Source organism: Pseudorhodobacter sp. MZDSW-24AT (genome assembly GCF_002794355.1).
In the GTDB taxonomy this organism is placed as follows: Bacteria; Pseudomonadota; Alphaproteobacteria; order Rhodobacterales; family Rhodobacteraceae; genus Pseudotabrizicola.
This window is the reverse complement of record NZ_PGOI01000002.1, coordinates 109274-222569: the sequence shown is the minus strand read 5'-3', so window position 1 is coordinate 222569 and position 113296 is coordinate 109274. Positions and strand designations below refer to the sequence as shown.

The following is a 113296-nucleotide window of genomic DNA, read 5'->3' as shown; positions in this document are numbered from 1 at the left end:
CATCGGCTGTGAGGGCGGGGACGGCATGGCGCGCGAACCAATGCGGGATCAGCGCCCGCAAAGCCTCGGCCATGAGGCCTTGGCGCCAATGGTCGGGGTGGAGGAAAAACCCCACCTCGGGCACCTGCCAGAGCCCGGCCTTGCCGATGACGCGGCCCCCGTGGTCGAGCACATATTCATCCGAAACATCGGGCTTTGCCTGCCACTCCATCAGCCCGCGCAGGGTTTTGGCGCTGTGGTGCCGCGAGGCCGAGGGCGCATCGCCCCAGAAGGCCATCGCCTGAGGGTCTGAGAGGATGCGGTGCAGATCGTCCAGATCCTCGGGCGCGGCCCGGCGCAAGGTGAGCCGGGCTGTGGTGATCCTGTCGGGGCCGGGTCCGGGGGTCATTCGCTTGACGGTTGCAGCAGGGTGCTGCCGACGGCGGCGGCGCGGGCAAGCTCGGGGTCGAGGCTCATCGGCACGTAATCGCCGCGCCGCCAGCGTTCGCCCAGATCATCGTAATGGCGCGAGAGCGGGTGGCCGGATTGGCCAGTGGCGATGACAAACACCGAAGAGTCGGGGTCGGCGAAATCATAGACGCCGCGATAGCCCGCGCCATGCACGTTGAGATAAGGGTTTGGCCCGGTGCCTTTGGTGCGGCCGCGCATCAGCGTGTGATCGCCGCCGCTGGTGGATTGGCGGATGTTGACGAACCATTTCAGGAAGGGCACCTCGCCCAGCACGGGATGGTCATGCGTGGCTTCGTGTGCGGCCCCCCAGCGCCAGCTTTCGGGATTGGGGCCATAGGTGGAGGTGAGCGTCAACAGCGCCTCGTCCAATGCGATGCGGGCCAGATCGGAGCAGGTTTCCACCACGGCGGATTGGATGACATCGCACCAGATGCCCGCGCCATCGATGTTGCGATAGACGCGGTCGATGAAGACCGGGTCGGGATGGGTGATGGTATCGGCCAGGGGCCCAAGCTCATCGCGGATGAGCCGGTCGTTCAGCGCGCGCAGCCAAGCCATGTAGATCAGCGGTTCGGGCAGATGTTCGTTCATCTCGCCGTTCCATTCGGCCAGCAAGAGAAGCGCACGCTGGCGCAGGTGTTCGGGCGTGCCATCGGGCGCGGCCTCGCCCGTGAACCACAGATCGGCGCCGATAAGCGGCAGGATCGCGCGGGCGGTGGGCGAGACGGTATCGAGCTGCGCCTCGATAAAGCTTTCGCGGGTATGCACCTCGCGCGTGCGCATGAGCGAGAGCCAGCGCTGGATGCGCTGGGTATCGCCCCAGAGGAAGGAGAGGTGGTCGGGGAAGGGGCGATCCACCGTCTTGTTGTTGGTGTTGCCAAGGATGCCGCTGGTGGGGTTTTCCACGCGCGGGTTCGTGTCGTAAGGCATGGTGCCTTGCCAACGGCTGGCAGGGTTGGTGCCAAGCGCGGGCATGCGGCCTTGGGTCGGGTGGCCGGGGTCGCGGTTTGGCACATGGCCGATCACCTGAAGCGCGATGCCGCTGGCATCGGCCAGCATCAGGTTCTGGGCGGGGGCCACGAAAAGCGCGCCCGCTGCGATGGCCTCGGCGATGGAGCCCGCCTGCATCATGCGCAGCGCCGCCGTCATGGTGGTGTCGGCGGGCGAGAGCGCGGTCCAGGACAGGGCGGCGACATGGCCCGGGGGGGTGACGCTGGCCAGATCGTAATGCGAGCCGGGCAGCACCGGCCCCGCCTCGGACCAGCGCAGGGTGATGGTGACGGGGGCTTCGTCCTTGACCTGAATGATCGAGCGGCGGGTGGTGAAGGGTTTGAAGCCTTCGGCGGTTTCGTACTCCTCGGGATTGGCGGGGTTGAGCTTTTCCATCACCAGATCCTGATCGTCGACATAGGACGAGGTGAGGCCCCAGCCGACGGCAGCCGAGCGCCCGGCCAAGATGCTGGGCACGCCGGGAATGGTGGCGCCGATCACGCCGCCCGATTGCAGTTCCAGCCGGGCCAGATACCAGATGGTGGGCGCGGTAAAGCCAAGGTGAGGATCATTGGCCAGAAGCGTGCCGCCGGCGGCCGAGCGGTCGGGCACCGCCGCCCAGGCGTTAGAGGCCCCCGCGAGATCGAGACGGGGGAAAGGCGACAGCGGGTCATTCGTCGCCATGCGCAAGGGCGCGGTCGACGGCGTGACGCCCGGCACCAGCTGCGCGTAATCGGGCAGGGCGGTGACGGCCTGACCCGGATCATCGGGCAGGATGTCGCGCAAGCGCTCTGCCGGCAGCAGCATCGACAGGCGGGCGCGCCGCACCTCGGCCTCGAGATGGCCCGAGAGTTGCAAGGCCATCAGCTTGAGGATGGCGATGGAATCGGCGGGGGCCCAAGCGGCGATTTCGTTGGAGAAGAAGAAGAACTCGGGCGCGCCGCGCCCGCGCGCGCCTTCGTTGATCTGCCCGATCCAGGCGTTGACGCCTGCGGCATAGGCCTCGAGTGCCGCGCGGGTGGGGGCATCCTGCGCCTCGACCGATTGCAGCGAGAGGGTGTAGAGGTCGTAGCGGCGCAAAAGCTCGTCCACCTTGAGCGTGCGGTTGCCAAAGACTTCCGACAGGCGGCCTTGCGCGGTGCGGCGCAGCATCGTCATCTGCCAGAGCCGGTCTTGGGCGTGGGCAAAGCCAAGCGCGAAGAACACATCCGGGTCGCTGGCGCCAAAGATGTGGGGCACGTTGTCATTGTTGCGCAGGATCTCGACCGGGGCGGAGAGGCCGGGGATCGTGTAGCTTTGGGAATAGTCAGGGATCGAGCGTTCCAAGAAGTAATAGGCCCCGATCAGGACCAGCAGGCCCAAGGCCACAAGCCCGGTCAACAGCCTTATGAGCCAACGGAAAACTCTGAGCATGGGGGGCCTGTTCTTGACGTCCGGGGTGGGCCTGATACCTAAGACATTGCTGAGAAAAGGGCAATGCGCAGGGAGAGAGCGATGGCGAGAGTGGCGTTTCTGGGCTTGGGGGTGATGGGCTTCCCGATGGCGGGGCATCTGGCGGCCAAAGGGCATGAGGTGACGGTCTATAACCGCAATGCCGCCAAGGCCGAGGCTTGGGTGGCCAAACATGGCGGGCGTGCGGCGCGGACGCCGAAGGAGGCGGCAGCAGGGCAGGATTTCGTGATGGCCTGTGTGGGCAATGACGACGATCTGCGCGCGGTCTGTGCCGGGCCTGACGGGGCCTTCGCGGGCATGGACGCGGGGGCGGTGTTCGTGGATCACACGACGGTGTCGGCGCAGGTGACGCGCGCGCTGTCGGAGATGGCCGAAGGGATGGGCTTAGGCTTTGTCGACGCGCCGGTGTCGGGCGGGCAGGCGGGTGCCGAAAATGGCGTGCTGTCGGTGATGTGCGGCGGCGCACAGGCGCATTATGACCGCGCCGAACCGGTGATCGCCGCCTATGCCCGCATCTGTCGCCGTCTGGGCGAGTCGGGCGCCGGGCAGATCGCCAAGATGATGAACCAGATCTGCATTGCCGGGCTGGTTCAAGGCTTGGCCGAGGCGCTGGCCTTTGGCGAAAAGGCCGGGCTGGACGGCGAGGCGGTGGTTGAGGTGATCAGCCAAGGCGCGGCCGGGTCATGGCAGATGATGAACCGCCACAAGACCATGCTGGAGGACAAGTTCGACCACGGTTTCGCGGTGGACTGGATGCGCAAGGATCTGGGCATTTGCTTGGCCACGGCCAATGACATTGGCGCATCGCTGCCGGTGACGGCGCTGGTGGACCAATTCTACAAGGATGTGCAGCGCATGGGGGGCGGGCGCAACGACACATCGAGCCTGATCCGGCGCTTGCGCTGAGGCCAGCGGGGGCACGGATTTTCTGCGAAAATCCGGCGAAGACGAATGTTCTGCGAACATTCCCTTGGCGCGGCGCGGAACATCGGTGCCCCTGATCTTTCGCAGAAAGATCGTGGCGGGGGCGGAGCCCCCCGGATCAGGGGATGATGCGGTTGTATTTGACGCCCGCGAGCGTTGCCCCGGCGATGAAGCCTTGCTGACCGAAGACCAGCGCGATCACCGGTTCGACTTCGGTGGATTCCTTGCCCAGAGAGGCGCCTTGCGCCGGGGTGGCATAGCGCACATCGGCGCCGACGGCCCAACCGGGGCTGCGGCGGAACTGGCCGAGTGCCGCTTCGGTCATGAAGAACAGCGCATGAGCATATTGCTGCGCGCCGATCTGGAGGCCGAAGGTGGCACGGGTCGCCGAGTAGTAATCCACCGTCACCCCGCCCACGCGCAAAGCGCCCCGGCCATAGCCGCCGCCGTAGATCAGCCCGGCTTCGGTGATCAAGGGCATGATGAGCACGCCCGAGGCGCGGTTGGCCAGATCCCGGGTGCCGGGGAAGCTGCTGTAGAGATATTGCTCGGTCGAGTTCACCCGCGCGTCGATCTGGGCCGCGCCAGAGCCGCCCACCCCATTGCCACAGGCGGCCAGAAGGCCGGTGGCCCCGGTCGCCGCCAGAAAACCGCGTCTGGAAAATCCGCTTGCTTCGGTCATGTGATCCTGCCTTCTGCCTCTCGTGGACGCCCATGGGCGATCGGGCTCTGCTGGCCCTTTGCGCGAGATATAGCGGATTTGTGCGCCCCTGTCATCGAAAGATCCGCGCGATGGCGGCAGATTGCCGAGCAGGGGCGCGGGTCAGACCTGCCCGGCACGGATGGCGCGGGCGGCCTGCGGGGCGAAATAGGTGAGCACCCCGTCGCAGCCTGCCCGCCGGAAGGCCATCAGGCTTTCGAGCATCACACGGTCGCCATCGATCCAGCCGTTCTGCGCGGCGGCTTGGATCATCGCATATTCGCCCGAGACCTGATAGGCATAGGTCGGTGCGCCGAACGTGGCTTTGACGCGGTGGATGATGTCGAGATAGGCCATCCCCGGTTTCACCATCACCATATCGGCGCCTTCGGTCAGGTCGCGTTCGATCAGGCGCAAGGCCTCGAGGCTGTTGGCCGGGTTCATCTGATAGGTTTTCTTGTCGCCTTTCAGCGCGCCGCTGGCGCCCACCGCATCGCGGAAGGGGCCGTAGAAGGCAGAGGCATATTTGGCGGCATAGGACATGATCGTCACATCCTTGTGGCCTGCCGCTTCCAAGGCGGAGCGCATGGCCCCGATGCGCCCATCCATCATGTCGGACGGGCCAAGGATATCGGCCCCGGCCTCGGCCTGCGCGAGGCTCATCTTCACCAGCGCCTCGATCGTTTCGTCGTTGAGGATGATGCCGTCGCGCACCAGACCATCATGGCCAAGCGCATTGTAGGGATCGAGCGCCACATCGGTCATCACCGCGATCTCGGGCACGGCATCCTTGATGGCGCGGATCGCGCGATTGGCAAGGTTGTCGGGGTTCCACGCCTCGGCGCAGTCTTCGGTTTTCTTGGCGGGATCGGTGTAGGGAAAGAGGCACAGTGCCGGAATGCCCAAGGACGCCGCCTCTTCGGCCGCCTTGACCACCAGATCGACGCTGAGCCTGTCGACCCCCGGCATCGAGGCGATGGGCTGGCGCAGGCCGACACCATCGCGCACGAACACCGGCCAGATCAGATCCTGGACCGAAAGCGTGTTTTCCTGCGCGAGCGCCCGCAAGGCCGGAGAGGCGCGCAGGCGCCGAAAGCGGGACGTGGGCGTCGGGGCAACGGTCAGGCGCATGGAGGGGCTCGCATCTTGTCAGGGGCTTGCAGCTTTTTCTTCTGCCTGCCATGGAAAGGCGCGGCGCTGCAAGCCTTGTGCGCGTCTTCCGGCAAAAGGTGCGATCTGTCTTGGAATGGTATGGGCTGATCTTGCTGCTGATCGACATGCGGTCGTTCTCCAGCCTGTGGTACTGGATCGCGCTGGCGGTTCTGTGGTCTTCGGTGAGCCATTGGGTGCTGGGCGTGCCGCTGGACATGATCAGCCGCGCGCGCAAGCACGGCGGTGAGGCGGCGCAGGATCTGGCGGCACTGGCGGCGATCAACGCGCGGCGAATGCTGTATATCTCGCGCCGCAGCGGGGCTTGGCTGATCGGCACCGTGTGTTTCGTGCTGACGCTGCTGGGGCTTTTGGCGGTGGTCTACGGGGTGGAATTCGCGCAGGCGCTTTTGTTCATGGTCGCGCCGATGGTGCTGGTGGGCTATCTGACCTTGCGGCTGGCGCTGCAGGTGGAAACCCATGCGCCCGAGGGTGCCGCGTTGGTGCGGCTGCTGATGCGGCACCGGTTCAAGATGCAATTGATCGGGATGATCGCGATTTTTGTGACGGCCTTGTTCGGCATGTATCAGAACCTCAGATAAGACGGGCGCCCGGGCGGCCCTTGACGGGCGGGTTTGGGGGCGTAGGTAAGGGCGCCATGAGCAAGACATCTTCCCCCGACCTGAACCCGCGCGGCGACCGTGTTCTTCTGGGCGGTGCGCCCGAGGGCTTTGATGCCCGTCTGCTGGCGCGGGAGCTGACCCGCAGTAGCGTGCCGGTGATCCATGTGGCGCGCGATGACAAGCGGATGGAGGCGATGCGGCTGGCGCTGGCGGTGACGGCACCCGAGGCGGTGGTGCTCGACTTTCCGGCGTGGGATTGCCTGCCTTACGACCGCGTGTCGCCCAACCCCGAGATCGCCGCGCGGCGGATGGCGACGCTGGCCGCGCTGGCGGCCGGGCTGCCGGGGCCCTTTGTGCTGCTCACCACGGTGAATGCGGCGACGCAGCGGGTGCCATCGCGCGCGACCGTGGCGGCCAGCAGCTTTACGGCGGCGGTGGGCAAGCGGGTGGACGAGGCGCAGCTGAAAGGCTTTCTGGCGCGCATGGGGTTCTCGCCGGTGTCGACGGTGGCCGAGGCCGGGGATTATGCCGTGCGCGGCGGCATCATCGATATTTTCCCGCCGGGGCATCCGGGGCCGGTGCGGCTGGATTTCTTCGGCGATGTGCTGGATGGCTTGCGGCGGTTTGACCCTGTGACCCAGCGCACGGTCGAGAAGCTGCGGGCGGTGGATCTGTCGCCCGTGTCGGAAGTCATTCTGGACGAGGCATCGATCACCCGTTTCCGGCAGGCCTATCGGATCGAGTTCGGTGTGGGGGGCGCCGATGACCCGCTGTATGAAGCGGTCAGTGCCGGGCGCAAGCATCAGGGGATGGAGCATTGGCTGGGCCTGTTCCACGACCGGCTGGAAACGCTGTTCGACTATCTGCCGGATGCGGCGGTGATGCTGGACGATCAGGTGACGCCGATGCGGCTGTCGCGCTGGGAAGGCATCGAGGATGCGTATGATTCCCGGCGCGAAGCGATGAGCGTGAAGGGGCGGCTGGATACGGTCTATAAACCTGCGGCGCCCGGATTGCTGTATCTGGATGATGCGGGCTGGGAGGCGGCGGTCAAGGCGCACCGGGTGGTGCAATTGTCGCCGCATGCGCAAAGCCCCGGACCGGGGGTTCTGGATGCCAAGGGCCGTCTGGGGCGCAGTTTCGCACCTGAGCGGCAACAGGAATCTGTCAGCCTTTTCGGTGCCTTGTCAGATCATATTCGCACATTGCGCGAAGAGGTTCAGGTGGTGATCGCCTCGTGGTCTGAAGGGGCGCGGGAGCGGCTTGAGGGATTGCTGCAAGATCAGGGCGTAACCGGCTTTCAGCGCATCAAGGATTTCCGCGAGGTGCCCGAGGGGCGAGGCGGGCTGTTCCTGCTGGTCTGGGCGCTGGAGACGGGGTTCGTGGCCCCGGGGCTTGCCGTGATTTCCGAGCAGGATGTGCTGGGCGATCGGATGGTGGGCAAGCCACGCCGCAAGCGCAAGGCCGACAACTTCCTGCGCGAGGTCGATACGCTGACGCCGGGCGATCTGGTGGTGCATGTCGAACATGGCGTGGGCCGCTATCTGGGGCTGGAGACGATCACGGCGCTGGGGGCGCCGCATGCATGCGTGGCGCTGGAATATGCGGATGCGGCAAAGCTTTACCTGCCGGTGGAGAATATCGAGCTTCTGAGCCGCTATGGCCATGAAGAAGGGTTGCTGGACCGGTTGGGCGGTGGCGCTTGGCAGGCCAAGAAGGCCAAGCTGAAAGAGCGGATCAAGGAGATTGCCGATCGGCTGATGCGGATCGCGGCCGAGCGCGCGCTGCGCCATGCGCCGATCTTGGAGGCGCCGCATTCGATCTGGGAGGCTTTTGCGGCGCGTTTCCCCTATCAGGAAACCGATGACCAGCTGGCGGCGATTGCCGATGTGGTGGCCGATCTGGAAAAAGGCTCGCCCATGGACCGGCTGGTGGTGGGCGACGTGGGTTTTGGCAAGACTGAAGTGGCGATGCGCGCGGCCTTTGTCGCGGCGATGGCAGGGATGCAGGTGGCGGTGATCTGCCCGACCACGCTGTTGGCCCGCCAGCACTACCGCAGCTTTGCCGAGCGGTTTCGCGGATTTCCCATTGCTGTCAGGCCTTTGTCGCGCTTTGTGAGTGCGAAGGAAGCGGCTGCCACCCGTGCAGGGATTGCCGATGGCACGGTGGACATCGTGGTGGGCACCCATGCGTTGTTGGCCAAGGCGGTCAAGTTCAAGAACCTTGGCCTGCTTGTCATTGATGAAGAACAGCATTTCGGCGTGGGCCACAAGGAACGGCTGAAAGAAATGCGGTCGGAGATCCATGTGCTGACGCTGACCGCAACGCCGATTCCGCGCACCTTGCAACTGAGCCTGACGGGGGTGCGCGATCTGTCGATCATCGCGACGCCGCCGGTGGACCGCTTGGCGATCCGCACCTATGTGAGCGAGTTCGATACGGTGACGATCCGTGAGGCGCTGCTGCGCGAACGCTTCCGCGGCGGGCAGTCTTTCTATGTGGTGCCGCGCATATCCGACCTGCCGGAGATCGAGGAATTCCTGAAAACCCATGTGCCGGAGGTGAGTTACGTGATCGCCCATGGCCAGTTGGCGGCGGGCGATCTGGATGACCGGATGAACCAGTTCTATGACGGCAAATATGATGTGCTGCTGGCCACGACGATCGTGGAAAGCGGTCTGGATATTCCGACCGCCAACACGATGATCATTCACCGCGGCGATATGTTCGGGCTCAGCCAGCTCTATCAGATCCGGGGCCGGGTCGGGCGCAGCAAGACGCGCGCCTATTGCTACCTGACCACCAAGCCGCGCAGTCCGCTGACCCCGCAGGCACAAAAGCGGCTGAAGCTGTTGGGATCGCTCGACAATCTGGGCGCGGGGTTCAACCTTGCCAGCCATGACCTTGACCTGCGCGGGGCCGGGAACCTTTTGGGTGAAGAGCAATCCGGCCATATCAAGGAAGTGGGGTATGAGCTGTATCAGCAGATGCTGGAAGAGACGATTGCCAAGATAAAATCGGGCGAGATCAATGGCTTGGCGCCGATTGATGATGCGTGGTCTCCGCAGTTGAACTTGGGCCTGCCGGTGATGATCCCCGAGGATTATGTGGTGGATCTGGACGTGCGGCTGGGGCTGTATCGCCGTCTGTCGGGTCTGGCGACCAAGGTGGAGCTTGAAGGCTTTGCTGCCGAGTTGATCGACCGCTTTGGGCCGCTGCCCAAGGAGGTGAACACGCTGATGCTGATCGTGCGGATCAAGGCGATGGCGAAACGCGCCGGGATCAGCCGGATCGATGCCGGGCCAAAGGGCGCGACGATCCAGTTTCACAATGACAAGTTCGGCAATCCGGCGGGATTGGTGGATTTCATCAAGGCCGAAGGCGTGGGCGCCAAGGTGCAAGGCAACAAGATCGTGCTGATGCGCGACTGGAAGACCGAGGCCGACCGGATCAAGGGCGCCTTTGCCATTGCCCGAGATTTGGCGGAAAAGATTGTGCGGCCAAAGGGATAGCGCGCAGACCTAAAGTCTGCGCGCCACCATGTAGGCAAGGCCCGAAAACACCGTCACCCCCAGCATCAGCGGAAGGGGCGTGCCGTTGAAGGCGAGGCCCACGGGCGCGGCAAGCACCACCGAGAACACGGTTGAGAGCGCCCCGGTGACGGAGGCCGCCATGCCCGCGATATGGCCCACGGGTTCAAGCGCGAGCGCGTTCAGGTTGCCCACCGTGGTGCCGATCATGAAAAAGACGCCAATGGTCCAGACCAGATAGGCCGCGAATTCCAGCGGCAGAACGCCGGGCTCGGGCCAGAGGTTGAGGGTAAAGGCCAGAAGAAATGCACCGGAGACAAGGGCTTGGGTGGCAAAGCTGATGCGCACCAGACGCCGCATCCCCAAGCGCATGACCACAGCGGCATTGAGCAAGGAGGAGGTGCCCGCCACCACCGCGATCAGCGCGAACCAGAGCGGAAAGCTTTCGCCGCGGCCATAGGTTTGATCGAAAAGCTGCTGGGTAGAGGAAAGCGTGCCGAAAAGCGCCGCGAAAGCAAGCGTTTGCGCGAGGATCGACAGGCGGATGCTGCGCAAGGACAGCACTTCGCGCAAGGCGGCCCAAAGGGGGGCGGCGCGGAAGGGGCGACGCTTGGCGGGCGGCAGCGTCTCGGGCTGGCGGATCACCAGCCAAAGCACGGAAATGGCTGAAAACATCAGGAAGGCCAGAAAGATGCTGCGCCAGCCGAATCCCGCAATGATGACCTGTCCCAACAGCGGGGCCACGGCGGGCACCAGCGTGAAGATCATCATGGCAAAGCTGACGATGCGGGCCATGCGCGGCCCTGCGTGGATGTCGCGGACCAAGGCAAGCGCCACAACGCGCGGTCCGGCGGCGCCAAGGCCTTGCAAGACGCGGGCCAGCAGCATGGTTTCCAAGCTGGGCGCGACATAGGCAAGGAGCGCACCGCCGCAATAGAGCAGCGCGCCACCCACGATCACCGTCTTGCGGCCAAAGCTGTCGGACAGCGGCCCGGCGAAGAAGGTGCCCACCCCCATGCCCAGCACAAAGCTGGTGAGGATCAACTGGGCGTTGTTGGGGGCGGTGGGCGACAGCTCGAGCGCGATATCGGGCAGCGCGGGCAACATCGCATCGATGGAAAAGGCGATGGTCGCAAAAAGCATGGCGATCAGCGCGATGAACTCGGTCTGGCCAAGCGCGCGCTGTGGGGGATGGGAATGTGACATGGGGGTGTCCTTTCCGCGCCTCGGTATCAGGCGCGGAAGGGCAATGCCACAGCGCGAACGGCCTTAGGATTGTGCGTTGGCGCGCAGTTCGGCGATGACATCGGCCCAGACCTGCGGCGGCTGCGCACCGGAGACGACGTATTGATTGCCAATGATGAAGCAAGGCACGCCGGTCACGCCGCGTTCGCGGGCATGGATGTCGCGGGCCTTGAGCGCATCGGAATCTTCATCGGTGGCCAGCAGACGCTCGGTCAGCGCGCGGTCCATTCCGGCGGCTTCGGCGATGTCCACAAGCGTGGGGATGTGGCCGATGTCGCGCCCTTCGCGCCAATAGGCCCGGAACAGCGCCGAGACGATGGCGGTTTGCCGCCCTTCGAGCCCGGCCCAATGGATGAGGCGATGTGCGTTCAGCGTGTTGGGCATGCGGCGGATGGTGGAAAAGTCGATGGTGAGGCCTGCCTCCCGCGCGGCCTGTTCGACGCGGGCATAAATCTCGACCGCCTTGGCCTTGCCGCCGAACTTCGCCTCGAGATATTCGGCGCGGTCGACGCCTTCGGCAGGCATGCCGGGGTTGAGCTGGAACGGATGCCATTCGATCTGAAAAGGATGCTCAGGCGCTGCTTCCAGCGCGCGGTCCAGATTGGCCTTGCCGATATAACACCAAGGGCAGACCGGGTCGGAAAAGATATCAAGCTTGATCATGGAAGCCTCAGGGCGCGCAAGGCGCGGCGGTTGAGTTTGCTGTTGGCGCCGCGCGGCAAGGCGGGCAGGTGGTGGAACAGGCGCGGCTGCTTATACCGCGCGAGATGCGCGGCGGCATGGGCGGCAAGCGCCTGCGGATCGCATGGATCGGGCGCGGTGTAAAAGCAGGCGATGACGGTGACGCCGGGTTTGACCTCGACCTCGGTCACGGCGGTTTCTGTGAGGCCGGGGAAGCGGGCCATGGCGGCCTCGACTTCCAGCGGGCTGACGCGGTAACCGCCGGCGTTCATCTGGTCATCGTCGCGGCCCAGATAGGTGATGGCATCGCTGGTGTCGATGCGGATGCTGTCGCCGGTGAGAAACCACTCGGGCGTCAGGCGGGCCGCCGTCGCCTCGGGCGCGTCGAGATAGCCCAGCATGAGGCCGGGATCGCGGCGGTCGATCGCCAGTTGCCCGGGGGTGCCGCGCGGCACGGGCAGGAGATCCGGGCCAAGGGCTGCGATGCGCCGCCCCGGTTGCAAAAAGCCGGTGGCGCCCAAGGGGGCAGGGCGTTCGGGCGATTCCGAGATGAAGGTGGAAATCTCGGACATGCCCAAAGCCTCGCAGAGCGGGGTGCCGGTGGCGGCGGTCCAGCCTGCGCGAACCTCGGGGCTGAGTTTCTCTCCGGCGGAAAGGCCGTGGCGCAGGTGCGGCAACGCGGGGAGCCCCGTGCGCAGCATCTGGCGGAAGACGCCCGGCGCGGCGGCAAAGAGGCTGGCGTGGTGGTCGCCCAGCAAAGCGCCCAAATGCGCAGGACCGACCCCGGTGGCGGGGATCAAGGCGGTGGCGCCCACGGTCCAAGGGTCCATCAGCCCGGTGCCGAGCGTATAGGTCCAGTTGAAGGCCCCCGCGTGAAGAAGGCGGTCGCTTTCGCCCAAGCCTTCCCAAGCACGGTGCATGGTCTGACGCGCAAGGATGGCCCGGTGGGCATGCACCACCGCCATCGGCGTGCCAGAGGTGCCCGAGGTGAAGATGATATAGCCGGGGCGGTCCGCCGCGCCTTGATGATAGGCGGCGGGCGCGCAGGCCTCCATCGCGCGCAGCTCGGCATCGCTGAGCACCGGGCAGGTCTGGCCTGCGGGCAAGGCGACGCCCGGGCTGGCGACGATGAGGCGCGGCGCGATGCGCGCGGCCATCGGCGTGATCTCGGCTTGGGTGAGCTGCGCCGAGGTGGCGACCGGCACCATGCCAGCGGCCAAGGCGCCGAGGAACAGGAGAGGAAAAGCGATCTGACTGCCCAGCCGCATCAGAATGCGGTCGCCCGGCTGAAGTCCCCTCTCTTGCAGACCGGCGGCGACACCGAGGACCGCCGCCTCGAGCTGCGCATAGGACCAGCTTTCGCTGTGGTCGAGGCTGAGGATGTGCAGCGCGGTCTTGTCGGGCGCGCGCGCGGCCGAGCGCGCCAGCACGTGCTGCGCCATGTTGAACGACAAGGGCACAAAAGGGGCGGGGCCGGTATCCAGAAGCGAGCGCATAACGCTTGCCTATTCCGCCCGGCGCCCCGGTGCAATGAGAAAGGCAGGCGTGACCCTGCGAGCAGGGGAAGACGAATGTTCTGCGAACATTCCGGGCCCGGATCTGTGGCGGCATCACGTGCGGCTGCGGTGGGAGCCTCCGGCGGGAGTATTTCAGAAAGGTGCAAGACCTTTCCGCTTGCACCTTTTCCAAATACTCATCTTGCGCCGGTCGGAACCTGTGGGCCGGGGCAGGATTGGCTTAGCCCACCCAGCCCGCCACGCGGTTGGCACCGCCCGAGATGTCGCGGCCGATGCCTTCGACGGTGGCACAGCCCGTGAGGGCGATCAGGGCGGCGGCGGCCGCCATCAGGGAAAGTTTGCGCATGTCAGTGCCTGTTTCTTGCTTTTACTGCTCATACCACCAGACGTCTGGTTGAAAGCCGATCCAGTCGCCATAGAGCGGCGGGCGGTCGGGGAAGCGGAGTTCCTTGCGATGCGCCAGCCGCGAGACATCAGAATACCACATCGGCACCACATATCTACCCGTGGTCAGCACCCGGTCAAGCGCCTGCGTGGCGGCGGTGAAGGTTTCGGGATCGCTTGCGTTGAGCATGGTCTGGATCATCGCCTCGGCGGCGGGGCTGTTCATGCCCATCCAGTTTCGCGTGCCGGGTTCGGTCACCCCGGCGCTGCCCCAGTACAGCGTTTGTTCATTGCCCGGCGAGAGCGAGAGAGAGCGGATGTAATGCGTCATGTCGAAAGCATAGGTGTTGGTGCGTTCGATATATTGCGCATTGTCCACCGTGGTCACCCGGGCGGTGATGCCCAGACGTTTGAGGCTTTCGATGTAGATCTCGGCGGCCGAGATCATGTCGCGGGCGCCGTTGACCAGCAGGATCTCGAAGCTGACAGCTTGGCCGGACGGGTCTTTCAGCACACCGGCGTCGATCGTATAGCCTGCGTCCGCCAACAGGGCCGTGGCCGCGCGGATGTTGCGGCGGTTGGCCAACGTGCCGTCGCCTGTGGGCAGGCTGTAGCCTTCGAGCGCGCCCGGCAGCAGATCGGCCTGAAACGGGGCGAGGAGTTCGGCCACCTTGCCTTCCGCCGGGGTGCCGGGTGGGAAGCCCAAGGGGGAATTGCCGAAATAGGAGGCGATGCGCGGCGTGGCGCCGCCGTTGAGGGTTTGGTTCACCAGTTCGAAGTTGAAGGCGAGGATCAGCGCCTCGCGCACGCGCCAATCCTGAAACAGCGGGCGGCGGGTGTTCATCACGAAGCCTTCGATCCCTGAAGGGCGGCTGTGAGGGATTTCGGATTTGACGATGGTGCCATCGGCCACCTCGGGCCAGTCGTAGCTGCTGGCCCATTTCGCGGGATTGGTTTCGCGCCACGAGGTGATGAGCCCCCCTTTGAAGGCTTCGAAGACCACGCCACCATCGCCAAAGTAATCGTAGCGCACCTCATCGAAATTGTGCTGGCCCCGGTTGAACGGCAGATCCTTGCCCCACCAGTCGGGGTTCTTGACGTAAGAGATGTAGCGCCCGGTCTCGAACGGCCCCACGACATAGGGGCCAGAGCCGATGGAGGCTTCGAGGGTGGACTGATCGAAAGCCTTGCCCTCCCATTGGGCCTTTTGCAGGATCGGGCGCAGGCCGAGGATCAGCGGCAATTCGCGGTCGGTGGTGTTGAAGGTGAAGCGGATTGAGCGCGGTCCGGTGACGTCGGTGCGGGCGATCTTGGTCCAGGCGGTGTGATAGCGCGGGTTGCCCAAGGTGCCGAGGGTTTCAAAGGACCAGCGCACGTCTTCGACGGTGACCGGGCTGCCATCGGAGAATCGCGCCTCTTCACGCAAGGTAAATTCTACGTAGGTGCGAGCGGCATCGGTGGTGACCGATTCGGCCAGCAGCCCGTAAAGGGTGAAGGGTTCGTCATAAGAGCGGCCCATCAGGCTTTCCACCGTGAGGGCCGCGAGGCCTGCCGGGGCGCGGCCCTTGAGGATGAAGGGATTGAGGGAATCGAAACTGCCGGATTCGCCAAAGACGATGCGCCCGCCTTTGGGGGCATCGGGATTGACATGAGGCAGCGACACAAAATCCGGGGGGAGTGCCGGGTCGCCATACATAGCTATGCCATGGGCGGGAGAATCACCCACCTGTGAAACGCCGGGAGCCGCTGTGAGCGTGAGCAGGGCGGCAAGCGCAAATCCCTGCTTGATGTGGAAAAAAACACGTCCCATTCCGGCAACAATCTCCCGTGGCCTTGGTTTCTTGGCCGCTAGGCTACGGCGGCTTGTGAACCTTTTCAAACTTTTAACTTGGCCATCGGCGCGATGCGGCGTATATAGGATGCACTGCTCGATAGGTTTCTTGCCTGTATGAAACCTGCCTCAATAACTTAACGCCGGCTTCGCGCCGGCGTTTTTTTTGGCGTTGCAGGAACGTGGCCGATGTTCTTCGCGTTTGCAGCATGTAATCTGCCGCAAATGCAAAATGAGGGGGCTGCGATGAACCTGAAGGGCAAGACTGCCGTGGTGACCGGATCGAATTCGGGGATCGGGCTGGGGGTGGCGGAAGAGCTGGCCCGGGCGGGCGCGCATGTGGTGATCAACTCTTTTACCGATCGCACCGAGGATCATGCCTTGGCCGGGGCCTTGTCGGCGCGGCATGGCGTGGAGGTGCGCTATATTTCGGCCGATATGTCGGATGCGGAGGCCTGCCGTCGCCTAATCGCAGATGCAGGGGTCTGTGACATTCTGGTGAACAACGCGGGCATCCAGCATGTGGCGGGGATCGAGGATTTCCCGGTCGACAAATGGAACGCGATTTTGGCGATCAACCTGAGCTCGGCGTTTCACACCACGGCGGCGGCCTTGCCGATGATGCGCGAGAAAGGCTGGGGGCGGGTGATCAATGTGGCCTCGGCCCATGGGTTGACGGCGAGCCCGTATAAATCGGCCTATGTGGCGGCCAAGCATGGGGTGGTGGGCCTGACCAAGGTGACGGCGCTGGAATGCGCGGGCCAAGGGATCACCGCCAATGCGATCTGCCCCGGCTATGTGCTGACGCCGCTGGTCGAGGCGCAGATCCCGGACCAGATGAAAAAGCACAACATGGACCGCGAGACGGTGATCAAGCAGGTGATGCTGGAGCGTCAGCCTAGCCGCGAGTTTGCCACGGTGGAACAGATCGGCGGCACGGCGGTGTTTCTGGCGTCCGACGCGGCGGCACAGATCACCGGCACCACGATTTCGGTGGATGGGGGCTGGACGGCGCTGTAACGGCGCGCGATGTAGACCCCGAGATCAACGGGGGCAGCGCGCGAAGGGGCCGGGATGAGCGATATTCTGTGTATCGGGTCGGTGTTGTGGGACATCATCGGCCGGGCGCCGTCTTCGCTGCGGCTGGGATCGGATGTGCCGGGGCGGATCACGCGGTTGCCCGGCGGAGTCGCCATGAACATCGCGATGACACTCACGCGGTTTGGCCTGCGGCCTGCGCTGTTGACGGCGGTGGGGCGCGATGCGGAAGGCGATGAGCTGATCGCGGCCTGTCTGCGCATGGGGCTTGAGTGCGGGCATGTGTATCGGTCAGATGACTTGCCGACCGATCGCTATATGGCGATCGAGGGCGCCAACGGGTTGATCGCCGCGATTGCCGATGCGCATTCGCTGGAGATGGCGGGAGACAAGATCCTGCGGGCCTTGGGCGATGGATCGCTGGGGTCTGAGGCCGCGCCTTATTCCGGGCTGATCGCGCTGGACGGCAATCTGACAGAGGCGCTGTTGTCGGACATTGCCCGCTCTGCGCTGTTTGCGCGGGCGGATTTGCGGGTGGCCCCGGCGAGCCCCGGCAAGGCCGAGCGGTTGATGCCGCTTCTGGGGCATCCGCGCGCCACGCTGTATGTCAATCTGGAAGAGGCCGGGCTGATCGCCAAGGGGCGCTATGACACGGCGGCCGAAGGCGCGCAGGCGCTTTTGGACCGGGGCGCCGCGCGGGTTCTGGTGACGGATGGCGGGCGGCTGGCGGCGGAAGGCACGGCGGGGCAGGGTGTGATCACCGGGCAACCGCCGCAGGTGCTTGTGACGCGGGTCACGGGCGCGGGCGATACATTCATGGCGGCCCATATCGTGGCCGAAGCGCGGGGGGCGTCACGCGCCGCCGCATTGGAGGCGGCGCTGCGGGCGGCCGCCGATTACGTTTCAGGAGACATCGGATCATGACGACCCTACCACTTGTTTATTCCCCCGAGGTGGCCGCCGCGCGCGCCGCAGGCGCGGCCATTGTGGCGCTGGAATCGACCATCATCACCCATGGCATGCCGTTTCCGCAGAATGTGGAGACCGCGCGGGCGGTGGAGGACGAGGTGCGCCGCGCGGGCGCGGTGCCCGCGACCATCGCCATCATGGGCGGCAAGATCCATATCGGGCTGACGACGGAGGAGCTTGATACCTTGGGTCAGGCGCAGGATGTGGCCAAACTGAGCCGTGCGGATCTGGCGGCCTGTCTTGCCACCGGGGGCATCGGGGCGACCACGGTGGCAGCGACGATGATCTGCGCGCATCTGGCGGGGATTCATGTCTTTGCCACCGGCGGGATCGGTGGTGTGCATCGCGGCGCCGAAACCACGTTTGACATCAGCGCCGATCTGCTGGAGCTGGCCGCGACCCCGGTGACGGTGGTGGCGGCGGGGGCCAAGGCCATTTTGGACCTGCCCAAAACGCTGGAAGTGCTGGAAACGCATGGCGTGCCAGTGATCGGCTATGGTCAAGACGCCTTCCCGGCCTTTTGGTCACGGGATTCGGGGCTGAAGGCGCCGTTGCGGATGGACCGGGCGGCGGATATCGCGGCAGCACAGCGGCTGCGCACGGCGCTTGGCCTGCCGGGGGGGCAATTGGTGGCCAATCCGATCCCGGCGGAAGCCGAGATCGCCAGCCATGAGATCACCCCGGTGATCGAGCGCGCGTTGCATCAGGCCGAGGTCGAGGGAATCAGCGCCAAGGCGGTGACGCCCTATCTGCTGGACCGGATGTATACGATGACCGAGGGACGGTCCTTGCAGGCCAATATCGCCCTTGTTTTGAACAACGCCCGCTTGGCTGCCGCGATCGCGCGTGAGATGGCGCAGGCCTGACGCGGCTGACTTCGAAATTTCATGCGGCGCAGCGGCTTGGAGCGGCTGCGCCCATTGTGCAGGGCCTGTGCTGTCTTTACTTATGGCGGCATCAGTGAGGGCCCATGTCAGAACCGCATCATCCCAACAAACGCCGCAGTCTGCTTGCCGGGCTGCGGTCTTCGTTTTTGACCGGCCTTGTGGTGGTGCTGCCCATTGGTCTGACCATCTATCTGATCTGGACGGTGGTGGGCTGGATTGACGGCTGGATCCTGCCGCTGATCCCGGGGCCGTGGAAGCCCGATGTGCTGGTGCGGCAATGGTTCGGCCCCGAAGCCACGATCCCGGTGCGGGGCGTGGGCGTGGTGGTGTTTCTGGTGTTCACGGTCGTTGTGGGCTGGTTGGGCAAGGGGTTCATCGGCCGCAAGTTCCTGCTGTCTGCCGAAGGGCTGGTGGACCGCATGCCGGTGGTGCGGTCAATCTACAACGGGCTGAAACAGATCGCGGAAACCGTGTTTTCGCAGAATGAAAGCAGCTTTGAGCGTGCCTGTCTGGTGCAATATCCCAAAGAGCATATCTGGGCCATTGGCTTTGTATCGACCCGCGCCAAGGGGGAGATTCAGGCCAAGCTGAACCACGAAGGCTATATGGATGTGATCTCGGTCTTTTTGCCGACCACGCCGAACCCGACCTCGGGCTTTTTGCTGTATGTGCCAGAAACGGATGTGGTCTATCTGGACATGAAGGTGGAGGATGCGGCCAAGCTCATCATCTCGGCCGGATTGGTCTACCCCAACGGCAAGGACGCCGCCGGGGTCATGGTGCAAAACCCGTCAGCCAAATAGCGCGCCAAGGTCCAGCGTGGCCTTGTGCCCGAGACTGGCACGATGGTCGGCCAGAAAGCGCTCCGCCGCGTCATGGCCTGCGCTGCGCAGGCGGGCAAAGAGCGTGGGCGAGGGGGACATCTTGGTGCTGCCTGTCATTTCCGTCATCAGCGCATCATCGCTGATCAGATGGCTGCGCACGGCCTTCATACTGCCGCGTTCCAGCCGGCCATCCTCGATCAGACGGCGCACGAAATGGGCGGCGCGCAATTCGCCCAAAAGGGCCGAGTTGAAGCTGATTTCATTCACCCGGTTCTGGATGTCGATCGGGGTTTTCGGCACGCCGTCGCGGACAAAAGGGTTGATCGAGACGATGAGGATGTCATCGGGCAGATGCGGTTCATAGAGTGGGAACAGCGCCGGGTTGCCCGCATAGCCGCCGTCCCAATAGGCGGTGCCGTCGATTTCCACCGCCTGAAAGATGGTGGGCAGACAGGCCGAGGCCATCAGCGCCTCGGGCGTGATGTCATCGCCGGAAAAGATGCGGATGCGCCCGGTGTCCACCCGGGTGGCGCCGATGAAGAGCTGTGGGCCTGTCTTGGCGCAGACATGGCTGAAATCCAGCCGACGGACGATGCGTTCGAGCGGGTTGCGCCACGCGGGGCCCCACGCATAGGGCGTATAGACCTGCGCCGCGAGACCTTGGGGCGAGAAGGGCGACATCGACAAAGCGATCTGCCCAAGCGCCTGAAAGCCCGGCACCATCGGCTGCATCCAGCCCGGGATGCGCAGATCCGACACCCGCGCCACATCGCGCCAGAGCCGCGCAAGGCTGGCCTTGGCCCCTTTGCGCCCGCCCGAGATCATGCCGGATTTGAAGGCCGCCGCGTTCAGCGCCCCTGCCGAGGTGCCCGAGATGGCACTGATTTCAAGGCTGTCGTCCTCCAAGAGGCGGTCGAGCACCCCCCAGGTAAAGGCGCCATGCGCGCCGCCGCCTTGCAGGGCCAGATTGATCTTGGTGGGCATCGCACTCTCCTTTGTGTGACCAAGGTAGTCTTTCTGCGGTGCAGCACAAGGTTCAGGCTTGCCATTCGGGCCGGACCGGGGTAACGACGCGCCACTTCACAGGCAGATGCGGGCCATGGCGGGGAGAAATCCCGTCTGGTCCACCGGTTGGGGGAAACCCTGAGACCATCTGCCGAGGCGCAAACCGGAAAAGGATACTTGGACATGGCGCTCCCTGAATTTACCATGCGTCAGCTCTTGGAAGCTGGCGTTCACTACGGCCACCAGACCCAGCGCTGGAACCCGAAGATGGGCGAATACATCTACGGCGACCGCAACGGCATTCACATTCTTGACCTGACGCAGACCGTTCCGATGCTGGATCAGGCGCTGAAGGTTGTGCGCGACACCGTCGCCAAAGGCGGCCGCATCCTGTTCGTCGGCACCAAGCGTCAGGCGCAGAAGCCGATCGCCGAAGCCGCAGAGCGTTGCGCGCAGTTCTACATGAACCACCGCTGGCTGGGTGGCACGCTGACCAACTGGAAGACCATCTCGGCCTCGATCCAGCGTCTGAAGCAGATCGACGAGCAGCTGGCTGCCGGTGCCGAAGGCCTGACCAAGAAAGAGCGTCTGGGCATGGAGCGTGACCAGGCCAAGCTGCAAGCCTCGCTGGGCGGGATCCGCGAAATGGGCGGCGTGCCGGACCTGATCTTCATCATCGATGTGGGCAAGGAAGATCTGGCCATTCTGGAAGCCAAGAAACTGGGCATTCCGGTTGTGGCCGTGGTCGACACCAACTGCTCGCCCAAGGGCGTGGATTACGTGATCCCCGGCAACGACGACGCCTCGCGCGCGATTGCCCTGTATTGCGAGCTGATCGCCCGCGCAGCGTTGGACGGCATGTCGGCCCAGATGGGTGCGGCTGGCGTGGACTTGGGCGCGCTGGACGAAGCCCCGGCAGAAGAAGCCATCGAAGAAGCCTGATTGGCTGTCGTCAAATCGTGACATGGCGGGGGGATAACCTCCGCCAACCCATTTTATGGATTTCAGGAGACTGACCATGACAATCACCGCTGCAATGGTGAAAGAACTGCGCGAGACCACCGGCGCAGGCATGATGGACGCCAAGAAGGCGCTGACCGAGAACAACGGTGACATGCAGGCCTCGATCGACTGGCTGCGCACCAAGGGCTTGGCCAAAGCGGCCAAGAAGGCCGACCGTGTGGCGGCCGAAGGGCTGGTCGGCGTGGCCGTGACCGATGGTCGGGGTGTGGCGGTCGAGATCAACTCGGAAACCGACTTCGTGGCCAAGAACGCCGACTTCCAAGCCTTGGTGCGCGATGTGGCCAATGTGGCGCTGACCACCGGCGATTCGGTCGAAGTGGTGAAAGCGTCGCAGATCAACGGCAAGACCGTGGATGAGGTGATTCAGGAATCGATCGCCCGCATCGGCGAGAACATGACCTTCCGCCGGATGCATATTCTGGAAGGCAGCACCGTGGTGTCTTATGTACACAACGCCGCCGCGGATGGCATGGGCAAGATCGGCGTGCTGGTCGCGCTGAACGGCCCGGCTGACAAGGCGCAGGCGATTGGCAAGCAGTTCGCGATGCACATCGCGGCCACCAACCCGCTGTCGCTTTCGGAAGCCACCATGGACCCGACGCTGGTGGAGCGTGAGCTGGCCGTGCAGACCGCCAAGGCGCTGGAAGAAAACGCGACCTCGGCCAAGCCGAAGCCCGAGCAGGTGATCCACAACAACATCATCCCGGGCCGCATGAAGAAGTATCTGGCCGAGAACACCCTGCTGGGCCAAGCCTTCGTGATCAACCCCGACCTGACGGTGGAAGCGGCGGCCAAGGAAGCCGGCGTGGAAATCACCGGCTATGCCCGTGTGGCGGTTGGCGAAGGCATCGAGAAGAAAGAAGAAGATTTCGCGGCAGAAGTCGCGAAGATGGTTCAGGGCTGATTTTCAGCCGATCAAGCTGAGCATGTTGGAAAAGGGCGGTCTTCGGGCCGCCCTTTTGCATGGCGCGCCACGGGGGCAGACCAAGGGTAGGGGGCGGACATGAAAAAACGGTGCGTCCCGGGGAGGACGCACCGCCACTGCGTTTGCACCAACCTTCTGGGGATGAGGACAGCGTGCAAACAGAACATGCCCTTGGGCGCGCCCACAATTGACGTGCCCAAAGGATAATGTGGTGCAAGTCTGGGAAAGCCCTGCACGCGATACAGGACAAACGCCCAAACGGTGAAAATGCACCGGAGGCCATCTGCCATTCCATTGCCCGAAGGCGACCACTCATGGAATGGTTGAACCATGCCCTGATGGCTGACGTGGCGTAAGTCAGGATTTCCCTACCATCGGGGCCTTTTCGACGCGCTGGAAGATCATGTTCAACAGCGATGCCTTTGCGACGGCTTGGGTGGTCGTCTCGACCGACAGTGCTTCGCGTGCGAGACGGAGGTGTTTTTCCACCATGGCGGCGGAGACTTCCATCAGCACGGCGACATCCTGTGTGGTCTTGCCATCGGCGACCCATTCCAATGCCTGCCGCTGCCGTTCGGTCAGGCTGCGTTTGGCTTTGGGCTGGGGCAGGGTGATGATCTTGAGGTGCATGAGATGCGCGACAGCGAGCATTTCGTCGCGCTTGCGTTCCCAGATTGCCTCGACCTGTTCCGTACTGATGCCCCGGTCCGCGATCAGGCCAAGCGCGCCTTTGGAGCGGGTGGAGGTTTCGGGAAAGCTGATGGAAACGCCAGCGACGATGCCCATGGCGGCATTCTGGCGGACGGCATCCATTTCATCGGGGGTGAATTGCCCCGCCTCATAGGCGTCGCGCACCCATTTCCAGGTGCAAGAGCCGACATTCGAGACAGCCCAACGGTAGACCGGCGTGCGGGCGTAAAAGCCGTTCTGAAAGTAGAACCGCGCGTATTCGGCGCTTCCGGTGGTCAGGAAGATCGCATCATCCGGATCGCCCACATTGCGCAGGTGCAAGAAGCGGGTGAAGCCGTAATTGGCAAGCCCAAAACCTTGGGTTGCATAATAGTCCGAGGCCAGCGCCCAGACATCTTCGATTGCCGTCGCTTCGGCCATGCGCGACATCAGCGGCAGAACTGCCGATATACCATTCCCCATGCACCCACCTTTTAAGGCGTCTTGTCCTCATCCCTGAGTGTTGTTCTAACCCCGGTCGGGCCAACGGTCAAACGACCGTGATTCTGAAAAGGGCAAGTGATGCAGGCAGATGTGGTTGTGATCGGCGGCGCGGTGATGGGATCTTCAGTCGCCTATTGGTTGACTGTGATGCAACCCGGTCTGGATGTGCTGGTGGTGGAGCCCGACACCAGTTTTGCCCATGCGGCGACCGCGCTTTCGGTGGCCTCGATCCGCCAGCAGTTCACCACGGCGGTGAATGTGGAAATCTCGCGCTTTGGCATTGGGTTCATCCGCGATTTCAAGGCGCGGATGGGGTTGGATCTGGGGCTGAAAGAGCAAGGCTATCTGTTCCTGTCGCAAACGGCGGAAGGCGCGCAGACGCTGCGCGCGGTGGCGCAGATGCAGCGCGACCATGGCGCCGCGACCGAAGTCTGGACGCCCGCGCAGATACAGGCGCGTTTCCCATGGCTGGAGGTGGGGGATCTGACGGCGGGGAGTTTTGGCACCCAAGGCGAAGGCTGGTTTGACAATATGGGCCTGTTGTCGGGCTTTCGCAGCATGGCCAAGGCGCAAGGCGCGCGCTTTGTGACCGACCGCGTGACAGGCCTGCGGATGGCGGGGGATCGTGTGGCGGGCGTGGTGCTGGAGCGGGCAGGCGAGGTGGCCTGCCGCCATGCGGTGAACGCGGCGGGCACCCGGGCGGCGCAGATTTGTGCGATGGCAGGGCTGCCTTTGGCGGTGGAGCCGCGCAAGCGCACGGTGTTTGTGATTGATGCACCCAATGCGCGTCACCCGGATGCGCCTTTGCTGGTGGATGCGGGGTTCTATCTGCGTCCTGAGCAGAACCACTGGATCACCGCCACGGTGCCACAGAACGACGGACCCTGCGCCCCCGATGATTTCGAGCCAGATCTGGGCCTGTTCGAAGAGGTGATCTGGGAACAGCTTTACGCCCGCGCACCGGGTTTTGACGCGGTAAAGGTGGTGCGCCATTGGGTTGGCCATTACGATTACAACACGCTGGATCAGAACGCGGTGCTGGGGCCCCATCCCGAGGTGCCGAACCTGCATCTGTGCAACGGCTTCTCGGGCCATGGGCTTCAGCAATCGCCCGCGGTGGGACGCGGCATTGCCGAGCATATCCTGACGGGCGGCTGGCAGAGCATCGACCTGAGCGATCTGGCCGCCGAGCGCATGGTGGCGGGCCGCGCGTTCCGCGAGCTGGCGGTGGTTTAAGCGCGCGCGGTTTCACAGCGCGGCAAGTTGCGGGTGGCGCGCGCGAGGGCGGGCGCCAGCGCTTGCATGGCATCATACATCGTCAGATGCACGGCGCCGGACAGATCCTGAAGCAAAGCGGTGCGCCGCAGACGATCCATCACCGGACCCTTGACCTCGGCCAAATGCAGCGAGACCCCGGCATCGTGCAGACGGGCATTGCTGGCCTCGAGACTTTCGACGGCGCTGCTGTCGATGTCATTCACCGCGACACAGTTGAGCACCACATGGCGAATGCGGGGATCATCGGCCACAGCGGCAAGCAGCGTGTCTTCGAGAAAGCGGGCATTAGGGAAATAAAGCGCCTCGTCGATGCGCAAGGCCAGAACCTCGGGCGTGGTAACCACATCGTGGCGCAGCACGTTGCGATAATGTTCGGTGCCCTGAACTTGACCGATGACGGCCACATGCGGTTTCGAGGTGCGGTAAAGGTGCAAGAGCAGCGACAGCGCAACACCGGCGGCGATGCCTGCCTCGACCCCGAGGCCGAGCGTCAGCAGGATGGTGGTGGCCATGGCGGCGAAATCGGCGCGGTTGATGGCCCAGACGCGCCGGAGCGCCGCCAGATCGACCAGACCCAGCACCGCCACGATGATGGTGGCGGCGAGTGTGGCTTTGGGCAGGTGAAAGAGCAGGGGGGTGAGAAAGAGGGTGGCCAGCGCAATGGCGATGGCGGTAAAGGCACCCGCCGCAGGGGTTTGCGCCCCGGCGTCGAAATTCACCACCGAGCGGGCAAAGCCGCCCGTGACGGGAAAACCACCGGAAAGCCCGGCGCCGATGTTGGCGGCCCCCAGCGCCACCAGTTCCTGATCGGGGTCGATGCGCTGACGGCGTTTGGCCGCAAGGGTTTGCGCGACGGACACGCTTTCGACATAACCCACCAAGGAGATCAGCGCGGCGGGCAGCAGGATGGCCTGCCAGAGTGCAGGGTCCAGCGGCGGCAGTGCTGGCATCGGCAGGCCCGACGGGATGTCGCCCACGACGGCAACGCCGCGCGCCTGCAAACCAAAGGCCCAGCTGGCCACGGTGGTCAGCGCCACCGCCAGCACGGGTGCCGCACGCACCAACACGGCTGCGGTGCCGGGCGCGACACCCAACTTCAGCAAAGCGGGTTTGAGCCGGGTCCGGGCGGCCCAGAGAAAGCCAAGCGCCGCGCTTCCGATCAGCAGCGTGATGGGAGCCAGATCTGGCAATCCGTCGGCGATGCCCTGAACGATGTGCGGCAGCGTATGGCCCGGCGCGGAAATGCCCAAGAGTGCGGGCAATTGACCCACCGCGATCAACACCGCCGAAGCGCTGATGAAGCCTGAAATCACAGGATGGCTGAGGAAATTGGCGATGAAGCCCAGTCTGAGCAGCCCCATGGCCAAAAGCATCAGGCCCGAAAGCACCGCCATGGCGATGGCCGCGCCCAGATATTCCGCTGTGCCCGGTGCGGCGATCTGGCCCACGGCGGCCGCTGTCATCAGGCTGACCACCGCGACCGGACCCACGGCCAGCGTGCGTGACGTGCCGAAGATCGCGTAGAGTAGCAAAGGCGCGATGGAGGCATAGAGACCCACCTGAGCCGGCAGGCCTGCCAGCAGCGCATAGGCCAGAGACTGCGGGATCAGCATGATCGTCACGATCACCGCCGCCATCAGATCGGCACCAAAGGTCAACCGATCATAGCCGCGCACCCAGTCAAGGATCGGAATAGGACGGAACATCGCGTTCTCCACATGTCTGGAGAGACTCATAAGGGCGGCAATGACACATATCAAGATGTGAATGTGTTTGTGGGAACCGAAGCTGGAGCACGGCAGATTTGTCTTTTTATTACATAATATGGATTATCGGATTCACGTATTTGCGTTCACAAAAGTCTCCCCCGCGGGACTGATGCGTGACGTTCGTCTTATAATCCCTGCCGATCGCACGGTCGATCCTGTATGGGCGCTGTGGTGAGCTTGAGACATCCTTCTCTGTCGAAACGCTTGTGGTGCGGGATGGTTGGGATGCACTGACAGAAGGCTGCGGATAGGCTCGGCCGGTTTTGTCGCAGTGGCACCTGCGTGGTCGGTGGTTTCCGGCTTGCTTGCTTGAAACAGCCTTTCTGCTGCCAGAACCGAGACTTGTGGCCTCTCCTGACTGTGGTGGCGCAGCCAGATCTGCGGGTTTGGCGTGGAGAGAGGCGCGCGGCCCCGGTGCGGGACAGAACCCCGAAAGGCAATGCGCGCAAGGCGAAATGCTTGCAGAAACCAAGAGCGTCGTGGAGCCCTGCAAAGCGCATGGGCGACTGCGACTGGCCAGAACACCATGTCAAGAAGGGTGGCGCACCCAGCACGATTCGAACGTGCGACCTTTGCCTTCGGAGGGCAACGCTCTATCCAGCTGAGCTATGGGTGCCTGAGGGTTCTATAGACGTGATCTTTACGGGCTGCAACGGGAAAGGGAATGGCATCCCCTGCCCTAGCCAAAAATCTCGTGGCAGAATTCAAGCGCGCTGACCAAGGCATCAACCTCGGCCTCGGTGTTGTACATCGCGAAGGAGGCGCGACAGGTGGCGCCGACGCCCAGATGGGCCATCAGCGGCATGGCGCAATGCGTGCCGGCGCGCACGGCAATGCCGCGCTTGTCAAGGATGGTGCTGATGTCATGCGCATGGGCGGCGCCGTTCAGCGTGAAGCTGAAGATCGCGCCCTTGCTGGCAGAATTGCCTTGGATGTTCAGCCAGTTGAGGCCGGACAACCGCCTTTGCGCATAATCTCGGAGGTGCCGTTCATACGCGGCGATCCGGTCCATCCCGAGATCCATCAGATAGTTGAGCGCCACGCCCAACCCCGTTTGCTGCACGATCCCGGGCGTGCCAGCCTCGAATTTCATCGGCGCGTCATTGTAGCTGACGCTGTCGCGGCTGACCTCGCGGATCATATCGCCGCCGCCAAGGAAAGGCCGCATCTCGGCCATCCTGTCCCGGTGAATGAAGATCGCCCCGGAACCGCTTGGCCCGTAAAGCTTATGCCCGGTGATGGCGAAGAAATCGCAGCCCATCGCCTGCACATCCACCGGCATATGCACCGCCGATTGCGAGCCATCCACCAGCGTGGCGACGCCGCGCGCGCGGGCCGCTTGGCAGATGCTGGCGACATCGACCACTGTGCCCAGCACGTTCGACATCTGGGTGATGGCCACCAGTTTGGTGCGGGGGCCGATGGCATCGATCACCGCCTGCGGGTCAAGATCACCATTGGCATCACAGTCCACCCATTTGAGCACCACGCCCTGCCGTTCGCGCAGGAAATGCCAAGGCACGATATTGGCGTGATGTTCCATGATGCTGAGCACGATCTCATCGCCCGGTTCAAACCGCGGCGCGGCCCAAGCATAAGAGACCAGATTGATCGCTTCGGTGGTGCCGGTAGTGAAGACGATTTCTTCTTCCGATGCCGCGTTCAGAAAGCGCGCAATGGTGCCACGCACGGCTTCGTATTTGTCAGTCGCAAGGTTGGAAAGGTAGTGCAAGCCCCTGTGCACATTGGCGTATTCCATGGAATAGGCCGTGGTCACCGCATCGATCACACATTGCGGTTTCTGTGCGCTGGCGCCGTTGTCAAGATAGACCAGCGGCTTGCCGTTCACCTGACGCGACAGGATGGGAAAATCGGCGCGGATCTTGCTGAGATCAAAGGACATCATGCCACCGGAGCCATGAAGGGAACGAGCACAAGGGCGAGGAAGAAGCCGAAGGCCAAAAGCGTGAGGAGCACCCCGAAAAAGGTGAGGAGCACGGATTTGAAGCCGTGAAGTTCGGCGATGAAGTTGCTGAGAAGCCAGAGGAAAACGCCCACCGACAGGTAGCCCACCAGCACGGAGGCGACGGGCAGCAAGAGCTGGGTGACAATCTGCACCACTTGCAGGATCAGCAAGATGAATTGCAGCCAGATCATCAGGATCAACGCGTCCTCGAACTGGCCCGTGCCGCCACGCCAGCGGCCGACCCCATGGATCACGAAGACCGCCCCCAGCATGAGCCCGCCTTGCATCACCGCGCTGGTGAGCGGGCTGGCCATGGCGCCTGCCATCGCCTGCTGCGCCTCGACCGGCATGAGGGCAAAGGCGAGATGCGCCAGAATGGCCGAAGCCACCGCCATCAGCGCCAGTGCCACCCAACGCGCGGTCATCGGCAGATTGGCCCGCATCACCATCCGCGCGCCTTCCCGCGGATTTTGCACGGTAAAGCGCGCAAGGGACAGCAGGGTTGACAGCGACAAGTCCATTCAGCGTTCCACTTCGATCAGGGCGAGTGCCCAGAAAACCAGAAAGGCCACCCCGGCCAGCGTGCCCACCGCTGTGAGCCCCGGGCCGGGGCCGATCATCCCGGCCACAAGGCCTTGGAGCAGCATCAGCGGTGTGACCGCCACCAAAGACCAGAACAGCGCGATGCGCGCGCCATACCAGCTGCCCTTGCCGCCGAAGGCGCGCGCCACAAGCCGGCTGAGTGCGGCCAGCCCATACCACAGCGGCACCGTCGCCAACAGCGCCAGCGCGATGGCAAGAAGTCGCGGGGCAACCGGGGTGCCGCCATCCTCAAACGCCGCGCGTGACGCAGAGGGCCATTGCGCGACAAAGGCCAGCACCAGAAAGGACGCCAGCAACGCAAAGGCAAAGGGTTCTGACTGGCCGCGCGCAAGGTGCCTGCGCACCACGACACGCGGCCGCCGCCAGCTTTCCACGATGTCTGTCGTGATCGACATCAGTGTTCGTGGCGTTGCAGCCAGCCTTCCAGACGGCTGCGGATGTCTTCGGCAATGGTCTCGTCCTCGATCTCGTCGATCGCTTCGGCGAGGAAGGCCAGAACCAGCAGGCTTTGCGCCACCCGCTTGGGCACGCCGCGCGATTGCAGATAGAACAGCGCGGTTTCATCGATCGCGCCAGAGGTGCTGCCATGGCTGCACTTCACATCATCGGCGTAGATCTCAAGCTCGGGCTTGGCCAAGAACTGGCTGTCACCGTCGAGCAGAAGGCTTTGGCTGATCTGGTAGCCGTCGGTCTTCTGCGCGCCTTGCTTGACAAGGATCTTGCCTTGGAACACGCCCACGGCACCGTTTTTCAGCACTTTCTTGAACACCTGCCGGCTTTCGCAGCGCAGTGCCGCATGGGTGACAAACACGGTGTCATCATGATGGAAGGTGCCATCGCCGACCGCAGCACCCGCCACATGGGCCACGCCATCATCGCCCACCAGTTCGATGATCTGTTCATTGCGGGTGAGACAGCCATTGGCGGTGAGGGTGAAGGATTTGAACAGCGCCTTTTCGCCAATGCGCGAAAACACATGGGTGGCGGCGCGGCGTTCGTGATCGCGCCCTTGCGCACGGATGTGGTGGAAGCGCGCGCCATCGGCCACGTCAACCTCCATCACCTTGGTGAAACGGGCGGCACCGGGGCCGTTCTCGAGCACCGTCAACTCGGCCCCGGCATCGAGCTTGATGCAGTGGTGAATGAGCGCGTCCGAGGTTTCCGACCGGTGGTGATAGAGGAACGAGATCGGCATTGCAGCCTTGCCGGTGGCGCGGATCAAGAAGCCTTCGGTGGCATAGGCGGTGTTGAGCGTTGCCAGCGGGCGCTGCACCGGGTTCTGGCCCCGGGCTTCCAGCACGCCGTAAAGCTCGCGCGCCCAGTGGATATCCAGACCGTCGGCGGCGGAAAGATGCGTGATCTCGACCCCGGCAAGGCTGGGGTCGTCCGACTGCGCTGCATCAAAGACGCCATCGACAAACACCAGTTTCACCGCGTCGATGCCATCAAAGGCCGGAGCCTCATCGCCGGCGTCGAACAGGGCCGCCGGAACCGGGGCCTCTTGCGTGAGGCTCGTGGGATCGGTGTAGCGCCAGTATTCATCGCGCTTGCCGGGCAGGCCCATGGCCGCAAGGCGGGCTTCGGCATCACGCCGGGCGCTGCCCAGCCAACCCGTGCCTTGCGCGGTGAGCGTGGCCGTGCGCGCCTGCAGCGCGTCGGTTTTCGCTTGAGGCAGCGCCATCATTCCGCCTCCGCCAAAAGATCGGCGTAGCCGTTGTTTTCCACTTCCAGCGCCAATTCGGGGCCGCCGGACTTGATGATGCGGCCAGCGGCCATGATGTGGACGAAATCGGGTTTGATATGGTCCAGAAGACGCTGATAATGCGTGATAACAAGGAAAGACCGGCCTTCGTCGCGCAAGGCGTTCACGCCTTCGGACACCAGTTTCATCGCATCGACATCAAGGCCGGAATCGGTTTCGTCCAAGATGCACATCTTCGGCTCCAGCATCGCCATCTGGAGGATTTCATTGCGCTTCTTCTCGCCCCCCGAAAAACCCACATTGACCGGGCGCTTCAGCATATCGGCGTCGATCTTCAGGGTTTTCGCCTTGGCGCGCACGACTTTGAGGAAATCCCCCGCCGACAGCTCTTCTTCGCCGCGGGCCTTGCGCTGCGCGTTCACCGCGGTGCGCAGAAAGGTCATGTTGCCGACGCCGGGGATTTCCACCGGATATTGGAAGGCAAGAAAGAGGCCCGCCGCGGCGCGCTCTTCCGGTTCCATCTCCAGCAGTTCTTCGCCTTCCAAAGTGGCGCTGCCTTCGGTCACTTCATAACCGTCGCGGCCCGAAAGCACATAAGACAGCGTCGATTTGCCCGAGCCATTGGGGCCCATGATGGCATGCACTTCCCCTGCCCCGATCTTGAGATCGACACCCTTGAGGATTACCTTGTCCTCTTCTTCAAGTTTGACGTGCAGGTTTTTGATTTCCAACATTTTTCGGCCTCTTGGTATTCAGATTTGGCGCCGGGCGCCTTATTGCGGTTTCAGAAACCACCCCATGGCCCAAGCCAGTTTATCGGCAGGGATCGGCGTGGGTTCCAGATGGAATTCGGCCATGCGGCCATGCAGCGCGACGGGGCGAAACATCGCCTCGATGGCATGATAGGGCTCGCGCCCGGTGTAATCGTCAAAGAGCACCGTGACCGGGCGCGTGATGCGAAAGGCGGTGGCCAACAGGCAGGCCGGGCGAAAGCGGCCGTCGATCAGGACGAGATCGGGATGCTCAAAATCGGGATGATCCCAGATCTCAAGCGCATATCCAGGAAACCTGCGAAATGCCTTTGGCCCGGTCGGCATCCCCCATTTCCCGGTCGGGCCGATATCGGCGTGATGCAGCACCAGTTTGCCTTTGGCCGGGTGGCGCGTGAACCAGTCACGCATGCCTTGCAGCCATTCGGCATCGCTTTCGACCGAGAAAACCGTCTTGCCCATTTCGGCGGCCAGCACCGTAGAGCCGCCCGATCCATATTCCAGCACCACCTGTGCCGCGCGCAAGCCAGCGGCATAGGCCGCGGCTTCCACCTCGGGCATGGTCAACACCGGAGGTTCGGCCAATTCAACCAAGGCGCACCGCCGTGCCCGAGGCCGACACCATCAGCATCTGGCCGATCACCTCATAATCGAGGTCGACCCCCACCACCGCATTGGCGCCAAGGGCCGAGGCCCGCTCTTGCATTTCGCGCAGCGCGGTTTCGCGGGCATCCGCCAGCTTTGCCTCATACGCGCCAGAGCGGCCCCCGATGATATCGGTGATCCCGGCAAAGAGATCGCGCACGATATTGGCGCCCATGATCGCCTCACCGGTCACGATGCCTTTGTAATCGGCAATCTGATAGCCTTCGACATTATGCGTGGTTGTGACGATCATCGCCCAACTCCTTGAGATCCCGGGTTTATCCGACAGAGCCTTCCAAAGAGATGGCCACAAGCGCCTGCGCTTCCATCGCGAATTCCATCGGCAGCGCTTGCAGCACGTCCTTGCAGAAGCCGTTGACCACCAGAGCGACCGCCTCTTCTTCGTCCATTCCGCGCGAGCGGCAGTAGAACAGTTGATCTTCGTCCACCTTGGACGTGGTCGCCTCATGCTCCACCCGGCTGGAGTTGTTCTTGACCTCGATGTAGGGCACGGTGTGCGCCCCGCATTTGTCGCCGATCAGCAGGCTGTCGCATTGGGTGTAGTTGCGGCTGTCGATGGCCTTCGGGTGCATGGACACCTGCCCGCGATAGGTGTTTTGCGCGCGCCCTGCCGAAATGCCCTTGGACACGATGCGCGATTTGGTGCGCTTGCCCAAGTGGATCATCTTGGTGCCGGTGTCGGCCTGCTGGGCGTTGTTGGCGATGGCGATGGAGTAGAATTCGCCTTGGGAATCGTCGCCGCGCAGGATGCAGGACGGGTATTTCCAGGTGATCGCAGAGCCGGTTTCAACTTGGGTCCACATCACCTTGGCGCGGGCCTCACGGCAATCGGCGCGTTTGGTGACGAAGTTGTAGATGCCGCCGACGCCGTTTTCATCGCCCGGATACCAGTTCTGCACGGTGGAATACTTCACCTCGGCATCTTCAAGGATCACGATTTCCACCACGGCGGCGTGCAGTTGGTGGGTGTCGCGCTTGGGCGCGGTGCAGCCTTCGAGGTAGCTGACATAGCCGCCCCGGTCGCAGATGATCAGCGTGCGCTCGAACTGGCCGGTGTTTTCGGCGTTGATGCGGAAATAGGTCGACAGCTCCATCGGGCAGCGGGTGCCCGGCGGGATGTAGACAAAAGACCCATCCGAAAAGACGGCGGAATTGAGCGTGGCGAAGAAATTGTCGGATTGCGGCACCACCGAGCCCAGATATTTCTGGACCAGTTCAGGATGTTCGCGCACGGCTTCGGAAATCGAGCAGAAGATGACGCCCGCTTTGGCGAGTTCCCCTTTGAACGTGGTGCCCAGCGAGACGGAATCGAACACCGCGTCCACCGCGACCTTGCGCTCTCCGCCTTCGGGCGCTTCGACACCCGCCAAAAGGGCCTGCTCCTTCAACGGGATGCCCAACTTCGCGTAGGTGGCCAGAAGTTTGGGATCAACCTCATCCAGCGACTTGGGCTTGACGTCCATGCTTTTGGGTTTGGCGTAGTAATACTGATCCTGATAGTCGATGGCCGGATAGTCGAGCATCGCCCAAGTCGGTTCTTCCATCTTGACCCAGCGCCGATAGGCCGCAAGACGCCACTCCAGCATCCATTGCGGTTCCTCGTTCTTGGCACTGATCAGGCGCACGATATCTTCGGACAGGCCCTTGGGCGCATAGTCCATCTCGATATCGGTTTCCCAGCCATGCTTGTATTTGCCGGACATGGCCTGCACGGTTTCGATCGTTTCCCGATCCACACCCTCGCGCACTTCCAGTTCAACACCGTCCATAGGACTTTTCCTTTTTCTCGGGGCCTTGCGACCCGTTATTCATGCAGCGCGCGCGCGCGCCTTGCGATAGGCCGCGGCCCAGCTTTCGGCAAAGCGCAACGCATCGTCGCGCGTGATGCCGGGGCCCAGAGAGATGCGGATCGCCTGCGCGGCCAAAGCATCTTCAAACCCCATGGCCCGCAGCACCCGGCTGGAGCGCACCTTGCCGCTGGAGCAGGCAGAGCCCGCCGAAACGGCAAAGCCCGCAAGATCCATCGCCATCACCTGCGTTTCACCCTTCCAGCCGGGTGCGATCAGGCAAATGGTGTTCGGAAGCCGTGACGCTTCTTTTCCGACGGAAATAGTATCGTTTGCCAGATCGAACAATGCTGAATCTAGAATATTTCTAATTTCCGCCACCTCTTCCCAAACCCCGTTGGCCAGATCGCGGGCGGCGGCTTCGGCGGCGGCGGCAAAGCCTGCGATGCCGATCAGGTTTTCGGTGCCTGCCCGGCGACCCATCTCCTGACCGCCGCCACGCAACTGGGCCTGCGTCTCGATCCCCTGCCGCAGCACCAGCGCGCCGATGCCCTTTGGCCCGCCGAGCTTATGTGCCGAGATGAGCCCCATGTCGCAGCCGAGCCAGTTGAAGGCGAAGGGCACCTTGCCAAAGGCTTGCGTAAGGTCTGACAGCGCGAGGCCTTCGGGCAAGGATTGCAGAATGCCGGTTTCAGAATTGGCGAGCTGGACCGCGCATTCACGCGGGACACGGGCCTCGATGCGCCCGTCGGCATCGACCGGCAGCAAAGCCTCGCACCACGCCAGCACGGCATCATGCTCGACTTCGGCGCAGGCCAGATCCCGCCCGGCAGAGGCAAGGGCAGCGGCTTCGGTGGCACCGGAGGTAAAGACGATATCAGCCCCATCGGCCCCTAGGGCGGCGGCAATGCGCGCGCGGGCGTTTTCGATCAGAGCCTTGGCCGCGCGGCCTTCGGCATGGACGCTGGAGGGGTTGCCGACAATCTCCATCGCCGCGACCATCGCCGCCCGCGCCTCGGGGCGCAGCGGTGTGGTGGCGTTCCAGTCAAGATAAAGCCGCATCGTCCTGTCCTTCCTGCACGATTTTTCTGCGAAAAATCGGGGTTCAGTCTTCATCCACCACGCGGAACAAGGCCGGCACCGCAGGGCAAGGGCGCATCTCGTTGCGGATCACATCGGAAAGCCTTGTCTGGTGCAAAAACACATAGACGTTGGCGCTGAGCCCTTCCCAGAGGCGATTGGTGAGGCTTTGCGCCCGGGTGCCCGAGACGCCGCCGGACGCCCCTGCCCCCGTGTGCAGCGCATCGACGGTTTCTTCGACCGCCTCCATCACCTCGGACACCCGGATGTCTGACGGGCTGCGCGCCAGTTTGTAGCCGCCACCGGGGCCACGCACGGCCTCGACCAGACCAGCGCGGCGCAGCTTGACGAAGAGCTGTTCCAGATAGGGCAAGGAAATGTCCTGCCGCTTGGCGATGGCGGCGAGCGACACCAGATCTTCGGACTTGGCTTCCATCAGCGCCAGATCGGAAAGCGCGACCATTGCATAACGGCCTTTGGTCGAGAGTTTCATCTTTATACCCCTGATTGGCGGCATTACCGCCCGCAAATGGATTGACGCGGAACACAGGGGCCATTACCTGAATTTGACCCTTGGGCTCGCTGGCCGCTTTCGTGGCCTGCGTCGCTTTAGAACGGTTCTAGATATGCTAAGCGTTTTCGTCAAGAATGCGCTCGGCCGAATGACAGGCAGGAAACATATGCCCGAAGTGATCTTCGCTGGCCCGGAAGGCCGACTTGAAGGCCGATACCACCCGCAAAAAGATCGGGATGCCCCCATCGCCATCGTGTTGCATCCGCATCCGGCCTATGGCGGGACGATGAACAACAAGGTGGTGTATAACCTGCACTATGCCTTTTACAACTTGGGCTTTACCGTGCTTCGGTTCAATTTCCGCGGCGTGGGGCGCAGCCAAGGCGAGTATGACCAAGGCATCGGCGAATTGTCGGATGCCGCCTCGGCGCTGGATTATCTGCAATCGATGAACCAGAACGCCAAGCATTGCTGGGTGGCGGGGTTCAGCTTTGGCGCGTGGATCGGGATGCAGCTTTTGATGCGGCGGCCCGAGATCACCGGGTTTATCTCGGTCGCGCCTCCGGCGAACCTTTATGATTTCTCGTTTCTGGCACCCTGCCCTTCCTCTGGGTTGATCATCAACGGCAGCGCCGACAAGGTGGCGCCGCCCAAGGACACCAAGGCGCTGGTGGGCAAGCTGCATGAGCAGAAGGGCATCACCATCACCCATACCGAGATCGAAGGCGCGGATCACTTCTTCAAGGATGAAGAGGCGCATATGAAGCCGATGATCGGAACGGTGTCGGATTACGTGCGCCGCCGTCTGGGTGAGGCGTCGCGGTGAGCGATTTCATCCAAGATCTGGCCGATGGCCTTGCCCGCGATGTGCTGGCAGGGTCGGTCGATCTGGATGATCCGTATTTCTATGAGCAGGTGGCGAAGGTGGTGGGCGCGTCCTCTCCCACTTTGCAAGAGGCTTTCCTGACTTCGATCCGCATCCGGCTGGCGGAAAAGCGCGGGCGCGAGTTCCTGAACAAGGCGCTGGCGGCGAAACGGGCGGGCACGAAGCCGCCCGAGGCCCCGCGCGAGGCCGAAAAAGGCGGGCATTGACGCGATGGAGGCCGGGGCACGGCTGGAGGCGCAGTTTGCCTTTCTGAATGAGGCCGACCGGCTGAAATCGGTGCTGCGGGCCACCACATTGGTGGATGGATCGCGGCCCGAGAATTCGGGCGAGCATTCCTGGCATCTGGCGCTTTACGCGCTGATCCTTGCGGATCAGGCCGGTGCGGACGTGGACATCAACCGGGTGATCCGGATGCTGTTGATCCATGATCTGGTTGAGATCGACGTGGGCGATGTGCCGATCCATTCGGCCGATGGTCTGGCGCATGGGTCGGCAGACACGGTGGCGGCCGAGGCGCGGGCGGCGGAGCGGATTTTCGGCCTGCTGCCGCAGGATCAGGGCATGGCCTTGCGCGCCCTGTGGGAAGAGTTCGAAGCCGCCGAGACACCCGATGCGGTCTTTGCCAAAAGTCTGGACCGGGTGCAGCCGGTGATGGCCAATCTGATGTCGGGCGGCGGCACTTGGACCACCTATCAGGTCACCCGCGCGCAACTGGAAAGCCGGGTGGGTGTGAAGATCGCACGCGGGGCCCCTGCCCTTTGGGATTGGGTCAAGGCCAAGGTGGCGCCGTTCTTCGCCTAGCGCGTCTTTTCGGTATGCCATTGCATACAAGGCTTCCCACACGCGCTGTCTTGCGTTATAGACGCGGCAACCGAATCCAACGCTGAAAGGGCCGATCATGACCAAAATCAAGGTGGATAACCCCGTCGTCGAACTCGACGGCGATGAGATGACCCGGATCATCTGGGACTTCATCAAGCAAAAGCTGATCCTGCCCTATCTCGACATTGACCTGAAGTATTACGATCTGGGGATCGAGGAGCGTGACCGCACCAATGACCAGATCACCATCGACTCGGCCGAGGCGATCAAGAAATATGGCGTGGGCGTGAAATGCGCGACCATCACCCCGGATGAGCAGCGGGTGGAGGAATTCGGCCTGAAACAGATGTGGAAGTCGCCCAACGGCACCATCCGCAACATCCTGGGCGGCGTGATCTTCCGCGAGCCGATCATCTGCAAGAACGTGCCGCGCTTGGTGCCGGGCTGGACCCAGCCGATCGTGGTGGGCCGTCATGCCTTTGGTGACCAGTATCGCGCGACCGATTTCAAATTCCCCGGCGCGGGCAAGCTGACGATGAAATTCGTGGGCGAAGACGGCACCGTGATTGAAAAAGACGTGTATTCGGCGCCTTCGGCAGGCGTTTACATGGGCATGTATAACCTCGATGACAGCATCATCGACTTCGCCCGGTCGTCGATGAACTATGGCCTGCTGAAAGGCTGGCCGGTGTATCTGTCGACCAAGAACACCATTCTGAAAGCCTATGACGGGCGCTTCAAGGACCTGTTCCAGAAGGTTTACGAGGAAGAGTTCGCCGACAAGTTCAAGGCCGCCGGCATTCATTACGAGCACCGCTTGATCGACGACATGGTGGCATCGGCGATGAAATGGTCGGGCGGCTATGTCTGGGCCTGCAAGAACTATGATGGCGACGTGCAGTCCGACACTGTGGCGCAAGGCTTTGGTTCGCTGGGTCTGATGACCAGCGTTCTGATGACGCCCGATGGCAAGACGGTGGAAGCCGAGGCCGCGCATGGCACCGTGACGCGCCACTACCGCCAGCACCAGAAGGGTCAGCAGACCTCGACCAACTCGGTCGCGTCGATCTTTGCTTGGACCGGGGGTCTGAAGCACCGCGCCAAGCTGGACAACAACGAACAGCTGATGCGCTTCGCCACCACGCTGGAGAAGGTGACGGTGGCTGCGGTGGAAGATGGCCACATGACCAAGGATCTGGCGCTGCTGGTCGGTCCCGACCAGAAGTGGCTGACGACGATGGGCTATCTGGAAAAGGTGGACGAATACCTGAACAAAGCGCTGAAAGGCTGATCCAGCCTGATGCGGCAAGACACCGGGGGATGCGCCGCATCCCCCGGTTTTTCTTTGCCCGGCTTTTCACTGACCGCGCGCTTTGCCTGCCGTCGGCGCAGATGGGGCTGGACTGGTCAGCAAAGCTGTCCTAATGACGCGGCATGACCGATCCTGCCAAACATTCCCTCACCGAAGATGCGCAAGGCTTTGCTCTTGGCGCTTTTCTCTGCGCTCTGGCCTTGCAATTCCTGACCCATGCCGGACTGATCACCGGGCAGACTGCGGGGATTGCGGTGATCCTGTCCTATGTGACGGGGTGGAGCTTTGGGGTGGTGTTCTTTGTGATCAACCTGCCCTTCTATCTGCTGGCCTGGCTGCGCCTTGGCCCGGCCTTCACCTGCAAGTCCCTGATCTCGGTCAGTTTGCTTTCGGCCCTGACGCTCCTCCTGCCCGATCAGATTGCCTTTGCCACCCTGTCGACCCCGATGGCTGCGCTGACCTTTGGCGCACTGACGGGCGTGGGGCTTCTGGTCATTTTCCGCCACAATGGCAGTCTTGGTGGACTGGGCGTTGTGGCGTTGATGGTGCAGGACAAGACGGGGTTTCGCGCGGGCTATGTGCAACTGGGGGCAGATGCGGTGATCTTCGGTGTCGCGCTGTTCCTTTTCCCGGTGAGCGTTGTGGCTTGGTCCTTGCTGGGCGCCGTGGTGCTGAACCTAATCATCGCCATCAACCACCGCCGGGACCGCTACATCGCCACCTGAGGCGCGGTGTGATCGGCACTGGCCAATCCGGCCGAAACCCTGTAAGGGCAGGCCAACAATCATCAGACCCTATTGAAAGTGACCCCTCCCGATGGAGCTTCGCAACATTGCCATCATCGCCCACGTTGACCATGGCAAAACCACGCTCGTCGACGAGCTTTTGAAACAGTCGGGGTCTTTCCGCGACAATCAGGCCGTGGCCGAGCGCGCCATGGACAGCAACGACATCGAACGTGAGCGCGGCATCACCATTCTGGCCAAGTGCACCTCACTGGAATGGGGCGGCGCGCGCATCAACATTGTGGACACCCCCGGACACGCCGATTTCGGCGGCGAGGTGGAGCGGATCCTGTCGATGGTGGATGGTGTGGTGCTGCTGGTGGACGCCGCCGAAGGCCCGATGCCGCAGACCAAATTCGTGACATCGAAAGCGCTGGCGCTTGGGCTGCGCCCGATCGTGGTGCTGAACAAGGTCGACAAGGCCGATGCAGAGCCGTCGCGCGCCCTGAATGAGGTGTTTGACCTGTTCGCAAACCTTGGCGCAGACGATGATCAGCTTGATTTCCCGGTGCTTTACGCCTCGGGCCGGTCGGGCTGGGCCGATGCCGAGCTGGATGGTCCGCGCAAGGATCTTTCGGCGCTGTTCGAGCTTGTCATCAAGCATGTGCCCGCGCCCAAGCAGATTGCCCGCCGGTCCGAGCCGTTCCAGATGCTGGCCACCACGCTGTCGGCTGACCCGTTCATCGGGCGCATCCTGACCGGTCGTGTCGAGGCAGGCACGCTGCGCGCAGGCGAAACGCTCAAGGCGCTGAGCCGCAATGGCGAGCGGATCGAGCAGTTCCGCGTGTCCAAGGTTCTGGCCTATCGCGGGCTGGTGCAGACCCCGATCGAGGCGGCGGAAGCGGGTGACATCGTGACGCTGGCGGGGATGACCAAGGCCACCGTGGCCGATACGCTTTGCGCGCTTGAGATCGACACCGCCCTGCCCGCGCAGCCGATTGACCCGCCGACCATCTCGGTCACCTTCGGGATCAACGATTCCCCGCTGGCGGGCAAGGAAGGCAGCAAGGTGCAAAGCCGGGTGATCCGCGAGCGTCTGATGAAGGAAGCCGAGATCAACGTGGCGATCAAGGTGACCGACACGCCCGGCGGCGACGCCTTTGAAGTGGCGGGCCGGGGCGAATTGCAGATGGGCGTGTTGATCGAGAACATGCGTCGCGAAGGGTTCGAGCTGTCGATCAGCCGCCCGCGCGTGCTGTTTCAAGAGATTGACGGCGTGCGGCACGAGCCGATTGAAGAAGTCACCATCGATGTCGATGATGATTACACCGGCCCCGTGATCGAAAAGCTGACCGGGCCACGCAAAGGCGATCTGATCGAGATGAAGCCCGCAGGGGCGGGCAAGACCCGGATCATCGCGCATGTGCCTTCGCGCGGGTTGATCGGCTATCACGGCCAGTTCATGACCGACACCCGCGGCACCGGCGTGCTGAACCGCGTGTTCCACGGCTGGGCCCCGCATAAGGGCGCGATCGAGGGCCGTCGTCAGGGTGTGCTGATCAGCATGGAAACCGGGATTTCGGTCGCCTATGCGATGTGGAAACTGGAAGACCGTGGCCACTTCTTCATCGGCGTGCAGGAGCCTGTGTATACGGGTATGATCATCGGTGAGCACAGCCGCGACAATGATCTGGAAGTGAACCCGCTGAAGGGCAAGCAGCTGACCAACGTGCGCGCCAGCGGCACCGATGAAGCGGTGCGTCTGACGCCGCCGGTGAAGCTGAGCCTTGAGCAGTGCATCGCCTATATCGACGATGACGAGTTGGTCGAGGTGACGCCGAAATCGGTTCGGATGCGCAAACGCTATCTGGACCCGCATGAGCGCAAGCGCCAGTCGCGCAGCGCCTGAGGCAAGCGGCGGCCCCTTCGGGGGCCGTTTTGCATTTCAAGGGGGCGGCAGACGGCCCACAAGCTGCAAGCCCTGCGCGCTGCGGCGGACCACGAGCGTCTCGCCCGATTGGGGCACGATTCCGGTTAGCGCAGTGATGTTCACCTGATGGGTGACGATGAGGACGCGCGCCTGCGGCGGCAATGCGTCCAGATGGGCGAGGATGGCCGCCGTTTGCGCAGGTTCATCTTGACGGGTGGAAAAGAAGGAATTGGCGGGCGGAAACGCTGTGACCGGGCCAAGGTTCAACAGCCGGGCCGTGTCGCGGGCGCGGCACCATTCCGAGGTCAGGATTTGAGTGAAAGTGATCCCCGCCTCTGCCAGACGCGCGCCGATGGCGCGGGCCTGCGCTTGGCCTGCCGCGCTGAGGTTGCGCTGGGTGCGGCAATCATCGAGCCGAAAGCCTGCCGGATCACCGGTGCCGGGCGCGATGGCGTGCCGCATCAGGAGGATGGCCCCCGGCTGACCTGCGGCGGCAAGCGGGTCGGCCCGGAGCGGGGTGGCGAGGATCAGGAGGATCAGAATGAAAAAAGCGCGCATAGGCGGGATATAGCCCATGCGCGCCAAGCGAAAAGGGCGGCCCCGTCACAAGGACGGGGCCGCCCGTGGTGCAGGCTTAGTCTGCCCCGCGCGCGACCGCGCCCGGTTTGACCAGCCGCTTCTGGATGGCCCAGACGCCAAGCGCGGTGCCGATCCCGATGGCATCGGTCAGAAGCCCCGAGTCGATCATCGCCACCGCCGCCGCCGCCAGAACGATGCGCAGCACCATGTGCAGATGGCCAAAGAACCAGCCTTGCACCGCCGAGGACAGCAGGAACACGCCCAGAAGCGCCCCGGCCACCACATGGAGGATCTCCAGCCATTCGCCTTGCATCAACAGCGCGGGCGAGGAGAAGAACATGAACGGCACCACAAAGGCCGCGAGCCCCATCTTGAAGGACTCGACCGACGTGCGCATCGGGTCGGACCGCGCAATCGCAGCACCTGCATAAGCGGCAAGCGCCACTGGCGGCGTGATCGCCGACATCACCGCGAAGTAGAAGATGAAGAAGTGCGCGGTCAGCGTGTCGATGCCCATGCTGATCAGCCCCGGTGCAATCACCGATGCCGCCACCGCATAGGCCGCTGTGGTGGGCATTCCCATGCCCAGCACGATGGAAACGATCATGGCAAAGAACAGCGCCACCATCTGGTTGTTTTCCGCCAGACCCAAGAGCAGGCTGGAGAAACGGGTGCCAAGCCCGGTCAGCGCGATCACGCCCACGATGATGCCGGCAGCGGCACAAACAGCCACCAGTTGCAGGGTCATCTTGGTCGAGATTTCCAGCGCGAACAGGATTTCCTTCACGCCCATGCGGTAGGGTGTGAGCCAGGACACCACGGCGGCGGCGGCCATGGCGAGCGTGCCTGCGCGGATCACGGAATAGCCCATGAACAGCGCGCCGATCAGAATGATGATCGGGATGAACAGGTAGATCTGCCGGGCGAGTTTCGAGAATTGCGGCAGCTCTTCGCGCGAGAGGCCCTTCATGTTGTATTTCTGCGCCGCCAGATCGACGTTGAAATACACGCTGACGAAATACAGCAGCGCCGGGATGATGGCAGCCACCACGATATCGGAATAGGCGATGCCGGTGATTTCCGACATGATGAAGGCGCCTGCCCCCATGATCGGCGGCAGGATCTGGCCGCCCGAGGAAGCCGCCGCCTCGACCGCGGCGGCGGTTTGCGGCTTGTAGCCCACCTTTTTCATTAGAGGGATGGTCAGCGAGCCCGTGGCCACCACGTTGCCCGCGGACGTTCCGTTGATCATGCCCATCAGGCCCGATCCGAAGACCGCCACTTTGGCAGGCCCGCCCCGGCGGTCGCCCGCAGCGGCAAAGGCGAAGTTCACGAAATACTCGCCCACGCGGCTGGCCTGAAGGAAGGCGGCAAACGCCACGAAGAGGATGATATAGGTCGAGGAAATCGCCGTCGTCGGCCCAAGGATGCCTTGGTCGGTGAAGATATAGGTGAAGAACCGCGTCAGCGAATAGCCGCGGTGATAGAGGATCCCCGGCAGCCATGGGCCGACAAAGCTGTAGACCACGAAGATGCCCGCGATGATGACCAGCGCAAGCCCCGCCATGCGGCGTGTGAGTTCAAGGATGAGGATCACGCCCACCAGCGCCGCGAACATATCGGCTTCCTTGGCAAGCGCGGTGCCGCCGCGCAGGCGCAAGAGCGGCGCATGGAAGATGATATAGGCGGTGACCGCGATGGCGGCGAAGGCCAGAATGACATCGGCCAGATCCAGACGCCCCCGGCGCGGGTCTGGCATGAGCCAGGCCACCAGAATGGCCCAGACCGTGCCGATCAGCAGCGGCACCCCAAAGCTCCAGCGCGCGGCGGTGGCCTGTGCGGCCTGATCCACGCCGGTGCCGCTGATCCAGAACCACAGCACCTGCACACAGGCGATGCCCACCAGAAGTGCGGCCGGAGCGAGCATCAAGGCCCGGCCCGCGCGCGGGTTGGCCTCTTCTTCGGCAAAGGTCAGCGAGGAAAACAGCAGGAAGCCGATCACCAGCCCGCCGCCGACATGCAGCAGACGATAGGTCCAGGTTTCCAGCGGATAGAGGTTCATCACCCCGATGTGGAAGGCGGTATAGGCCACGCAAAGCACGGCGAGGAACAGGCCGAGCGACCCGATCGGTTTGCGTTGATTGGCCGCGAAAATCTCATTGTCGACGCCCGAGGCAAGGTCTTGCCGGGGGGCATCCGGGCTGGGAGCGGTCATGATCTGGTGTCCCTGATGACGGTTTTATCAAAAAGGGCGTCCGATTGTGGCCGGACGCCCGCAACGCACGTTTTGGCGCGTCTTACTTCAGGGTATCGGGAAGGGTGATTCCCTTTTCCTCATAGTATTTCACCGCGCCCGGGTGGAACGGCATGAAGCTGTTCTTGTCCCAGTTCTCGATCATCGTTTCGGAAGCGGTGGCGTGGATCTGCACCATGCGGTCGTTGTTTTCGAGCGCCAGTTTGGTCACCTCATAGGCGAGGCTGTCTGGCATGTCGGCATGCGCGATGGCAAAGTTCCACAGCGCAACGGTGGGCTGGTCGTAATCATGCCCGGCATAGGTGCCTGCGGCGATGTTGAACGGGGCCATGGCCGGGAAAGCTTCCAGAACCTTGGCGCTTTCTTCCTCGGTCAGGCCGAACATCACCACATCCTGCTGAGCGGCGAGTTCTGCAAAGGCCGAGATCGGCACGCCAGCCGCGAAGGCGAAAGCGTCGATCAGGCCATCGGAAAGCTGGCCCGCCGCATCGGCAGCACCGGCATAGGACACGGTGGCGTTGACACCGACAGCCGACATGAACTGCGGCCAATAGGTGCCGGGCGTGCCGCCCGCAGGACCGACCGAGACGCGCTTGCCGTTCAGATCCGACACCGAGGTGATGCCCGACGAGCGCAGCACCACAACCTGGAACGGGGTCTGATACATCGGGAACAGCGCGCGGATCGATTTATGCTCCAGCCCCGGGGCCAGTTCGGACTTGCCGTTCCACGCGTCATAGGCCGGGCCCATGGTGACAAGGCCCATCAGGTGATCGCCGGTTTCCACCAGCGTCACGTTCTGCACCGGGCCGCCGGTGACTTCGCCGGTGGCGTTCACGCCAAGGGCTTCGGACATGTAACCGGCAAAGCCGTTGCCATAGACGAAATAGGTGCCGCCCTGCGATGCGGTGCCGATGGTGATTTCCGACGGCCAATCGCTTTTGTCCTGAGCCATGGCGCTGGTGGCAACAAGGCTGACCGCCGCGACTGCGGCGAGTGATTTGATGAACATGCAGTCCTCCCAAAAGTGCGACACTGGCCAGCGCCTCCTGCGCAGGGCCGTGCTGAGCGCAGAAAGCGGGAAGCAGCCGGTTCACTCAACCGTGTTTTGCGCCGTTTGCGCAATCAAGTGGCAGTGGCAGGCGCGCGATGGGTGGATTTCGTAACATCGCGGCAAAAGGATGGGGGGATTTTGTGGCCTATTCTGCCTCGGCATCGCTTTGCGCACCGAACTGCGCCTTGTCGAGCCCGTGTTTCTGCATCTTTTCCCACAGCGTCTTGCGCGACAGGCCGAGTGATTCATAGACGGGCTTCAGGTTGCCGCGATGGGCGGCGAGCGCGGCCTCGATCTCCCGCTTTTCAAACTCGGCCACGCGCTCGGCGAGTTTCGACGGCGCGTCATCCACCGTTTGCGCCCCTTCGCCCAGACCCAGCGCATAGCGATCGGCGGCGTTGCGCAATTCGCGGACATTGCCGGGCCAATCGCGCGCGGCAAGCTGTGCGATGAGCGCAGGGGGCGCCGGGGCTGGATCAGAGCGATGGCGGCTGGCGGCTTCGGACAACAGCCGCAGGAACAGAAGCGGGATATCCTCGCGCCGCGCCGAGAGCGGCGGCACCTGAAGCGTGACGACGTTGAGACGATACAGAAGATCCGCCCGAAAACGCCCCGCCTCGACCTCGGCCTCGAGTGGGACGCGGGCCGTTGCCATGAAGCGCACGTCAAGGGGCAGCGCCTCGTTTGAGCCGAGCCGCGTTACGGTGCGGTCTTCGATCACGCGGACCAGCTTGCCTTGCATGTCGAGCGGCATCGAGGCGATGTCATCGAGAAGGATGGTGCCGCCGCGCGCATGTTCGAACTTGCCATAGCGCGGGCGCAGCGCCCCGGCAAAGGCCCCGGCCTCGTGACCGAACAACTCAGACTCGATCAGCGCGGCGGGGATGGCGGCGCAGTCGATGGCGACAAAGGGTTTGCGCGCGCGCGGCGACATATCGTGGAGCGCGCGGGCCACCACCTCCTTGCCTGCGCCGGTTTCGCCGACGATGAGCACATCGGCCTCGGTCGGGCCAAGGGTGCGGATGCGGCGGCGCAGGTCGATCATCACCGTGGAGCGGCCGATGAGCCGCTGTTCCATATCATCCACCTGCCCCGCCGCCGCCTTCAGGACACGGTTTTCCAGCACCAACCGCCGGTAATCCGAGGCCCGGGCCACGATTTCGGCCAATTGGCTGGCGGAAAACGGTTTTTCGACAAAGTCGTAGGCGCCTTCGCGCATGGCGCGCACCGCCAGTTGCACATCGCCATGCCCGGTGATCAGGATCACCGGGATCTCGCGGTCGATTTCGTGGATGCGGTTCATCAGCGTCAGCCCGTCCATTCCAGGCATGCGGATATCTGTCAGCACCACGCCGGGAAAGCCGAAGCTCACCAGATCCATGATGCGTTCGGGCGCGGCGTAATCCTGAACCGCAAAGCCTGCCAGATCAAGCGCCTGCGCGGTGGAAGCGCGCAGATCGGGTTCGTCATCGACCAGCAGGATACGCAGCGGAGTCATTCAGCGGCCTCTTGCACGGAAATGGGAGCGGCACGCAGACGCAGCACAAAGCAGGCGCCGGGGCCGGAGGAGACGGAGAGATCACCGCCGAAGTCTTTGATGATGTTGTAGGAAATCGACAGACCCAAGCCAAGGCCTTTGCCCACTCCCTTGGTCGAGAAGAACGGATCGAAAATGCGAGAGGCAAGCGCATCGGGCACGCCGGGGCCGGTGTCTGCGATGCGGATCAGCACATCTTCGCCCGCCGGATGGGCGGTCAGGGTGATCTGGCGGGTGTCCAAGCCTTCGACGGCGTCGACCGCATTTGTCAGGATATTGACCAGCACCTGTTGCAGCCGCACCGGGCCCGCCACCACCTGCGGCAGATCCGGAGCCAGCGTGATGGACAACGTGGCATCCGCCGCGCGGATGCGCAGGGTTGCGATTTCCACTGCGGCCTCCACAACTTCCGCCAAGGTGACATGGGACAGTTTCTGGCCGGGAGTGCGGGCAAAGCTGCGCAAATGGCGGCTGATGCTGGTGAGCCGGTCGATCAGGCTGAGGATGCGGTCAATGTTGCCGCGCGCTTCGGCCATGCGACCGCGATCCATCAGCACCCCGGCATTGTCGGCATAGGTGCGGGCGGCGGCCAGCGGTTGGTTGAATTCGTGGCTGAGGGCCGCCGACATCTGGCCAAGGGCGGCCATCTTGCTTGCCTGCACGAGATCGGCTTGCGCCTGGCGCAATTCATGGGTGCGCTCTTGCACCCGTCGTTCCAGATCGGCGCGGGCTTCGGCCTGCACTTGCAGGCGTTCATCCAGGGCGGCGCGGCGTTGCCAGACCACTGCGCCCACCATCGTCAGCACCCCGAAGGTCAGCATGGCGACAAAGGCGAGCGTCAGTGCCGAGGCGCGGGCGGCGGCGGTGTCGATCAGCACATGCACCACCCAGCCCGCGCGCTCCATCGGCATGTCGCGTTGCAGATATTCCCGCGCGCCCTGCCCGTCTGCGATGCGCAGCACCGGGCTGTTGCGGTGACGGCCTTCGCCGGTGATCTGCAACAGGCCGATCGGCGTGCCGGCATAGCGGCGGGTGGCGGCGATATTGGCCTCGGCCTCGGGGCTGAGCGGGCGCATCGCGGCAAAGCGCCAGTCGGCGCGCGAGGACAGAAAGGTGACCCCTTCGGGATCGGTGACGAGCACGGCATAATCGCCGCCCGCCCAGGTGCTTTCGATGGCATCGAGGTCGATCTTGAACACCAGAACGCCCGCGATATCGCCTCCCGCCGCGCGCACGGGCGCGCCAAAGTAATAGCCGCGTTTGCCGCTGGTGGTGCCAAGCGCGTAGAACTGCCCCGACGCGCCTGTCAGCGCATCAAAGAAATAGGGGCGAAAGGCAAAATTGCCCCCGATGAAGGATGTTTCGGTGTCGAAGTTCGAGGCGGCAATCGTAAGACCTTCGGGGTTCATCAGGTAAATGTCGGTGGCGCCCAGAAGCTGCTGGATGCGGCGCAGATAGACATTCACCTGCGCGATCAGCGCCGGGCTGTCAGGGTTGGCGGCCAGCCGGGTGATCAGCACCTGTTCGGCGATCAAAGGCGGCAGCCGTTCAAACCGGTCCAGCGCGCCTTCCAGAGCGGTGGTGGCCAGTTGCAGCACATTGTCGCCCCGGCGGACGGTTTCATCCAGCGACTGCGCAAGGCTTTGCCGCCACGTCAGCCAACCTGCAAGACAGCAGCCCAGAACGGCCAGACTGGCCGCAAAAAACAACCATTTGGGCGATGTCTTCTGCATCCCTGCAAGCTTAGCGCCAAAGCGCCCCTGCGCGCAACTGCGCGTCAGGCCGCCGCTGCAAGGCGACAGGGGTGGAAGCTCTCTACCTTCACCTCGCGGCCTTCGAAGGTACAAAAGCTGAAAGGGGGCGCTTCGACCCAGCCGCACTCCCCCGATTCCAGCGGCTCTGACACCACAGCAGTGCCTTGGCGGCTGTCGGACCAGCGGTGATACAGCGTGGGGGCATGGTCATCGGTGGCGTAGCGGATGGCATAAAGGCGTTTGCCATCGGACAGCGCCGCCGTCAGACGCAGATGCGGGGCGGCCCCTTTGGCGCGTGACAGTGTGATCAATTTGGCGGCCGCGCGCTCCATGGCGCCTTTGGGATCATCCTCCAGCCCTTCGGCAATGGCGATGAGGAACAGCGCCTCGGAATCCGTCGCGCCCTTGCGGCAGGCGTAGAGCGTATCGGGGATCATCATGTCGGCATCCCGGCGGAAACACTCATACCCGCCAATCTGGCCGTTGTGCATGAAGGACCAGCGGCCCCATGTGAAGGGGTGGCAATTGTTGCGGCTGGTGGCGGTGCCGGTGCTCGCGCGGACATGGGCGAGGAACAGGCCCGATCTCACCTGCGCGGTCAGGCTGCGCAAATTGGGATCAGACCACGCCGGCATCACATCGCGATACAGCCCCGGCTCCGCCCGTTCGCCATACCATGCGACGCCAAAGCCATCGGCATTGATGGCGGTATGGCATTGCGTGGCGCAATGCGACTGATGGATCAGCGAATGGCCCGGACGGCTGACGATTTCCTCAAGGAAGATCGGTGCCCCGGTATAGGCGGCCCAACGGCACATCAGCGTGCCCCGGTTGTGAACATGGTACTGCCTCAACAGTCGTTTTCATGACATTAGCATGAAACAAAACAACGCCGTAAGGAGGGTCCTGACGGCGTTGTCCAAATTTTGCAAGATTGTGCTGAAAGATCAGCCGATTTCCTCAACAACGACCAAATCCCGCACAGAAGCGCCTTTGGCATGGGCCAAGGCGGCCTGATATTCGGCGCTGTTGTAGCAGGCGACCGCCTGTTCCAGGCTGGGAAACCGGGCGACGACATTGCGCGCGCGGTCATTGCCTTCCAGCTGCACATAGCGGCCACCGCGCGCCAGAAACACGCCCCCATGCGCCGCGATCGCCGGGCCCGCACCTTTGGCGTAAAGACCATAGGCGTCGGCGTCGGTCACTTCGACATGGGCAATCCACAAGGCTGTCGGCATCGGTTTATCCTTTGATCACGGCTTCGGCGGCGGCAATCGCAGCCTCGGCCCCTGCAATATCGGCCCCGCCCGCTTGCGCCATGTCGGGACGGCCGCCGCCGCCCTTGCCGCCAAGCGCCTCGGCTGCGGCCTTGACCAGCGCCACCGCCGAAAGCGTGGCTGTCAGGTCAGCGGTTACCCCCGCCGCCACCGCAGGCTTGGCCCCGGTGTCCGCGATGAGCAGCACCGCGCCCGAGCCGATGCGGGTCTTCATCTCGTCGATCAGCGCGGGCAGATCCTTGCCCGAGACACCTTGCAGCACCTGCGCCACGAACTTGACGCCGTTGATGTCTTTGGCCTCGGGGCCACCAGATTTGCCGCCCATCGCCACCTCGCGGCGCAACTGCGCCACTTCGTTCTGCAAGGCGCGGCGTTCGTCGAACAGGGCCTTCACCCGGTCCACCACCTCTGCCGCCGGGGATTTCAGCACGGCGGCGACATCAGCCAGCCGGGCATCTTGCTGGCGCAGATGGTCCAGCGCGGCCTGCCCCGTCAATGCCTCGATCCGGCGCACGCCCGCGCTCGAGGCGCTGTCGCCCAGAAGCACAAAGGCACCAATGTCGCCGGTGCGCGCCACATGGGTGCCGCCGCACAGCTCAAGGCTGTAGGTGTTGCCATCACTTCCCTTGGCGCTGCCTTCAAGCACGCCCATCGACACCACGCGAACCTCATCGCCATATTTCTCACCGAAGAGCGCCTGAGCACCAATGGCGCGGGCGTCATCCGGTGTCATGATGCGGGTGTCGACCGGGCTGTTCTGACGGACGAAACCATTCACCTCGGCCTCGACCTGCGCAAGCTCGGCGCCGGTCAGACCCACGGAGTGGCTGAAGTCAAAGCGCAAACGGTCCGGCGCGTTCAGGCTGCCCTTTTGCGCGACGTGATCACCAAGCGCGCGGCGCAGCGCTTCGTGCAGAAGGTGCGTGGCCGAGTGGTTGGCCCGGATCTGCGCGCGGCGGGCATGGCCCACCTCGAGCTTGGCGGGCTGGCCTTTGGACAGGGTGCCTTCGGTCACGCGGGCGATGTGCAGGAACACCCCGGCGATCTTGCGCGTGTCCGTCACCTCGGCCAGACCCGTCAAGGTGCGGATCAGCCCGGTATCGCCGACCTGACCACCGGATTCGGCGTAGAAGGGGGTTTGGTTGACGACGATCTGCACCGACTCGCCGGCCTTGGCCGCATCGATTGCCGCCCCATCGCGCACCAGAGCGTTGACCACGCCTTCGGCGGTTTCGGTGTCATAGCCAAGGAATTCGGTGACACCATGCTCTTCGGCAAGTTCAAACCAGATCTTGCTGTCAGCAGCCTCCCCCGTGCCCGACCACGCGGCGCGGGCCTTGGCCTTTTGCTCGGCCATCGCGGCATCAAAGCCGCCCACATCCACGGCGCGCCCGCGTTCGCGCAGGGCATCCTGCGTGAGATCCAGCGGGAAGCCGTAGGTGTCATACAGTTTGAACGCGGTCGGCCCCGGCAGGTCGCTGCCTTCGGGGAGGCGACCAAGTTCGTCGTCCAACAGCTTCAGACCGCGGTCGAGCGTGGTTTTGAACCGGGTTTCTTCCAGCTTCAGCGTTTCCTCGATCAGGCTTTGCGCGCGGGCAAGCTCGGGGTAAGCCGCCCCCATCTGACGCACAAGCGCCGGGACCAGCTTGAACATCACCGGGTCTTGGCTGCCCAGCATATGCGCGTGGCGCATGGCGCGGCGCATGATGCGGCGCAGCACATAGCCGCGGCCTTCGTTCGACGGCATCACGCCATCGGCGATCAGGAACGAGGTCGAGCGCAAATGGTCGGCGATCACGCGGTGATGGGTTTTGCCCGGGCCATCGGGATCAGAGCTGGTGGCATGGGCGCTTGCCTCGATCAGGCTGCGCATCAGATCGGTGTCGTAATTGTCGTGCTTGCCTTGGAGCAGCGCGCCGATCCGCTCCAGCCCCATGCCGGTGTCGATGCTTTGCATGTCCAGCGGGCGCATCGAGCCATCGGCGAACTGTTCATTCTGCATGAACACGTTGTTCCAGATCTCGATGAAACGGTCGCCATCTTCTTCGGCGCTGCCCGGAGGGCCGCCCCAGATGTGATCGCCGTGGTCATAGAAGATTTCCGTGCACGGACCGCAAGGCCCCGTCGGCCCCATGCGCCAGAAATTGTCATCCGTCGGAATGCGGATCACCTTGCTGTCGCCAAAACCCGCGACTTTCTTCCAGATCTCGGCGGCTTCGTCATCGGTGTGATAGACGGTGACGAGAAGCTTGTCTTTGTTCAGCCCGAAATCCTTGGTCAGCAGTTCCCAAGCAAAGGCGATGGCTTCGGCCTTGAAATAATCGCCAAAGCTGAAGTTGCCCAGCATTTCGAAAAAGGTGTGGTGGCGGGCCGTGTAGCCGACATTGTCCAAGTCATTGTGCTTGCCGCCGGCGCGCACGCATTTCTGTGCGGTGGTGGCGCGGGTGTAATCGCGGGTTTCCACGCCGGTGAACAGATTCTTGAACTGCACCATGCCGGAGTTCGCGAACATCAGCGTCGGATCGTTGCGCGGGACAAGCGGCGAGCTTTCCACAACCTTGTGGCCGTTGCGGGCAAAGAAATCGAGGTAAGTCGAGCGGATATCGTTCAGCGACGCCATTTTGGTGCCCTTCGGCTGAGGGGTTCATCGGTTTGGCTTTCCGTCTAGCGCCGCGCGCGGGGCCTGTCCACCGGGGGCGGCGCGCCAGCCCCTAAAAAGGCGGGTAAAGCACCATGAAAAAGGCCGGAGCAATGCCCCGGCCCTTTCGGTCTGTGTGGCAGGCTTAGCCGTCCATCACGTCATCATCCGAGGCATCCCCTTCGGCCATGTGAAAATCAAGGCCATTGGCGGCGCGGATGCGATCTTCGATCTCCCCCGCGATGGTGGGGTTGGATTTCAGAAAAAGCTTCGCATTCTCGCGCCCTTGGCCGATCCGCTCATCCCCGTAGGAATACCAGCTGCCCGATTTTTCAACCACACCGGCCTTGACCCCCAAATCGATCAATTCGCCGGTTTTGGAAATGCCGGCGCCATACATGATATCGAATTCCACCTGTTTGAACGGCGGCGCCACCTTGTTCTTGACGACCTTGACGCGGGTAGAGTTCCCCACCACGTCATCCTTCTCCTTGATCGCGCCGATACGACGGATGTCGAGCCGGACGGAGGCGTAGAATTTCAGCGCATTGCCCCCGGTGGTGGTTTCGGGGCTTCCAAACATGACGCCGATCTTCATGCGGATCTGGTTGATGAAGATCACCATGCAGTTGCTGCGCCCGATGCTTGCGGTCAGCTTGCGCATGGCTTGGCTCATGAGGCGGGCCTGAGCGCCCATCTGCATATCGCCCATATCGCCTTCAATTTCGGATTTCGGCGTCAGTGCTGCCACCGAATCGACGATCACGAGGCTGACCGCGCCCGAGCGCACCAGCGTATCGACGATTTCCAGCGCCTGTTCGCCTGTGTCAGGCTGGCTGATCAGCAGCTCATCCAGATTGACGCCCAGTTTCTTGGCATATTGCGGATCCAGCGCATGTTCGGCATCGACAAAGGCGCACACGCCGCCCTTCTTTTGCTCTTCCGCCACCACATGCAAAGTCAATGTGGTCTTGCCCGAGGATTCGGGGCCGTAAATCTCGATGATGCGGCCCTTGGGCAGGCCGCCAATGCCAAGCGCGATATCAAGGCCAAGCGAGCCGGTTGATGTCGCTTCGATATCCATGGCGGGGCTGTTCGCCCCCAACTTCATGATCGAGCCTTTGCCGAACTGCCGTTCGATCTGTGCCAGAGCGCTTTCCAGCGCCTTCGACTTGTCCATTTCGCGCTTCCCGTTCAAATCGAGGAGGTTCGCCACCACCATTATCCCGCTCCTTATTTCACAGCCACAGCATGACGGCAATCATTGCCGGTGTTCGCGTAGTGTTCTCATCCATATGAGATCAAATGCAGAACATTACAACCAAATTCTGGTAAAATCAGCATTTTCACAGTTTGGTTAAGCGATTGTTTACGGGGGTGGAAAATCCTCCGCGAGATGCGGAAAGAAGGTGTGATGCGCTTGGCGATGCGGCACCATGATTGGCACTGCCGCGATCAAGACAATGCTTTGACAAGGCGGGGCCGTGTTGAGAGGGCGCGCGCCCGCGCTCATGGACAGCCGTGTGGCGCGGGGTTGGCGATTATTGCTATCCTGTTTGGGCGGGGCGGTCGGACGGCTTGTCAGCGCAGCGGCCATGGGGCGCGCGTCCCGCGACTGGTGTAACGTCCGCTCTGCTCACCGCAATGGGAAGGATGTCTTCGGCGCTCCCAAAGGCATGCAAGACATTTCCGTCGAGCCCCCGCTGACCTGACAACGTGCTAATGCAACTGCCCCTGCACGGTCATGGCCAGATCGTTGAGCGAAAAGGGTTTTGCCAGAAACACCGAGTTTGGCACCCTGCCCTGTTCTTCGGACAGACAATCTTCGGCATAGCCTGACATAAAGACCACCCGCACATCGGGCCGCGCCTCGCGCGCGAGCTTGACCCAACTGGGACCATCCAGCCCCGGCATCACCACATCGGTGACAAAAACATCGATCTGCAAGGCAGGATCTTCCAGCAGACGCAACGCCTCTTCGGCGCAATCGGCTTCGAGCACGGTATAGCCACGCAGACGCAAGGCACGGCTGGCAAAGGCGCGCACCGGGGCCTCATCCTCCACCAGCAAGACAACGCCTTCCCCTTGCTTGAAGACAATCTTGCGCGGAGGTTCTGCCACCGGGGCGACCGCCTCTTCTCCGGTTGCGAGATGGATCGGAAAGTAAAGGTGGAACACCGATCCCTCACCGGGGGTGGAATCGACAAAGATGAACCCGCCAGATTGCTTGACGATGCCATAGACCGTGGACAGGCCGAGCCCTGTCCCCTCTCCCGCGCGTTTGGTGGTGAAGAACGGCTCGAAGATTTTTTCGATCCGTTCTGGCGGGATGCCGATGCCAGTGTCTGACACGCGGATCACCGCATATTCACCGGCGGGAACCACCGCGCGATCCCGGCGCATCTCTTCATGCAAGGTCAGTGCCTCCGTCTCCACCCGGATGGTGCCGCCTGCGGCCATGGCATCGCGTGCATTGACCACAAGGTTCATCAGCACCTGTTCCAACTGCCGCTTATCGGCCCGGATCATCCCCAGATCGGGCGCATTGGACAGGCGCAGGCGGACTTTTTCGCCCACCAAGCGGTTGAGCAGATGCGCCATGTCGGACATGACCTCTTGCAGATCAATCCGTTCCGGCTTCAGCGTCTGCTTGCGTGAGAAGGCCAGAAGCTGGCCCACCAAAGCGGCGGCGCGGTTGGCGTTCTGGTTGATCTGCGCCAGATCGGCAAAGTCCTTGTCTTCATGCGAATGGCGGAGCAGCAGCAGATCGCAATGTCCGGAAATCGCGGTGAGCAGATTGTTGAAGTCATGCGCGATGCCGCCCGCCAATTGCCCGATGGCCTGCATCTTCTGGCTTTGCACAAACTGCGCCTCAAGCAGCTTCATCGCGGTTGCGTCCTGAACGACCGCCAGCACCCCGGGGCGCCCGTGATCCACAAAGCGCCGCAGCGTCACCTGATGGAAAGCATCGGGCTGGCCGATGCGGGCGCGCAAGACCTCAGAGCCGCCGCCATGCCGCTCGGCAACGATATCCCCAAGCCAATCGAGCACCGAGCGACCAAGGCCTTCATATAGGTCGTGAAACATCGGGCGCGCATCAACATCGAGATCAAACACTTCGCGGGCGTCGCGGTTGGCGGCTTGCAGCTGGCCATTTGCATCAAAACGCAGCAAGGCCACGGGCAAGCCTTCAAAATTCTCCATGATCTGCCCTGCCGTTGGCCCCGTGCCAACAGGCAAAAGATAAATCTCGCGCCGCTCCCCCGCACCGGGTATTTCGGCCAAGATCGCCCTCACCGGGCCATCGATGCCCGCCACCTCCAGCTCTTCGCCGCTGCGCAGATTGGGGGTGGTGAACACGCGGTCCAACCGCTTGGGCCGCCCCCCCAGCAGACGGCGCATCGCTTCGTTGGTGAAGAGCACAACGCCCATTTTGTTGACGATCATCATGGGAAGACTGAGCGTCTCGGCGCCGCGCCCGCCGGCGCCGCGTTCCACAAATTCCTCGAGCCGCCACAGGAACCGGCCTTCGGCGACACGGTGCACGGAAAGGCGCGAGTGGCCGCGCCGGGTCACCACATCTTCGCGCGCGGCGCCGGAGGCGGTGGCCCGGGATTGCAGGCGGAACAAAACGGAAGCCGGGCTTGCGAAATGATCCTGCAAGGCGGCCATCAGCGTGGTCACGGCCAGACCGAAGCGCGCCTGTGCTGCGGCGTTGCGATAATGGATCTGGCCCTGCGCATCCGTTGTCAGACAAGGGGTGGCATCTTGGCCCACCAACTGAGCCACCGCACGCTCGGCCCCCTTGTCGGCCCGGCCCGCCAGAAAGAGAATGCCCCAGAGGATAAGCAAAAGCGCCGTGAGCGTCAGTGCAACGACAGCGGCCGCGATGCGCATGGAAGGATCAGCGGCGAAGCCAGATGCCAGCAGCGCCGCCAAGGCCGCTGCGGCGAGAAGCCGCCAGCGCGCGGCGATCCCACGGGTCGCTGAAACGATCTCGGTCCCTTCATCGATACCCGACAGCACGCCGCACCCCATCCGGTCAACCCTTCCGGACCAGCAGTGCATGGCAATCGTTAAGGCGCCCTTAACTGCGCTGCAGGCAGAAGCTCATTACGACCTGAAGTTGTGTAGATCAGCGCCTCATTTGCGTCAACTGTGCTGCAAAGAACCCGTCCCCGCCGGAGAGCGGCGTGAAGCGCTGGCTTTGGATCAGCTGCCAATCCGGATGGCGCGCGAGAAAGGCCGCGATGCGATCCTCATTCTCTTCTTGCAGCAAGGAACAGGTCACATAGGCCAGCACGCCCTGAGGCGCGACCATGGGTGCGATGCGGTCAAGGATCTGATCCTGCACGGCCGTGATCTGTGTCAGACGCTCGGGCGTGAGCGCCCATTTGCCTTGGGGGTCCCGCCGCCAGCTGCCTGATCCAGAACAGGGCGCATCGGCCAAGACCAGATCGAAAGGCGCAAGGGACTCGGGATGATCAGTCAGCGTCACCTTGACCTTGGCGCGCGCGGCCCGCTGGGGCAGATCCCGCATGCGAGAGGGCGAAACATCATGTGCGAAAAGCGACAGGTTCGCGCGGGCCGCCATGGCGAGGGTTTTGCCCCCGCCGCCTGCGCAGTGATCCAGCACCCGCATCCCGTCTTGCAAGGGCAGCGCGCTGACCACAGCTTGGGATGCGGCGTCCTGCAATTCGACAAGGCCCGAAAGATAGGCTTGGCCCGACTGCACTTTGCGCGCGCCCGATGTAACCAGCAAGGCGGTCTCGGCCAGATGATGCGCCACGGCCTCCACGCCATCCGCCTGCAAGGCGGCAATCGCCTGCGCCGGAGTGGCGCGCCGAAGATTGACCCGCAGAAACACCGGCGCCCGCTCGCGCAGAGCCAATGCCACCGGACGGAGATCTGGCCCGAGGGCCGCTTCCAACCGGGGAAGCAGCCAGTCCGGCAAATCCAGAGCGGCGGCGCCCACCGGCGCCGCGCCGCTTTCGCCAGCGTGCTCTGGCGCAGGCGCATGCGCGAGACCAGTGAAGAGCGTCGCCGGATCGGTGCCTGCCGCCCGCAAGGCGCCCAGCATCAAGCCTCGGCCAGTGTCTGCACCGCCCCAGGCCGCGTAAGAGCGACGACAGCGCAAGGCATCATAGACCAGATCGCGCACCGCGCTGCGGTCGCCCGAACCGGCAAAGCGGCTCGCCCGGCCCCAGTTTGTCAGAGCCTGCTCAGCGGGCGCGCCGGCCAGAATACGGTCCAGAACCTCAATCGCTGCGGACATTCGGGCGGCGGGAGTCATGGCCGCGCCCCCTCACCCAAAAAAGACGGCTGACACATCATCCGACCCGGTAGTTCGGGCTTTCCCGCGTGATCTGCACATCATGCACATGCGACTCCTTGAGCCCCGCACCGGTGATCCGCACGAACTGACACTGGCTGCGCATCTCGGCCACAGTGGCGCAGCCCGTGTAACCCATGGCGGCGCGCAAGCCGCCGACCATCTGGTGAAGCACCTGCGCCGCCGATCCCTTGTAAGGCACCTGACCTTCGATGCCTTCGGGCACCAGCTTGTCGGACGCGGCGTCCTTCTGGAAATAGCGGTCGGCAGAGCCGCGCGCCATGGCCCCCAGCGACCCCATGCCCCGGTAGGATTTATAGGAGCGGCCGTTCCACAGGATCACTTCACCGGGCGATTCGTCGGTACCGGCAATCGCGCTGCCCACCATGGCGCAAGACGCGCCCGCCGCGATGGCCTTGGCGAAATCACCAGAATATTTGATGCCGCCATCGGCGATCACCGGAATGTCGCCCGCGGCCCGGGCCGAATCCATGATCGCGGTCAACTGCGGCACACCGACGCCCGCAACGATCCGGGTGGTGCAGATGCTGCCGGGGCCGATGCCAACTTTCACCGCATCCGCGCCAGACCCGATCAGGGCGCGGGTGGCTTCGGCGGTCGCCACATTGCCTGCGACGACCTGAACATCATTGGAAAGCTTCTTGATGCGCTCGACTGCGCGTGCCACGCCCTCGGAATGGCCGTGGGCGGTGTCGATCACCACCATATCCACCCCGGCCTCGATCAACGCTTGGCTGCGCTCGAACCCGGCATCCCCCACAGTGCTGGCGGCCGCCACCCGGAGCCGCCCCATCGCATCCTTGCAGGCATTGGGGTTCAGGACCGATTTCTCGGTGTCCTTGAGCGTCAGCAGGCCCGTCAGTTTGCCGCTGCCATCGGTGACCAGAAGCTTTTCAATCCGGCGCGCCTTCATCAGGCTGATCGCCTGTTCGCGGTCCACCGGCTCGTGAAGCAGGGCCAGATTTTCGGAAGACATCATCACCGAGACTGGCGTCTTGTCATCGCTGGCGAACCGCATGTCGCGGTTGGTGACGATCCCCAGCACCCGCCCTTGCCCGTCCACCACGGGAAAGCCTGTGATGTTGTAGCGCTCCATCAAGAGCTTCGCATCGGCCAAGGTCTGATCGGGGGTCAGGGTGATGGGCGCGTAAACCACCCCCGATTCGAACCGTTTGACCCGCCGCACCTCGCGCGCCTGCGCCTCGAGATCAAGATTGCGGTGGATCACCCCGATGCCACCGGCCTGTGCCATGGCAATCGCCATGCGACCTTCGGTGACCGTGTCCATCGCGCTGGACAAGAGCGGGATGTTCATGCGGATCGATTTGGTGACATAGGTCGACGTGTCCGCATCCGACGGCAGCACCGAAGAGGCAGCCGGAACCAGCAGGACATCATCAAATGTAAGGGCCTCGCGAATCTCCATGGGAGCCTCCTTAGGAGTGATCGTTTGGCGGTTCCCTGTTTCACGGGTCCGAGAGGGATGCAAGCGGAAATGGCAGCCTTTGTGGCCAGCGGCGCCGGGGGGCTGTCTGCCCCCCGCACCCCCCGAGGATGTTTGTGAACAGATGAGAGCAAAGAGATGCAGTGTTCATCTGTTCATAAATATCCCCGGGGGAAGGCCGCGGGGGCGGGCAGCCCCCGTCGACCCTGTGGCAGGGCAGCGACGCTAAAGGTCGCGGAACCGCTTTTCCTGACGCGCTGTCCAGCGCAAGGACAGAGTCCAGCCGGTTTCATCCTGGCTTTCCGCTTCCACCACGCCTTGAGCATGCAGCCAGGCGTGGCGTTTTCCCTCGCTGAACGGCAAGGTGAGTTCGCGCTGTGTGGTTTCCTCGTCAAAGGTCTGCGAGATGCGGTCGAGCAATTCGGCCACACCCTCACCGGTGAGCGCCGAGACGGCCAGCACCTCTTCGCGCTGCTGCGCTTGCGTGGCCAGCGCCTCGCGTGCGGACCCCTCAACCAGATCGAGCTTGTTCCAGACCTCGAGCATCGGTGTGGCCTTGTTCACGCCGAGCGCGTTCAGGATGTCGACCACATCCGCCGCCTGCTCCGCCGATTCCGGATGGGCGATATCGCGCACATGCACGATGAGATCGGCCGACAGAACCTCTTCCAGCGTGGCGCGGAAGGCGGCGACCAGTTGGGTGGGCAGGTCCGAGATGAAGCCCACGGTATCGGACAGAATGATCTTGCGCCCGACGCCGCCGCTGAGGGCCGGAAGAACCATGGCGCGCATTGTGGGATCCAGCGTGGCAAAGAGCATGTCCTTGGCCAGCACATCGGCCCCTGTCACCCGGTTGAACAAGGTCGATTTGCCCGCGTTGGTGTAGCCGACCAGCGCCACGATCGGAAAGGGCACTTTCTTGCGCGCGGCGCGGTGCAATTCGCGGGTTTTCACCACTTTGGCCAGTTGACGCTTGAGCCGCAGCACCTGATCGTCGATGGCGCGGCGGTCTGCCTCGATCTGGGTTTCCCCCGGACCGCCGACGAAGCCAAAGCCGCCCCGCTGGCGTTCCAGGTGGGTCCAGGCACGCACCAAGCGCGTGCGCTGATAGGACAGAGCGGCCAGTTCCACCTGCAACACCCCCTCGCGGGTGCGGGCGCGATCGGCGAAGATCTCGAGGATCAAGCCGGTGCGGTCCAGCAGCTTGACGCCCCATTCCTTTTCAAGATTGCGCTGTTGCACGGGCGAGACTGGCCCATCGACCAGCACCAATCCCACATCCAGCGCCTTGAAGCGGGCGGCCAGCTCTTCGACCTTGCCCGAGCCGAACAGCATGCCCGGATGAAGGCGCGGCAGGCGCACCACCTCGGCCCCGACAACCTCCATGGCGGGAAGGGCCGCAGCAAGGCTGACCGCCTCGGCCAGCCCGTGTTCCGGCAAGCGGCGCGACGGGTTGGATTTTATGTCCGGGTGCAGGACGAAAGCCCGCATCGCGGGGCTTTCGCTTTCGTAGGCATCGATCCCTGAGCCCAGATCGGGCCAGATCTCGTCATCCTCGGGGTCTTCTGGAAGATCAGAAATCAGTCTTCACCTTCATAAAGGTTGATCGGGGCGCCCGGCATGATGGTGGAAATCGCGTGCTTGTAGACAAGCTGCGACTGGCCATCGCGGCGCAGCAAAACGCAAAAGTTGTCAAACCAGGTGATAACGCCTTGCAGCTTCACCCCGTTGATCAGGAAAATCGTCACAGGAACCTTTGCCTTCCGGACATGGTTCAGGAAAGCATCCTGCAAGTTCTGTTTATCACCGGCCATTCTCTTCGTGCCCTTAATATTGCGCGTCTTTGTCCCTGTCCCTCGGCTTTTATGGGTGCCGCTGGCGCATTGGCGGGCAGTATGGGACGGGAAACGGCGAGATTCCAGCCCAAAAAACAGTCCGTTACAGATGCATCTCTTAGCGTTGCCAACTTGCCGGGGCCAAGAGGGCCAAAAGCGCCAAAGTCTCGAGCCTTCCAACCACCATCACCATCGCCAGAAACACCTTGGCCATCGTGTCGAGGTCGGCGTAGCGGATGGGAGCCGCGCCCGCGAGGTCGGCGAGCTGGCCCGTGGTGGACAAGGCTGCCAGCGTGAGCACCAGCGCATCCTCGAACGGCAGGCCCATCAAGGAGAGGGCTGCGGTGCTGACCGCTATGGACAGGGCGAAGAGCATGAAAAACAACCACGCGAAATAGGCGCCTTCGCGCCGCAAACGTCGCGCCAGCTGACCTTGCCCCCCAATCGAAGATGGGTGGATCAGTTTTTCCAGTTCACGCTGCCCGTGGCGGAACAGTGCATAGACGCGCAGCAGTTTGACGCCGCCCGCCGTGGTTGCGACGCCGCCCCCGATGATGGCCAAACCCAAGAGCACGAGACCCGGACTGGGCAGACCAGACCAGCTGCGCGCGGCCGCCCATTCCCCGGATTCATAGCCTGTGGTCGTGAGAAAGCTGAGCGCCATGAAAAAGGTGCCCCACAACGCCCGGAAGGCAGAGTCGGCATCATCGGTCGCCGCGACCTCGATCGCGCCGATGAAATGCCGGAAGAACAGCACCGCGGTTGTCAGCGCCACCAGCACAACCGCCAACCGCACCTCGGGGTCACGGCGCAGCGGACCTTGCATCAGAACAAACTGGGTGCCGGGCAGAAACCGCCGGGTGACGGCAAGCATCAGGAACAGAACGATCAACGCCTCTCCGACCAGCCCGGTTCTCAGACCGCTGAGATCATCATCCATGCCAATCCCGGAGGTGGACAGCGTGCCCATGGCATGGATCAGCGCCAGAAGGTTCACCTCCCCTGCGATCATCAGGAGCAACCAGAGCAGAAGCGTGAGGCCCGCGTAGATCGGAAACAGAAGCAGGGTGTAGCGCAGAAACCGTTGCGAAGGATCCGCGACGCGGGTGATCTGGCTCAGCCCCTCGGCGCCACGCCCCGGGGCCCGGCCCGACATGACCTCGACCCCACCCAAGTTCATCGGAGCCAGGATGGCGGTGGCGGTGACCAGAATGAACAACCCGCCCAGCCAGCCAACAGTGGCACGCCACAGATGCAAGGGTGGTGACAGGCGACCCGGCGTATCATACAGGCTGGCGCCGGTGGTGGTGAAAGAGGACACCATCTCGAACCAAGCGTTGGTGAAGCTGGTATCGGGCAGCGCCTGCGTGAGCGGCACCGCGAAAATCACCGGCATCAGCGCGTAGGCCCCGACCAGAGAGCCCAACTGGCTGCGGGCAAGATTGCGCGGCTGCCAGTTCGAGGTGGCCAACCAGACCATGCCAGACAGGATCAGCACCAAGACGCCGGAATAGAAGAACCCCTGTGCGACACGGTGCAGGCCGGTCAGTGTGGCATGGGCGGCGGGCAGGAACATGGCCGCCCCGGACAGGGCGGACAAGGTGACCAGAAGGGGCGCCGCCAACAGGCGATCGCGCAGGCTCATCAGAAAAAGTCGATGGAGACCTGCAGCAGCCGCTCCACCTCCCGCACATCGGGCGCCATCGCAAACAAGGCGATCACATCGCCCGACTCCAGTCGCAATTCCGCCGTGGGTTTCATCACCTTTTCGCCGCGCATCACGCCGCCGACCAGCACACCTTCGGGGAAATCGATTTCCCGGATCATCTTGCCGGCAAGCGAGCTGGTCGAGAGGATTTGCGCTTCGATCATCTCGGCTTCGGCATCCCCGATGGAATAGACGGCCCGCACGCGGCCATGGCGGATGTGGCGCAGGATAGAGGAGACAGTGGTAGCACGCGGGTTGATGTAGGCGTCGATGTCGAGCGGCCCCATCAAGGGGGCGAGCGTGGGGTCGTTGACCAAGGCGATGGCCATGCTGCACCCGGCCTGTTTGGCGCGCACGGCCACCAGAAGGTTGGTCTTGTCATCATCGGTCACGGCCAGCACCGCATCGGCGCGGTCGATGGCGGCTTCGAGCAGCACGTCCATATCCATGCCGTCGCCATGCAGAACGATGGTGCGCTCCAGACTGTCAGCGGCGCGTTCGGCGGTGGGACGTGACTTTTCGATGATCTTGGCGCGAACGCGGTCGCTGCGCGCCTCGAGCGTGCGGGCCACGCCCAAGCCCACATTGCCACCGCCGATGATGACGATCCGTTCCTGCTTTTTGGTTTTCTTCCCAAAGATTTCCAAGGCGCGGTTGACGTCTTCCGAATGGGTGAAGACATAGATCTGATCGCCCGCAAACAGCTGGTCGCCCGGATCGGGGGCAAAGAGCCTTCCTTCACGGCGGACCCCCACCACGATGGCGCGCAGGGTGGAGAACAGATCATTCAGCTGCCGCAACGGTGTGTTGAGCACCGGGCAATCTTCATCGAGCGCGATGCCCAGAAGCTGCGCACGGCCCAGCATGAAACTTTCGGTGTCAAAGGTCGAAGGCGCGGCGAGGCGCTGAAGCGCGGCCTCGGCCACTTCGCGTTCCGGGCTGATCACCACATCGATGGGCAAATGATCACGGCGGTAGAGATCGGAATAAAGCGCATCCAGATAATTCTGCGCCCGCAACCGCGCGATCTTGCGGGGAACCGAAAACACCGAATGCGCCACCTGACAGGTGACCATGTTCACTTCATCGGAATAGGTGGCGGCGATGATCAGATCGGCGTCGCGCGCGCCTGCGCGTTCGAGCACATCGGGGAAAGAGGCGAACCCCACGATGCCTTGGACGTCTAGCGTGTCGGTTGCCCGGCGCACGAGATCGGGGTTCACGTCGACCACCGTTACGTCATTGCGTTCGCTGGACAACTGGCGCGCGATTTGCCAGCCAACCTGACCCGCGCCACAGATGATGACCTTCATGTCAGCCCCTTATGAATGGCGCGGGACGTCTGACCCCGCCACGCCGCCCTTGCATCGCAGAAGGCAGCGCCGGGGTCAATGTCGGCCAGCTCAGCCCTCGTCCTCCTCGTCCAGATCGTCGAAATGGGCTGACCGTCCGCCAGATTTGGCGGTGGTCACCACGCCCAAAGATTTCAGCTTGCGGTGCAGTGCGCTGCGTTCCATGCCGACGAAATTCGCCGTGCGGCTGATGTTGCCGCCAAAGCGATTGATCTGTGTCAGGAGATACTCGCGCTCGAACACCTCGCGCGCCTCGCGCAAGGGGAGCGTGGCCATGGCGCCGCCCAAGACCAACCGACCGTTGCCTTCAACCGCCGCTTCTTGTCCCGGCAGTTCGCTGGCTTCGATCGGCCCCGACCCCTCGCCAAGGATCAGCACGCGTTCGATCACGTTGCGCAACTGCCGCACGTTGCCGGGCCATGCGGTGGTTTGCAGCATGGCCTCGGCCTCTTGGGTGACCTGACGCAAGGGGAGGCCTTGGGTGCGGTGGAAAAGATCAATGAAATGGCGTGTCAGCTCGGGGATATCCTCACGCCGCTCTTCCAGACTGGGGACCGGGATCGGCACGACATTCAAGCGGTCATAAAGCTCTTGCCGGAAGCGACCGGCGGCGATTTCCGCACGCAGATCGCGTGTGGTCGACGAGATCACGCGCAGGTCCACCCGAACCTTATCGGTGCCGCCCGCACGGGTGAACTGCTGTTCCACCAGAACCCGCAGGATCTTGGATTGGGTGCCCACTGGCATGTCGGCGACTTCGTCGAAATAGACAACGCCGCCATGCGCCTGTTCCAGCAGGCCTTTTTCGATTCCGCGTTCGGCGGTTTCACGACCGAACAGCACCTCTTCCATGCGGTCGGGCTCCACCGTGGCGGACGAGACCGACACAAAGGGCGCCGAGGCGCGGTTCGAGTTCGAGTGGATGAAACGCGCGGCCATTTCCTTGCCGCTGCCCGAAGGCCCGGTGAGCATCACCCGTCCGTTCGACTTGGTCACTTTCTCCAGCTGGGCCTTGAGCGCACGAAAGGCGGGGCTTGAGCCCAGCATTTCCGCGCTCGTCACTTCACGCCGACGCAGATCGGCATTTTCGCGGCGCAAACGGCTGGTCTCCATGGCCCGGCTGACAACAACCATCAACTGGTCGATGTTGAACGGCTTTTCGATGAAGTCATAGGCGCCCTGCTTGATCGCCGCGACGGCGATTTCGATATTGCCATGGCCCGAGATGATGACCACCGGCACATCGGGATTGTCGCGCTTGACCGTTTTCAGAATGTCGATGCCGTCCATCCGGCTGTCTTTCAGCCAGATGTCCAAGATCATCAAACTGGGCGGATCGGCATTGATCTCGGCCATGGCATCATCGGAATTTCCTGCAAGACGAACGGCATAGCCTTCGTCCTTCAGAATGTCTCCAATCAGTTCACGGATGTCTTTTTCGTCGTCGACGATCAGAATGCTCATCTCAGCCTCCCTGGCCCTGTGCGACCATGTTGTTGCGTGTGCGCCTGCGGGTCAGGCGTGGCAGACGGATTTCCGCCATCGCGCCCGCATGGGCGTTTCCTTCGAATAGAGGGGCGTCCAGCAACGACAGCTGGCCACCGTGTTCTTCTATGATCTTCTTCACGATCGGAAGACCCAGACCCGTGCCTTTTTCTCGGGTCGTCACATAGGGTTCGAACAGCCGCGCGCGATCCGGCGGCAGGCCGATGCCATTGTCCATGATGCGGATCGTCACGCCCTCATCATCGGGGTCCATCTGCACCCTGATCTCGGGCACATGACCATCAGGCGCGCCTTTTTCGTGAAGGGTTTCAATTGCTTCCCCGGCGTTCTTGATCAGATTTGTGAGCGCTTGCGTGATCATGGTCGCATCGACCTCAAGCAGCATCGGCTCCGTCGGGATCTGGACCGCGAATTGAACCTGCGGTTGCCCACTTTCTTGCAAAGTGACCGCATCGCGCAAAAGACGGGTGACATCGGTTTCTCGCCGATCCGGTTCCGGCATGCGCGCGAATTTGGAAAACTCATCAACGATGCGGCGCAAGTCATTGGTTTGCCTTACAATAACATCTGTATACTGCTCCAGATCCGCAGGCTGAGCCACCTGATCACGGAATTTGCGTTTGATCCGTTCCGCTGAAAGGGCAATCGGGGTGAGCGGGTTCTTGATTTCATGCGCGATCCGGCGCGCCACATCGCCCCAAGCGGCCATGCGCTGGGCCGAGACCAGCTCTGTCACATCGTCGAAGGCCACGACATAGCCTTCCAGCCGTCCGGTATCGCTGCGCCGCACGCTCATGCGCACAAGCAGGCTTTCCAACTTGCCCTTGCGGGTCAGGCGCACCTCTTCTTGCACGGCCGCCGCGTTGCTTTCCCGCAGCCTCTCGAACAGCGGCGCGAATTCTGGCACCGCATCCGAAAGAGACAGGTCTTCCCCGCCACTGGCCATGTCGAGCAAACGCTCGCTGGCCCGGTTCACAAAATCAATCTTGCCGTCCGACCCCAGCCCGATCACCCCTGCGGTGACGTTGGAGAGGACGGAATCAAACAAGCGCCGTCGGCGTTCGGTTTGCCTGTGCCCGTCCATCAAGGCTTCGCGTTGGCCTTTCAATTGGCGCGTCATCTGATTGAACAGGCGGCCCAGCATCGCAATCTCGTCATCGCCGGGCTCCTCCTTGACCTGCACATCAAGGTCGCCACCGCCCACGCGCTGCGCGGCGCCCGCCAGACGACCAACGGGTTTTGACAGACGTTCGGCGAACCACAGGCCCATCCAAGTGGCGGCGAGAATAAGGATGATCGCAAAGCCCAGATAGATCAGACCGAAGTTCAGCAGCACCCTGCCCCGGTCTGCCTCCAGCTGATTGTAAAGCCGGACCGTTTCGCGCGTGGAATCGAGCAAGGACAAAAGCTGTCCGTCAACCGTGCGGCTGACGTAAAGGTAGCGATCGACAAAGGCATCCAGCGCCACCACGGCACGAAATTCATCATTGGCCCAATCTTCGATGAGTTGCGGGCCTTCGGTGCGGGCGCGTGTGAGGGCTTCGATGGGCGGCGTTTCGAAATCGAACAGGTAGGAACGCTGCCCCCGCGTCAGCAGCGTGCCCGCGCCATCGATCAGAAAGGCCTCTTTCAGGCCGCGCTGCACCAAAGCCTGACCCTGTGAAAGCAGCGGCCGCAACCCATCATCAGGCAGGAAAAACGTCGATTGCTTGGCGACATTCAAATAAGCCGCAAGGCTGGTGGCATCTTCGATCAAGTCTTCACGGCTTTGACGGTCATAGGCTTGTGCCGCCGACAATGAGCTTCCCACGACAGAGCGCACACGGTCGGAGAACCAGCCCTCCAGCCCGATGTTCACGGTGAGAACGGCAAACACCGCCACCAGAACGGTGGGCACCAGCGCGACCAAGGCAAACACGCCGGACAGGCGCAGGTGAAGGCGTGACCCGGCGGATTGGCTGCGCCGATCGGCGACAAGGCGCGCCACCCGCGCCAGAACCAAGGCCGCGACCACCAAGATATAGACCATGTCGGCAAGCAGGATCAGGCGCAAGGTCGGGCTGTTCGACCCTTGGCTGAAAGGCCCCAAGGTGAGGAAGGTCATCACCGCCAGCAGAGGGCCCAGAAACACCAGTCCGAAGGTCGTGGCTGTTTGGACTCGGCGCTGCCGGCGCAAGCGCGCCAGCCGATCCCAGGCCGCTGATCCCAACGCACGCTGCACTTGCCTCGCCCCCGATGCAGGCACGCCCAAAGCGTGCCTGTTCCGCCACATATGGTGTGCATTCCGCCACAGGGCGGAAGCGACACGCTTTATGTTGCGGTTTTACATCAGCTTGCGCCTCCGTGTCACGCGGATATCGAGGTCGGTGATCTTCTTGCGCAAGGTATTGCGGTTGATGCCGAGGAGATCGGCACATTTGGCCTGATTTCCTGCTGTTGCATCCAAGGCAATCTCGATCAGCGGCATCTCCACCTCACGCAGGATCCGCTGATACACCCCTGCCGGCGGCAGGTGCCCGCCGTGCAGATCAAAGTAGCGCTTCAGGTGACGGGCTACCGAGGCCGAGAGCTTTTCATTCTCGCCGCCGCCTTTCAGCGGTTCCATCACGGGCTGATTGCCCAACACCGCTTCAACCTCCTGACGGCTGATTTCCGCCTCGGATGAGGTGACCATCAGGCGACGCAGGGTGTTTTCAAGCTGACGCACGTTGCCCGGCCAAGAATAGCCGCGCACCAGATCGCGCGCATCATGCGACAGTCGCCGAACGGCCCCCATGTCACGCTCGCCCCGGGTCAGAAAGTGATCTGCCAAGAGGGGGATGTCGTCCACGCGCTCGCGCAAGGAAGGGACATGCAGCGTGACGCCGGACAAGCGGTAGTAAAGATCCTGACGGAAGGCGCCCGCTTCCATCCGGGCGGAAAGATCGACTTGGCTGGTGGCCATGATGCGGGGCGCGCCGTCTCCCATCAGATCCAGCATGCGCACGATGCGGGCTTGAGTGTCATCGTCGTAATCGGCCACCTCATCGAACACGAGGCTGCCGCCGCGCGCCCGGGCCAGAAGCGAGGACGGTCCCTCCATCCCTTGCAGATCCGCGGCCTGTGCCACCACGAAGGGTTGGCTGCGGCGGTCCGAGAAATCGTGGATCGCACGTGCGATCAGGCTTTTTCCGGTGCCCGATTCGCCAGTGACCAGCACCGCCAGATCGGTGTTCATCACGCGCGCCACAAGCCGATACAAAGCTTGCATTGCCGGGGTGCGCCCGACGAGCGGCAGATCATCCCCGGGGTCTTTCAAGGGCTGAACCGGGATTTTCGGCGCACGGCGCTTCATCTCGAGCGCGCGGGCCGAGCGCTTCATGAGATCGGGCAGATCAAAAGGCTTGGGGAGGTAATCATAGGCTTCGGCCTCGGCGGCCTGAATCGCGGTCATGATGGTGTTTTGGGCGGAAATCACAATCACCGGCAGGCCGGGGCGCATCTTGCCGATGCGCGGCAGTGCATCCAGACCGTTGCCATCGGGCATGATCACATCGGAGATGACGAGATCGCCTTTCCCTTCTTCGACCCAGCGCATCAGGGTCATCAGGCTCGACGTCGCGTGCACCTTGCATCCGGCGCGCGTCAATGCCTGTGTCAGCACGGTGCGGATCGTGCGGTCGTCATCTGCCACCAGAACAGTGCCGTCCATCAGCTTTTCTCCATCTTCTTGGGGGCCACGGGGAGCGAGACGCGAAACGCGGTGCGCCCGGGCACTGAATCCACTTGGACCCAGCCTTCGTGGTCGGAAATGATCTTGGACACCAGCGCAAGGCCAAGCCCTGTGCCGTTTTCGCGTCCTGAAACAAAGGGTTCAAAGATATCGGCGGCGATTTCCGGCGGAATGCCCGGTCCGTCGTCAATGATTTCGACCGTCAGCGGCAAGACCGAAGGCGAGCCGCTTTTCCGCCGCAAGCGCAGCGAAAGATCGTAGAAGGTGCGCAGCCGAATGGTGCCCGCCTGCCCTTTGCTGGCTTCGGCGGCGTTCTTGATCAGGTTCAGAAACACCTGCATGAGCTGATCCGGGTCCGCCAATGTGGGCGGCAAGGAAGGGTCGTAATCCTCGATGATCTGCATATGCGCGGCAAAACCCACCATGGCCGATTTGCGGGCGCGGTCCAGCGCGTCATGAATGTTCACCGGTCGCCGATCCGGGGGGCGCAAGTTCCCGAATTGCTCGACCTGTTCCAGAAGCTTCACGATGCGTCGGGTTTCCTCGACGATCAGATCGGTCAGCTCCCGATCTTCACTGTTGGCATTCATGCTGATCAGCTGCGCCGCGCCGGAGATTCCGGCGAGCGGGTTCTTGATCTCATGCGCCAGCATTTCGGCCATCCCGATGGCAGACTTGGCCGCCGACTTCACGCTCATCGACCGCCCCAGGCGGTCGGCGATGTCGCGCGGGCTGATCAGCAGCATCAGGTAGTCCGAATTGTCATGCATCGGCGCCACCTGCACATTGCACTGCACAGGGGCGCGCTCGCCCGTGGTCACGTCAATGTCATTGATGAAGATGGTGGACTGGTTGGCGCGGGCGCGCAGGAAAGCCTCTTCCATCGGGGCGTCGATCGAGAGACGGTCCAGCACAGGCTGCTCCATGAGCGAGCGTGACGAGGCGTTGAGAAAAGTCTCGGCGGCGGGGTTCACTTCGGTGATGCGGCCATCGGGTCCGATCAGCAGCGCAGGGATTGGCAGGCTGGCCCAGATCACCCCCGGCACCGGGTATGGCGTGCGATACGGGGTCACGCGGCGGCCTTTCCGGGTTCGGCAAAGCTGGCGCGGATGAGGCGGATCACCTGCGCAGGATCGTCGCTTGTGACGATCTGACTGCGCTGCGACACGGCTCCTGCCTCTTCAAGATACCATGAGAGATGTTTGCGCGCGGTCTTGACGCCAAGGTCACGGCCATAAAAGGCCAGTTGCGCCTCATAATGTTCGATCATCAGCTCTGCCCGTGCCGCACCTTCCGGCACCTCTGGCGCGGGCGTCCCATAGAGCGCATGCGCGATCTGGGCGAGGCGCCAAGGCGCCCCTTGGGCGCCGCGCCCCACCATCACGCCATCGGCGCCTGATTGCGACAAGGCCTGTGCGGCTGTGCCCGCATCGACGATGTCGCCGTTGGCAATCACCGGAATGTCGACAGCCTCTTTCACGGCGCGGATGGCCGCCCAATCGGCGCTGCCTTTGTAGAACTGTTGGCGGGTGCGCCCGTGAATGGTGATCATGCGGATGCCCGCCGCCTCGGCCCGCTTGGCGATCTCGGGGGCGTTCAGGCTATCGCGGTCCCAACCCAGCCGGGTTTTCAAGGTCACCGGCAGCGAGACTGCGCCCACCACCGCCTCGATCAGCGCGACCGCCAGATCAGGTTCGCGCATCAAGGCCGAGCCGCAGGCACCGTTGCCTCCCGCCGCCGTCACGCGCTTGGCGGGGCAGCCCATGTTGATGTCGATCACCCGCGCGCCTTGTCCTTCGGCATAGCGCGCGGCTTCGGCCATCCAATAGGGATCGCGCCCGGCGAGTTGCACAGACGTGGCGGCCTCGCCAAAGCCCAGCTCTGCCTTGGCGCGCGCAAGCGGCTGCGCGCGCATCACATCTTCACTGGCAATCATCTCGGACACCACAAGACCAGCCCCGAACCGCGCCACCATCCGCCGAAACGGCAGATCGGTGATGCCCGCCAAGGGCGCCAGAAGCACCGGTGGGTCGATGACAAGCTGATCGAGCGTGAGGGCCAATTGCACAATCCTTATGCGCCATGAGGCGAGGTAATCTTGTTTTGCGGGGATAACAAAGCCAGACCCACTTTAAAACGGTTGAAAAACATGCACCGCACAAAATTTAGGCAAAATCGCGCGGTTTATGCGCACGTTGCGGAAGTCTTCCCCCTGATTTAAGCAAGAGGACAAAGAGGTGCCCATGACCACAGCCGCCATCATCGTCGCCGCCGGACGCGGCACCCGGGCCGGAGGGGATCTGCCCAAACAGTGGCAGGATCTCGCAGGGGCGCCGGTTCTGGCCCATACGATCCGCGCTTTCGCGGGCCAGGTCGACCGCGTGGTTCTGGTGATCCACCCCGAGGACCGGGCCCGTGCCGCAGGTTTTGGCCTGCCGATGGTGGACGGCAGCGACACACGGGCGGGATCTGTGCGCAACGCCTTGGAGTGGCTTGACGGGCAAGGCGTGACCAAGGTGCTGATCCATGATGGGGCGCGGCCCTTGGTGTCGCCGCAGGTGATCGGTGCGGTGCTGGCAGCGCTGGATGACACCGTGGGGGCGGCCCCTGCGCTTCCCGTCACGGATGCCTTGTGGCGCGGCGACACGGTGGTGGAGGCCACCGCGTCGCGCGACGGGCTCTGGCGCGCCCAGACCCCGCAAGGCTTTCGCTTTGACGCGATCCGCGATGCGCACCGCGCCCATCCGGGCGGCGCCGCCGACGATGTGGAGGTGGCGCGCTGGGCGGGCCATGCGGTCGCCATCGTCCCCGGCGACGAGGACAATCTGAAACTGACCTATCCGGGCGATTTTGCGCGCGCGGACCGCATCCTGAAAGGGCGCAAAATGGAGATACGGCTGGGCAATGGCTATGACGTGCATGCCTTTACCGAAGGGGATGGTGTTTGGCTTTGCGGCGTTCTGGTCCCGCATGGCCGGGCGCTTTTGGGCCATTCCGATGCAGATGTGGGGATGCACGCGCTGACCGATGCGATCTATGGCGCTTTGGCCGAGGGGGATATCGGCGTGCATTTCCCGCCCAGCGACCCGCAATGGAAGGGGGCGGCCAGCCAGATCTTTCTGCGGCACGCCATGGGGCGCGTGGCCGCCCGAGGCTATCGGCTGGCCAATTGTGATGTGACTTTGGTGTGCGAGCGTCCAAAGATCGGCCCGCATCAGGGCGCGATGCGCGCGGCGCTGGCCGAGATTATGGGGGTCGAGGTGGAGCGGATCAGCGTAAAGGCGACCACGTCCGAGCGTCTGGGCTTTACCGGCCGGGAAGAAGGCATCGCGGCGCTGGCGACCTGCGCCTTGGTGCACGCATGATCCGCGCCGTTACCACCTTTGGCTATGTCGGCCTGCTGCGCCCGGCGCCGGGCACTTGGGGCTCGGCGGTGGCGCTTGCGCTGGGGCTGGCGATTGACCATCTGCTGGGGTTTCCCGCGCTGGTTCTGGCGACGGTGGCGGTGACGGCGCTGGGGTTCTGGGCCTGTCAGCAGGCCTTGCGCGACCGGCCGGGCGATGATCCGTCCGAGATCGTGATTGATGAGGTGGCGGGGCAATGGATTGCGCTGCTGTTCCCTGCGGCGGCCTTCTGGTCGCGCGGGGTCCAGGATTGGTGGCTGACGGCCTATCCGGGCTGGGTGGCAGCCTTTGTGTTCTTTCGGCTGTTCGACATATGGAAGCCGTCGCTTGTCGGTCGGGCCGACCGGCGCGGTGATCCGGCGGGCGTGATGCTGGATGATCTGTGGGCAGGCCTTTTCGCGGGTGTCGCGGTGATCGTGGCGGCAGCCGTGGCGCATGGGGTGGTGATGTCATGACGGCAGAGCAGGTTCTGGCGCTGGCGCGGGCGGCGGGCGTGCGGGTGGCCACTGCGGAAAGCTGCACAGGCGGTCTGATCGCCGGAGCGCTGACCGAGGTGCCGGGATCGTCGGATGTGGTGGACCGGGGCTATGTGAGCTATTCCAACCGCGCCAAGCAAGAGATGCTGGGGGTTCTGCCCGCAACACTCGAGGCGCATGGCGCCGTCAGCGAAGCGGTTGCGGCGGAGATGGCCGCGGGCGCCTTGCAGCGTGCAGGTGTGGCGCTGGCGGTTTCGGTCACCGGAATTGCCGGACCGGGCGGGTCGGAGTTCAAACCCGAAGGCCGCGTGTGCTTTGGTCTGGCACAAGTCGGGAAGGCCGTGCGCACCGAGACGGTTGATTTTGGGGCCATCGGCCGGGCCGAGGTGCGTGCGGCAACGGTGGCCCATGCACTGGCGCTGTTGGGCGCGGCCTTGCAACAGCATTGAGCGGCGCGCTCTTGCGCCCCGACGGGCGCTATCGCCGCGACAACAGCGCGAAGGGCGTGCAGCGCCTTAGTTGGCAGCGGGAACCTTCTTGAGATAGGCCGCAATGGCCGCCCGATCGCTTTCGGGCAATTGTGCCATGTTCTCGATCACCGGGACCATATGGCCGCCCGCGGAATCGTAGTCAGGCGTAAACCCGCTGGTCAGATAGGCGACGATTTCGCCCTCGCTCCAGTCCAGCGCCGCCGGGGTAATGTTAGGGATGGTTCCCTGCCCCGAAGGATTGGGCGCGCCCGCAAGCCAGCGGCTGGTGTCGAGCCCGCCAAGCGCATCGCGTGGCGTGTGGCATTCGCCGCAATGCGCCATCGCCTCCACCAGATAACGACCCCGGGTCTCGGCTTCGGTCAGGTCGCCCTGCACCACGAAATCAGTGTTGCGGTTCAGAAGCTTCCATCCGCCCAGCAGGGCGCGGATGTTGAACGGAAAACCGATCTGATGCGGCTGGCTGGGCGTGGCGTCTGGCGGAAGCGTCTGAACGTAGCTGTAAAGATCGACAACATCCTGCGCCTCCATCCGGGCATAAGACCAATAGGGAAGCGCCGGATAGTAATGCGCGCCCTCGGGCGAAACGCCGCGTTGCAAGGCGTTGCCGAAATCGCTCACGGACCAGCCGCCGATGCCTTGTTGGGGGTCGGGGCTGATGTTGGGGGCGAGGAAGGTGCCGAACTCGGAAGGAAACGCCTGACCACCCGCCAAGATCAGCTTTGCCTCACCGCTCGCGCCGGGCGCCGCGTGGCAAGAGGCGCAGCCCGTTGCATGGAACACGCCCTCTCCACGCGCCGGATCGCCCGTCAGGCCCGCATAATGATCGGCAGCAAGGGGTTGCGGCCGGATCATCACCCAAGCCGCACCGCCGCACAAGAGAGCGGCGCCAAGCGCGATAGAGAGCAAGCGAGGCATGACAGCTCCTGTAGGAAAATCATCAAAGGCAGGCTAGCGGATTCGCGCCGTGCCGCCCATCACCTTTTCGCCAGCCCCCTTATGGCCGGATCTTTTGCGGTGTCAGCACGTCTGGCCAGCCGAAAAAGGATTCGACCGCGAAGACAAGCACGCACAAGAGCACCACCCCGACCACAAGCTTGACGCGCCCCCAAGACGGCGGGTGGCGCGCCCATTTCGCCATGCGCAAAAGCCAAGTCGCGCTCATGCCGCCGCGTCGGTAAAGCGCACCTTCCCGATGAAAGGCAGGTTCCGGTTGCGCTGGGCAAAATCGATGCCGTAGCCCACGACAAATTCATCGGGGATCTCGAACCCCGTCCAATCGGCGCGCACGGCCACTTCCCGGCGCGTTGGCTTGTCGAGCAAGGCACAGACCTTGAGTCGGGCAGGTTCACGCGCCTTGAGCAGGTGGATCACATGGCTGAGTGTGAAGCCCGTATCAACGATATCTTCCACAAGCAGCACATCGCGCCCGGCAATTTCGCCGCGCAAGTCCTTGAGGATGCGCACCTCTCGCGAGGAATGCATCGAATCGCCATAGCTCGAGGCTTCCAGAAAATCGACCTCGACCGGCAGGTCGAGTTCGCGCACCAGATCGGCAATAAAGACGAAAGAGCCGCGCAACAGCCCCACCACCACGAGTTTGTCCGTGCCTGAAAAATGCGTCGTGATCTCGCGCGCCAAGTCCTCGACCCGCGCGGCGATGGATTTGGCGCTGATCAACTGATCGATCACATAGGGTCGTTGCGTCATGGCGTCCTCTTGATTTCTGCGCGCTTTCTATCGAAAAGCACGGACCGAGTCACGGGACCTGCTGATGCCTACCCATTCCGAAACCCGCTTTTTGCCCTACAGCGCGCAACAGATGTATGATCTGGTGGCGGATGTGGGGTCTTATCCGAAGTTTTTGCCGTGGAATTCTGCGGCGCGGATCCGATCGCGCCAACCGCGCGCCGATGGGTCTGAGGTGATGGAGGCGGATCTGGTGATCAGCTTCAAGGTTTTCCGCGAGCGGTTCGGGAGCCGAGTGGTCTTGTGGCCGGCAGAGCAGCGGATCGAGACCGAATATCTGGACGGCCCGTTCCGCTATATGCGTTCGACTTGGAAATTCCGCCCGGTGGAAGGCGGCTGCGAGGTCGATTTCTTTGTCGATTTCGAATTCCGGAATGCCATTTTGCAAGGCATCATCGGCGTGGTCTTCAACGAAGCCATGCAGCGTATCGTGCGCGCCTTCGAGCGGCGGGCGGCAGAGCTTTACGGGCGGCGCTGAGGACCGCGCGGGATCTGAAGGCGCGCCTGCGGCGCAACATATGTGCCTCGTCGCAGGCCTGCGGCCTGTCTCCTCAGGTCAAAAGCCTCCGGCGGGAGTATTTGGGAAAGATGCAAGGGCAATGTGCCCGTGGCTCCTTTATCTCAATCAAGCGCGTCCCAGTTTTGCCATGCGCGCGTCGCGCAGACGCGCGAAATCATCGCCTGCGTGATAAGACGACCGGGTGAGCGGTGTGGCCGAGACCATCAGGAAGCCTTTGCCATAGGCGGCGGTTTCATAGCTTTTGAACTCATCCGGGGTGACAAAACGATCAACCCGGTGGTGCTTCGGCGTGGGTTGCAGATACTGGCCGATGGTCAGAAAATCGATATCGGCACTGCGCATATCGTCCATCACCTGCAAGACGCCGGCGCGGTCTTCGCCCAAGCCCACCATGATGCCGGATTTGGTGAAAAGCGTCGGGTCGAGTTCCTTGACCCGCTGAAGCAGGCGCAGGCTGTGAAAATAGCGCGCACCGGGGCGGACTTCGAGGTAAAGGCCGGGCACGGTTTCAAGGTTGTGGTTGAAAACATCGGGCCGCGCCTCGACCACCTTTTCCAAGGCGGAGGGCGCGCATTTCAGGAAATCGGGAGTCAGGATTTCAATGGTTGTGGCGGGCGCGCGGTGGCGGATGGCACGGATGGTTTGGGCAAAGTGTTCCGCCCCGCCATCTTCCAAATCGTCCCGGTCGACCGAGGTAATGACCACATGGTTCAACCCCAGTTCTGCCACCGCATGGGCCACACGGCCCGGCTCGAACGCATCAAGGGTTTGCGGCTTGCCGGTGGCCACGTTGCAGAAGGTGCAGCCACGCGTGCAGATTTCGCCCATGATCATCATGGTGGCGTGGCCCTGGCTCCAGCATTCTCCCACATTGGGGCACCCGGCCTCTTCACAGACGGTGACGAGCTTCTTTTCTTTCAGGATGTTGCGGGTTTTCTTGTATCCTTCCGACGTGGGCGCGCGCACGCGGATCCAGTCGGGCTTTTTCGGCTGAGCATTGTCGGGACGGTGCGCCTTTTCCGGGTGCCGCTGATCGGGAACTGTCAGATCGCGCATTGGGTCCTCCGCCAAGCCATGCCTGACACTACATCTAGCCCGAACGGGCGAGGCGCACAACCGGCGCTGCAAGGACAGCGCCTTGCGTGCCGTGCATGGCAGGGCCAAGCAGGCCGCAAGGCGCGCAGGTCGATCAGCCGATGAAGTTGCGGCGCTCGCTGGTCGTGTCCTCATAATGACGGCGCAGGCGCTGCAAGGCGATGCGCAACACGATCTTGCCCGATCGCGCCGCCCAGCCCATCCGCTTTTCCGCGGTCTCGATCCCCTCGAGGAAGCAGCAGACGCGCAAGGCCACATCCCCCAGACCGGGGCCAAGATCGCGCAGGGCCGCCGCAACACGCTCACGCGCGCGCGTCGGGCCTTCTCCGTGACCGGCATCCGGACGAAAGCCACCCCGGTCCCCCCCGGTGAGGAAGCGCTCCCAGTTCTGCGCCACGCGCGGCCCCATCTGCGCCACCTCGAAGTCTTCGCGCAGACGCTCGGCCGCGCGGATCAGATCGTTCTCCAGAAAGGGTTTTCCATCCTTGTCACGCCGCCGCCCAAGCACCGACAAGGGACTTTCCGCCAGATTGTAGCGCAGCTTTCGCGAGATCCCCCCCTCGTCGATCACGCGCTCGTCCCAGAGTCGGTGCTGGCTTGCGAAAGGCATCGGCGCTTCACACAGATCCGTGTGATGCGCCTGACGCGCGAGATCGCTTTCATCGATCAGGCGTCGGAGCGCGGCGCGGCCAGCGGGCGTGATCTCATAGGTCGTCACCCGCCCCTTTTTGCGACAGGCGATCCAATCCTTCAGGGCAAAGGCTTGTGCGACGGCGCGTTCGACCACACCTGTGCGCGCCTGCTGCCCATCAGGGAAGGTGCGCAGCACCACGGCCTTTTCCAGATCGGGCGCGATGGCCAGCACCGCGGCGGGTTCGGCCATGCGTCGCAGGATGCGACGTGCCTCGCGCGACAGCGTCGCGTCGTCGATGTGCAGGGGTTTCGGGGCTACGGTGAGCGTCATGTCGCTGGCGTCCTCTGGATCTGAAACCATCGAATCGCTGCCCAACAAGGCCAAGGCTTCATCCACCAACGGATCTTCGCGGCGGGCCTCGCAGCGGCGGATCTGGCGCATCACCGTTGAGGCATGCGCCCCTTTGCGGCGGGCCAGTTCCCGATAGGTCACTCCGACCTCGATATGGTTGAGATAGAGTATGACGTCGTCGGGGAGCCATGCGGGAAAGCTTAACTCAGCGGACAGGTTCGATGTCATCTTCGTTTCCGGGGCCGCCCTGCGGTGCTCTAACTTAATCATGGTTAATACAACCTGAAGGGAGTCGGTTACGCATTGGTTAATTTCCCGGATCGATAGCGGCGGCCCTGTGGATGATTGGTGAAGAAAGTGAAACGATTTCGAACCGAGCGCGCGGTTATCCACAGAAATCGCAACGCAGAGTTGCGTCATTTATTCTGATTTGGACCCAATCACGAGGTGAACCATGTCTGACCTGCGCGCTTTGCTTGAGGATCTGCGCCGCCCCCGCTTGCTGATGCACGCGGCCCGTTTCGGCATGGCCGATTACCGCCGCGACCGCGATCTGCGGCGTCTGGTCAGCCTTCCGGCATCGCCGGAGGCGACCGTTGGCCAGTTGCTCGAACAAGAAGACAAGCTGGAGCGGAACCGACGGCGGGGCGATGCCGCCTATTCAATCGCGCGCCATATCGAGGTGCTCATTGCTCTGCTCGCAGAGGCACAGCTGGTTCCGCGCGGGTAACGGCGGGCGGGCAGGATGAGGCCGCCGCCCGCCCTGCCCCATCTAGATAAAGGCGTCGGGCATCGACGCCTTTTTGCGCGCCACATAAGCATCCAAAGCTTCGCGAATGCCGGGGTCCAGCGTCGGTTGCTGGTAGTCACTCAGCTGCTTTTTGACCCGCTCGGCCGCGAGGGCCTGCGTGTCGCGCGCGCCTTCTTCGGCCCAAGTTTCGAACGGCTTGTAGTCGAACAGATCTGACCGCCAAAAGGCCGACTTGAAATTGGCTTGCGTATGGGCGCAGCCAAGGAAATGGCCGCCTGGCCCGACCTCGCGCAGCGCGTCCAGCGCCTGTCCATTGGTGTCCATCATCACGCCTTGCGCCAGATGGTGCAAGGTGCCCAGCTGATCGGCGTCCATCACGAATTTCTCGTAAGAACTGACCAGCCCGCCTTCAAGCCAGCCACAGGCATGCAGCATGAAGTTGACGCCCGCCAACAGGGCCATGTTGAGGCTGTTCGCGGTCTCATACGCGGCCTGCGCATCCGGCAGCTTGGATCCGCAGAAGCTGCCGCCCGAGCGATAAGGCAGGTTCAGCCGCCGCGCGAGTTGCCCCGCGCCATAGGTGATATGCGCGGCTTCGGGCGTGCCAAAGGTGGGCGCGCCCGAGTTCATGTCGATGCTGGTCACAAAAGCACCAAAGATCACCGGCGCGCCGGGGCGCACCAGCTGGCTATAGGCCACGCCCGCCAAGACTTCGGCCAGCACCTGCGTCAGCGTGCCCGCCACCGTCACCGGGGCCATCGCGCCGCCCACGATGAAAGGCGAGATGATTGCCGCCTGACCCGCGCGGGCAAACACTTCCAGCGCGCCCATCATGATGCCATCAAAGGTCAGCGGGCTGTTGATGTTGATGAGCGAGGTCATCACCGTGTTCTGATCGACGAAATCGGACCCAAAAAGGATCTTCGACATCTCGACCGAATCCTCGGCACGGCTGGGTTCGGTGACCGAACCCATGTAAGGCTTGTCCGACAGCACCATATGCGCATGCAGCATGTCCAGATGGCGCTTGTTCACCGGCACATCCGTCGGCTCGCAGACGGTGCCACCCGAATGGTGCAACCATTTGGACATATAGCCCAGCTTCACGAAGTTCTGGAAATCATGGATCGTGGCGTAGCGTCGACCGCCCTCACTGTCGCGCACGAAAGGCGGGCCGTAAACCGGGGCGAGCACCAGATTGCGCCCGCCGATGTCGACATTGCGCGCCGGGTTGCGCGCATGCTGGGTAAAACGCGAGGGCGCGGTGGCGCAGAGTTTTCGTGCCAGCCCCCGGGGGATTCGCACCCGCTCGCCCTGCACATCGGCGCCTGCGGCTTTCCACAAGGCCAGCGCCGCCGGATTCTCTACGAAATTCACGCCGATTTCTTCCAGAACGGTATCGGCATTCCATTCAATGATGGCCAGTGCCTCTTCGTTCAGAATCTCGAAATTTGGAATGTTACGCTGGATGAACTTTGCCGTTTCCAGTGAAACCGCCGTCCGCTCGGCCCGCCGTGCGGAACCGCCGCCGCCGCGTGCCCGGCGACCCTCGACCGCAACATCGCTCATGCTTCATCCTCCTTGGGTGTTTGCCGCCCTTATGCCGCCAAAGCCGTCTGACCCGAGACCTGTTTCCGTCACTTAACACCCAAAAACGACATGCCTGCGCAGTGAGCAGGAGGCAGCAAAGGGCCGCCGTTTCATGCATGCCAAGGCGCAAGAGCCCCTGCCCTCGCGCTTTCCCCTCTTGCGATTCTGCGCGACCCTTCGTATGCGGGCGCATGACCCATCATGACCGCCTTTTGATCATCGACTTCGGCTCTCAGGTGACGCAACTGATCGCGCGCCGCCTGCGGGAGCTGAACGTTTATTGTGAAATCCACCCGTTCAACAAAGTGGACGATGCCTTTCTGGCCGAATTCGCGCCAAAGGCCGTGATTTTCTCGGGCGGGCCGTCTTCGGTCTTTGCACCGGGCGCGCCGATGCCGCCGTCTTCGGTGTTCTCGATGGGCGTGCCGATCCTTGGCATCTGCTATGGCCAGCAAGTCATGATGCATTGCTTGGGCGGCTTGGTGGAACGCGGGCATGGCACCGCGGAATTCGGCCGCGCCTATGTCACCCCGACAGGGTCGGGTCTGCCCTTGCTTGACGGTTGGTTTGATCCCAACACCACCGGAGGGCGCGAACAGGTCTGGATGAGCCATGGCGACCATGTCTCGCGAATCGCGCCGGGGTTCGAGGTGTTCGGCACCTCGCCCAACGCGCCCTTCGCCATCACTGCCGATCCGTCGCGCCATTTCTACGCCGTTCAGTTCCACCCCGAGGTGCACCACACCCCCAAGGGCGCGAAGCTGTATGAGAATTTCGTAAAGCTCGCAGGCTTCAAGGGCGACTGGACGATGGGTGCTTATCGTGAAGAGGCGATCCGCAAGATCCGCGAACAGGTGGGCGACGCCAAGGTGATCTGCGGCCTGTCGGGCGGTGTCGATTCCTCGGTGGCCGCCGTGCTGATCCACGAAGCCATCGGCGATCAGCTGACCTGCGTCTTCGTCGACCATGGGCTTCTGCGTTTGGGTGAGGCAGAGCAGGTCGTCACCATGTTCCGCGACCATTACCAGATGCCGCTGATCCATGCTGACGAATCCGCGCTGTTTCTTGGCGCGCTTGAAGGCGTCAGCGACCCCGAGGTCAAGCGCAAGACGATCGGTCGGCTGTTCATCGACGTGTTCCAGAAACATGCCACCGAAGTCGGCGGCGCAAAGTTCCTTGCGCAAGGCACGCTTTACCCGGATGTGATCGAGTCGGTCTCGTTCAGCGGTGGGCCTTCGGTGACCATCAAGTCGCACCACAATGTCGGCGGCCTTCCGGAAAAGATGGGGCTGAAACTGGTCGAACCACTGCGCGAGTTGTTCAAAGACGAGGTGCGGGCGCTGGGCCGCGAACTTGGCCTGCCCGCAAGCTTTATCGGCCGCCACCCCTTCCCCGGCCCCGGCCTCGCCATCCGCTGCCCCGGCGAGATCACCACCGAAAAGCTGGAGATCCTGCGCAAGGCCGATGCGGTGTATATCGACCAAATCCGGAAACACGGTCTGTATGACGAGATCTGGCAGGCCTTCGCCGCGATCCTGCCAATGAAGACGGTGGGCGTGATGGGTGATGGGCGCACCTATGACTATGCGCTCGCGCTCCGGGCCGTTACCTCTGTCGATGGCATGACGGCGGATTACTACCCGTTCACGCATGATTTCTTGGGCGAAACCTCGACCCGGATCATCAACGAGGTGCAAGGCATCAACCGGGTGTTCTACGATTGCACCAGCAAGCCGCCGGGCACCATCGAACTGGAATGAAAAGGCCGGACGGGCGCCGCCGATTTTTCGCAGAAAAATCGCGCCACCTTCGTCCGGCACAGCCAAGGGGCAAGCGGATGATCCGGCTCAAAGGCCATTTGATCTGCATGACAGACAGTGAGTCGCAGATCGTGCAGCAGCACTTGCCCGAACATATCCGCCTGACCCGGGCCGAGCCGGGCTGCCTGTCCTTCGATGTCACCCAGACCGACAATCCGATGATCTGGGACGTGCGCGAAACGTTTCGCACCCGGGCCGATTTTGACGCCCATCAATCCCGCACCCGTGCCAGCCGCTGGTTCGAAGCGACCCGGCACATCCTGCGCGATTTCCAGATCGAGGAATTGGGCGACTGAGCCCTTCTGCGCGGGTCGATCCTTGCACCGCAAGCTCTGGACACTCTCGGCGCCACGCGCCAGAACAAGCCCATGACCAGCACCCCGCCCCCCCGCCCGCTTGCCGCCGCCCTCTGGATGCTGGGCTCAGTCGTCTCGTTTAGCGGCATGGCCATTGCAGGGCGCCAGCTTCAGGGCGCGCATGACACGTTTGAGATCATGGCGGCACGCTCTTTCGTCAGCTTCTTTCTGGTTCTGGGCGCGGCGGCGGCCATGGGCAAACTCTCCGACATCCGCACAGATCGGCTGGGTGGCCATGCCTTGCGCAATGTGGTGCATTTCACAGGGCAGAACTTATGGTTCTGGGCGCTGACACTGATCCCGCTCGCACAGTTGATCGCCATCGAATTCACCTCGCCGCTCTGGGTGATCCTGCTTTCGCCATTGCTCTTGGGCGAGCGCATCACGGGTGCCCGCGCGCTTGCCGCTGGTCTTGGCTTTGTCGGTATCCTGATCGTCGTGCGCCCCGACTTCAATGCGCTCAACATCGGCGTCCTGGCCGCCGCCGGAGCCGCCATCTGTTTCGCCGCCACCAACATTGCCACCAAACGCCTCTCACGCGATGTCACCATCCTGTCGATCCTGTTCTGGCTGACGGTGATGCAATTCGTGTTTGGTGCAACCCTCGCCGCGTGGGATGGACAGATCGCTTGGCCCACCGCTGCCACCGCGCCTTGGCTTGTGGTCATTGGCGTCACGGGCGTTCTGGCGCATCTGTGCCTGACCTCCGCATTGCGCATGGCGCCAGCCACATTTGTGATGCCCATCGATTTCACCCGCCTGCCCCTGATGGCGCTTGCGGGCGCCCTGCTTTATCAAGAGCAGATCGAAGCGCTGCTCTTTGTCGGCGCGGGACTGATCCTGTTTGCAAACTGGATCAACATCCGCGCCGAGACCCGAAAGCCACACCGCGCTTGAATGCAAGCTTTGTGACGCGGCGTCATTGATTGACCCATCACACCCGCGTCAAATAGCGTCAGGGCAGGGAAAATCCTACGCACAGGATGAGGAAAAAATGAAGAATATCATGATCGCAGCCGCCGCAGCTGCCGTGTCCGTTGGTGCGGCACAAGCGGGCGGATTTGAACGCTCTGCCACGCCACTGGGCTTCATGTTTGAAAAGGGAAACTACGCCGAGCTCAGCTTCGGCTCGGTTTCACCGAAGGTCTCGGGAGCACTCAAGGCGGTCCCTTCGGTGACCACTGGCAACGTCACCAAAGATTACACGACTGTTGGTCTGGCGGTAAAAGCGGACATCAACGCAAACCTGTCGTTAGGACTTACATTGGACCCATCATATGGTGCAGATGTGCTGTATGATCCTTCGACGAACTACCCTCTTCGTGGTTCGGCAGCAAAGCTTCGTGGCGACACCTTGGCGTTGCTTGCCAAATACAAAATCAATGAGAATGTCTCTGTCCTGGGCGGTCTGAAGTCTGTGGGCATCGGCGGTGACGTGTCACTGAGCACAACGACGTTGCCAAGCGCACCCGGAGTGCCGGTCAACTTCTATCGCGCGAGCTTCGATCAGACTCGTGATCTGGGCTACATTATCGGCGTCGCCTATGAAAAGCCCGAGATTGCGCTTCGGGTCGGTCTAACCTACTCATCTGACACGACACACAACCTTCCCGTTTCGGGCGTCGTGCTCACAGAGGGCGGTTTTGTAGGATTTAATGGCAGCACAGGCGTTGAGTTGCCCAAATCGCTGACACTTGACTTCCAGACCGGTGTCGCAGCAGACACTCTCGTCTTTGGCTCGATCCGTTGGGTCGATTGGACCTCGACCAAGCTTATTGCGCCAAATGCTGGCGCGGCGAACCCACTGGTGGATTATGCAAATGACACCATCACCTACAATATTGGTGTCGGGCGCAAGTTTTCGGACGCCTTTTCCGGTGCTGTCTCGATCGGATATGAGAAAACCCACGGCGCTCCCACTGGCAACCTCGGCCCGACCGATGGCCAGCTGAGCTTGCAAGTTGGCGGGACTTACACGCACAACAACATGAAGATCACCGCCGGCGTGCGTTACATCGACATTGGAAACGCAGATGCTCTGAAACCTACTTCAGATGCGACAACCGGCAACGCGCGGTTTGCGGGCAACAGCGCTGTTGCGGTTGGTCTTCGGGTTGGCTTCAGTTTCTGATCTCGCGCCAATCTGCGTTCAGCCCGCCCCCTCACCGGGGCGGGTTTTGCATTGAAGGTGCGGCTTGTGGGCGGTAATTGTCGGGGGCAAACACAGGGGCTGGGCGATGATCTACGCGACCGGGGCAGACTATCTGGCGGCAGGGCACAAGCGCGTGCTGCTTTTCGGCATGTCCGGTCTGGGCAAAACGCATCTGTCGAACATGCTGCGCGACAGCCGCCCCGATCAAGGCGGCTGGTTCCATTACTCGGTCGATTATCGCATCGGAACCCGTTATATGAACGAGTTCATCGCCGACAATTTCAAGCGCGAAGCGATGAAAGTGCCGCTTTTGCGGGAATTGTTGATGACGGATTCGGTTTACATCGCGTCCAACATCACCTTCGACAACCTTGCTCCCCTGTCCACCTATCTGGGCAAGCCGGGCGATCCGGCCAAGGGCGGATTGCCTTTCGCGGAATACATGTTGCGCCAAGAACAGCACCGCCGGGCCGAAGTGTCCGCCATGCTGGACACCGCGCATTTCATGCAGAGGGCCGAAAATATTTACGGCTATCAGAACTTTATCTGCGACACTTCAGGTTCGATCTGCGAAGTGGTCAACCCTGACGACGCGCAGGATCCGGTGATGCGGCAACTGGCGGAAACGGTCTTGCTGGTCTGGATCAAGGGATCTGACGATCACACGGCAGAGCTGGCCCGTCGCTTTGACCGGGCGCCCAAGCCCATGTATTATCAACCCGAATTTCTTCATTCAGCGTGGAAAGAATATCGCGCAACCACCGGAAACTCTGAGGAAACCTGCGATCCCGATCATTTCGTGCGCTGGACTTATGCCCGCGCGCTTGCCCACCGTCAGCCGCGCTATGCCGCGATGGCTGGCTGGGGGGTGACGGTGACGGCGGACGAAGTGTCCAGCGTGGCAACTCCGCAAGATTTCAACAGCCTGATCGCCCGCGCCATTGATCGGCGCTGAGCGCGATCCTACATCCCTCGCTCCAAAGGAAGCGTCCCATGCCGATTACCCTGCCCGAGACCCTGCCCGCCTTCGACGTTCTGCGGAACGAGGGCGTCATGGTCATGTCGCCCGAACGCGCGGCGCGGCAGGACATCCGCCCGCTGAAAATTGGGCTGCTCAATCTGATGCCCAAGAAAATTCAGACGGAAAACCAATTCGCGCGCCTGATCGGGGCGACGCCCTTGCAGATTGATTTTCAGCTGATCCGCATGTCGGAGCATCAGACGAAAAACACCGCCGCCGAACACATGGAAGCCTTCTACCGCCCGTTCGAGGATGTGCGTGACGAGAAGTTCGACGGGCTGATCATCACCGGTGCGCCGATCGAGCATTTGCCTTTCAAGGACGTCACCTATTGGGATGAGCTGTGCGCTGTCTTTGATTGGACCCAGACCCATGTGCATTCCACCTTTGGCGTCTGTTGGGGTGGAATGGCGATGATCAACCATTTCCACGGCGTGCAAAAGCATCTGCTGGAGCACAAGGCATTCGGCTGCTTCCGCCATCGGAATCTCGACCCAACATCCCCTTTTCTGCGTGGTTTTTCCGACGATTGTGTGATCCCGGTCAGCCGTTGGACGGAGATACGCCAAGCTGAAATCGCGGCGCGCCCTGCGTTGCGGACGCTTTTGGGCAGCGATGAGGTGGGCCCCTGTCTGGTGGAAGATCCAAGCCATCGCGCGCTTTATATCTTCAACCATTTCGAATATGACAGCGACACGCTGAAACAGGAATACGACCGCGATATTGCGAACGGCACCACCATCAATGTGCCGATCAATTATTATCCGAATGACAACCCCGCGATGAAGCCGCTCAATCGCTGGAGAAGTCACGCGCACCTGCTATATGGCAACTGGATCAACGAGATTTACCAGTCAACGCCCTATGACCCGCAAGATATTGGCCGCTAGTGCCGCTCTCATCGGACTTGGCGTGATCGCCACAACGGCCATGCGCACTTCTGCGCGCGAGGCCGCGGCGCTCGCGTCACATCCACCGACCGGGCAATTTCTATCGGTCGAAGGGTTGCAGGTGCATCTGCAGGTGGCGGGCACCGGCCCGGATCTTGTGATGATCCATGGCGCGAACGGCAATTTGCGCGAGTTTACCTTTGCCTTGATGGAGCGCCTGTCTGACCGGTATCGGGTGATCGCTTTGGATCGACCGGGGCTGGGCTATTCAGACCCCTTGCCCGATCATGACGCGAGTGTCGCGGGTCAGGCGCATATCCTTCGGCAGGCGGTGGCGCAGATTGGTGTGGAAAATCCAGTGGTTCTGGGGCAAAGCTATGGCGGGACCGTCGCGCTCGCCTGGGCCTTGCAAGAGCCGCCCGCTGCACTTGTGCTGGTGTCGTCGCCATCGCTGCCTTGGCCCGGAGAGCTGGACATCTGGTATCGCGTCACGGCATCAACCGTTGGGCGCGCAACCTTGCTGCCGCTCGCTTCGGCACTTGTCACCCATGGTTTTGTGCGCCGCGCTGTGGAGGGCGTCTTCGCGCCACAGCCAGCGCCAGAGGGCTATGCCGACCATCTTGGGATCGATCTGATCCTGCGCAAAGGGTCGATGGGCACAAACGCGGCACAGATCAATGCCTTGCGTCCGCAGGTTGAGGCGATGCAGGACGATTACGCCCGCCTGACCCTCCCGGTCGAGCTTGTGCATGGTGACGCCGATACCATCGTGCCGCTCGACATCCATTCCCGCCCCTTGACCCAGATTTTGCCCAACGGCCATCTCACCGTTCTGGAAGGCGTCGGGCATATGCCGCATCACACACATCCTGACGCGGTCATCGCCGCGATCGACCGTGCTGCCGCGCGGGCCGGATTGCGCTGACAGGGGCAATCGCCATACTTGGCGCGACAGCAGACGGAGCGAGCCATGTCATTGCCATTCGACGGCGCGATCAGCGCCTTTTTTGAGACGCAGGCCCCGAAATCAGTGCGCAAGGCGATCGAGACCGCCTCGAAGGACGATATCCTTGATCCTGCTTATCCATATCGCACGGAGATGAAGGGGAAAGAATACAGCGCACAGATGGATGCGCTGCAAATTGAACTGGTCAAGATGCAGTCTGACCTGAAGGCGACCGGCAAACGCTTGGTGGTTGTGTTCGAAGGACGCGATGCGGCGGGCAAAGGGGGCACGATCGGCGCCTTGCGCGAAAACCTCAATCCCCGCGTCTGTTCGGTGGTGGCATTGGCCAAGCCCTCAGACAGAGAGGCGACGCAGTGGTATTTCCAGCGCTACGTCGATTGGTTGCCCGCGAAGGGTGAAATCGCCTTGTTCGACCGCAGCTGGTACAACCGGGCCATGATCGAACATGTCTTTGGCTTTTGCACCGACGAGCAGCGCGAACATTTCTTTGCACAACTGCCCAGTTTTGAAAGCCTGCTGGTGGATGACGGGATCATCTTCCTGAAAATCTGGCTGGAAGTCGGGCAAGCCGAACAGCTGAAGCGCTTCCTTGCCCGAGAGCAGGACCCGTTGAAACAGTGGAAATTGTCGCCCATCGACATCGACGGCTTGGGCAAATGGGACGAATACTGCGCCGCAATCGATGAGACGATGACACGCAGCCACTTTTCTTTCGCACCGTGGACGGTCATTTTGTCGGATGACAAAAAACGTGCGCGGATTGCGGCGGTGCAGACCATTCTGCGCGCCATCGATTACAAAGGGCGCGACATGGCTGTGATCGGCACGCCTGACCCGGCCATCTGCGGCGGCCCCGATCTGCGCAAGGACCGCGCGTGAAACGCGGCTACCATCACGGCAATCTGCGGCAGGCCTTGGTGGAGGCCGCCTTGGGGCTGATTGCCGAACAGGGACCCACCGGCTTTACGCTGTCAGAGGCGGCCAAGGCGGCAGATGTGACCCCAGCGGCCGTCTATCGGCATTTTGCCGGGCGAGAGGATCTGCTGGCCGAGGTCGCGCGGCAAGGATACGAAATTTTTGCCGCGCTGATGGAGTTTGCCTTCGACAACGGTCGGCCCACGGCCTTGGCCGCGTTTGAGGCAACCGGCCGCGCCTATCTGGCTTTTGCGCGAAAATATCCCGGCCACTACATGGCGATGTTTGAATCAGGGCTGAGCCTGAACGATCATCCCGATCTGGCGCTGGTCGCGGGGAAAGCGCGTGCCGTTCTGGAGCGCGCGGCAGAAAGCCTGTCGGAGCATTTGCCGCCCGGCCTGCGCCCTCCGGCCACCATGTTTTCGGCGCATATCTGGGCAATGAGCCATGGTGTTGTCGAACTTTACATGCGCGGCAGCGCCAATGGCGGCACCCGCAGCCCGTTCCCCCCGGAAGACCTGCTGGAAGCGGGCATCGGGATCTATCTGCGCGGTCTGGGACTGCTGCCCCCGGACGGCGCAAAGCTGTCTTGAGACGAGCGGTGAAGGCGCCTTGCCTGTGCCCCCGCGCGCTCGGTCTTGTGTCCGCCTTGCCACGGCGGGCGGAGGTCGGACATAATGATGCCCGAAAGCCAAGGTAAGCTTGCACAGGTTTGACGAAGAGAGCCCGAATTAAGACTTGGCCATTAGGCTGGCTTGGCACAGGACAAAAACGGGATAGGGCAGAAGCCAAGCCCGAACGGGGGCAGCGGGTGATCGAGTTCGAAGGCGTTTCCAAGTCTTTCTGGACCGGCAAGCAGCGCAAGATCATTCTGGATCGGGCGTCCTTCCGCGTGGACCTTGGCCAATCCTTGGGAATTCTGGCCCCCAATGGTGCTGGCAAGACCACCATCATCAACATGATGGCCGGTCTTGAAAAGCCGGATGAAGGTCGGGTGACCCGGACCAGCCGCATCTCCTTTCCTTTGGGCTTCATGGGAGGGGTGGTCAACAAGCACACCGCCACCGAGAACAGCCGCTATGTCGCGCGGCTTTATGGTCTTGACCCAGACTATGTGGAAAGCTTTTGCCGCTGGCTGTGTGGCATTGAAGAATACTTTGACATGCCCGTGGGCACCTACAGCCAAGGGATGCGGGCGCGGTTTTCCTTTGCCCTGATGCTTGCGCTGGAATTTGACATTTATCTGATTGATGAAGGCATGCCTGCCACCACGGATGTGGAGTTCAACCGAAAGGCGGGGCGCATCCTGCGCGAGCGGCTGCAAAGTGCGACGGTGGTCATCGTCAGCCATCAAGCGCAAACGCTTGAAAAATTTTGTAAACAGGCCGCGGTTCTGCGCAACGGTCAGCTTTACATATTCGACACTCTGGAAGAAGCGAAGCAGTTGTATGACTATCAAGCTAAGGGTTAAGCGGTATCATCTCCACCGACCCGAGCCGGTAAGCGCCGTCACGCTCGCGCCACGGCGCCCTGTGCAAGCCGTTGTCCCTCCGCCTCGCCCGCAAGCAACCGTCGCGCCTCCTGCGGCGGCAAGTGACGATGGATTTGGCGATGCGCCCTATCCCACAGCGCCGGACCAGATGGCGGCCATGATGGAGGCCGGCGCCGAGGCTCAGCCCCTCTCTGGCCAGCGCGCAGAGCCAGCAGCGCCAATGGATCTGGATCAGATCCGAAAGGAAGGCTTGACAGGACGCCAGCTACGGATGGCCCGGCGGATGGCACAGAAATATGGCCTGCCCGCCACGTCGGATTTTGACGCGGTCAGGCTGTTGCGTGCGGCGGGAATCGACCCGTTTCAGAAATCGGTCATCATGAAACTGATTGGCTCGGGGGGAGCGTCGCGGGAGGATAGCGCGGAAGCAGAACACGGCTCGCGCGCGCTGACCGTTGGTGCATCGGGCGACGCCGTCCAGTTGCCGCAGACCATCAGGCCGATCAAGGTTCCCAGCACCGAGAGGCGCGCAGAGGAGGCGCATCTTTCGGAAATCCAACGCATTCAGCGCGATCTTGCCAAACGGCGTCGCCGCAAGTCGGCCCTGCTCGCCGCGCGGCTGTTCTTCTTTGTTGGTCTGCCGACACTGCTGGCAGGTTGGTATTACTATGTGGTAGCAACGCCGCTTTACGCCACCAAAGCCGAATTCGTGATCCAGCAAGCCGATCCGGCCGGGGCACAGGGCATGGGCGGCCTGCTTTCAGGCACTCAATTTGCCACCTCACAAGATTCGATTGCCGTGCAAGGCTATCTGCAATCTCGTGATGCGATGATGCGGCTGGATGAGGACAAGAATTTCATCGCGCATTTCTCACAGCCGCAGATCGATCCGATCCAGCGGCTGGCGCCGGATGCGTCACGCGAGGCGGCCTATAAGGTTTTCCAACGCAATGTGAAAATCGCCTATGACCCGACCGAGGGTATCATCAAAATGGAGGTAGTCGCTGCCGATCCGCAAGTCTCGGCCGATTTCTCTCAGGCCCTGATCGGCTATGCAGAGGATCAGGTCGATCATCTGACCCAACGCTTGCGCGCCGATCAGATGCAAGGCGCGCGGGAAGCCTATGAACAGGCGGAGCAAGCGATGCTGGCGGCGCAGCGCAAGGTTGTGGATCTGCAAGAGCAGTTCAAGATCTTGTCCTCTGAGGTCGAAGTCAGCCTCATCACCACCCAAATCGGTCAGTTGGAAACGCAACTGAGCCAAGACCGTCTGAGCCTTGCGCAGATGGAGTCCAATGCCACTCCCAATGCGGCCCGGATGGAACCTTTGCGGCGCCGCATCGGCACACTCGAGGCCGAAATCGCCACCCTGCGGTCGCGCCTTACGCAAGGCGGTGAAGGCGGCACCTCTTTGGCACAGGTGCAATCGGAACTGCTGGTGGCACAGGCGGATGTGCAGACGCGGCAGCTGCTGCTGTCGCAATCGCTGCAATCGATGGAAACCGCGCGCACGGATGCCAACCGGCAAGTCCGGTATCTGTCGGTCTCTGTCAGCCCGATCCCCCCGGATGAGGCGACTTATCCGCGTGCATTCGAGAACACCATGGTCGCGCTTCTGGTGTTCGCCGGCATCTATCTGATGGTGTCGATGACAGCCGCCATCCTGCGCGAACAGGTTTCCGCCTGACTCATTGCAAACAAAAACCCCCAGCCCGGTTGCGGGCCGGGGGACACTCGTTACACAACCTTCAGCGCGCGGCGGTGACAGCCCGGCCTGTCAGCACTTTGACAAGATGGGCGCGATAGGCCGCTGAGCCGTGCAGATCCGAGATCATATCGTCGGCCGCCACAGTCAGATCCGAAATCGCCTTGGCTGAAAAATCGGATGACAAAGCGGCCTCGGCCTCTGTCCACCTGAACACTCCGTTGTTCGACGCCCCCGTCACGGCCACACGCACGCCATCGGAAAACTGCGCAACGAAAACAGCCGTTAGGGCAAAGCGGCTCGCGGGTTGGTTGAACTTCACATAGGCGGCCTTATGCGGGATCGGGAAGATGACCTGCGTGATGAATTCTCCCTCGTCCAGCGCCGTGCTGAACATGCCCTGAAAGTAATCATCTGCCGCGATGCGTCGGTGCGGGGTCACCACCGTTGCGCCCGATGCCAGCACGGCGGCCGGATAACAGGCAGCAGGATCATTATTGGCGACAGATCCGCCAATGGTGCCCCGATTGCGCACCGCCGGATCGCCGATGCCGCCTGCGAGCGCGGCCAAGGCCGGGTAATGCGCAGCCGCGTCACGCGCGACCACGGCATGAGGCGTTGCCGCCCCAATGTGCAACCCGCCCTCTCCCGTGCAAACGCCCTGCATCTCGGCGATGCCCGTCAAACTGACCAGCACATCGGGGGCGGCCAGCCGCTGTTTCATCGTGGGCAACAGGGTTTGCCCACCCGAAAGCGCCTGAGCGCCTTCGGACGACAAGGCCGCGACAGCGTCGGCGATAGAGGAGGGTTTGACGAAGTCAAAGTTATGCATGGCTGTTCCCTCCGCTTATCCGTTGATCGCTTGCCACACCCGGTTGGGCGAGACAGGCATGTCGATATGGGCCACATGGGTGATCCCGCCCCGGTGCAAGGCATCAATCACCGCGTTGACAACGGCGGGAGGGGAGCCAATGGCACCCGCCTCACCGCAGCCTTTCACGCCCAGCGGGTTGTGCGTGCACGGCGTCGCGCAGGAATGATCGACCGTATAGAACGGAACATCATCGGCGCGTGGCATGGCGTAATCCATGTAAGACCCGGTCAAGAGCTGGCCGTTTTCGTCATAGCTGGTGTTTTCGCACAGCGCCTGACCAATGCCCTGCCCCACGCCGCCATGGACCTGCCCTTCCACGATCAGCGGGTTCATCACATTTCCGAAGTCATCGGCTGCGGTAAAGGCGACAACATCCACCTTGCCCGTCTCCGCATCCACCTCGACCTCGCAGATATAGGCGCCTGCGGGATAGGTGAAGTTGGCCGGATCATAGAAAGCGGTTTCTTCCAGCCCCGGTTCCAGCGTTTCCAGCGGGTAGTTGTGCGGCACATACGCACTAAACGCGATTTCGCCAAAGCTCTTGGCCTTGTCGGTGCCGGCCACACTGAACTTGCCATCGGCGAAGGTGATGTCGCCTTCGGCCGCTTCCAGCATATGGGCGGCAATCTTCTTGCCTTTGGCGATGATCTTGTCGAGGGCGCGGTCCATGGCCGAGCCTGCCACCGCAAGGCTGCGCGAACCATAAGAGCCCATCCCGAACGGAATTTTCGCGGTATCGCCATGCACGATCTCGACCGAGCTTTCCGGAATGCCCAGCTTTTCCGCCACGATCTGCGGGAACACCGTTTCATGGCCCTGCCCATGGCTATGGGCGCCGGTCATTACCGAGATGGTGCCGGTGGCATTCACCCGCACCGTCGCCGCATCGTAAAGCCCGACCCGGCTGCCCAACACGCCCACCAGATGTGACGGCGCAATCCCACAGGCCTCGATCCAGGTCGAAAGTCCCATGCCACGCAATTTCCCGCGCTTTGCACTTTCGGCCACCCGCGCCTCGAACCCCGAGACATCGGCAAGTTCAATGGCCTTGTCGAGCGTGGCCTGATAATTGCCGGTGTCATACACAAGCCCGACCGGGGTGGTGTAGGGGAACTGATCCGGGGTGAGAAGGTTGCGGCGGCGCACCTCGAACGGGTCAAGGTTCAGCTCGCGGCACATTTTGTCGACGGCACGCTCGATCGAATAGGTCGCCTCGGGCCGCCCTGCACCGCGGTAAGCGTCCACTGGCGCGGTGTTGGTGAACACCGTCTTCACGTTCACATAGACATGCGGCACCTTGTAGGGGCCAGCCATCAGCGTGCCATGCAAGAAGGTGGGCGTGGCGGTCGAGAAATTCGACAGATAAGCCCCCACATTCGCCAAGGTCTCTGTGCGGATCGCCAGAATGTCGCCTTCTTTGGTGCACCCGAGTTCGATCTTTGTCACATGGTCGCGTCCATGCGCGTCGGACAGAAAGCTTTCCGTGCGCTCTGCCGTCCATCGGACAGGGCGGCCAAGGCGTTTGGCAGCGGCCAACACCAAGGCCTCTTCGCCGTAGTGATAGATTTTCGAGCCAAAACCGCCACCGACATCGGGTGCAACCACTTGCAGCTTGTTTTCAGGAATGCCCATCACGAAGGCGCAGACCAAGAGCCGGGTCAGATGCGGGTTCTGGCTGGTGGTGGTCAGCTTGTAGTCGCCCGTGCCGGGGAAATACTCACCGATGCTGGCGCGCGGCTCCATAGCGTTAGGCACGAGGCGGTTGTTGGTCAGTTCCAATGTCACCACATGCGGGGCCGCTTTCATCGCGGCGTCCACGGCGGCGCGGTTGTCTTCAATCCAACCCCAGTCAAAGCACAGGTTGTCGGGGATCTCGTCATGCACCCGGTTCGCCGCATTGGCGACGGCGGCGCGCATATCGACCACAGCCGGAAGCTCTTCAATCACAGTGGCGTCGGCAAGCACCTGCGCGGCATCCTTGGCCTGGGCATAGGTTTCTGCGATGACTGCGGCATAGGCGTCACCCACATGGCGCACCTTGCCATGCGCCAGCACCGGACGTTTCGGTTCGCGCATGGGCGTGCCATCGCGGCTGTTGATCAACCAGCCCGCCGGGTTGCCGCCAACATCCTTGAAGTCCTCGCCCGTAAAAACGGCCAGCACGCCGGGCATCGCCTCGGCTGCGGCAGTATCGATCGACACAATGCGCCCATGCGCCACACTGGAGCGCACCATCACTGCATGGGCCTGCCCGAACAGGCTCAGATCATCTGTATAGACCCCCCGCCCGGTCAGAAAACGCAAATCTTCGCGGCGCTTGGTGGATGCACCGATCCCGGTATCCTTTGGCATGTTCCCCCCCTTTATTCCGCAGCCATCGCGCCTGCGTCCTGACCGGACGCGGCAAGGACCGCTTTGACAATGTTGTGGTAGCCAGTGCAGCGGCAGATATTGCCTTCCAAATAGTGTCGGATCTCGCTTTCACTGGGGCGTGGGTTTTCGGCCAAAAGCGCCGCAGAGGACATCACCATGCCCGGCGTGCAAAAGCCGCATTGCAACCCGTGATGATCTTGAAATGCTTGCTGAACCACACCAAGGCTGCCATCGGCATTGGCCATTCCTTCGATGGTGCACACCTCGGACCCGGCCACATCCATGGCGAAAACCGTGCAGGACTTCACGGCTTTGCCATCAACATGCACCACGCAGGCCCCGCATTGCGATGTGTCGCAACCCACATGGGTGCCGGTCAGTCCCAGCCCTTCGCGCAAGTATTGCACCAGAAGCGTGCGCCCTTCTGCCTCGGCCGAGACGGATTTTCCGTTCACGGTCATCGTGACTTTCGTCATGGTTTTCCTCCCTTGGGTCTGTCCTGGGTTGGTTTTGCGGTTCAGCTGATCAAGCGCTTGAACCACCCCTTTTTCTTGTCCGCGCTGTCGGCCTCATCCCCATCCGCGCTTTCGGCTGACTCGTCCGGCGTCTGGGGCCCTTCCACTGCGGCTTGAAAGCGGTTGAAAAAGTCATCGGCCATTTTCTTGGCAAACCCGTCGATGATCCGACTGCCAAGCTGCGCCAGTTTGCCACCGACATTGGCCTCGACCTGGTAGCTGAGGCGGGTGCCCTCGGCGATGGGCTCCAGCCGCACCACGGCGCCGCCTTTGGCAAAGCCTGCCGGGCCGCCCTTGCCCTCCCCCGAAATGGTCACGGCCTGACCTTCAATGATATCAGACAGGGTCACAGCGCCCTTGAAGGTGGCCTTCACGGGGCCAACCTTTTGCGTCACCACCGCTTCGAAGCCGTCATCGGGGTTGCCAGTGACTTCGGTGCAGCCCGGGATACACTCTTTCAGCACCTCGGGGTTCAGAATGGCGGCCCAAACCTCCGAAGGCGCGGCCTTGATCTCGCGGGTATCGCTCATTTGCATTGGTCAGTCTCCCTTGATCGCAGTCTAGGATCATGGGCATGCCCGCGCTATGGAACCTAAGTCGTAGGACCCGCGCCCCTAGGCCAGTTCACGCAAAAAGGCTTCCAGCGCGTGGGCATCGATCGGCTTCATCAGCAGCTCGATCCCGGCGGCTTGGGCTTGGGCGCGCACCTCCGGGCTACGGTTCGCGGTGATCAGGCGCGCAGGCACATCGCCGTGCAGGCGGCGCAGCGCCAAGATGAATGCGACGCCATTCATGCCTGCGCCCAGTTGATGATCGACAAGGAAGAAATCGGGCAAAATGCCCAACTCGTCAATCAGCGCCAGCGCTGCCTCACCACTTTCGGCATCGAGCACTGAAAGCCCCCATTTCTCCAACAAGAGGCCCATGGCGCGGCAAAGATCGGGATCATTCTCAACGAGAAATGCGATTTTCCCATGCAGGCGCATCCGCGGATGCCGAGGGGCCACAAGGGCGGCAGGCGGTCCAGCATCGGCAACGGCCCCCAAAGGCACCTGCAACATGAAACAGGTGCCGCGCCCCAGTCGAGACGACAGGCCCAGAGGATGGCCCAAAAGCGCGCACGCACGCTCGACAATGGCCAGCCCCAAGCCCATGCCTTCGCTGGCAGAGGCGCGGGCATTGAGGCGGTGGAACTCTTTGAAGATATTATCTTGTTCTTCCTCGGGGATGCCGGGGCCCGTGTCCCAGACCTCCAGCCGGACCCTGCCAGCGCGTTTGCGCGCGGCCACCACCACCCGGCCTGTTTCGGTGTAGCGAATGGCATTGCCGATCAGGTTTTGCAGGATGCGCCGCAGATAGGCGGGATCTGTCATCACCACGGCCTCGCTGGGCCGCACGGTCAGGCGCAGGCCCTTGGCGGCGGCGATGGCACTGAACTCGGCGGCAAGTTGCGTGAGGATCGGGTGCAGTGCCACCTGCCCCACCGAAACCGCAGCACGTCCCGACTCCAGCTTCGAGATGTCGAGCAGCGCATCCAGAATGCCCTCGACCGAGATCAGCGCATTCTGAGCCTTTTCCAAAGCCTCCAGCGCTTCGGCTGGCACTCCCTCTCCGCCGATGCTGGCAATGAAGAGCTTTGCAGCCGACAACGGCTGCAACAGATCATGGCTGGCTGCCGCCACAAAGCGCGAGCGGCTGGCATTGGCCCGCTCGGCATGGGCCAAGGCGTCCTCCAGCTCCAGCGTGCGGTCCATCACGCGGGCCTCAAGCGTTTCATTGGCGCGGCTCAGCGCTTCGATGGCGGCGCGCTCGGCGGTCACGTCGGTAAAGCTCATCACAAAGCCGCCGTCGGGCATCTCCTGCGCGAAGACGGCCAGAATCAGATCGCTTCCACGCCGCACTTCAAAGGAAAGCGGGTGGCGCCCGGGCCGCGCCTTTACCCAAGCCTCCAGCTGGGCATCCGTCATCCCGTCCGACAGCGTGATTTCTTCCCGAAACCGTTGCAGAAGATAATCAAACGAAGCCCCGACCCGGAATCGCGCCACCGGGATCGATAACAATTGCCCAAGCCGCGCATTCCACCCGACCAAGCAAGCAGAGGCATCAAAGATCGAGACACCCTGATTGATGTGGTCCAGTGTTGCGCGGATCATCCGGGCCTGATCATCCAAGAGCTTCCCGCGTTCCTGACGCTCGCTGCGGATGATGTCGGTCACATCGGTCTGCAAGATCACCGTGCCGCCATCGGCCGTGCGATGCTCGCTCACTTGCACCCAGCGATCCCAGATCATCCGAACGTTAAAGATGACATGCCTGTCCTGATGCCGCCGCTTGCGCCGGATCGCCCAGTCTTCGGGTGTGTCGCGTTCTGGCAATTCCAGAAAGCGGGAGTGGCTGACCCGGTCAACATAGGCCGAAAAGCTCAGGCCCGGGCGCAGATCGTCACGGATATCCTCCATATGCATGCCAAAGCGCGAATTGCACAGCACCAGCACATCATCTGCATCGAAAAGCGCAAACCCCTCTTGGATCGTCTCGATGGCATTGGCGAGGTTCTGGCGAGCAGCCTCGGCACTGCGCGTCGCTTCACCCAACCGAGCGTTGGACTCATTCAAAAGGTCCAAGGCGCGCTCCAGATCGCGTGTCCGGTCACGCACCTGATCTTCCAGCATCGCTGCCCGTTGAAACTGCGCGTAGGCGGCACCGTTGTCATCCGTGTCGGCCTCTACCCGGCGCATCAAGACCTGCGCAATCGTCATCAACTTTTGCATCTGCCGCTCTGGCGGATCTGCGGGGTTGATCAGCGACTCGATCATCGGAGGTCTGGCGGATAGATTGCCACCCCGGTCATCGTCTGGTTCACATGCATCGAGTTCCATTGCTCGCCATAGGTGGAAAAACCCACCACATGGTGCGCACGCAGCACCGCCGACAGCGCCACCGACATCTGCTTTTCCTGCGCTTCCATCCGTCGCAAGATGCAGTCGCAAGCCAGAATCGCGGCAGGCGCACCATGATCGGACAGGCGCGCAAGTTCGCGGTCCAGATGGGACACCATGTCCTGAGGCTCGGCCAGCGTCAGCACCAAACCTTCATCGATCGCCGAAAAGAACACGAGGTCGCCATTGGGCTCCATCCGCTGAATGGCGCGGACATGGTGTCTTCCCCCCACGCGCACCACGACGGGATGCGCGGCAAAGGTAAAGGTGGTCAACTGGGCCGGATCCTTGCCCAAAAGCCGCGCATATTCCTGCGCGGCGGGCTCTGCATTGATCTGGCGCACCACGCGCCGTGCCGGATCGGCCTGAGTCACCACCATGCGCTGGTCGGTTGGCACAAGATGATCCAAGTTGAACACCCGCACCCGGCAATCGCTGCGCACCAGCAGGACAACCGCCGCGTTGCTCAGCGCACGGCCTTGCCAGATCACATGCGTCCGCCCAAAGCGCACGCCATCTGCCGCCGAACCGCCAAAAAGCGGCACCGGCCCCAAGCCCGGAGCAAGGGCTGCGGCAAGATCGTCTTCACGGGTGGAAAGGCCATCGACCATCATGAAGGCGAATTCATGATCCCATGCCGGACAGTCTTGCTGCAACGCAGTTCTGGCGCGAATCAGATCCCCGATCAGGGCATGGGCGTTCAGATTCGTAAGGTCCTCGATCACCAGACAATCGGTGCGAAAATGGGCCGCCGGAAAGCCCACCGCCAAGATCTCTCCTTCGACATAGCCGCCGCTCGAAATCTCGCCTGCTGTGGTGCAGCCGATCACAAGGCCAAGCGGGTAGAGCTTGCCCAGATCCGCGCAGAGGCGGGGCAGGTCCGCGTCAGGCGATACAAAAACGACGATCCGCGCAAAAGGTCCTTCCCCCAAGGCGTGATGCAACTGCTGTGCCGCATCCTGCGCATTGGCCAGAACCGATGCCGTCGTCAGCACCGCCTTCCCGCCTGTCCCGGCCTTGATGTCGTGCATGCCCGGCCCTCTCATGCCGTCACGCTAGGCTGGCGAAGGGCGTAGGGCAAGCGGTTCAATCACCTTCGGGCATCAGGCTGTCAAAGCTGGCCCCACGCGCGATGAGAACTGCCTGCGTGCGGCTTTGCACGCCCAATTTGCGCATGATCGCCGTGACATGCGCCTTCACCGTCGTTTCAGCGATGGTCAACTCATATGCAATCTGTTTGTTCAGCTTGCCTTCGCAGATCAGTTGCAGAATCCGTGCCTGTTGCCGTGTCAGCAGCGACAAACGCGCCACGGCCTCTTCGCGCTGGCTGGCCGGAGCCTTTGGGTCGTTTTGGGGAACATACCCTTCCGGGTGATAGATCGCGCCGTGCCGGATAGACTCGAAAGCGGCGCGAAACACCTCGCGATGCGAATGTTTGGGCACAAATCCGGCGGCACCCGCCCGCAGGGCCGCGCTCACCACCCTGTTGTCAGCCAAGGACGAGACCACAACCACCGGCACGGCGCCGACGACCGATTTCAGACGGATCAAGCCATCCAGCCCATCCACGTCGGGCAGGTTAAGATCCAGAACAACGACATCCGGCATCGGCCCGCATTCCAACCGCGCGATCGCATCTTCCAGACGGTCGGCGGTTTCGATGCGCGCGATTCCGGCCACCGCTTTCAAAGTCATTGATAAAGCGTCGCAAAACAGCGGGTGATCATCCACGACAAACGCCGACAGCATGCTGCGCGGCGGATCGGTCGGGCGGATCGGCGGGCTGTGCAGGCTCATCATGCACCTTTGACGTTGTTTCAAAACCCTAACAGCACAATTTTCGTTCCGATAGTCCGCCTTAAGTCCTAAACCGCGCCCCTGCGGCCTTGCGCGCATGTGATGGCACGGGACTGGAGCGCAAGGCGCAATTGCGATAGAGAAGGCCCAGACACGGCAAAAAGGACGATACCCATGCCCCTGATCTCCCGCCGCGCGGCCTTGACGCTTGGTCTTGCGCTTGTGGTGTCAGCCTGTGGCGGAGGCAATCAGGACCGGTCCTTTGTGGGGGGCGGAGGTGGCGCCCATGCGGGTGCGACCCCGGAGCTGCGCGCCTTGATTGAAAAATACGCTTCCGAATATGACGTGCCCGTCAGCCTTGTGCACCGCGTGGTGGAACGCGAATCCGGCTACAACCCACGTGCGCGCAACGGCATCTATATGGGACTCATGCAGATCGCCCCGCAAACCGCACGGACGATGGGGTTCCGGGGCGACCCGGCCCAGCTTTTGGATGCCGAGACCAACCTGCGTTACGCGGTAAAGTATCTGCGCGGGGCATGGATGGTGGCCGATGGGTCGCAGGATCGCGCGGTCATGTGGTATTCGCGTGGGTATTATTACGAAGCCAAGCGGCGCGGACTGTTGTCCGCCACCGGACTGCGCAGCTGACCTGAAATGGACGGCATGTTTCCTCTGCGCCCGGCACTGACCGTTGCCGATCTTGTGGCCGATGGCCTTGCTGCCACCGCCGATGCCGCTGTGCTGAGCCGCGTCACTCAGGATTTCCGCATGCGACTGACACCAGAGATGCGCGAGGCCTCGGCCAATTCCGCAGGCGTGGCACGGCAATTTGTGCCCTCTGCCGCCGAATTGATCGAACGCCCTGAAGACCTTCTGGACCCGATTGGCGACGAGGCACATGCACCCGTGCCGGGGCTGACCCATCGCTATCCCGACCGGGTGATCCTGCATGTCACGAAAACCTGTGAAGTGTATTGCCGCTTTTGCTTCCGTCGGGAGACTGTTGGCGAGACCGGGCATTTGCCAGCAGACCAGCTGGAGGCGGCGCTCGGGTATATCGCGCAGACCCCCGCGATCCATGAAGTGATCCTGACCGGCGGTGACCCTTTGGTTCTCTCGCCGCGGCGCATTTCTGCGCTGATGGCCCGGCTGGCAGAGATGGCGCATGTGGGCGTCGTCCGTCTGCACACCCGTGTGCCGGTGGTTGCGCCAGACCGTATCAGCCCTGCTTTGATCGCCGCGCTGCGCTTGCATCCGTCGACTTGGGTGGTGATACATACCAATCACGCTGACGAGTTGACACCCCAAGCTCAAGCCGCCGTAGCGCGGCTGGCAGATGCAGGCCTGCCCTTGCTGTCACAAACTGTGTTGCTGCGCGGCGTGAACGACAGTGCTGACACGCTGGAATCCTTGTTCCGCGCGCTCATTCGGCTGCGTGTGAAGCCCTATTACCTGCACCATTGCGATCTTGCGCGCGGTGCGGGCCATTTCCGGACCACCATCCCCGAAGGCCAAGCGATCATGGCGGCCTTGCGTGGCCGGATGTCAGGCACCGCCCTGCCCACTTACGTGCTGGATATCCCGGGTGGCTTTGGCAAGGTGCCCATCGGGCCGGACTATCTGACTCAGGACGGGCCACATTGGCAGGTGACAGACCCCAACGGGCGTCGGCATGACTATGCTGATCCCGAGCGGACCTGACAGGTTCATTTCCCGGAAAACGGTTGTATCCCGCGCCTAAACGACCTGCCCTGCGGCCCAACCGGATGACCAGGCCCATTGGAAGTTATACCCTCCCAACCAACCGGTCACGTCGACCACTTCACCCACGAAGTACAGACCCGCGGCTGTCTTGGCCTGTAGGGTGCGTGCGTCCAGTGCATCGGTGTCGACTCCGCCCAAGGTCACCTCGGCCGTGCGATAGCCTTCAGATCCGACAGGCATGAGCTGCCAGTTGCGCAAAACCTCTGCCACCTGTTCCAGCGCCGCGTTTGACAAAGTGCCCAAAGGCCCGGTCGGCGCAATCACGGTTCCCAGATGTCGCGCCAGCCGCTCGGGCACAAGCGTGGCCAAGGCCGTGCGCAGCGCAAGTTTTGGTCCCCGCGCCCGAGCCTCGCGCAAATGAGATACCACGTCTCGACCCAGCGCCATATCCAGCGCGATTGCCTCACCTTCCCGCCAATAGCTGGAAATCTGCAGGATCGCCGGGCCAGAAAGCCCGCGATGCGTAAAGAGCAGCCCTTCCGCAAACTCGGTGCGGCCGTGCCGCACCCGCCCTTCCACCGAGAGGCCAGACAGCGGCTTCATCCACACCAATTCCTGCTCGGCAAAGGTCAAGGGCACCAATCCGGGCCGCGTTTCCACCAAGGGCAGACCGAACTGTTCCGCAACCCGGTAGCCAAAGCCGGTCGCTCCCATTTTGGGAATGGATTTCCCGCCCGTGGCCACCACAAGCGAGTCGCACCGCAGCGGGCCTCGCGCCGTGTCCACCCGGTAGCCCCCCCCCGGCAAGGCGGCGATAGCCGCCACACTGCAGCCCAGCCAGATCTCACCGCCTGCTTGCGCCAGATCGCGGCACAGCGCCTCGACCACCTGAGTGGCAGATCCATCACAGAACAACTGACCAAGTGTTTTCTCGTGCCAGCCGACTCCCCAATGATCCATGCGGGCGATAAAATCCCATTGCGTATACCGCTTGAGCGCTGACAGCGCGAAACGCGGATTGCGCGACAGAAAGCGCTCAGGCCGAATCTCGAGATTCGTGAAATTGCAGCGCCCGCCCCCCGAGATTCGAATCTTCTCTCCCGGTGCTTTTGCGTGATCAATCACGCGCACCCGCCTGCCCCGGCGCGCAGCCTCGATTGCGCAAAACAGCCCCGCCGCTCCGGCCCCTAGAACGATAACATCCAGCTTTTCCATGCTTGCCCCATACCTTGCGCAAAGGCATCCGTCCATCTTTGCATTTTTGTGAGTTACCCCCCTTGCACCCGCCAACCGCCTTGGCTAAACACCGCCTCACGGTTGGGGCGTCGCCAAGCGGTAAGGCAGCGGTTTTTGGTACCGCCATACCCAGGTTCGAATCCTGGCGCCCCAGCCAACCGTTTTTTTCCTTTATTTTCAGACACTTAGCGGCGGTCGTGTCACCGCGTCCGGAACACTTTTCCGGGCCATTTGAGCGCCTCACCTGCCCTCCGACTCATCTAGAAGCGAAAAGGGCGAAGCCGAAGCCCCGCCCTTTCCATCGGATCACACTCAGCACCACGCGAGCAGGTGAATCGAAGCCCGCCGTGCTGTGTCAGGGTTGATGGGCATAACACCCGCGCACCTACCGACTAATCGCAGCGCATTCGGCAGTATAGAAGCCGGTCCACCGGGCGCGCCAACCCTACACCTGTTGATACGGTCGGGCCGGGAATGTGTCGGTTGGGATGGAAATGAAAAGCGGACGCCGAAGCGCCCGCTGATTGTGGTGATGATGGCTGGTCAGGCGGCGTCATCCTGCCAATAGCCATAGGACTGCGCCACCTTCGTCAAATGACGCATTCGGGCGTTGGCAAGGCGCAAGTAGTGCGCCTTGCCCTTGCGATCCACGCTGATGTAACCGGACTTGATACCGTCGATCTCATCCGCGATTTGGCGCTGATGAATTTCCAAAACAGCCGCGCGGTCGTGATCGGCCAGCTTGTCGAGAACGCTTACGCGGGGGAGATAGTGGTCGCGCTTGCGCTGGGGATACTTGGCAGCGGATTGTTCAACCAGCTTTTTGAGCAAGGGGTTCACTGCCATCACGCAGCCTCGCTTTCTTCGATTGCAGCTTCACCGCCGCGATACGCATCAAAGAAGTCAGATACACACTGAAGAGCGGCCTCGCGGATCAATTCTTCTTTCTGACGAACGGGCGTCTCAGCGTGGATATCGAAGCCGACAGTGATGGTCAGGCCGTTGAACCGGATGGCTGCGGTGCCGTGATTGATCGGCATTGCCGCCGGAGTGCCGGTCGTGGTATTGAGAATCTTGCTCATGGGATACACCTCATACTGAGCGCTACGTTTTGGCCGGTGCTCTAACACCTGCCGACTATTGCTGCGCGGCGGTGTCACCCGCTGCGCGCAAACCTGCCATTAAGCACCTTTTCACAATCTCGCTGTTGGCTTTTTATTTCAATCGTTCACGAACCCGTGATTATTAAGCCGCCATCATCCGCTCCCCTTCCTCCACAAAGTCAGCCCGGCAGACCTCTGGCAGCACATCAGCACCGGCCAGCACTTCGGCCAAGGCGCTGTGCCAGTCGGGCGAGATTGCAGCCGCGCGCAGATCGGCCAGCAGGCCGGAATAGACGTTATCGGGAATGAAGTGGGGCATGGCGCGTTCCTGTGTTGCTGGTGACACCTGCCTAGCTGACTGAAGATTCAGTCGTCAATACGCAAAAGTAAGCAATTTCAATGGCTTATGTAGCTATCTAGCTAGATAGCTATTTACCGGATCGGAAAAGTCCGAAGGTCGGGTCAGCCCCGGCTTGCGGCGATCCAGCGGGCTGTTTACGAAAGTGGTAGAAACAACAAACTGGGATAGATCGTGTTTATTCATAAACTTGCGGCGCTAGCCTCCATCGTGTTTTTTGGCGGCGTTGCGGTGCCAGCTTTCGCGGATGAAGCATTGGAGAGGGAATATGCAACTTTTTTGGCGGATGGGCCGTTGAAGACAGCGCTATCCATCAAGCGGGCAAGCTTCGCTCGAACGCTTTCCGAAATAGAATGCAACTACCAAGCTGAAGTCACCGCTACCGACCTAGACGCGGTCGCCGCTGGAATGACTATCGAGCAAGTTAGGTCGGCAAATCGAGCAGCTGGCGAATCTACTATCGCGCATGATTTTATTGCGCGTCACGCTGACTTTAAAGCGAAGGGCGCTATCGCGAGTGTCAGAGCGCGGATTGTGCTGCAAGTGCAAAATGCTTGCGCGAATGCTGCCGAAGCTTTGATTACACCTATTGAATAAAAAAAGCCCCGCCGGGAAGGTAAACCGGCGGGGCGTTCTATAAGGGCACAGTTGGAAGCCAGCCCCTTTGCGCGTTATAATATAACACCGCTCAGGCGGGGCGTTCAAGGGGTCTTCGTCTGCACCCGCAAGAAAATTTGCTCACAGGTCTCCACATGACGCTCAGCCAGCACTCGAAGTTCAGGCGGTAGCTCATGACAGCTTGCAGCCCTGATCTTGCGCTGCGCCGGTGAAGCCCACGGGCCAGCCAGAGCTACTATAAGGGCTTTGGGATCAACACGTTTCATCTTTACTCCTATGCTCGCCGCTTGCAGCGGCTCCCTGCGCCTCGGCCTTCGGCCTCGTTGCTGGCCTCCGCGCTTCGCGCTCGGCCCCAGTTCTCTCGCTCTTTCATCCCGCAGATGTTTCCTCTGATCTTGCACAGAGTGACTATCACCTGCGGAAAAAGGTCTTTCCCCCTAGGACGACACAGAACCTAATCTGTGTCGTCCTAGGGGGATCATCTGCGTGTAACAGGTGGTGAAGGGCTTCTAACACTAGGTGGCTTCCATTGACCTAGCAGCGCCCCGATCCCGGCCTTGCGGCCAAGCGGTTGCAGTCTTTCGACTGCGCATCATGTCCGACTTACCTTCAATCAAAACATGATCGGTTGTTGTCACCCAGAGCCAAAAGGCTCGCCCGACAGAGCAACCGTCTTTCTGTGCCATATCGTCCGAAGACCGGCGGCAACCGTTTGGGGCGTCCGATGCTTTCCATCGGGGGGCGATCCAGAACGATCTTTCCTGCACCTTCCAGCTAGGCGACTCGCTGCCCGGTCATGTTCCCGGCGCTGGCGTTCATAATGTGGCTGGTATCTTGTGTCGGTGAGCGTCATTCCCCTAGGGTGTCGGCTCAAACCTGACTGCTTTGTGCTTTGTGCTTTGTGCTGCCTTTCCGGCGCTTTGAACATAGCCGGAACAGGCAGAGGTTTCAAGACATTATCAACGCAGCATTCCGCCCGGTCGCATCTGTTTCATCAGTTCGGACTGCACCAGCCCCCGGAACATGCGTTCGGTCTGTTCCGCCACCTGCCGGGCCAGATCGGCGTTCTGTTGCTGCGTTCCGCCGTTGGCGTTCACCGTCACCGGGGCATTGATGGTGACGCTTGAGGCGGATGCCGTCGCAGGACTCATAGAAGAGTCACCAGAGGCCCTTGCGATCTTTCCGGTGTCACCCACTAGGCCACCCTCTGCATTGCCCTTGCGGGCGCTCCTATGGAGTCTGTCAAGGTTGCCAGCGCCAAGGCGGGCAACGGACTCTTGGCTGAACACAAATTCGCCTTTGTGAACCACGCCCGCCGGTTCGTATTTGCCACCGTTGCCCGTGTAGCCACCATCTGCGAACCCAAGGAGACCACCAACAAAGCCAGCGCCACCGATGCCGCCAAAAATACCCATCAGCGCCTTTTGCATCTGAATCTTGGCGATCTCCAAGAGCAGGGCAGCCACCGCTTCCTCGGCAGACTTTGCGCCGGTCAGGACGCTGGTGAATACATCAGACAGGGCTTCGGCCCCTTTCTGCCCGCGTTCCTCAATAGCTTGCATGTCGTCGGCGGCCTTTTGCGCTGCGTTCCCGGCTCTCAGGTGCGCGTCAGCCAGTCGGTCGATCTCAGCGGTCAGTTCGGGCGTGATCTGCTTTCCAGCGGTCTGTGCAGCGTTCAGAAGGTCAGCACGGGTGCGGGCGAACTCGATGGCATCCGCGTAAGCCATGCCCGCCCGTGACGCTGCCACCAGCGCCACCGCTTGCGCGTCCAGTGCCGCTTTCTCGCGCTGTAGCGCCTCAACTGCGCGGGCGAACTCATCCGCTAATCTACCAGCACCACCGCCGCCACCCCCGCCACCGGCAGGCTTTCGTGATTCAGGCAAGCCGAAGTCAGGATCATTTGGCGCACCCCTTGGCCGGGGTGATACGGTCGGTGCAAGAGGGCTAGGCGGCAACAGATCGTCACCAGAGGAAAGCGGGGTGCCGGTGTCCATCAAAGACAAAGAACTGATCTCAGCCCGCGCAGCGGCGGCAGCACCGGGCAACAGCTTGAGCCAGTCCAGCAGACTGGACACCTGACTGATCACACCAGCCAGCCGCGCCCGGTCCAGATCATCCATCGCGGAAAGGCTGGCCTCTGCCTCAAGCACAACGTCGCGCAAGGCGGCTGCAAATTCTTCGCCGGTCATGGTGCCATCCGCAAAGGCGCGGGCAGTGTCACCGATCCGGGTCGCAAGATCGGTCAGGGTGGTGGCCCCGGCCTCATTACCTACACCGCGCAACATGGTGCTGGCGTCGGACAGCGCCGGGACCAGTTGGCGCGCCTCATTGGCCAGATCGGCGTATTCAGTCTTGAGGCTTTCGATCTGCGCCAAGGTCGCTTGCGGAACTTCGGGCAGCCCTTCCAAGGCAGCGGCCACGTCATCACCGACAACACGCGCGGTCAGGTCTTTGTCAAAGGTCAGCTTGGCGCGTTCGCGTTCGACAAAGCCGAAGTAAAGGGCAGCCTCCACCACCCCACTGCGCCACATGGATTGCAGCCGGGTCGTGACCTCACTGAACTTGGCGTCCAGTTCAGCCGCCTTGTCGATCATCTCCCGATCCATAACCAAGCCCAGATCACGGGCGCGGGCGATCTGTGCGGAGATACCGGCAGCGCCCCGGTCCAAAATCTGCACAAAATGTTCACCGCCGGTGCCACCGAACAACTCATCCGCGATGCGGATTTGCGCGGCCTTGTCCAAGCCTTCCATGCGCTTGACCAGTTCCAGCATCAGCGCGGACGGGTCTTTCAGCTGGTCGCTCAACTCACCCGCGCCAAAGCCCAAACGCTTGAAGGCATCGGCAGCGCTGCCGGTGCCGGTGATGATGAACTCATCCGCGCGCAAGGACAGTTCCTTAAAACCATCGGTCAGGGCGTCCACGCTGATACGGTTTTGATCCGCGACGTAGGACCATTCTTGGAACGCTTCGGCCTGCATCCCGGCACGTTTGGCTGCGTCACCTATTTCCGCGATACCGCGCACCGTCTGGCGCACAGCTGCGACACCACCCGCCACACCGATGCCTGCCACCGATCCGGCCAGACCGGCAAGCTTTGGCAGCGCCACGGTCTTGAAGGCATTCGACATGCGCACACCGGCGGTCTCATAGCTCTTCGCCATGCGGTCGGCGGATTGCTTCGCCCGGCGTTCCATCTCGCGGGCGGCTTTGCCTTGTGCCAAGTTGGCTTTCTTCAAGGATTTCTCAAGGCGATCAATGCGCGCCTCGACGGGGACGATTAGGCCGGGAAGATCAACAGTCATTTCAAACACTCACTCATCAAAACGCAAAAATTCCACCGGCACCGGGCCGATTGTAAGCTGATTGGTTGGTGGACCCCAAGGCCAGCCGCCCCACCGCCATGGCAGCCGCCACCGATCCGTCAATATGGCCGTGCTGCGGATCGGCCTTGGCCTGCCGGATCAGGCCAGTGTCATTCACCACGGCAGCGACACCGGCGAAGTGATTGCGCAAGACCGGGTGGCCATCGTGGCGGATCAACCGGCCATTCACCGCGCGGATCAACTCGCCATTGGCAGGCCCCATGGTCGCAAGGCCCTGTCTGACCTCCACCATCGGGATACCATCATTGAACAGTTCGGTGGCAGCCGCGCGGAACTTCCACGGGTCATAGGCAACTTCCTCCACCTGATGCCGGGCGCAGATTTCCGTGATCTGGTCTTGCACCGCTTGTTGCGTCACCACCGGTCCGGATACCTCGATCACCAGACCATCTTTGATCCATTGCCGATACGGGACACCCTCAAGACGTTCGCGGGCCTGCAAGCCCTCGCCCTGAAGAAAGAACCACGGCTTTATCGTCACCTGACCATCATCATGACGCCACGCGGCCACGATGGCGGCAAGGTCGCCCGATTGCGCGTAATCGATGCCAAGATAGCACGGCAGGTGTTCAAGGTCGTCTTCGTCATCGTCAAACCGGCGGGTGTCATAGGTTTCAAAGTTGAACAGCGGCGTCTGACTGTTGCCCATCCATTCGTTCAGGTTGAACTGCCGGAAGGCATACATTTCCGCCGGGTTGTCGGCGGCCTCGCGCGCCATGCTGCGCAAAGAGTCCAGATCGGGGAAGCCGTAAGCCAGACCGGGGTTCACCCGCTGCCACAGAGCCTCATCCTGCCAATCGTCACCCTCTTGCGGTTCAAACAGGATCGGCAGGTATTCTGGGTTCACGATCTCGCCCACGGCCACCTTGCGGGCGTAGGTGTAGCGCTCGGCAGCCAGACCCTCGCGGCCTCGGCCTGCGGTTGTTGCGACCACGGTTAAGCCGCCGGGGCGTTTTGCCATGCCAGACTTCAAGGCTTCCCACAGGTCGCGGCCCCGCCAAGCGTGGATCTCATCCACCAGAACAAAGGTCGGCGTGGTGCCGTGCTGCGCTTTGCCATCCGAAGAAATGGCTTTCAGGGTGGAACCGTCCAAGGCGCTCTTGATCGTCTTTGGCGCGTTGTTCGCGTCGTAAATCTTGGTCACAGCGCGCAAGGTCTTGCCCTCGCGCACCACGTCTGCGGCCTCGCGAAAGCCAATGCCAGCTTGTTCGCGGTCACAGGCGGCAAAGATGATCTGCCCGCCCGGCACCCGTTCTGGCCCCAAGAGGTGCAACAGCGCCAAGGCAGCGGCCAGACTGGTCTTGCGGTTGCCGCGCGGGATCAGAAGGAACACCTCTTTGACGATCCGACTGCCATCAAGATTGCGCGGGCCATAGATGCGGCGCACGATCCGCTCTTGCCACGGGGTCAGTTGAAACGCCCGGCGGGGTGCGGTGCTGGCGGGGTGTTTCAGGCGGCGCAGGAACTGCACCGCGCGTTCGCCATGGCCCAGAGGGTCGGGAATCGGGCTGCCATCAAAGACCCATGCCGGATAGGTGCTGGTCATCGTCACACCGCCAAGGGGTCGTCATCGTCGGTGTCACCCGGCGCTGCCGATCCGATCCGCGCCCGGCTGGTCGGGGTCAAACCATATTCGGCGGCAAGCTGGCGGGCGGTCTGCGCCGCCCGGTTCCAGATACCGAACTGCACCTTGTCGATGATACCGCCTGTCTGCACCCGCTGTTCCTCGATCTGGCGACAGATGCCAACAGCAGAGGCGTAAGCCTCCACACCAGCCAGATCAGCACGGGTGATGATCCGCCGGGCGATCAGTTGCGGCATGATCCGCTTCCACTCCGCCTTGGCCTGCGCTGACAGATAGGCCGGTGCTGGCGGTGTCTTGATTAGCGCTTCGGTGTCAGCAGAAAGGGCGGGCTTCACACCGCGAAGATGCTTGGAACTCATCGCACTACCCTGCTAGCGTTAACCGCAACTTTAGAGAAAGAACCCCGCCTGATATGAAAGACGCTTTGATAATAATTTTGCTCGCGACCAATGCCGTAACCGGCTTCGCGTTCTACGAGTTGGAAAAAAAGACGAGTGAGGAAATTCTGACGCTCAAATCGACATCTACCACCAGCGCCGAACGCGACATTTATGGGAACTCTTGTGTGAAGTGGTTGGCAGAGGAGGGTGCGAAAGAAGGAACGCGGACAGGCGAATTCTATCTTGGTAGATCGTGGCGAAAGCATGGGCAGTTGGTTTTTGAGGTGATTTCTCCGCAAGACGACATCGGCAAGGCAAGGGGTGACGCGCTCTGCACCTATGATATTCAGAGTGGCATGATGTATTCTTACACTGGCAGTTCGCGGTCGACTTGGCTGTTTTACTGAAAAGATCATACCGCCACCGCCCGCAACTCAAGGCCACGTCTGCGCCCGATCTCGGCAATGGCGACGATGTTCCACAGCTTGCCACCGTGCTTGATCCGGTCTGACACCGACACACCCGGCAGCCAGCGGATCACAAACACCGCATTGTCAGCCACGCCCTCGCCGTAGGTCGTCAGGAACTCGGACACGCCCGCCTGACGCAGTTCAGCCTTGCCTTTGGCGTAGGTGGCCCATGTCTTCACCACCGCACCAGATGGCTGCACAGCCTCTGTCAGGCGTTGCAGTTCGATCCGCTGTTGCAGCCTTCCAGATTGCATCATGGTCATACCCTCCACCGCACAACGGCCTCAAGGGTCATAACTCCATGGGTCAGCGACAGTTCGGGCTTGGGGTCGCGCAGCCAGACCAAACGCGGGTGCTGCCACTCATCCACCATAATACCGGCAGCACCGGCTGGCCCAAACTCAAGCGCCTGATACACCGCTGCCCCGATCTGCCGCGCAACATCTGCGCCATCCTCTTGCGCCCAGACATGAAGGGTCAGGAACACGCGCGCCAAACGCTGCGAACCAGCAGCACAGCCCAAGAACTCGGTCTGCGCATCGGCAAAGATCACCGAAGGCAGCCGATCGGGCCGGGTGCCACCGGCGCGGATATTGTCAGGCAGCACCAGCGCCACCACCGAAGGCGATGCCACGAGTGACGCGCGGACAGCCGTCTGAAAGGCCAAAGCAGGATCAAGCATTGCCAGCCCCCGCCTTGCGGATAGCCTGCGCCACCGCCCGCCCGATCCGGCGTCTGGTGCGGTCTTCGGTCAACCGCGCGGCGGGCAACAGGAACGGTTGCGGTTCGGTGCCGGGGTGCTGCGTTCCGGCGAACTGACCACCGTTGATGTGCGGCTCAGTGCCGAACTCGATCAGATGCCCATGCCGCGCTTGCGGATTGCCCACCGTCACTAGGGCTTGGTTCTCAGCAGCCGCGCGACGGCCACCCCCTTCGGCATAGGCGGGCGTCACCGCACCAGGCGGGGTAACTGCAATAGAGGCTTTCAGGTCGCCCTCATCCTCCGGCACCAGCGCCCGCGCCATATCGGCCAGATCATCGGCACCCTGCACCAGCGCCGGGCGAACCAGCGCCACGATCTCGGCAGGGATGGCAGCCAGACGCTTGGCCAACTTCGCGGATTGTCTCATCAGATCATCGGCCATGATCACACCACCCAAGCACGGTGCGCTTGCACAAGGTCATGGACACCGAAGGGAACCGCGTATGGGTTGCCGCCCGTGGTCGCGGCCTCGCGCAACTCATACCAATAGGCGGCCAGCATCAGCACCGCTTGCTTGATGGCTGCCGGTGCAGGGCTTGGGATCGGGCCACCGATGAAACCGGAAATATAGGCTTCGGCGGCGTCGATCTTGAGCGTCAACAGGGTGTCGTCATGCTCGGAATCAAGGTTCAGCTGGTCCCGAAGTTCGGGAACGGTAATTGCAACAGGCATAAAGGCAACTCACTATCATCAAATATTGTGATGATAACATGCGCCATTCATAAGGAAAAGTTATATTCCGCGTATCTTGTGCGCACCTCCCCCCGCCGGTCCAGTGGAAAGGGCGGAAGTTTGGAAGTGCCCCACCCGCTCTTAACCTCCCGACATGCACCTTTCTTCCGGTTGCTCCAGAGAGATTGTTCGGTCAGCATATGAATTAATGATTCGGTGGGAAATAAGATTATGAGACGTTGGCAGGAAGATCTTTCAAAGCATCCTATCAATACGACCTTGCAGCAGCTTGAGGAGGCGGCAAGGGCAGACATCGATGAAATAGATACAGTTATTAACTCAGAACGCGAACGATTTCTAAAAGTAGTATTACTCATGCGCCGAGTGATTACTGACCTTGATCCGGATTTAGCTCCTATCGACATACTTGACCAGCTTCAAAGCCAGCTGACATCTCATGGCGTTATGAACTCAATGAACTCTTTCATCCAGACAAAGGAAGGAGGCCATATACGCAATGCAAACAACCAACTTGCCCCAGCGCTAAGCTACATTTACCAACTGAGTTCGCTCAAATTTTCTAGATCAACCAAACGTGCCGATATCGATGCAGCATCCGTTAGCTTCTCAAACTTCTCTAAAAATTTGGATGCAGCCACCCAAGAGTATATGACTTACGCTAGTAATTCCCTAGAAGCTATCACTTTGTCTTTAAAAGAATCAAAGCAGATAAGTGAAAGAGTAAAATCATCTGAGGAAGAATTTAGGAAAGAACTAACGGTTCTTAAGAATCAAGCGACAGAGATTTCGAATTCACAAAAAGCAGAATTTTCAAGTGCACAAGCTAAAAGGCTAACTGATTTCGCTGAGGCATTAAGTGCGATTAAACTCGACGCCGAAGTATCTCTTAAGGAGATTTTTGATCAACAGGAAGCGGAAGCGTCGGCGAAGCAACAGAGGACAAGAAACGCATTAGACGAAATAATTGTTGATGCTGAAGACAAGCAAGAA

104 protein-coding genes and 2 tRNA genes (2 of these 106 cut by a window edge) are annotated in these 113296 nt (G+C 62.3%); 38 read left to right on the top strand and 68 right to left on the bottom strand.

The genetic code is table 11. The features are described from left to right. Window positions 1-388, bottom strand: the 5' portion of a protein-coding gene (locus tag CUR21_RS02715) for a GNAT family N-acetyltransferase (RefSeq protein ID WP_100195477.1). It extends 134 nt beyond the left edge of the window; 388 of the gene's 522 nt are visible here — the first part of the coding sequence; the start codon lies at window positions 386-388; its stop codon lies off the left edge, out of view. Next, window positions 385-2853: a penicillin acylase family protein gene (locus CUR21_RS02710; protein WP_100195476.1), complete on the bottom strand. Its 2469-nt coding sequence runs from the start codon at window positions 2851-2853 to the stop codon at window positions 385-387. Before CUR21_RS02710 ends, CUR21_RS02715 begins: the two co-directional genes overlap by 4 nt. A gap of 81 nt (window positions 2854-2934) precedes the next feature. Here CUR21_RS02710 and CUR21_RS02705 point away from each other — a divergent pair, with 81 nt between their 5' ends. Further along, window positions 2935-3798 (top strand): NAD(P)-dependent oxidoreductase, encoded by an 864-nt coding sequence (locus CUR21_RS02705; RefSeq protein ID WP_100195475.1) that lies wholly within the window; start codon window positions 2935-2937, stop codon window positions 3796-3798. Window positions 3799-3934: 136 nt separating this feature from the next. On the opposite strand, the gene CUR21_RS02700 is transcribed toward CUR21_RS02705, so the two are convergent. Beyond that, window positions 3935-4498: a YSC84-related protein gene (locus CUR21_RS02700; protein WP_100195474.1), complete on the bottom strand. Its 564-nt coding sequence runs from the start codon at window positions 4496-4498 to the stop codon at window positions 3935-3937. 141 nt (window positions 4499-4639) lie between these two features. Beyond that, window positions 4640-5647: a porphobilinogen synthase gene (gene hemB / locus CUR21_RS02695; RefSeq protein WP_100195473.1), complete on the bottom strand. Its 1008-nt coding sequence runs from the start codon at window positions 5645-5647 to the stop codon at window positions 4640-4642. A gap of 110 nt (window positions 5648-5757) precedes the next feature. On the opposite strand from hemB, the gene CUR21_RS02690 reads away from it, so the two are divergent. Then, window positions 5758-6267: a component of SufBCD complex gene (locus CUR21_RS02690; RefSeq protein WP_232622658.1), complete on the top strand. Its 510-nt coding sequence runs from the start codon at window positions 5758-5760 to the stop codon at window positions 6265-6267. A 56-nt stretch (window positions 6268-6323) separates the two neighbouring features. Beyond that, window positions 6324-9800 (top strand): transcription-repair coupling factor, encoded by a 3477-nt coding sequence (gene mfd, locus CUR21_RS02685; RefSeq protein ID WP_100195472.1) that lies wholly within the window; start codon window positions 6324-6326, stop codon window positions 9798-9800. 9 nt (window positions 9801-9809) lie between these two features. Here mfd and CUR21_RS02680 read toward each other — a convergent pair whose 3' ends face one another. The 5 genes from CUR21_RS02680 to CUR21_RS02660 form a co-directional block, all read right to left on the bottom strand. Continuing rightward, window positions 9810-11024 carry a multidrug effflux MFS transporter gene (locus CUR21_RS02680; RefSeq protein WP_100195471.1) on the bottom strand — a complete coding sequence of 405 codons (1215 nt, stop codon included), beginning with the start codon at window positions 11022-11024 and terminating at the stop codon, window positions 9810-9812. 63 nt (window positions 11025-11087) lie between these two features. After that, on the bottom strand, window positions 11088-11726 hold the full coding sequence (locus CUR21_RS02675) for a DsbA family oxidoreductase (RefSeq protein WP_100195470.1): 639 nt from the start codon (window positions 11724-11726) through the stop codon (window positions 11088-11090). Continuing rightward, complete coding sequence (locus CUR21_RS02670; RefSeq protein ID WP_100195469.1) at window positions 11723-13240, bottom strand: class I adenylate-forming enzyme family protein; 1518 nt, start codon at window positions 13238-13240, stop codon at window positions 11723-11725. The genes CUR21_RS02675 and CUR21_RS02670 overlap by 4 nt, the downstream gene beginning before the upstream one ends. A gap of 241 nt (window positions 13241-13481) precedes the next feature. Further along, window positions 13482-13607 (bottom strand): entericidin, encoded by a 126-nt coding sequence (locus CUR21_RS02665; RefSeq protein WP_100195468.1) that lies wholly within the window; start codon window positions 13605-13607, stop codon window positions 13482-13484. A gap of 21 nt (window positions 13608-13628) precedes the next feature. Next, complete coding sequence (locus CUR21_RS02660; RefSeq protein ID WP_369802496.1) at window positions 13629-15455, bottom strand: extracellular solute-binding protein; 1827 nt, start codon at window positions 15453-15455, stop codon at window positions 13629-13631. A 267-nt stretch (window positions 15456-15722) separates the two neighbouring features. Between CUR21_RS02660 and CUR21_RS02655 the strand changes: the two genes are divergently transcribed. The 4 genes from CUR21_RS02655 to CUR21_RS02640 all read left to right on the top strand — a co-directional run bounded on the left by CUR21_RS02655 (window position 15723) and on the right by CUR21_RS02640 (window position 19173). Beyond that, window positions 15723-16496: a 3-hydroxybutyrate dehydrogenase gene (locus CUR21_RS02655; RefSeq protein ID WP_100195615.1), complete on the top strand. Its 774-nt coding sequence runs from the start codon at window positions 15723-15725 to the stop codon at window positions 16494-16496. Window positions 16497-16550: 54 nt separating this feature from the next. Beyond that, window positions 16551-17438 (top strand): PfkB family carbohydrate kinase, encoded by an 888-nt coding sequence (locus CUR21_RS02650; RefSeq protein WP_100195466.1) that lies wholly within the window; start codon window positions 16551-16553, stop codon window positions 17436-17438. Beyond that, entirely contained in the window at window positions 17435-18349 is a 915-nt protein-coding gene (locus CUR21_RS02645) for a pseudouridine-5'-phosphate glycosidase (protein ID WP_100195465.1), read from the top strand. Before CUR21_RS02650 ends, CUR21_RS02645 begins: the two co-directional genes overlap by 4 nt. Window positions 18350-18453: 104 nt before the next feature. Further along, the gene (locus CUR21_RS02640) at window positions 18454-19173 is read left to right on the top strand and encodes a DUF502 domain-containing protein (RefSeq protein WP_100195464.1); all 720 of its coding nucleotides are present in this window, start codon (window positions 18454-18456) and stop codon (window positions 19171-19173) included. On the opposite strand, the gene CUR21_RS02635 is transcribed toward CUR21_RS02640, so the two are convergent. Beyond that, a complete protein-coding gene (locus CUR21_RS02635; RefSeq protein ID WP_100195463.1) occupies window positions 19162-20178 on the bottom strand; it encodes a patatin-like phospholipase family protein in 1017 nt (338 codons plus the stop codon). The genes CUR21_RS02640 and CUR21_RS02635 overlap by 12 nt on opposite strands. Window positions 20179-20382: 204 nt before the next feature. On the opposite strand from CUR21_RS02635, the gene rpsB reads away from it, so the two are divergent. Beyond that, complete coding sequence (gene rpsB, locus CUR21_RS02630; protein WP_198431599.1) at window positions 20383-21141, top strand: 30S ribosomal protein S2; 759 nt, start codon at window positions 20383-20385, stop codon at window positions 21139-21141. Window positions 21142-21217: 76 nt separating this feature from the next. Then, window positions 21218-22126 (top strand): translation elongation factor Ts, encoded by a 909-nt coding sequence (gene tsf, locus CUR21_RS02625; protein WP_100195461.1) that lies wholly within the window; start codon window positions 21218-21220, stop codon window positions 22124-22126. A gap of 378 nt (window positions 22127-22504) precedes the next feature. On the opposite strand, the gene CUR21_RS02620 is transcribed toward tsf, so the two are convergent. Next, window positions 22505-23299, bottom strand: a complete 795-nt coding sequence (locus CUR21_RS02620) for a LuxR family transcriptional regulator (RefSeq protein WP_100195460.1) — start codon at window positions 23297-23299, stop codon at window positions 22505-22507. Window positions 23300-23398: 99 nt separating this feature from the next. On the opposite strand from CUR21_RS02620, the gene CUR21_RS02615 reads away from it, so the two are divergent. Beyond that, window positions 23399-24556, top strand: a complete 1158-nt coding sequence (locus CUR21_RS02615; protein ID WP_100195459.1) for an FAD-binding oxidoreductase — start codon at window positions 23399-23401, stop codon at window positions 24554-24556. On the opposite strand, the gene CUR21_RS02610 is transcribed toward CUR21_RS02615, so the two are convergent. The 12 genes from CUR21_RS02610 to CUR21_RS02555 form a co-directional block, all read right to left on the bottom strand. Then, window positions 24553-26304 carry a SulP family inorganic anion transporter gene (locus CUR21_RS02610; RefSeq protein WP_232622657.1) on the bottom strand — a complete coding sequence of 584 codons (1752 nt, stop codon included), beginning with the start codon at window positions 26302-26304 and terminating at the stop codon, window positions 24553-24555. The two genes, CUR21_RS02615 and CUR21_RS02610, sit on opposite strands and share 4 nt — an antisense overlap. Window positions 26305-26906: 602 nt before the next feature. Then, window positions 26907-26983, bottom strand: a tRNA-Arg gene (locus CUR21_RS02605). A gap of 63 nt (window positions 26984-27046) precedes the next feature. After that, window positions 27047-28270, bottom strand: coding sequence for a cysteine desulfurase (locus tag CUR21_RS02600; RefSeq protein WP_100195614.1), 1224 nt, complete (start codon window positions 28268-28270; stop codon window positions 27047-27049). Further along, window positions 28270-28854, bottom strand: a complete 585-nt coding sequence (locus tag CUR21_RS02595) for a Yip1 family protein (protein WP_100195457.1) — start codon at window positions 28852-28854, stop codon at window positions 28270-28272. The genes CUR21_RS02600 and CUR21_RS02595 overlap by 1 nt, the downstream gene beginning before the upstream one ends. Further along, on the bottom strand, window positions 28855-29331 hold the full coding sequence (locus CUR21_RS02590; RefSeq protein ID WP_100195456.1) for a YIP1 family protein: 477 nt from the start codon (window positions 29329-29331) through the stop codon (window positions 28855-28857). Continuing rightward, complete coding sequence (gene sufD / locus CUR21_RS02585) at window positions 29331-30617, bottom strand: Fe-S cluster assembly protein SufD (RefSeq protein WP_100195613.1); 1287 nt, start codon at window positions 30615-30617, stop codon at window positions 29331-29333. Before sufD ends, CUR21_RS02590 begins: the two co-directional genes overlap by 1 nt. After that, a complete protein-coding gene (sufC, locus tag CUR21_RS02580) occupies window positions 30617-31372 on the bottom strand; it encodes a Fe-S cluster assembly ATPase SufC (RefSeq protein WP_100195455.1) in 756 nt (251 codons plus the stop codon). The genes sufD and sufC overlap by 1 nt, the downstream gene beginning before the upstream one ends. Window positions 31373-31411: 39 nt before the next feature. Continuing rightward, window positions 31412-32002, bottom strand: coding sequence for a hypothetical protein (locus CUR21_RS02575; RefSeq protein ID WP_232622656.1), 591 nt, complete (start codon window positions 32000-32002; stop codon window positions 31412-31414). Next, the gene (locus tag CUR21_RS02570; RefSeq protein WP_100195454.1) at window positions 31995-32306 is read right to left on the bottom strand and encodes a heavy metal-binding domain-containing protein; all 312 of its coding nucleotides are present in this window, start codon (window positions 32304-32306) and stop codon (window positions 31995-31997) included. Before CUR21_RS02570 ends, CUR21_RS02575 begins: the two co-directional genes overlap by 8 nt. A gap of 25 nt (window positions 32307-32331) precedes the next feature. Next, window positions 32332-33843 (bottom strand): Fe-S cluster assembly protein SufB, encoded by a 1512-nt coding sequence (gene sufB / locus CUR21_RS02565; protein ID WP_100195453.1) that lies wholly within the window; start codon window positions 33841-33843, stop codon window positions 32332-32334. Window positions 33844-33882: 39 nt separating this feature from the next. Then, window positions 33883-34923 (bottom strand): cysteine desulfurase family protein, encoded by a 1041-nt coding sequence (locus CUR21_RS02560; RefSeq protein WP_100195452.1) that lies wholly within the window; start codon window positions 34921-34923, stop codon window positions 33883-33885. Window positions 34924-34966: 43 nt separating this feature from the next. Continuing rightward, complete coding sequence (locus tag CUR21_RS02555) at window positions 34967-35434, bottom strand: Rrf2 family transcriptional regulator (protein WP_100195451.1); 468 nt, start codon at window positions 35432-35434, stop codon at window positions 34967-34969. A gap of 187 nt (window positions 35435-35621) precedes the next feature. On the opposite strand from CUR21_RS02555, the gene CUR21_RS02550 reads away from it, so the two are divergent. From CUR21_RS02550 to typA, 6 genes are all read left to right on the top strand, one after another. Beyond that, entirely contained in the window at window positions 35622-36281 is a 660-nt protein-coding gene (locus tag CUR21_RS02550; RefSeq protein ID WP_100195450.1) for an alpha/beta hydrolase, read from the top strand. After that, a complete protein-coding gene (locus CUR21_RS02545) occupies window positions 36278-36547 on the top strand; it encodes a hypothetical protein (RefSeq protein WP_100195449.1) in 270 nt (89 codons plus the stop codon). Before CUR21_RS02550 ends, CUR21_RS02545 begins: the two co-directional genes overlap by 4 nt. Before the next feature lie 4 nt (window positions 36548-36551). After that, the gene (locus CUR21_RS02540; protein WP_100195448.1) at window positions 36552-37142 is read left to right on the top strand and encodes an HD domain-containing protein; all 591 of its coding nucleotides are present in this window, start codon (window positions 36552-36554) and stop codon (window positions 37140-37142) included. Window positions 37143-37239: 97 nt separating this feature from the next. After that, the gene (locus tag CUR21_RS02535) at window positions 37240-38454 is read left to right on the top strand and encodes an NADP-dependent isocitrate dehydrogenase (protein ID WP_100195447.1); all 1215 of its coding nucleotides are present in this window, start codon (window positions 37240-37242) and stop codon (window positions 38452-38454) included. Between the two features lie 143 nt (window positions 38455-38597). After that, complete coding sequence (locus CUR21_RS02530) at window positions 38598-39200, top strand: YitT family protein (protein WP_100195446.1); 603 nt, start codon at window positions 38598-38600, stop codon at window positions 39198-39200. A gap of 91 nt (window positions 39201-39291) precedes the next feature. Beyond that, window positions 39292-41109, top strand: a complete 1818-nt coding sequence (gene typA, locus CUR21_RS02525; protein WP_100195445.1) for a translational GTPase TypA — start codon at window positions 39292-39294, stop codon at window positions 41107-41109. Between the two features lie 36 nt (window positions 41110-41145). Here the strand turns inward: typA and CUR21_RS02520 are convergent, their stop codons facing one another. The 21 genes from CUR21_RS02520 to dusB all read right to left on the bottom strand — a co-directional run bounded on the left by CUR21_RS02520 (window position 41146) and on the right by dusB (window position 71195). Further along, window positions 41146-41688 (bottom strand): histidine phosphatase family protein, encoded by a 543-nt coding sequence (locus tag CUR21_RS02520; RefSeq protein WP_100195444.1) that lies wholly within the window; start codon window positions 41686-41688, stop codon window positions 41146-41148. 76 nt (window positions 41689-41764) lie between these two features. Continuing rightward, window positions 41765-43924, bottom strand: coding sequence for a TRAP transporter permease (locus CUR21_RS02515; protein WP_100195443.1), 2160 nt, complete (start codon window positions 43922-43924; stop codon window positions 41765-41767). A gap of 82 nt (window positions 43925-44006) precedes the next feature. Further along, a complete protein-coding gene (locus tag CUR21_RS02510) occupies window positions 44007-44975 on the bottom strand; it encodes a TAXI family TRAP transporter solute-binding subunit (RefSeq protein WP_100195442.1) in 969 nt (322 codons plus the stop codon). A 187-nt stretch (window positions 44976-45162) separates the two neighbouring features. After that, window positions 45163-46515 (bottom strand): sigma-54 dependent transcriptional regulator, encoded by a 1353-nt coding sequence (locus CUR21_RS02505; protein ID WP_100195441.1) that lies wholly within the window; start codon window positions 46513-46515, stop codon window positions 45163-45165. Continuing rightward, window positions 46512-48287, bottom strand: a complete 1776-nt coding sequence (locus CUR21_RS02500) for an ATP-binding protein (protein ID WP_100195440.1) — start codon at window positions 48285-48287, stop codon at window positions 46512-46514. Before CUR21_RS02500 ends, CUR21_RS02505 begins: the two co-directional genes overlap by 4 nt. Before the next feature lie 44 nt (window positions 48288-48331). After that, entirely contained in the window at window positions 48332-49126 is a 795-nt protein-coding gene (locus CUR21_RS02495; protein ID WP_100195439.1) for a class II glutamine amidotransferase, read from the bottom strand. 129 nt (window positions 49127-49255) lie between these two features. Then, on the bottom strand, window positions 49256-49546 hold the full coding sequence (locus CUR21_RS02490; RefSeq protein ID WP_100195438.1) for a DUF1330 domain-containing protein: 291 nt from the start codon (window positions 49544-49546) through the stop codon (window positions 49256-49258). Between the two features lie 4 nt (window positions 49547-49550). Then, window positions 49551-52205 (bottom strand): alanine--tRNA ligase, encoded by a 2655-nt coding sequence (gene alaS / locus CUR21_RS02485; RefSeq protein ID WP_100195437.1) that lies wholly within the window; start codon window positions 52203-52205, stop codon window positions 49551-49553. A 163-nt stretch (window positions 52206-52368) separates the two neighbouring features. Then, window positions 52369-53445: a recombinase RecA gene (gene recA / locus CUR21_RS02480; protein WP_100195436.1), complete on the bottom strand. Its 1077-nt coding sequence runs from the start codon at window positions 53443-53445 to the stop codon at window positions 52369-52371. A 497-nt stretch (window positions 53446-53942) separates the two neighbouring features. Next, window positions 53943-56261 carry an ATP-binding protein gene (locus CUR21_RS02470; protein WP_198431597.1) on the bottom strand — a complete coding sequence of 773 codons (2319 nt, stop codon included), beginning with the start codon at window positions 56259-56261 and terminating at the stop codon, window positions 53943-53945. Window positions 56262-56358: 97 nt separating this feature from the next. Beyond that, window positions 56359-57516 (bottom strand): RsmB/NOP family class I SAM-dependent RNA methyltransferase, encoded by a 1158-nt coding sequence (locus tag CUR21_RS02465; protein WP_100195433.1) that lies wholly within the window; start codon window positions 57514-57516, stop codon window positions 56359-56361. A gap of 37 nt (window positions 57517-57553) precedes the next feature. Continuing rightward, window positions 57554-59002: an IMP dehydrogenase gene (gene guaB / locus CUR21_RS02460; RefSeq protein WP_100195432.1), complete on the bottom strand. Its 1449-nt coding sequence runs from the start codon at window positions 59000-59002 to the stop codon at window positions 57554-57556. 243 nt (window positions 59003-59245) lie between these two features. Next, entirely contained in the window at window positions 59246-60511 is a 1266-nt protein-coding gene (gene hflX / locus CUR21_RS02455) for a GTPase HflX (protein WP_100195431.1), read from the bottom strand. Between the two features lie 89 nt (window positions 60512-60600). Next, a complete protein-coding gene (hfq, locus tag CUR21_RS02450) occupies window positions 60601-60834 on the bottom strand; it encodes an RNA chaperone Hfq (RefSeq protein WP_023664101.1) in 234 nt (77 codons plus the stop codon). Between the two features lie 139 nt (window positions 60835-60973). Beyond that, window positions 60974-62500, bottom strand: coding sequence for a TrkH family potassium uptake protein (locus CUR21_RS02445; protein ID WP_100195430.1), 1527 nt, complete (start codon window positions 62498-62500; stop codon window positions 60974-60976). Continuing rightward, window positions 62500-63876 (bottom strand): Trk system potassium transporter TrkA, encoded by a 1377-nt coding sequence (trkA, locus tag CUR21_RS02440; protein WP_100195429.1) that lies wholly within the window; start codon window positions 63874-63876, stop codon window positions 62500-62502. Before trkA ends, CUR21_RS02445 begins: the two co-directional genes overlap by 1 nt. 90 nt (window positions 63877-63966) lie before the next feature. Continuing rightward, window positions 63967-65379, bottom strand: a complete 1413-nt coding sequence (locus tag CUR21_RS02435) for a sigma-54 dependent transcriptional regulator (protein WP_100195428.1) — start codon at window positions 65377-65379, stop codon at window positions 63967-63969. A 1-nt stretch (window position 65380) separates the two neighbouring features. Next, window positions 65381-67642, bottom strand: coding sequence for a PAS domain-containing sensor histidine kinase (locus CUR21_RS02430; protein WP_232622655.1), 2262 nt, complete (start codon window positions 67640-67642; stop codon window positions 65381-65383). 102 nt (window positions 67643-67744) lie between these two features. Further along, the gene (locus CUR21_RS02425) at window positions 67745-69112 is read right to left on the bottom strand and encodes a sigma-54 dependent transcriptional regulator (protein ID WP_100195426.1); all 1368 of its coding nucleotides are present in this window, start codon (window positions 69110-69112) and stop codon (window positions 67745-67747) included. After that, complete coding sequence (locus CUR21_RS02420; protein ID WP_100195425.1) at window positions 69112-70206, bottom strand: nitrogen regulation protein NR(II); 1095 nt, start codon at window positions 70204-70206, stop codon at window positions 69112-69114. The genes CUR21_RS02425 and CUR21_RS02420 overlap by 1 nt, the downstream gene beginning before the upstream one ends. After that, window positions 70203-71195 carry a tRNA dihydrouridine synthase DusB gene (gene dusB / locus CUR21_RS02415; protein WP_100195424.1) on the bottom strand — a complete coding sequence of 331 codons (993 nt, stop codon included), beginning with the start codon at window positions 71193-71195 and terminating at the stop codon, window positions 70203-70205. Before dusB ends, CUR21_RS02420 begins: the two co-directional genes overlap by 4 nt. A 181-nt stretch (window positions 71196-71376) precedes the next feature. Between dusB and CUR21_RS02410 the strand changes: the two genes are divergently transcribed. Genes CUR21_RS02410 through CUR21_RS02400 form a run of 3 tightly spaced genes read left to right on the top strand, consistent with a single transcriptional unit; the run spans window position 71377 to window position 73462 of the window. Next, entirely contained in the window at window positions 71377-72498 is a 1122-nt protein-coding gene (locus tag CUR21_RS02410; RefSeq protein WP_100195423.1) for a bifunctional 2-C-methyl-D-erythritol 4-phosphate cytidylyltransferase/2-C-methyl-D-erythritol 2,4-cyclodiphosphate synthase, read from the top strand. Then, window positions 72495-72992, top strand: a complete 498-nt coding sequence (locus CUR21_RS02405) for a phosphatidylglycerophosphatase A (RefSeq protein ID WP_198431596.1) — start codon at window positions 72495-72497, stop codon at window positions 72990-72992. The genes CUR21_RS02410 and CUR21_RS02405 overlap by 4 nt, the downstream gene beginning before the upstream one ends. Further along, window positions 72989-73462 (top strand): CinA family protein, encoded by a 474-nt coding sequence (locus CUR21_RS02400; protein WP_100195422.1) that lies wholly within the window; start codon window positions 72989-72991, stop codon window positions 73460-73462. The genes CUR21_RS02405 and CUR21_RS02400 overlap by 4 nt, the downstream gene beginning before the upstream one ends. Before the next feature lie 66 nt (window positions 73463-73528). Here CUR21_RS02400 and CUR21_RS02395 read toward each other — a convergent pair whose 3' ends face one another. From CUR21_RS02395 to hpt, 3 genes are all read right to left on the bottom strand, one after another. Next, window positions 73529-74419, bottom strand: coding sequence for a cytochrome c (locus CUR21_RS02395; protein WP_100195421.1), 891 nt, complete (start codon window positions 74417-74419; stop codon window positions 73529-73531). Window positions 74420-74498: 79 nt separating this feature from the next. Then, complete coding sequence (locus tag CUR21_RS18725) at window positions 74499-74666, bottom strand: hypothetical protein (RefSeq protein ID WP_198431595.1); 168 nt, start codon at window positions 74664-74666, stop codon at window positions 74499-74501. Then, the gene (gene hpt, locus CUR21_RS02390) at window positions 74663-75211 is read right to left on the bottom strand and encodes a hypoxanthine phosphoribosyltransferase (RefSeq protein ID WP_100195420.1); all 549 of its coding nucleotides are present in this window, start codon (window positions 75209-75211) and stop codon (window positions 74663-74665) included. The genes CUR21_RS18725 and hpt overlap by 4 nt, the downstream gene beginning before the upstream one ends. A 64-nt stretch (window positions 75212-75275) precedes the next feature. Between hpt and CUR21_RS02385 the strand changes: the two genes are divergently transcribed. Continuing rightward, on the top strand, window positions 75276-75728 hold the full coding sequence (locus tag CUR21_RS02385) for a type II toxin-antitoxin system RatA family toxin (RefSeq protein ID WP_100195419.1): 453 nt from the start codon (window positions 75276-75278) through the stop codon (window positions 75726-75728). A gap of 147 nt (window positions 75729-75875) precedes the next feature. On the opposite strand, the gene lipA is transcribed toward CUR21_RS02385, so the two are convergent. After that, window positions 75876-76826: a lipoyl synthase gene (gene lipA, locus CUR21_RS02380; protein ID WP_100195418.1), complete on the bottom strand. Its 951-nt coding sequence runs from the start codon at window positions 76824-76826 to the stop codon at window positions 75876-75878. A gap of 133 nt (window positions 76827-76959) precedes the next feature. Next, window positions 76960-78078, bottom strand: a complete 1119-nt coding sequence (locus CUR21_RS02375) for a DUF6456 domain-containing protein (RefSeq protein WP_100195417.1) — start codon at window positions 78076-78078, stop codon at window positions 76960-76962. A 226-nt stretch (window positions 78079-78304) separates the two neighbouring features. On the opposite strand from CUR21_RS02375, the gene CUR21_RS02370 reads away from it, so the two are divergent. Beyond that, window positions 78305-78580: a DUF6477 family protein gene (locus CUR21_RS02370; protein ID WP_100195416.1), complete on the top strand. Its 276-nt coding sequence runs from the start codon at window positions 78305-78307 to the stop codon at window positions 78578-78580. A 42-nt stretch (window positions 78581-78622) separates the two neighbouring features. Here CUR21_RS02370 and CUR21_RS02365 read toward each other — a convergent pair whose 3' ends face one another. Then, complete coding sequence (locus tag CUR21_RS02365) at window positions 78623-80170, bottom strand: trimethylamine methyltransferase family protein (protein ID WP_100195415.1); 1548 nt, start codon at window positions 80168-80170, stop codon at window positions 78623-78625. A 212-nt stretch (window positions 80171-80382) separates the two neighbouring features. Between CUR21_RS02365 and guaA the strand changes: the two genes are divergently transcribed. The 11 genes from guaA (at window position 80383) to CUR21_RS02310 (ending at window position 91491) form a co-directional block, all read left to right on the top strand. After that, on the top strand, window positions 80383-81951 hold the full coding sequence (gene guaA, locus CUR21_RS02360) for a glutamine-hydrolyzing GMP synthase (RefSeq protein WP_100195414.1): 1569 nt from the start codon (window positions 80383-80385) through the stop codon (window positions 81949-81951). Window positions 81952-82028: 77 nt separating this feature from the next. Then, a complete protein-coding gene (locus tag CUR21_RS02355; protein WP_100195413.1) occupies window positions 82029-82307 on the top strand; it encodes a putative quinol monooxygenase in 279 nt (92 codons plus the stop codon). A gap of 72 nt (window positions 82308-82379) precedes the next feature. Further along, entirely contained in the window at window positions 82380-83264 is an 885-nt protein-coding gene (locus tag CUR21_RS02350; protein ID WP_198431594.1) for a DMT family transporter, read from the top strand. Between the two features lie 97 nt (window positions 83265-83361). Then, window positions 83362-84498 carry an outer membrane protein transport protein gene (locus CUR21_RS02345; RefSeq protein WP_100195412.1) on the top strand — a complete coding sequence of 379 codons (1137 nt, stop codon included), beginning with the start codon at window positions 83362-83364 and terminating at the stop codon, window positions 84496-84498. A 106-nt stretch (window positions 84499-84604) separates the two neighbouring features. Then, window positions 84605-85474 (top strand): ATPase, encoded by an 870-nt coding sequence (locus tag CUR21_RS02340; protein ID WP_100195411.1) that lies wholly within the window; start codon window positions 84605-84607, stop codon window positions 85472-85474. A gap of 38 nt (window positions 85475-85512) precedes the next feature. Beyond that, window positions 85513-86430, top strand: coding sequence for a homoserine O-succinyltransferase (gene metA / locus CUR21_RS02335; RefSeq protein ID WP_100195410.1), 918 nt, complete (start codon window positions 85513-85515; stop codon window positions 86428-86430). Beyond that, complete coding sequence (locus CUR21_RS02330) at window positions 86405-87355, top strand: alpha/beta fold hydrolase (protein ID WP_100195409.1); 951 nt, start codon at window positions 86405-86407, stop codon at window positions 87353-87355. The genes metA and CUR21_RS02330 overlap by 26 nt, the downstream gene beginning before the upstream one ends. Before the next feature lie 45 nt (window positions 87356-87400). Beyond that, window positions 87401-88276 carry a polyphosphate kinase 2 gene (ppk2, locus tag CUR21_RS02325; protein WP_100195408.1) on the top strand — a complete coding sequence of 292 codons (876 nt, stop codon included), beginning with the start codon at window positions 87401-87403 and terminating at the stop codon, window positions 88274-88276. Then, window positions 88273-88905, top strand: a complete 633-nt coding sequence (locus CUR21_RS02320; protein WP_100195407.1) for a TetR/AcrR family transcriptional regulator — start codon at window positions 88273-88275, stop codon at window positions 88903-88905. Before ppk2 ends, CUR21_RS02320 begins: the two co-directional genes overlap by 4 nt. 218 nt (window positions 88906-89123) lie before the next feature. Beyond that, on the top strand, window positions 89124-89783 hold the full coding sequence (locus CUR21_RS02315) for an ABC transporter ATP-binding protein (RefSeq protein WP_100195406.1): 660 nt from the start codon (window positions 89124-89126) through the stop codon (window positions 89781-89783). Window positions 89784-90087: 304 nt separating this feature from the next. Continuing rightward, window positions 90088-91491 (top strand): capsule biosynthesis protein, encoded by a 1404-nt coding sequence (locus tag CUR21_RS02310; protein WP_369802495.1) that lies wholly within the window; start codon window positions 90088-90090, stop codon window positions 91489-91491. Window positions 91492-91552: 61 nt separating this feature from the next. Here the strand turns inward: CUR21_RS02310 and CUR21_RS02305 are convergent, their stop codons facing one another. The 7 genes from CUR21_RS02305 to CUR21_RS02275 form a co-directional block, all read right to left on the bottom strand. After that, window positions 91553-92341, bottom strand: a complete 789-nt coding sequence (locus CUR21_RS02305; protein ID WP_100195404.1) for a xanthine dehydrogenase family protein subunit M — start codon at window positions 92339-92341, stop codon at window positions 91553-91555. 15 nt (window positions 92342-92356) lie between these two features. Continuing rightward, window positions 92357-94735: a xanthine dehydrogenase family protein molybdopterin-binding subunit gene (locus CUR21_RS02300; RefSeq protein WP_100195403.1), complete on the bottom strand. Its 2379-nt coding sequence runs from the start codon at window positions 94733-94735 to the stop codon at window positions 92357-92359. Window positions 94736-94746: 11 nt separating this feature from the next. After that, window positions 94747-95232, bottom strand: coding sequence for a (2Fe-2S)-binding protein (locus CUR21_RS02295; RefSeq protein WP_100195402.1), 486 nt, complete (start codon window positions 95230-95232; stop codon window positions 94747-94749). A gap of 41 nt (window positions 95233-95273) precedes the next feature. Continuing rightward, entirely contained in the window at window positions 95274-95807 is a 534-nt protein-coding gene (locus tag CUR21_RS02290; protein WP_100195401.1) for a CoxG family protein, read from the bottom strand. Between the two features lie 78 nt (window positions 95808-95885). Continuing rightward, window positions 95886-98087, bottom strand: a complete 2202-nt coding sequence (locus CUR21_RS02285; RefSeq protein ID WP_100195400.1) for a PAS-domain containing protein — start codon at window positions 98085-98087, stop codon at window positions 95886-95888. After that, window positions 98084-99256, bottom strand: a complete 1173-nt coding sequence (locus tag CUR21_RS02280) for an FIST N-terminal domain-containing protein (RefSeq protein WP_369802494.1) — start codon at window positions 99254-99256, stop codon at window positions 98084-98086. The genes CUR21_RS02285 and CUR21_RS02280 overlap by 4 nt, the downstream gene beginning before the upstream one ends. Window positions 99257-99296: 40 nt before the next feature. Further along, window positions 99297-100007 carry a response regulator gene (locus CUR21_RS02275; protein WP_100195398.1) on the bottom strand — a complete coding sequence of 237 codons (711 nt, stop codon included), beginning with the start codon at window positions 100005-100007 and terminating at the stop codon, window positions 99297-99299. A 174-nt stretch (window positions 100008-100181) separates the two neighbouring features. Here CUR21_RS02275 and CUR21_RS02270 point away from each other — a divergent pair, with 174 nt between their 5' ends. Continuing rightward, on the top strand, window positions 100182-100658 hold the full coding sequence (locus tag CUR21_RS02270) for a lytic transglycosylase domain-containing protein (protein WP_100195397.1): 477 nt from the start codon (window positions 100182-100184) through the stop codon (window positions 100656-100658). Window positions 100659-100664: 6 nt separating this feature from the next. Next, window positions 100665-101711 carry a lysine-2,3-aminomutase-like protein gene (locus tag CUR21_RS02265; protein WP_369802493.1) on the top strand — a complete coding sequence of 349 codons (1047 nt, stop codon included), beginning with the start codon at window positions 100665-100667 and terminating at the stop codon, window positions 101709-101711. Between the two features lie 36 nt (window positions 101712-101747). Here CUR21_RS02265 and CUR21_RS02260 read toward each other — a convergent pair whose 3' ends face one another. Further along, window positions 101748-102929, bottom strand: coding sequence for an NAD(P)/FAD-dependent oxidoreductase (locus CUR21_RS02260; RefSeq protein WP_100195396.1), 1182 nt, complete (start codon window positions 102927-102929; stop codon window positions 101748-101750). 103 nt (window positions 102930-103032) lie between these two features. Here CUR21_RS02260 and CUR21_RS02255 point away from each other — a divergent pair. Then, window positions 103033-103107: transfer RNA gene (locus CUR21_RS02255), tRNA-Gln, on the top strand. A 386-nt stretch (window positions 103108-103493) separates the two neighbouring features. Here the strand turns inward: CUR21_RS02255 and CUR21_RS02250 are convergent. The 3 genes from CUR21_RS02250 to CUR21_RS18540 all read right to left on the bottom strand — a co-directional run bounded on the left by CUR21_RS02250 (window position 103494) and on the right by CUR21_RS18540 (window position 104372). Further along, entirely contained in the window at window positions 103494-103799 is a 306-nt protein-coding gene (locus CUR21_RS02250; RefSeq protein ID WP_157791923.1) for a hypothetical protein, read from the bottom strand. Further along, window positions 103796-104032, bottom strand: coding sequence for a hypothetical protein (locus CUR21_RS02245; RefSeq protein WP_157791922.1), 237 nt, complete (start codon window positions 104030-104032; stop codon window positions 103796-103798). Before CUR21_RS02245 ends, CUR21_RS02250 begins: the two co-directional genes overlap by 4 nt. 163 nt (window positions 104033-104195) lie before the next feature. Continuing rightward, window positions 104196-104372 (bottom strand): hypothetical protein, encoded by a 177-nt coding sequence (locus CUR21_RS18540; protein ID WP_157791921.1) that lies wholly within the window; start codon window positions 104370-104372, stop codon window positions 104196-104198. A 213-nt stretch (window positions 104373-104585) separates the two neighbouring features. Here CUR21_RS18540 and CUR21_RS02240 point away from each other — a divergent pair, with 213 nt between their 5' ends. Continuing rightward, complete coding sequence (locus CUR21_RS02240; protein WP_100195393.1) at window positions 104586-105008, top strand: hypothetical protein; 423 nt, start codon at window positions 104586-104588, stop codon at window positions 105006-105008. 980 nt (window positions 105009-105988) lie between these two features. Here the strand turns inward: CUR21_RS02240 and CUR21_RS02235 are convergent. The 3 genes from CUR21_RS02235 to CUR21_RS02225 are packed head-to-tail and all read right to left on the bottom strand — an operon-like array spanning window position 105989 to window position 110359. After that, window positions 105989-108334, bottom strand: coding sequence for a phage tail tape measure protein (locus CUR21_RS02235; RefSeq protein ID WP_100195392.1), 2346 nt, complete (start codon window positions 108332-108334; stop codon window positions 105989-105991). 16 nt (window positions 108335-108350) lie between these two features. Further along, window positions 108351-109961, bottom strand: a complete 1611-nt coding sequence (locus tag CUR21_RS02230) for a terminase large subunit (RefSeq protein ID WP_100195391.1) — start codon at window positions 109959-109961, stop codon at window positions 108351-108353. Between the two features lie 2 nt (window positions 109962-109963). Then, window positions 109964-110359 carry a phage terminase small subunit P27 family gene (locus CUR21_RS02225; protein ID WP_100195390.1) on the bottom strand — a complete coding sequence of 132 codons (396 nt, stop codon included), beginning with the start codon at window positions 110357-110359 and terminating at the stop codon, window positions 109964-109966. A 53-nt stretch (window positions 110360-110412) separates the two neighbouring features. Between CUR21_RS02225 and CUR21_RS02220 the strand changes: the two genes are divergently transcribed. Continuing rightward, window positions 110413-110787 (top strand): hypothetical protein, encoded by a 375-nt coding sequence (locus CUR21_RS02220; RefSeq protein ID WP_100195389.1) that lies wholly within the window; start codon window positions 110413-110415, stop codon window positions 110785-110787. A gap of 5 nt (window positions 110788-110792) precedes the next feature. Here CUR21_RS02220 and CUR21_RS02215 read toward each other — a convergent pair whose 3' ends face one another. The 4 genes from CUR21_RS02215 to CUR21_RS02200 are packed head-to-tail and all read right to left on the bottom strand — an operon-like array spanning window position 110793 to window position 112285. Further along, a complete protein-coding gene (locus tag CUR21_RS02215) occupies window positions 110793-111107 on the bottom strand; it encodes a phage head closure protein (RefSeq protein WP_157791920.1) in 315 nt (104 codons plus the stop codon). A gap of 2 nt (window positions 111108-111109) precedes the next feature. Beyond that, window positions 111110-111532: a DUF3168 domain-containing protein gene (locus tag CUR21_RS02210; RefSeq protein WP_100195387.1), complete on the bottom strand. Its 423-nt coding sequence runs from the start codon at window positions 111530-111532 to the stop codon at window positions 111110-111112. Beyond that, a complete protein-coding gene (locus CUR21_RS02205; RefSeq protein ID WP_100195386.1) occupies window positions 111525-111995 on the bottom strand; it encodes an HK97 gp10 family phage protein in 471 nt (156 codons plus the stop codon). Before CUR21_RS02205 ends, CUR21_RS02210 begins: the two co-directional genes overlap by 8 nt. Window positions 111996-111997: 2 nt before the next feature. Further along, a complete protein-coding gene (locus tag CUR21_RS02200) occupies window positions 111998-112285 on the bottom strand; it encodes a head-tail connector protein (RefSeq protein WP_100195385.1) in 288 nt (95 codons plus the stop codon). A gap of 231 nt (window positions 112286-112516) precedes the next feature. Here CUR21_RS02200 and CUR21_RS18535 point away from each other — a divergent pair, with 231 nt between their 5' ends. After that, window positions 112517-113296, top strand: the 5' portion of a protein-coding gene (locus tag CUR21_RS18535) for a hypothetical protein (RefSeq protein WP_157791919.1). 510 nt of this gene lie beyond the right edge of the window; 780 of the gene's 1290 nt are visible here — the first part of the coding sequence; its start codon is at window positions 112517-112519; its stop codon lies off the right edge, out of view.

Excerpts from the sequence above, each read along its gene's own strand:
- CUR21_RS02710 (WP_100195476.1), bottom strand. The coding sequence starts at position 2,853 with ATGCTCAGAGTTTTCCGTTGGCTCATAAGGCTGTTGACCGGGCTTGTG.
- CUR21_RS02705 (WP_100195475.1), top strand. The coding sequence starts at position 2,935 with ATGGCGAGAGTGGCGTTTCTGGGCTTGGGGGTGATGGGCTTCCCGATG.
- CUR21_RS02700 (WP_100195474.1), bottom strand. The coding sequence starts at position 4,498 with ATGACCGAAGCAAGCGGATTTTCCAGACGCGGTTTTCTGGCGGCGACC.
- hemB (WP_100195473.1), bottom strand. The coding sequence starts at position 5,647 with ATGCGCCTGACCGTTGCCCCGACGCCCACGTCCCGCTTTCGGCGCCTG.
- mfd (WP_100195472.1), top strand. The coding sequence starts at position 6,324 with ATGAGCAAGACATCTTCCCCCGACCTGAACCCGCGCGGCGACCGTGTT.
- CUR21_RS02680 (WP_100195471.1), bottom strand. The coding sequence starts at position 11,024 with ATGTCACATTCCCATCCCCCACAGCGCGCGCTTGGCCAGACCGAGTTC.
- CUR21_RS02675 (WP_100195470.1), bottom strand. The coding sequence starts at position 11,726 with ATGATCAAGCTTGATATCTTTTCCGACCCGGTCTGCCCTTGGTGTTAT.
- CUR21_RS02670 (WP_100195469.1), bottom strand. The coding sequence starts at position 13,240 with ATGCGCTCGCTTCTGGATACCGGCCCCGCCCCTTTTGTGCCCTTGTCG.
- CUR21_RS02665 (WP_100195468.1), bottom strand. The coding sequence starts at position 13,607 with ATGCGCAAACTTTCCCTGATGGCGGCCGCCGCCGCCCTGATCGCCCTC.
- CUR21_RS02660 (WP_369802496.1), bottom strand. The coding sequence starts at position 15,455 with ATGGGACGTGTTTTTTTCCACATCAAGCAGGGATTTGCGCTTGCCGCC.
- CUR21_RS02655 (WP_100195615.1), top strand. The coding sequence starts at position 15,723 with ATGAACCTGAAGGGCAAGACTGCCGTGGTGACCGGATCGAATTCGGGG.
- CUR21_RS02650 (WP_100195466.1), top strand. The coding sequence starts at position 16,551 with ATGAGCGATATTCTGTGTATCGGGTCGGTGTTGTGGGACATCATCGGC.
- CUR21_RS02645 (WP_100195465.1), top strand. The coding sequence starts at position 17,435 with ATGACGACCCTACCACTTGTTTATTCCCCCGAGGTGGCCGCCGCGCGC.
- CUR21_RS02640 (WP_100195464.1), top strand. The coding sequence starts at position 18,454 with ATGTCAGAACCGCATCATCCCAACAAACGCCGCAGTCTGCTTGCCGGG.
- CUR21_RS02635 (WP_100195463.1), bottom strand. The coding sequence starts at position 20,178 with ATGCCCACCAAGATCAATCTGGCCCTGCAAGGCGGCGGCGCGCATGGC.
- rpsB (WP_198431599.1), top strand. The coding sequence starts at position 20,383 with ATGGCGCTCCCTGAATTTACCATGCGTCAGCTCTTGGAAGCTGGCGTT.
- tsf (WP_100195461.1), top strand. The coding sequence starts at position 21,218 with ATGACAATCACCGCTGCAATGGTGAAAGAACTGCGCGAGACCACCGGC.
- CUR21_RS02620 (WP_100195460.1), bottom strand. The coding sequence starts at position 23,299 with ATGGGGAATGGTATATCGGCAGTTCTGCCGCTGATGTCGCGCATGGCC.
- CUR21_RS02615 (WP_100195459.1), top strand. The coding sequence starts at position 23,399 with ATGCAGGCAGATGTGGTTGTGATCGGCGGCGCGGTGATGGGATCTTCA.
- CUR21_RS02610 (WP_232622657.1), bottom strand. The coding sequence starts at position 26,304 with ATGTTCCGTCCTATTCCGATCCTTGACTGGGTGCGCGGCTATGATCGG.
- CUR21_RS02600 (WP_100195614.1), bottom strand. The coding sequence starts at position 28,270 with ATGTCCTTTGATCTCAGCAAGATCCGCGCCGATTTTCCCATCCTGTCG.
- CUR21_RS02595 (WP_100195457.1), bottom strand. The coding sequence starts at position 28,854 with ATGGACTTGTCGCTGTCAACCCTGCTGTCCCTTGCGCGCTTTACCGTG.
- CUR21_RS02590 (WP_100195456.1), bottom strand. The coding sequence starts at position 29,331 with ATGTCGATCACGACAGACATCGTGGAAAGCTGGCGGCGGCCGCGTGTC.
- sufD (WP_100195613.1), bottom strand. The coding sequence starts at position 30,617 with ATGGCGCTGCCTCAAGCGAAAACCGACGCGCTGCAGGCGCGCACGGCC.
- sufC (WP_100195455.1), bottom strand. The coding sequence starts at position 31,372 with ATGTTGGAAATCAAAAACCTGCACGTCAAACTTGAAGAAGAGGACAAG.
- CUR21_RS02570 (WP_100195454.1), bottom strand. The coding sequence starts at position 32,306 with ATGATCGTCACAACCACGCATAATGTCGAAGGCTATCAGATTGCCGAT.
- sufB (WP_100195453.1), bottom strand. The coding sequence starts at position 33,843 with ATGGACGGTGTTGAACTGGAAGTGCGCGAGGGTGTGGATCGGGAAACG.
- CUR21_RS02560 (WP_100195452.1), bottom strand. The coding sequence starts at position 34,923 with ATGCGGCTTTATCTTGACTGGAACGCCACCACACCGCTGCGCCCCGAG.
- CUR21_RS02555 (WP_100195451.1), bottom strand. The coding sequence starts at position 35,434 with ATGAAACTCTCGACCAAAGGCCGTTATGCAATGGTCGCGCTTTCCGAT.
- CUR21_RS02550 (WP_100195450.1), top strand. The coding sequence starts at position 35,622 with ATGCCCGAAGTGATCTTCGCTGGCCCGGAAGGCCGACTTGAAGGCCGA.
- CUR21_RS02540 (WP_100195448.1), top strand. The coding sequence starts at position 36,552 with ATGGAGGCCGGGGCACGGCTGGAGGCGCAGTTTGCCTTTCTGAATGAG.
- CUR21_RS02535 (WP_100195447.1), top strand. The coding sequence starts at position 37,240 with ATGACCAAAATCAAGGTGGATAACCCCGTCGTCGAACTCGACGGCGAT.
- CUR21_RS02530 (WP_100195446.1), top strand. The coding sequence starts at position 38,598 with ATGACCGATCCTGCCAAACATTCCCTCACCGAAGATGCGCAAGGCTTT.
- typA (WP_100195445.1), top strand. The coding sequence starts at position 39,292 with ATGGAGCTTCGCAACATTGCCATCATCGCCCACGTTGACCATGGCAAA.
- CUR21_RS02520 (WP_100195444.1), bottom strand. The coding sequence starts at position 41,688 with ATGCGCGCTTTTTTCATTCTGATCCTCCTGATCCTCGCCACCCCGCTC.
- CUR21_RS02515 (WP_100195443.1), bottom strand. The coding sequence starts at position 43,924 with ATGACCGCTCCCAGCCCGGATGCCCCCCGGCAAGACCTTGCCTCGGGC.
- CUR21_RS02510 (WP_100195442.1), bottom strand. The coding sequence starts at position 44,975 with ATGTTCATCAAATCACTCGCCGCAGTCGCGGCGGTCAGCCTTGTTGCC.
- CUR21_RS02505 (WP_100195441.1), bottom strand. The coding sequence starts at position 46,515 with ATGACTCCGCTGCGTATCCTGCTGGTCGATGACGAACCCGATCTGCGC.
- CUR21_RS02500 (WP_100195440.1), bottom strand. The coding sequence starts at position 48,287 with ATGCAGAAGACATCGCCCAAATGGTTGTTTTTTGCGGCCAGTCTGGCC.
- CUR21_RS02495 (WP_100195439.1), bottom strand. The coding sequence starts at position 49,126 with ATGTGCCGTTGGGCCGCCTATACCGGGGCACCGATCTTCCTTGAGGAA.
- CUR21_RS02490 (WP_100195438.1), bottom strand. The coding sequence starts at position 49,546 with ATGCCGACAGCCTTGTGGATTGCCCATGTCGAAGTGACCGACGCCGAC.
- alaS (WP_100195437.1), bottom strand. The coding sequence starts at position 52,205 with ATGGCGTCGCTGAACGATATCCGCTCGACTTACCTCGATTTCTTTGCC.
- recA (WP_100195436.1), bottom strand. The coding sequence starts at position 53,445 with ATGGTGGTGGCGAACCTCCTCGATTTGAACGGGAAGCGCGAAATGGAC.
- CUR21_RS02470 (WP_198431597.1), bottom strand. The coding sequence starts at position 56,261 with ATGGGGTGCGGCGTGCTGTCGGGTATCGATGAAGGGACCGAGATCGTT.
- CUR21_RS02465 (WP_100195433.1), bottom strand. The coding sequence starts at position 57,516 with ATGACTCCCGCCGCCCGAATGTCCGCAGCGATTGAGGTTCTGGACCGT.
- guaB (WP_100195432.1), bottom strand. The coding sequence starts at position 59,002 with ATGGAGATTCGCGAGGCCCTTACATTTGATGATGTCCTGCTGGTTCCG.
- hflX (WP_100195431.1), bottom strand. The coding sequence starts at position 60,511 with ATGCGGGCTTTCGTCCTGCACCCGGACATAAAATCCAACCCGTCGCGC.
- hfq (WP_023664101.1), bottom strand. The coding sequence starts at position 60,834 with ATGGCCGGTGATAAACAGAACTTGCAGGATGCTTTCCTGAACCATGTC.
- CUR21_RS02445 (WP_100195430.1), bottom strand. The coding sequence starts at position 62,500 with ATGAGCCTGCGCGATCGCCTGTTGGCGGCGCCCCTTCTGGTCACCTTG.
- trkA (WP_100195429.1), bottom strand. The coding sequence starts at position 63,876 with ATGAAGGTCATCATCTGTGGCGCGGGTCAGGTTGGCTGGCAAATCGCG.
- CUR21_RS02435 (WP_100195428.1), bottom strand. The coding sequence starts at position 65,379 with ATGAGCATTCTGATCGTCGACGACGAAAAAGACATCCGTGAACTGATT.
- CUR21_RS02425 (WP_100195426.1), bottom strand. The coding sequence starts at position 69,112 with ATGGACGGCACTGTTCTGGTGGCAGATGACGACCGCACGATCCGCACC.
- CUR21_RS02410 (WP_100195423.1), top strand. The coding sequence starts at position 71,377 with ATGACCACAGCCGCCATCATCGTCGCCGCCGGACGCGGCACCCGGGCC.
- CUR21_RS02405 (WP_198431596.1), top strand. The coding sequence starts at position 72,495 with ATGATCCGCGCCGTTACCACCTTTGGCTATGTCGGCCTGCTGCGCCCG.
- CUR21_RS02400 (WP_100195422.1), top strand. The coding sequence starts at position 72,989 with ATGACGGCAGAGCAGGTTCTGGCGCTGGCGCGGGCGGCGGGCGTGCGG.
- CUR21_RS02395 (WP_100195421.1), bottom strand. The coding sequence starts at position 74,419 with ATGCCTCGCTTGCTCTCTATCGCGCTTGGCGCCGCTCTCTTGTGCGGC.
- CUR21_RS18725 (WP_198431595.1), bottom strand. The coding sequence starts at position 74,666 with ATGAGCGCGACTTGGCTTTTGCGCATGGCGAAATGGGCGCGCCACCCG.
- hpt (WP_100195420.1), bottom strand. The coding sequence starts at position 75,211 with ATGACGCAACGACCCTATGTGATCGATCAGTTGATCAGCGCCAAATCC.
- CUR21_RS02385 (WP_100195419.1), top strand. The coding sequence starts at position 75,276 with ATGCCTACCCATTCCGAAACCCGCTTTTTGCCCTACAGCGCGCAACAG.
- lipA (WP_100195418.1), bottom strand. The coding sequence starts at position 76,826 with ATGCGCGATCTGACAGTTCCCGATCAGCGGCACCCGGAAAAGGCGCAC.
- CUR21_RS02375 (WP_100195417.1), bottom strand. The coding sequence starts at position 78,078 with ATGACATCGAACCTGTCCGCTGAGTTAAGCTTTCCCGCATGGCTCCCC.
- CUR21_RS02370 (WP_100195416.1), top strand. The coding sequence starts at position 78,305 with ATGTCTGACCTGCGCGCTTTGCTTGAGGATCTGCGCCGCCCCCGCTTG.
- CUR21_RS02365 (WP_100195415.1), bottom strand. The coding sequence starts at position 80,170 with ATGAGCGATGTTGCGGTCGAGGGTCGCCGGGCACGCGGCGGCGGCGGT.
- guaA (WP_100195414.1), top strand. The coding sequence starts at position 80,383 with ATGACCCATCATGACCGCCTTTTGATCATCGACTTCGGCTCTCAGGTG.
- CUR21_RS02355 (WP_100195413.1), top strand. The coding sequence starts at position 82,029 with ATGATCCGGCTCAAAGGCCATTTGATCTGCATGACAGACAGTGAGTCG.
- CUR21_RS02350 (WP_198431594.1), top strand. The coding sequence starts at position 82,380 with ATGACCAGCACCCCGCCCCCCCGCCCGCTTGCCGCCGCCCTCTGGATG.
- CUR21_RS02345 (WP_100195412.1), top strand. The coding sequence starts at position 83,362 with ATGAAGAATATCATGATCGCAGCCGCCGCAGCTGCCGTGTCCGTTGGT.
- CUR21_RS02340 (WP_100195411.1), top strand. The coding sequence starts at position 84,605 with ATGATCTACGCGACCGGGGCAGACTATCTGGCGGCAGGGCACAAGCGC.
- metA (WP_100195410.1), top strand. The coding sequence starts at position 85,513 with ATGCCGATTACCCTGCCCGAGACCCTGCCCGCCTTCGACGTTCTGCGG.
- CUR21_RS02330 (WP_100195409.1), top strand. The coding sequence starts at position 86,405 with ATGACCCGCAAGATATTGGCCGCTAGTGCCGCTCTCATCGGACTTGGC.
- ppk2 (WP_100195408.1), top strand. The coding sequence starts at position 87,401 with ATGTCATTGCCATTCGACGGCGCGATCAGCGCCTTTTTTGAGACGCAG.
- CUR21_RS02310 (WP_369802495.1), top strand. The coding sequence starts at position 90,088 with ATGGCACAGAAATATGGCCTGCCCGCCACGTCGGATTTTGACGCGGTC.
- CUR21_RS02305 (WP_100195404.1), bottom strand. The coding sequence starts at position 92,341 with ATGCATAACTTTGACTTCGTCAAACCCTCCTCTATCGCCGACGCTGTC.
- CUR21_RS02300 (WP_100195403.1), bottom strand. The coding sequence starts at position 94,735 with ATGCCAAAGGATACCGGGATCGGTGCATCCACCAAGCGCCGCGAAGAT.
- CUR21_RS02295 (WP_100195402.1), bottom strand. The coding sequence starts at position 95,232 with ATGACGAAAGTCACGATGACCGTGAACGGAAAATCCGTCTCGGCCGAG.
- CUR21_RS02290 (WP_100195401.1), bottom strand. The coding sequence starts at position 95,807 with ATGCAAATGAGCGATACCCGCGAGATCAAGGCCGCGCCTTCGGAGGTT.
- CUR21_RS02285 (WP_100195400.1), bottom strand. The coding sequence starts at position 98,087 with ATGATCGAGTCGCTGATCAACCCCGCAGATCCGCCAGAGCGGCAGATG.
- CUR21_RS02280 (WP_369802494.1), bottom strand. The coding sequence starts at position 99,256 with ATGAGAGGGCCGGGCATGCACGACATCAAGGCCGGGACAGGCGGGAAG.
- CUR21_RS02275 (WP_100195398.1), bottom strand. The coding sequence starts at position 100,007 with ATGAGCCTGCACAGCCCGCCGATCCGCCCGACCGATCCGCCGCGCAGC.
- CUR21_RS02270 (WP_100195397.1), top strand. The coding sequence starts at position 100,182 with ATGCCCCTGATCTCCCGCCGCGCGGCCTTGACGCTTGGTCTTGCGCTT.
- CUR21_RS02265 (WP_369802493.1), top strand. The coding sequence starts at position 100,665 with ATGGACGGCATGTTTCCTCTGCGCCCGGCACTGACCGTTGCCGATCTT.
- CUR21_RS02260 (WP_100195396.1), bottom strand. The coding sequence starts at position 102,929 with ATGGAAAAGCTGGATGTTATCGTTCTAGGGGCCGGAGCGGCGGGGCTG.
- CUR21_RS02245 (WP_157791922.1), bottom strand. The coding sequence starts at position 104,032 with ATGAGCAAGATTCTCAATACCACGACCGGCACTCCGGCGGCAATGCCG.
- CUR21_RS18540 (WP_157791921.1), bottom strand. The coding sequence starts at position 104,372 with ATGCCCCACTTCATTCCCGATAACGTCTATTCCGGCCTGCTGGCCGAT.
- CUR21_RS02235 (WP_100195392.1), bottom strand. The coding sequence starts at position 108,334 with ATGACTGTTGATCTTCCCGGCCTAATCGTCCCCGTCGAGGCGCGCATT.
- CUR21_RS02230 (WP_100195391.1), bottom strand. The coding sequence starts at position 109,961 with ATGACCAGCACCTATCCGGCATGGGTCTTTGATGGCAGCCCGATTCCC.
- CUR21_RS02225 (WP_100195390.1), bottom strand. The coding sequence starts at position 110,359 with ATGAGTTCCAAGCATCTTCGCGGTGTGAAGCCCGCCCTTTCTGCTGAC.
- CUR21_RS02220 (WP_100195389.1), top strand. The coding sequence starts at position 110,413 with ATGAAAGACGCTTTGATAATAATTTTGCTCGCGACCAATGCCGTAACC.
- CUR21_RS02215 (WP_157791920.1), bottom strand. The coding sequence starts at position 111,107 with ATGATGCAATCTGGAAGGCTGCAACAGCGGATCGAACTGCAACGCCTG.
- CUR21_RS02210 (WP_100195387.1), bottom strand. The coding sequence starts at position 111,532 with ATGCTTGATCCTGCTTTGGCCTTTCAGACGGCTGTCCGCGCGTCACTC.
- CUR21_RS02205 (WP_100195386.1), bottom strand. The coding sequence starts at position 111,995 with ATGGCCGATGATCTGATGAGACAATCCGCGAAGTTGGCCAAGCGTCTG.
- CUR21_RS02200 (WP_100195385.1), bottom strand. The coding sequence starts at position 112,285 with ATGCCTGTTGCAATTACCGTTCCCGAACTTCGGGACCAGCTGAACCTT.